This is a genomic window from Pseudarthrobacter woesei (assembly GCF_055412745.1).
This window is the reverse complement of record NZ_JBVAYU010000003.1, coordinates 115343-229119: the sequence shown is the minus strand read 5'-3', so window position 1 is coordinate 229119 and position 113777 is coordinate 115343. Positions and strand designations below refer to the sequence as shown.

The window sequence follows — 113777 nt, the reverse complement described above, 5'->3', positions numbered from 1 at the left end:
CAGGCCCGCAACGTGTTCCGGCCGGATGCCGTGAATCCGGACGTTGTGGTGGTCAAAGCGGTCGTGGTTCTCCGGCGGCCGCATCAGCCAGGAGGCTTCCTCGACGACGACACCGCCGCGGACCTTCGTCAGGCCAACAGCGCATGGTGAACCGCGGAAGCCGTTCGCGGTCTCAAAGTCGATCGCCGTAAAGTCCAAACCCACGCCTCGAACTTTACCGCCGAAATCCGGGCCGGCCCGCATCGCGCCGCCGGCGGTCCCCCGGGCGGTCCCCCGGTTGTCCCCCGACTGTTCCCCGCAGCAGGCGCCGCCGGGAGGCCCGACGGCGGCCGTCTAGTACCCTTAACGGGTGAACCTTATAGCTATGAGTGACTTTGCCGTGTCCGCGATCGGAGGCGCAGGCCCGGTGCAGCCGCACTTGTCCTCGCTCCTGCCCGACTGGCTCAACCCCCAGGTCTTCCTGGCCGACCCGGCGCTGGCGCCTTGGGTGGTCTTGCTGGTCTGCGGCATCATTTTCGCCGAGACGGGGCTGCTGGTCGGCTTCTTCCTGCCGGGTGACTCCATGCTGTTTACGGCCGGACTCCTTGTGGCCACTGGCACCATCCAGTTCAACATCTGGGCCTTCTCGGCGCTGATCATCGTCGCCGCGATTATCGGAAACCAGGTGGGCTACCTGATCGGTTCGAAGGCCGGTCCCGCCATTTTCAACAAGCCCAATTCCAGGCTTTTCAAGCGCGAGAATGTCGAAAGCGCCCACGCCTTCTTCGAGAAGCACGGCGGCAAGGCCCTGATCCTGGCCCGCTTTGTCCCCATCATCAGGACCTTTGTCCCCGTGATTGTGGGCGTCGCCCAGATGGGCAAGCGCAAGTTCTTCCTCTACAACGTCATCGGCGCCGTGCTCTGGGGCGGCGGCGTGACGCTGCTCGGCTACCTGCTGGGCAACAGGGTCCCGTGGGTCCGCGAGAACCTGGACATCATCTTCGTTATCATCGTCCTCGTCTCCGTCGTCCCGATCGGCGTCGAGGTCATCCGCGGCTTCGTTGCCAAGGGCCAGGCCGAGAAGTACGGCACGGACATCGTCGAGGAGTTCATCGAGGAGCACGAGCCCGAAGAAGAACGCAAGACCCCGTAACCCCCGTTCCGGACAAGCCATCCGGCCAAACCGGCCAACAAGGAAGGCGCCCCACAGTGTGGGGCGCCTTCCTTGTTAGTACAGACTGGCCGGCAGCGGCTACCTTCCGGCCAGAGCCGCCACGATGGCCGGCAGCAGCGCCCGGAAGGCCTGGCCGCGGTGGCTGATGGCGTTCTTCTCCGCCGGGCTGAGCTCGGCGCAGCTGCGGTCCAGGCCGCTGGGCTGAAGCACCGGGTCGTAGCCGAAGCCGCCGGCGCCGCGGGGTTCGCGCAGCAGGGTGCCCTCCAGCTGCCCGTACTCGACGATTTCCCGGACCTCCCCCGCCGATGATCCGGGAACGGCCAGCGCCGCGGCGCAGACAAACGCCGCGCCACGGTACTCGTCGGGCACATCGGCCAGCTGGTCCAGCAGCAACTGCAGGTTCGCGGCGTCGTCCCCGTGCCGTCCTGCCCAGCGTGCCGAGAAGATCCCCGGCGCGCCGCCGAGCACATCCACTGCCAGCCCGGAGTCGTCGGCGATCGCCACGAGACCGGTGGCCCGGGCCACCGCGCGTGCCTTCAGCAGCGAGTTTTCGGCAAACGTCACGCCGGTCTCGGCGACGTCGGGCGCACCGACGGCGCCGGCGTCCACCACCTGGGTGTCGACGTCGAGACCGGGCACCTGCCCGCGGAGCAGCTCGCGGAGCTCCCTGAGTTTGCCCTTGTTATGCGTGGCGAGGACCAGAACGGGCGCGGGAACGCCGCCTGTCACGGGGCTTCCGCCAGGGTTTCGCGCTGGATGGCGGCGAGCTCCTCCGTGCCCAGCAGGGCCAGGTCCAGCAGCTTGTTGAGCTCGTCACGGTCGAACGGGGCGCCTTCGGCGGTGCCCTGGACTTCGACGAACTTGCCGGAGCCGGTGACGACCACGTTCATGTCGGTCTCGGCGCGGACGTCCTCGACGTAGGGCAGGTCCAGCATCGGGATGCCGTCGATGATGCCGACGGAGACTGCGGCGATGGTGTCGATCAGGGGCTGGGCGTTGCGGGCGAGCATCTTGTTCTCGCGGGCGAAGCGGATGGCCTCGGCCAGTGCCACGTACGCGCCGGTGATGGCGGCGGTGCGGGTTCCGCCGTCGGCCTGCAGGACATCGCAGTCCAGCACGATGGTGATCTCGCCCAGTGCCTTCGTATCGATGATGGCGCGCAGCGAGCGGCCGATCAGCCGGGAGATCTCGTGCGTGCGGCCGCCGATCTTGCCTTTCACGGACTCGCGGTCGGAGCGGGTGTTGGTGGCGCGCGGGAGCATGGCGTATTCGGCGGTGACCCAGCCGCGGCCCTCCCCCTTGAGCCAGCGCGGGACGCCCTCGGTGAGGGACGCCGTGCACAGCACCCGGGTGTTGCCGAACTCGATCAGGGCCGATCCTTCGGCCTGCTTGGACCAGCCGCGGGTGATGCTGATCGGCCGGAGCTGGTCCGGGGTGCGGCCATCGGCGCGGATGATGGGGGCAGTAAGTGCTTCGGAAGTCATGCCTTTAGCTTATCGACTCGGGGCACCGGCTCAGATCGTGTAGTGCACGCCTGCCACGGCCACGGCCACGTCCCGGCCGAAAACCTGCTTCGCTTCGGCCATGACGGTCGTCGGCGAGGTCCAGACCGGGATGTGGGTCAGCAGGAGCCGCCGCGCGCCGGCGGCTTCCCCGGCTTCGCCGGCCCGCTTGCCGGTCAGGTGCACGTCTTTGATGCCGTCGTCGCGGCCTTCCTCGAAGGCCGCTTCGCAGAGGAACAGGTCAGCGTCGCGGGCTGCGTCTTCCAGGCCGCTGCAGGAGTCCGTGTCCCCCGAATAGCTCAGGACGCGGGTGACGGGGCTGCCGTCCTTGCCCGGCTCGGTGACGTCCACGCGCAGCGCATAGGCCTCCTCCACCGGGTGGTTCACGGCGTACGGGGTCACGGTGAAGGGACCCATGGTCACGGGCTTCCGTTCCGCCCAGTTGCTGAAGTCGAATTCCTCGTGCATGCCCGGGTCCAGTTCCAGCCCGTAGGCGGTGGCCATCCGGTCCGCGGTCGCCGCCGGCCCCCAGACCGGAATCCGGCCCCGGCCCCAGCCGCCCGGCTTCCAGCGCACCGCCACATGGAGCCCGCACAGGTCCATGCAGTGGTCCGGGTGCAGGTGGGTCAGGAAAATGCCGTCAATGTCCTCGAGATCCGTGTAGCGCTGGATCGCGCCGAGCGCCCCGCTGCCGAGGTCCAGGACGATCTTCCAGTTCCGCTCGCCGTCGTTGGCGGTCAGCAGATAACACGACGCCGGCGAGCCGGGGCCCGGAAAGGATCCGGTACAGCCCACGATGGTCAGCTTCACAGGCCAGGCCCCCGCAGGGAGGCGGTGTGGGAGGCGGCATGGGAGGCGGCATGGGAGGCGGCATGGGAGGACGTGGCCACGAAGTTGGAGATCCGGGGACGGCCGGCGCCGGCCTGCGCGGCGGCGAGCATTTCGGGGGTGATCCTGGCCAGGCTGCCCGTGGGGTATTGGGCGGCCACGTGGTCCACCTGGCGGACGCTGAGGACCTCGGGGCCGAGGAAGCGGCGGGCCAGGTGCTCGAACTGGGCCGCGTCGCCGGTGGCGATGAAGTTGTGGGCCGGGGCGGCGGCGTCCGTCCGCTCCAGACCCCGGGAGGCCAGCGCACGGTAGACATCCTTGGCCGTCTCCTCGGCGCTGGAGACCAGGGTGACGTCCTCCCCCAACACGAAGGAGATGACGCCCGTGAGAAGCGGGTAGTGGGTGCAGCCCAGCACCACGGTGTCCACACCGGCGGCCCTGAGCGGTTCCAGGTACTCGCGGGCTACCGCCAGAAGCTCCGGTCCGGTGGTGATCCCGGCTTCCACGTAGGACACGAACGCGGGACAGGCCACGGACGTGATGTGCAGGTCCGGGGCGGCCGCGAAGGTATCCTCGTAGGCCCGCGACCCGACCGTGGCCGAGGTGCCGATCACGCCGATCCGGCCGCTGCGGGTGGCCGCGACGGCACGCCGGACAGCAGGCTGGATGACCTCGATCACGGGAATTCCGTAACGGGCGGTGTAGCGTTCCCGGGCGTCGCGCAGCACGGCGGCGGAGGCCGAGTTGCAGGCGATCGTCAGCAGCTTAACGCCGGAATCCACCAGCTCGTCCATCACGCCCAGGGCGTTGGCCCGGACTTCGGCGATGGGAAGCGGGCCGTAGGGGCCGTTGGCGGTGTCGCCGACGTACAGGATGGATTCGTTCGGCAGCTGGTCGATGATGGACCGGGCCACGGTGAGTCCGCCGACGCCCGAATCGAAGACACCGATGGGCCGCGATCCCACCTGGCTGGCGGTCTGGCTGGCGGCGGTGCTGCTCGCTGGGGAGTCCGCAACAGCTCCCGCTGCCGGATCCATGCTCGATGCTGAAGTCATGATTATTCGAGGATAGGGCTTAGCCACGGGTGCGGGCATCACATTGTGTTGTCCGACTCATGTCTAATTTGTCACATCCCGTGAGCGGAGGCGCCGGCTCAGCTGCGTGGTTCCAGCGAGGCCAGCATGGCCTGGACCAGGGATTCCTGCAGCCAGGTGGTGAAGTTGTAGACAAGGGCCAGATAACTTTCGACGTCCTCGGCCTGGGACCAGTCCTGCATGAGGTGGACATGCTCGGCGTCCGCATCATCGCGGATGTCGAGGCGTTCGGCGAGCACCAGGCGCACATCGTTCAGGGCGGTGGACCAGTGCCGGGCATCGGCGGGGGTGAGGACCAGTTCGTCCTTGTCCAGCCCCAGCGAGGCGGCCTTCAGGGCGCCGATCTTGTTTTCCCGCAGCGAGCGTTCCGTGTACCGGCGGAACTCCAGGGACGCGTCGTCGTCGTTCTTCATGACATTCGGCAGCAGCCGCCGCAGGGCGCGGTCCGAGGGTTCGCGCGCCTCCGTATCGAGTCCGACGAGCGCGGCGAGGGGGTCCTGGTTAGCCCGTTGCTCCGGCTCCAGCATGGAGATGACGTCATCGAAGAGGCTGCGCAGCAATTCGCGTTCAGCGGTCTCCAGGTAGCCGGTGACGCCCTTGAGCCCGTATTTGAATGCCTTAGCCACGTTTTCCCTTGCCCTTGCCTGATCCTGTGCCGTCGCCGCCGCCGGTCGCCTTCTCCACGGTGGCCCAGAGGCCGTAGCCGTGCATCGCGACGGCGTGCTGCTCCACCTGCTCCTTGCTGCCGTGCGCCACGATGGACCGCCCCTTTTTGTGGACCTCCAGCATGAGCTTGTTGGCTTTCGCCTCCGAATAGCCGAAGTAGCTGCGGAACACGTAGCTCACGTAGCTCATCAGGTTCACGGGATCGTTCCAGATCACAAGGTTCCAGGGGATGTCCGGGGCGGTCAGGACGTCGGTGGACGCCGCTGTTCCGGTTTGGGTGCCGGCCTGGGTGTCCGGGCCGAGCGCAACGCTGAGGGTCATCTGTCCATTCTATGGGGATGCGCACTAGAGTGAATTCGTGAGTACCTCAGCTGGCTGGGACCGCCCCCGCACGTCCCTGTACACCGATCACTACGAGCTGACCATGCTGCAGGCCGCGCTGCATTCGGGCGCCGCCCACCGCAAGTCGGTGTTCGAGGCCTTTGCCCGACGCCTGCCGGACGGCCGCCGCTACGGGATTGTGGCCGGAACCGGCCGCCTGCTGGAAGGCATCGCGGACTTCCGCTTCGGCGGCGCCGAGATCGACTTCCTCCGCCGCACCAAAGTGGTCAACGAGGAGACCCTCGAGTACCTGGCCGGCTTCTCCTTCTCGGGCGATATGTGGGGCTACCCGGAGGGCGAGGCGTACTTCCCGAACTCCCCCATCCTTATTGTTGAATCAACGTTCGCCGAAGCCTGCATCCTCGAGACCTACATCCTCTCGATCCTCAACCACGACAGTGCAATCGCCTCGGCGGCCTCGCGAATGATCACCGCGGCCGGCAGCCGGCCGTGTGTGGAAATGGGCTCCCGCCGGACCCAGGAGGAGTCCGCCGTCGCGGCCGCCCGTGCCGCGATCATCGCCGGCTTCGACAGCACCTCCAATCTGCAGGCCGGCCTGCGCTACGGGCTCAAGACCGTGGGTACCGCCGCCCACTCCTTCACCCTGCTGCACGATACCGAGCGCGAGGCCTTCGAGGCCCAGATTGCCTCGATGGGTGCCGGCACCGCACTGCTGGTGGACACCTACGACGTCGAGGCGGCGGTCCGGACCGCCGTCGAACTGGCCGGCGACAAACTGGGCGCGGTGCGCCTGGACTCCGGGGACCTCGTGGCGCAGGCGCAGTGGGTCCGCCAGCTGCTGGACGGGCTGGGAAATGAGCGCACCCGGATTATCGTCACCTCCGACCTGGACGAATTCGCCATCGCCGCACTTCAGTCCGCCCCGGTGGACTCCTACGGCGTCGGCACTTCCCTCGTGACCGGCTCCGGCGCCCCGACGGCGAGCATGGTCTACAAGCTGGTCAGCCGCACGGACGACGCCGGCGAGTTCGTCCCGGTGGCCAAGGCCGCCAAGAACAAGACGAGCAAGGGCGGGCGCAAGTACGCGCTGCGTAAGCTCAACGAACGCGGCACGGCCAGCCAGGAGATCGTGGGCATCGGCCACCGCCCGGAGGACGACGGCAACGACCGTCCGCTGCTGCAGCAGTTCATCAAGAACGGCGAACTCCTGCCGGGCTGGACCGGAGCGGAGGGCGTCGTGCGCGCCCGCCAGCGCCATGCCGACACCATGAAAGAGCTTCCTGCTGTGGTCAACCGGCTGCAGCGCGGCGAAGCAGCCATCCCCACCATCTACGAGGAGAACTGATGTCCCGCGCCCTGATCATCGTCGACGTCCAGAACGATTTCTGCGAAGGAGGCTCCCTGCCCGTCGACGGCGGGGCGGAGCTCGCCGGCGCGATCAGCGAATACGTCGACGCGCACCACAGCCAGTTCGACCACATCGTGGCCACCCAGGACTGGCATGTCGATCCGGGCGAGCATTTCTCCGAGAAACCGGACTTCGTCGACAGCTGGCCGAAGCACTGCGTCGCCGGCACCCACGGCGCCGAACTGCACCCGGACCTCGACACGGAATACATCCAGGCCTACTTCCGCAAGGGCCGGTTCACGGCCGCCTACTCGGGTTTTGAAGGCCTGCTCGCCCCGGACGATGCCGTCCCGACCGGCGACCGGAAGCCCGGCGCCATGCCGGTATCCGGCGGTGCCCCCGGCGGTGACCTCGACGTCGAGGCCCTGGCCGGCGAGGACGCGATCGGGCTCGACGACTGGCTGCAGAGCCACGACGTCGAGGACGTGGTGGTCGTCGGGATCGCTACCGATCACTGCGTCAAAGCCACCGCGCTCGACGGCGTCCAGGCCGGCTACTCCGTCACGGTGCTCCGCGACTTGACCGTGGGGGTCGCAGGGGACCTCGAAGACGCCGTCGCCGAGATGGAACTCGGCGGCGTCGACATCGCGTAGGCGCCTGCAAGTCCCGCCGGATGCCGGATTGTGGCGGCGTCCGGCCGTGACGCTTGACCGGAAAACAGCGCCCTCACAGTAGACTCAAAACCCTTGCCAGATCGTCTGACCCGTAGAACCCCGGAGTAAACCATGAAGAAGACCCTCACCGTCCTGATCGTTGCCGGGGCCCTGCTCGGCGCCGCCGGCTGCTCCGCCGCCCCGCAGCTGAGCAACGAGGAAACCTGCACCCGGATCCAGGGCGTCGGCGCAGGCCCGACGTCCAACGCGGACAAGGCAGGGATGATTCGTCTCGCCAATCGGCTGCGGCCCATCGAGGTGACTTCCTCCGATGAGCTGAAGGCTCCCTTGCGTTCCATCATTGAATTCCTGGACGAGTCGGCGAAGTCCGACCCGGATTCCGCGAAGCTTGAGGAGCTGCAGCCCAAGTACACCGCTGCCGGCCAGACCCTCGGCACTACCTGCGGCGGCGGCGGGCAGTAGCCCGCAGCACGCTACTTCCGGCCGATGAACCAGTCCTGAAGCTTCCGCAACCGGGTCTGCAGCTGCTCCTCGTTGGCCTGTGCCACGGGCGGGCCGCCGCAGACAGTCCTGAGTTTGGTGTGGACTACTCCGTGCGGGGTGCCCGTCCGCGCGGACCACGCCGCCACGTTCTTGGCCAGCTCAGTGCGCAGGTCCATCAGCATGCGGTGGTCCGGCACGGCCGCGGCGGCCGGCGGGGCGCCGGCCTGCGGGGCGCGGGCGTTCTTTCGGTTCAGCTGTTCGTGCTGGCGCTGGCGCAGCAGCGTGCCGACCTGTTCGGCGTCGAGCAGGCCGGGGATCCCGAGGAAGTCGAGCTCGTCCTCCGAGCCCACCTCGCCGCCGGTGCCGAACTCGCCGCCGTCGAACAGGACCCGGTCAAAGGACGCCTGCGAATCCAGCGCCTCGAACTTGCCCTTCGTGAGCGAATCGGAGGCCTTTTCCTCGCGGTTCGCCTCGTCCATGAGCGAGTCCTCGGGATTGAAGAGGCCGTCGCCGTCTTCCTTCTCCGGACGGTCCAGGGCATGGTCGCGCTCTGCCTCCATCGAGTTCGCCAGCGCCATCAATGTGGGAACGGACGGCAGGAAGACCGACGCCGTCTCGCCGCGCTTGCGGGCACGCACGAAGCGTCCCACGGCCTGGGCAAAGAACAGCGGCGTGGAGATCGACGTCGCGTAGACGCCGACGGACAGCCGCGGGACGTCCACGCCTTCGGACACCATCCGGACCGCCACCATCCAGCGCTTCTCGCTGGCGGTGAACTCCTCGATCTTGCTGGAGGCCTTGGCATCATCGGACAAAATGACGGTGGGTGATTCGCCGGTGATCTTTTTCAGCTGCCCGGCGTAGGCACGCGCGTCGTCGTGGTCGGTGGCGATGACCAGGCCGCCGGCGTCGGGGACGGTGCGGCGCACCTCGCTGAGGCGCTTGTCGGCCCCGGCGAGGACGGCCGGAATCCATTCACCTGCCGGGTTCAGCGCGGTGCGCCAGGCCTGCGCCGTGATGTCCTTGGTGACGGCGGATTCGCCGAGCGACGCCGCCATTTCCTCGCCGCCGCTCGTGCGCCAGCGCATCTGCCCGGAGTAGGCCATAAACATGACCGGGCGGACCACATGGTCGCGCAGCGCCTTGCCGTAGCCGTAGGTGTAGTCGGCCTTGGACCGCCGGATGCCGTCGCGGTCCTCGGCGTATTCCACGAACGGGATCGGCGACGTGTCGGAGCGGAACGGCGTCCCGGTCAGGGAGAGCCGGCGGGCCGCGGGCTCGAAGGCCTCGCGGAGACCGTCGCCCCAGGACAGCGCCTCGCCGCCGTGGTGGATTTCGTCCAGGATAACCAGTGTGCGGGCGGCCTCGGTCTTGGCCCGGTGCAGCATCGGTTTGCTGGCCACCTGCGCGTACGTGACTGCGACGCCGACGAAGCCGCGGCCGTGCTGTCCGTCGGCGTTCTTGAAGTTCGGATCGATGGCGATGCCCACCTTGGCGGCGGCATCGGCCCACTGCCGCTTGAGGTGGTCGGTGGGCGCCACAATGGTGACGCGGTTGACGGCGCCGGCGTCAATCAGCATGGAGGCCACACGCAGCGCGAAGGTGGTCTTACCGGCGCCCGGCGTTGCCACCGCCAGGAAATCCTTGGGGTGGGTGCTGAAGTAGCTGTCGAGGGCTTCCTGCTGCCAGGCCCGGAGTTTGGGGGCGGTGCCCCAGGCGGCCCGCTCGGGATACGCGGGAGGCAGCGTGGGTCCGCCAAAGAGTGTTTCTGTCACTTAGGTGCCCTCCATTCCGCGTACCGCTGCTGCTGCCGGAGAAACCCAATTAAGCACAAAAACACCAATCTTTTTTCGGATGAACCGTTGGCAAACACCGGTCGGCACGGACCTGACCACATTCACCGGGTGAACAGCGCACCCCGGGACACCGGCACGCGCCAGGTGCACGCTCGTCAGGCGCACGCGATGCCAGGGCGGCCGCAGCGCGGACCCGACGACTGGATGCGCCAGTTGCCGGGCTGCGTGGCCGCTATTTGTCGCCGGAGCCTTTGCCGCCGCCGTCTTTGCCCGGGCGGAGTCCGTCGTAAACGTCTTTGCATTCGGGGCACACGGGGAATTTCTTAGGATCACGTCCGGGAGTCCAGACCTTGCCGCAGAGGGCAATTACAGGCTCGCCGGACAGCGCGGATTCCATGATCTTTTCCTTGCGCACATAGTGCGAGAAGCGCTCCCGGTCACCGGGTTCCACTTCCTGGCGCAGTTCCTCGCGCTCGATCGTGGCCGTCGATGTCCCGGCTCCGGAGAGCTCGCGCATCGGGTCGTTTTCGAGGGGATCGGTCATGCTGTTCATGAGACCCATCTTAGCCGCTGGAACGGACAGAAATGCGACGGGACGGAGACGGTATCGCGACAGTATCGTGACGGCCGGCCCTTAAAGCCCCTGCCACGAGGGCTTGTTGTCATAGCTGTGCCGGTAGTAATCGGCGAGCCGCAGCGAGGACGCGGCCGCCTCATCCAGCAGGATCGTGGCGTGCGGATGCAGTTGCAGCACGGAGGCGGCACAGATCGCGGCGACGGGCCCCTCCACGAGGTCGCGTACGGTTTGGGCCTTCTGCGCGCCGGTGGCAATGAGGATCACATGCCGGGCATCCAGGATGGTTCCGAGCCCCTGGGTGAGGACGTGGTGCGGGACCTCGGCGAGGCTGCCGAAGAACCGTGCATTGTCCCGGCGTGTCTGCTCGATCAGGGTCTTGATCCGGGTCCGCGACGCCAGGGATGAAGCAGGCTCGTTGAAACCGATGTGGCCGTCCGTACCGACGCCGAGGAGCTGCAGGTCCACACCCCCGGCGTCGCGGATGGCGTCCTCATAGGCCCGGCATGCCGCGGGGATGTCGTCGGCCGCGCCGTCGGGGCTGTGCACATTGGCCGGGCTGATGTTGACCCGCTCGGTGAATTCGCGCCGGATCACCTCGCGGTAGGACTCCGGGTGGCCCGGCGGCAGCCCCACGTACTCGTCCAGGGCGAACCCGCGGGCCTGGCTGAAGTCCAGCCCGTCCCGCTCGTGCCGCAGCGCCAGTTCGTGGTAGACCGGCAACGGCGAGGACCCGGTGGCGAGGCCCAGGACGGCCCCGGGTTTGCGCCGGAGCAGCACCTCGATTGCGTCCGCCGCGAGCGAGGCGATCGGCTTGCTGCCGGAGAGAATGACGATTTCCATGGCCCTGCCTTTGCAGTTGTGCGTTACCGGCAGGCTATCCCAGTCCTGGCCCCGGTGCCCGCGCCCCGGCGCCCGCGCTTCCAGTGCCCGCGCCTCCGGTGCCGTCAGGTCCGGTCAGCGGTTGACGGCCAGCTGGGCCAGCAGTTCCGGCCCGCGCGATTCCAGCCATTTTCCGCCGAGCCGGACCCCGCCGACGAACAGCGCCAGCCCCAGGGCCGGACCGAGCACCAGATTGATCCAGCCGGCCACCGGGCTGCCGGTGATCAGCTGCACTGCCATCAGGGCTGCCTCGGGCGCCACGAGCAGCAGGAGCACCCCCATGCCGCCAAACTGCACCGCCATCGTCTGGGCCACGTTTCCCGGCGGCTTTTTGAAGGGGCTGTCGCCGGGTAGCGGCACCGCCACGGTATAGCGCGCCGAGACCACCGAGGACAGGCCCAGCCCGCTGAACAGCATCCCAAGGGACAGTCCGAGAACTCCCGGCAGCAGCTCCCAGTCGCCGCCGAAAAGGAACGGAAGGACACTGAACGCCAGCACCACGGGCAGGGCGAAGATCAGGCACGACAGCGCACGTCCCAGCCGGTCATGGACGCCGCGGACGCCCGTGGACAGGTGCAGTGCGAACGCAGTGTTGTCGTAGGAGACATCCGAGGAGATGGACCAGGCGAGCAGGAAGGCGGTCAGCGGGCCCACGAAGAGGAACATTCCGTAGTTCCCGCTCTGGCTGGCATGGAACAGCAGCAGGACAGGCAGCAGCGGGACGACGACGAGGGACCCGGCGTAGCGCGGGTCCCGCAGCCAGTAGATCAGGGAACGGGCGGCGACAGCCCCGGTCGGCGTCGCCGGGAACAGCCCAAAGAGGCCAAGGCCCGCGGCTTTCTTCTTGGCGGTGGCGGCGTAGGGCGGGGTGACGAGGGCCCGCTGGAGCAGGAGTTTCCAGCACAGCGCGAGGCCGGCCAGGGTGGCAAGCGCGATCAGGAACTTGAGCGCCGCGGAGCCGTAGCTGCCGGCGGCAACATCGCCGCCGAGGGACCAGGCCGCGCCGGCCGGGGTCCACGACAGCGTGCGGGCCAGTCCGGCCAGGAAATCACCGGAGCCGGCGATCCCCTCGGCGATCCCGGCCACGATGGGTCCCATCAGCACCAGCGGGATCAGGAAAGCGACGGCGCTGGCGTCCTTGAAGCGGCGTGACCCGGCGAGCCCGGCGGTGGCGGTGGCGGTGGTGACCACCCTGGACAGGACAATGCAGCTCAGCACGCCAAGGCACGCCCCCACCAGGGCGCCTGCCGCTGCGGGAAGGCTCCGGGACCAGGTACCCACGGTGGCGAGCGCCACGAGGGAGGTGGCGACGCCGGGGATGCCGATCAGTCCGCCGAGGGCCAGCCCGGCCAGCAGGTGCGGCATGGGCACGGCCGAGGTGGTGAACCGTGCCGGATCGAGCGTCATGTCCGCGGAGGAGGCGGCCACCGGAATGATCGCCCAGCCCAGCAGCGCCGCGGCACCGCCCAGCACCACAACCGTCTGCGCCAGCGCGACGTCGGCCTCGCGCAGGAACAGCAGGCCGCTGACAGAGAGCCCGACGAGGCCCAGCGCGTACAGCGCTCCGATCCCGAGGCCCACCAGCTGCCAGGGGCTGCGCCGGACACCGTTGCGCAGCAGGGTGAGCTTGAGCCTTAGAAGGTGCGCAACCATTCCAGCCCTTCCGTGTGGTTGCGGCCGCCGACCAGCTGGACGAAGCGGTCTTCGAGGGACTGCCCCGCGCGGACCTCGTCCACGGTGCCGGCAGCTAGCACCCGCCCGGCGGCGACGACAGCGACGTGGTCACACATCCGCTGGACCAGGTCCATAACGTGGCTCGAGACGATGACGGTTCCGCCGGACGCCACGTAGCGGTCCAGGATGTCGCGGATATTCGCGGCGGACACGGGGTCCACGGATTCGAACGGCTCGTCGAGCACCAGCAGCCGCGGCGCATGGATCAGCGCGGAGGCGAGCGCGATCTTCTTCGTCATGCCGGCGGAGTAGTCCACCACGAGGGTGCCGGCGTCCTGGCTGAGGTCCAGGGCGGCGAGCAGTTCCTTGACCCGGGATGACACCACGTCCCTCTCCATGCCGCGCAGCAGCCCGGCATAGCTCACCAGCTGTTCACCGGTCAGCCGGTCAAAGAGCCGGACGCCGTCGGGCAGGATCCCCATCAACTTCTTGGCTTCCAGGGGGTGCTGCCAGACATCCACACCGTGCACCAGCGCCGTGCCGAACTCGGGCCGGAGCAGTCCCGTGGCCATAGACAGGGTGGTGGTCTTGCCTGCCCCGTTGGGGCCGACGATCCCGTAGAAGGAGCCGGCCGGTACGTCCAGGCTGATGCCGTCGACGGCGATCTTGTCGCCGAAGCGCTTGGCCAGCCCGCGCAGGGACAAGGCAGGAACCGGCGCCGACGGCGGGTTCCCGGGGGCATGAGGATCCGGTTGCTGATAAGTCATGTCGTTAGGCTAACTGCTTCGGCGTGTGAACACGATCGTCCGGCAGGCGTACCCCCACCGTCCTCCGCAAGGCGTAGGAACTCCTAGAACGTGTGCCGGGGGACGGCCCGCTCGTACTGCGGCGGCCACCCAAGTTCTTGCCCCAGCTCAAAAGCGGCGCGCAGCCACCAGTGCGGGTCGCGCAGCGCGGCGCGGGCGATGAACACGCCGTCCGCCTGCCCGGTGGCAACGGCGTGCTCGGCCTGGCCGGCCGAGGTCAGCATCCCGACGGTGCCGGTCCGGACGCCGGTTTCGCGCCGGATCCGGGCGGCGAACCCCGTCTGGTAACCCGGGCCCACCGGAATCTGCTGGTGCGCCACGGCGCCGCCGCTGGAGACGTCCACGAGGTCCACACCGTGTTCGGAGGCGGCCCTGGCCATTCGGACCGAGGCCTCGGCATCGATGCCGCCCTCGGCCCAGTCGGAGGCGGAAATCCGCAGCAGCAGCGGCATGGAGTCAGGAATGACGTCCCGGACCGCGTCCACCACGGCGAGGGTGAGCCGGTTCCGGCCCGCCTCATCGCGGCCCCAGGCGTCGGTGCGGTCGTTGACGAGGGGACTCTGGAACTGGTGAAGGAGGTAGCCGTGGGCGCCGTGGATTTCAATCGTGTCGAAGCCGGCACCGACGGCCCGCACCGCGGCGGCGGCGAAATCGGCGATCACGCCGTCGATCTCCTCGACGGTCATGGCCGCAGGCGCCGCATAACCGTCAAAGGCGCCGGCGCCGGGTCCCACCGTGTCCCAGCCGCCCGCGGACGCAGGGACGGTGCCCTGCTTCCCGGAGAACGGCCAGTAGGAGGACGCCTTCCGGCCGGCGTGGGCCAGCTGGGTGCCGATCTTGGTGTCCGCGGTTCCGCGGCGGTGGACGAAGGCGGTGATCCGCTCCCACGCGGCCGCCTGGTCATCGTTGTACAAGCCGGCGTCGCGGGGGCTGATCCGGCCGGCGGCGTTCACGGCGGCCGCCTCGGTGAGGATGAGGGCCGCTCCCCCGGTGGCGAAGGAGCCCAGGTGCATGAGGTGCCAGTCGTTGGGCACACCTTCCCCGGTCTCGGCCTCGCAGCTGTACTGGCACATCGGCGAGACCCAGCCGCGGTGCCGCAGCCGCAGGGATCGCAGGTCCAGCGGCGTGAAGAGGGCAGACCCCATCAGAAGAGCACCCGGGCCAGGTTCTGGCGGGCCTTCGCGACGCGGTCGTCGTGGATCCCCACGACGTCGAACAGCTCCAGCAGCCGGATCCGGGCCGTTTCCCGTTCGGGACCGAAGTTCCGCCCGATGTAGGCGACAATCCGGCCGAGGCCGTCCTCGACGTGCCCGCCGGCGACGTCAAGATCCGCGACGTCAAGCTGGGCGTCCAGGTTGTCCGGCTCATCGGCGGCCTGCTGGCGGAGCGCATCGGTTTCCGCGCCCGAGAGCGGCTGGAGGCGGCCCATAAGTTCCACCTGCGCGAGTCCGGCCTTGGCTTCGGCATCGGCCGGCATTTCCAGGAGCGCCTGGCGGTAGGCCGCGGCAGCAGCGGCGTAGTCGCCCGCTTCGATGGCGTCGAACGCCTTCTGGTGCAGGGGCGGCAGGGGCGGGGCCTCCGGCTCGCCGGTGCCCGGCCCGCCCGCGTCGATGCGGCCGGTCACGCCGTTCGCGGCGGCAACTTTGAGCAGCTCGTCGAGCAGGCTGCGGATCTGCTGTTCCTCCGCGCCGCCCTGGAACAGGGGCACGGGCTGGCCCTTCACGACGGCCACGGCGGTGGGCACGGCCTCGACCTGGAACGCCTGCGCGAGCTGCGGGAATGCCTCGACGTCGGCCGAGCCCAGGACCAGCCGGCCGTCGTAGCCGTCAATGATCTGCTCAAGGACGTCAACGATCCCGTCTGAGCCTGGCGAGGAACCCGACCAGAGGGCAATGACCACGGGAACCTGGGCGGAGAGCTCCACCAGTTCCTGGAAATTGGCCTGCGTGACGTCCACCCGCAGCGGACGTCCCGGGTGGCCCGCCGCGTCGGCGCCGTCGTCGGCACCTGCTGCGGGACCTGCTGCGGGTGCGGCAGGGACACCGCCACCGGGACCGCCCGGGACGGCAGGCGCCGGCGGCGCGGGGCGCTGTTTGAGCGAGGAAAGGTCGACGGCGCCACGCAGGTTTAGAAGGTTGGCGGCAGCGGGGGGAACCGGGCGGGAAGCTGGCGAAGTCATAGCTCCACTCTAGCCACTGCGGTCCCGGCCCATGCCAGTGGGTCCGCTTCCAGCGAAACAGAAAAGACCGGGCCATTGCGGCCCGGCCTCTCCTTCTATGCTGCTGTCACGTCACTGCCATGTCGCTGCCGGGCGTCTTACTTGAAGCTTGCCCCGACAAGTCCGCGGGTGGCGGCCACCAGCTTCATCGGATCCTTGGAGCCGGCCGGCGGGATGTAGACGGCCATCGTCTCGGCGAAGTTCAGCACCATGCCGGTGCTTGTCTCCTTGCCGCCTGCCAGGGCAGCGGCGTCGTCGCCGATCGTCAGCTTGTCGCCCGAGGCCTTGGGGGAGCCGTCGAACCCGAAGTCCAGGCGGCCCAGGGCCAGCGCGCCGCCGTCGGCGGTACGGAACACCACGGTGCTCTCCGGGACCACCTTGTGGGTGAAGGCAAAGGTGCCGTTCACCCCTGAGCTGACCGCGTCGGCCTGGTAGGCGAGGGTGTCCGCGATATATGGGGAGGACTGGCCCTCCACGAGCTTGTCCTTGAACGCGGATTCGGCGTTGGTCAGGCGGTCGCCCAGCCCGGCCAGTGCTTCCTCTCCGCTGTAGAGCAGTCCCGACTTGTCTCCGGGCGCGAGGGTCTCGGTGCCGCCCCTGGCGATGCCCGGGAACGTTGTGCCCGGCTGCAGCGGAGTGGTGCCCACGAGCTTGTAGTTCTCCCGCGGGGACGCCTGGGTCAGGGTGAGCAGCTGGGGAACAACGTTGCCCTCGCCCTGTGTCACGGCCATGACCGAGCGGGGCCAGCTGCGCTTCGTGGTGACCACCGTGGTCAGGAGCTTCGTGGCGCGGACAGGCATCCTGGCCTCGTAGGAGCCGACCTCGGACCGGATTTTGTAGTTTTGAGTGCGGACCTCAAGTTCGGGCGGCGCCACGCGGGGCTCGAGCTTGCTGGCATCCTTGGCCGCGTCACCGGCGTCGACCGCGCTGGAAACCTGCTCGAGGATCCGGCGGAACTGGGCATCGACCAGCACCGGTGCGTCGGGCGCCTTCTCCGCCGCGGCGGAAGCGGATCCCGACGGCGACGCGGACGACGTGCCCGGCGACGGCGCGGGTGTCTGGCTGGCCTGTGCGGCCACGCCCGTAGCGGCGACGGCAGTGGCCGTCAGGACGGCGACGACCACGCCCGGGCGGCGCAGCCGCCGGGCGGCCGTTGACTGCTGCTGGGCCGTGTTGGCTTCAGGCGTGTCCTTCGGGACCGGCTTCCCCTGCGGGCGGCCCCCGGGATCCACCGCCGGGATGGCCGAGGTGGCGCCGGCAGAATTCCGGGCCTCATTTCGGGCACCGGCGCGGGCGGCAGCCCTGGCCTGCGCGCGGCGGGCAAACAGGCTGCCGGTGGAGCCGCCGTCGCCGGGTTCATTGGTGCCGGTGCCCTTCGGGGTACCGGCCCTTGGCTTGAGGGCCAGGAGTGCAGCACCGGCCAGGATCAGCAGGCCGCCCACCACCATAAAGGGGATGGCCCACGGCGTGGACGTGTCATTGGGGAAGGTCATGGTGATCGACGTCGGAGCGGGCTTGGTGCCGTCCGCCGCGAGCAGCAGCGACCAGTCGCCGTCGGCCGGCGGGGTCCAGGAGTACTTCATTTCGCCGCTGGCGTTCTCGGTGGTAACCCACAGATCGGAGCCGGCGGGCGAGGGAGCCGTGGCTTCGCCCTCGGAATGCGTTAGCTGCAGTGCCTTGCCGTCCTCAGAGACCCCGGAGACGGTGTTGTGGGCGGTCTTGCCGACCCATGCCGCCACGTCATCCGGCCGGCCGGAAGCCAGCAAAAAGCTGCCCTCCCCCTTGACATTGATCTTTACGGTGCCGCCATGCAGCGTGCGCAGCTTCTCGTCGAAAACGGTCAGCGGTGCGGCGGTGGCACCGGTCGGTGCGGTAGCCGTGACGGTCTCGGCCGGAGCCCAGAATGTCTTCTGGCCGATTCCGGCCAGCAGTGTCAGGAGGCCGAGCAGCACTAGTGCAACTGCAGTCTTGAAACGCAAAATATTACCTATCATCAGCGGACACGTAGCTTTAATAGTAACCGTTTTGTTACCGAAGAGTCAGATCGGGCGGTTTGTCAACCCCCTCCGCGACACCCGCGCGGGCCGCTCACCCGTGCGCTGGCACGGCTGCTGATAGTGTTTGCGGTGATCATCACACCCTGGCCGTGACCGCGGCTACGCAGGGGATAACCAGAGGATAAAGGGCTTTCGACGCAGTGACTGAACACACGGATTCGTCCCCCTCGGGACAGAATGAAAGCCAGGAATCCGGTAGCAAGGAACGCGGTCCGCGGGATCAGGGCTCCAACCGCCGGCGTGCACTGGCAGGAATCCTGAACTCGATGGCCCACCGCTTGCGCCAGCCCCTGCCGGGTGCACAGCCCCGGCTCCGTTTCGAGATGCCGCCTGAGGAACACGACGAGGCCACCGCGGAGAGCGGCACCGGCACCCGTTTCGGCGACCCAGGACCGCGGATGTCCGCCCAGCACCCCCTCTACGTCGGGTTCATGGGAACCGTCGGCGTCGGAATGGCACTGCTCGTCTACTGGATCGGCTCCAACACAACGCAGCTCCTGCTGTGGATCGTGGCCGCTCTTTTCATCGCCCTGGGACTGGACCCTGTGGTGCGCTGGCTGGAGGGCAAGAAATTCCCCCGGGCCGCAGGCATCGTGGTGGCTGTTTCCGCCCTGGCGCTGGCCGTGGCGGGCTTCTTCGCCACACTGATTCCCACGATCGTCCAGCAGGTCACCCAGATCGTGCAGGAAGCGCCGCGCTGGATCACGGAGTTCATCAACTCGGATTTCTTCCGCAGCATCGACAACCAGTTCGGGGTGCGGGAACGCATCACCCAGGAACTCCAGAAATTCGTCAACAACCCGGAAGCCATGGGCGGCATCTTCGGCGGCGTTGTCGGCTTCGGTTCCACCCTGGCAAACGGCCTGTTCGGAACGCTGATCGTGCTGGTCCTGAGCCTGTACTTCCTGGCCGCGCTGCCTGCCATGAAGAAGTGGGGTTACCGGCTCGCCCCGCGGTCCCGCCGTCCGCGGGTCGAGGCCCTGGCCGAAGAGATCACCGGTTCGGTCGGAAACTACGTGATCGGCCAGGCCGTCGTCGCCCTGCTGAACGCCACCTTTGCCTTCATCGTGATGTCGATTGTGGGCGTTCCCTTTGCCGTGTTGCTCGCCTTCGTGGTGGCCCTGCTGGCCTTTATTCCCCTGGTCGGCGGCATGATTGCCGGCGTCATTGTGTCGTTGATTGCCTTGACCGCAGGGTGGCAGACGGCCGTGGTCTACGCCATCTGCTACTTCGCCTACCTGCAGTTTGAGGCCTACTTCATCTCGCCGCGGATCATGCAGAAGGCCGTCGCGGTGCCGGGCGCCGTCGCCGTCATCTCGGTTATCGCCGGCGGCAGCCTGCTCGGCGTGCTGGGTGCGCTGATCGCCATCCCCACGGCCGCAGCGATCATGCTGCTCGTCAAGGAGCTCTTCATCGTGCGCCAGGACAAGCACTGACCCAGGCCATGGCCCCGCGGTTACGGATACCGCACCGTTGTCGGACGGCCGCTACGTGGATCCACGTGGCGGCTGTCTTTTTTCATAGCGGATTTCCCTCAGACGTGCGCCGTGGCGACGGGTCCGTCCCATTCCTGCGGCAGCACGGCAGCTGTTCCGCCAGCACCGCCGGAACCGCCCGGCAGCACCTCGTCCACGATCTCGTTGAGCACCCGGCCGGCGTACTTCTCCCCCACCCACAGGTGCTTGGCGCCGTCGACCCCGAGGACGCGGGCCTGGGGAACCAGGCTGAACCGTTCCGTGGCGGCAGCCGGCTGCAGGTAGTCGTCATGCTCCGGGACCAGCACCTTCAGGGGCTTGCCCGAGGCGGCCCATTCCTTCAAGTGCACATCGGTGGCGCGGTGCAGCGGGGGCGAAAGCAGGATGGCGCCCTCGATCTCTGATGCCACCGGCTCCGAAGCCCCGTACATCAGCGCCAATTCGGTGCCGAAGGACCAGCCGACGAGCCAGCGGTTCGGCAGGCCGCGATCGACGGCGAATTTCACGGCCGCCTCGACGTCGAGACGTTCCCCGATGCCCTCCTCGAACGTTCCGTCGCTGGTGCCGCGGGGCGATCCGGTGCCGCGGGTGTTGAAGCGGAGCACGGCGATGCCGGCCAGCGCGGGAAGCCGGTATGAGGCTTTGCGGTAGACATGCGAGTCCATGAAGCCGCCGTGCGTAGGCAGCGGATGCAGCGTGATGAGGGTTGCCTGCACCTCGCCGGACTCCGGGAGGGCCAGCTCACCCACCAGCCGGTGGCCGTCGCCGGTGCGGAGCTCCACATTCTCGCGGTGTGCCGGGAGCACGGTGGAAGCACGGATTGCGGTGGGTGCGGAAGGCTGGCTGAAGACGTACGACGCCGGGTCAAAGCTCATGCTGTCCAGCTTAGCGAAACCGCTTAGCGATACCGCTTAGCGATACCGGTAGCTGCGCGACGTCCAGCAGTTCGAATGCCAGTGCCGCCGCTCCGCCAGGCCGGCGGCGGTGCCGAAAAGATGATCCTCGGACCAGACGACGAGGTGGGCCACACCGGGCAGCACCGCCGTCGAACAGCCGGGGCAGATGTACGTTTTTTCGGCCCTGCCGGCCGTGATCGGCCGGACCATCCACTCCCCGTCCGGGGCGCTCTCCCGGCGCGCAAAACCCGAGCGGGCGCGTTCCAGGTCAAGCTCCGGCACCGGGCCGCCCCTCGCTCCGGGCTTAGGTGCTTTACCGGACGGGGCCTTACCGGCAACTGCTCTGCCGGAAACGGCTCGGCGGGGACGGTTGGAACGGGGCATGCCTCCATTCTGCCCCAGTTCGGATGCCTGCTCCGCCTCCAGACGGTAGTGTTGACCGGGTGCGTTTAGTCATAGCCCGTTGCTCCGTTGATTATGTTGGCCGGCTCAAAGCCCATCTCCCGTTGGCCACCCGGCTCTTGTTGGTCAAGGCTGACGGTTCCGTCCTGGTCCATTCCGACGGCGGATCCTACAAGCCGCTGAACTGGATGAGCCCGCCGGCGTCCCTGCGTGTGTCCACGCCGGAAGACGTAGATGTTGAGCTCGGCGTCATCGAGCAGTGGACCGTCCAGTCCGCAAAGACCGATGACCGGCTCATCATCAACATCCATGAACAGCTGCACGACACCTCCCATGAGCTGGGCCAGGATCCCGGCCTGATCAAGGACGGCGTCGAGGCGGACCTGCAGCGGCTGCTGGCCGACCAGATCGAGCTCCTCGGCACCGGGTTCTCGCTCATCCGCCGCGAGTATTTCACCGCGATCGGCCCCGTGGATATCCTGGCCCGGGACGCCACCGGCGCCACCGTGGCCATCGAACTCAAGCGCCGAGGCGACATCGACGGCGTCGAGCAGCTCACGCGGTATCTGGAGCTGCTGAACCGCGATCCCCTGCTGGCACCGGTGCGCGGGATCTTCGCCGCCCAGCAGATCAAGCCCCAGGCCAAGGTCCTCGCCAACGACCGCGGCATCGGCTGCGTCACCCTCGACTATGACGCCATGCGCGGGGTCGATGACAGCGAGTCAAGGCTCTTCTAACGACTTGCACCGCGAGTGATGTACCGCAGGTAATTTGCAGCGGACAAGGTTCATCCGTTCTTTGTACAAAATTTATGGAATTCTCCGCCGCCCCCGTTGACCTGACGCAACTGGCATGAAATTCTTATACGAGTCTTTGTGTAGGTGTATTTTCATGCTCGCAAGACATGTTGCGAGCGTGAAGCTCCTGCCGCCCAAGCCCGGTTTATCCGGACCCACAGCCAGGGTTCTTCTCGCAGAGTGACCAAGTCCGGCACGAGGTGTGCCGGACTTAAACAAGATCCATAACGAGGAGAAATTCATGGCACAGGGAACTGTCAAGTGGTTTAACGCTGAAAAGGGCTTCGGCTTCATCACCCCGGACGACGCCGATGGCGATATCTTCGTTCACTACTCTGAGATCCAGACCGGCGGCTTCAAGACCCTCGACGAGAACGCCCGCGTTCAGTTCGAAGTCGGCCAGGGCGCCAAGGGCCCGCAGGCTACCGGCGTAACGCTGGTCTAGTTCGGCGCAGCGGCACTGCCTTTGGCAACTTCCGCGCAGAAATGATCCCCGGCATTCGTGCCGGGGATCATTTTTTGGCGTTGGTGGACCGTCCGCACATTGTCCGGTGACGCATAGCTGGCCGCCGCAGTGAGCTATATTGCTGCCCGGCATTGACCGGAGGGGACGCCGCCAGCGCACGAGGGCTGGTGCAAAGTCGTGGCGGGTCCGGCAGACGACGTCGTCACGCCGCGCGGGTGGGGTTTTGACGTCGCGCGGGTCGCGGTTTTTCCGCGCCTTTGTCATCGCAGGTCAAACCAAAAGTCACTGCCATGGAGGGGTCCCCGGGCTCCGGCACGACGCTCCCGCCCAGTTGCTTCCACGCGCACTGGGCCGCACCCGCGGAATCCCGCGGTTTCGTGGGGCTGATGCGCGTTCCGGAACCGGGCAACTGGGCTGGAACGTCGGCGCCCGGGGAGTGAGGACGTACGCAGGAACCCCGCCAAGACCAACGAGATCACCCGCGGTAAGAACCTGGTGGACACTATCGAGAACCTGGCAGGCGTGGTGGTTACGGCATGTGCGATGCGCACCCAACGCTCCCACGCGGACTACCTCCACAACCATGGATCTTCCTGTCTTAGCTGACGTAATTTCAGGTTAGGACTGAACGGGTCGCCAAGGATGGCCGCTATGGGGGTCCCCGGGGCTCCAGCACGACGCTCCCGCCCAGTTGCTTCCACGCGCACTGGGCCGCACCCGCGGAATCCCGTGGTTTCGTGGGGCTGATGCGCGTTCCGGAGCCGGGCAACTGGGCTGGAACGTCGCCGCCCGGGGAGTGAGGACGTACGCAGCAACCCCGCCGCTGAGCATGCTCAGCGGCGGGGTTCGTGGTTGGGCATGCTCAGCGGCGGGGTTCGTGATTGCGGGCCGGTTATTCGGGGCATAGTGGTTGCGGGGCGGCCGCCATGGCAGCGATTCGCCAAAGATGGCCGGGATGACGGTCTCATACCGGCCATCTTTGTCGAATGGGCGCCCGCCACGTGCGCCCGCCAGTTGTCCCCGGGCCTGACATACCTGGACGACAAGTCGATGGTGCGCCGCGGCAACGCGCCCCGGCTCATGGTCTCGCTGCGGAACCTCGCCATCAGCACCGGATAGCCAAAATCGCCAACATCCCCAAAGCCACCAGAATCAAGCCCCTACCCGCGACTTTGGATCGGCCCGCCGCTAGCGCACAAGTGAACGGAGCAGGCGCGCACTCTGCCGCACCGACAGGCCGGGGAGATAGGCCCTGCTGAGGGCCCGTCCCATCGCGGGCAACTGCAGGGGATCCTGGTAATAGAGGTAGAGCGTTCGGTACTCGGGTTTGAAGCGCGACTTGAAGGTGGCCAGCGAACGGAAGCCGTAAACGGGCTCCAGCGCACGGCCCACGACGTCGAGAATTCCGGCCAGCCCTTCGGAGCCGGCGTCGTTCCCCGCCACATCCGCCAAGTTGGCGGTGTCCTGGCGCGGGTCCTGGCGCGGGTCCTGGCCCGTGTCCGGGGTCGGGCCCTGGGCTGCGCCCCTGGACGGGTCCTTGGCCAGCGGCGATCCGGACAGGGAGATCACTTCCACCGTGCTCCGCAGCTCCTGCACGGCGGAAGCGATCAGGAATTCCATCACACCGGGAAAAGCGTCACCGCGGCGGCGCATAAAGTCCAGGGTCCAGCTGACCAGGCGTCCGCCGTCGAACACCGGCAGCCAGCTGGTAACGCCCTGCACCCGGCCCTCGGCGTCCACGGCAAGGCAACAGAGCACTTCCTCGTCCTCAAGTTCATCGATTCCACCGAGCGTGAACCCCATTTCCGGGACGGACTTCTGGGCGGCCCATTCTTCGGAGACCTCGCTCAGCTGGGCGCGGAGCGCCGGGGCAAAGTCTGCGTACCTCCCCCACACAGCCTGGACCCCGGTCTTTTCCGCCCGGTTCAGTGCGGTGCGGACGTTCTGCCACTCCTTGCCCTTGAACTCGAGCGAGCGCACCGCCAGCCTGGTCTCCTGCGCCACGGCCACCCGGCGGAAGCCGCGCGCCCGCAGCATCGGCCACAACTGGTCCGTGCAGGAGTAGAGGCACGGGATGAGCGCATGTTCCACGCAATAGCGCATAAAACCGGCCGCGGTGTCCTCGTGCGATTCCGCGGGGCCGAACGGTCCGGCAAGGGTCAGCGCCACATTACCGTGCTGCTGGTAGGCCACTCCGCCGCGGCTGTCCGGGCTGAACCAGTACTTGTTCGGCTCCCACAGCGCCATCCAGGACAGCGAATCACCGCCCTGGCGGATCAGGCTGCGGGCCACGTCGCGGTCCTCCGCTCCCGCGTCGGTGCGATGAAGGCGGCGCTGCAGGACCAGCCACACGGCGGCCAGGGCCACAATCCAGAAAATGATTCCGGAGTAGGCGAAGAGGAAGGCCTCCACCTCGTCCCGGTTCTGGAAGATCCTGCGGTAGGAACCGGGGATAGGAAGCGGGAGGTACTGTCGGGCCAGCTCGGCGGCGAGGCCCAGCGGCCCGCCGTCGCGGTCCATTCCGCCGGCCGCCAGCCACGCCGCGGAATACGCGGACGCCAGCACCAGCCAGGTTCCGCCGACCACAACGGCAAGGGTCCGGCGCGCCCGCGGGGTCGTCTCCACCCGGAACTGCCGGCGGTTCACGGCGAGCAGGACCACGAGCACCAGCGGGACAATCACCAGCGGCAGCACATGGACGAACCCGGATCCCATGATCCCGACGCGCGGCTTGTTGGCGTAGTGCGGAATCAGGGCGAAGAGGGCCAGGTACACGGTGGCCATGGCCGTCACGGCAAGCTGCAGGATGATCGCAATCCGCAGTGCCAGCCTGCGCCCATGCCGCATGCCGTCCGCGCAGATCAGCAGCAGCACAACGGGCACTACCGCCAGGGCAAGGCCCAGCGGACCGGCGAATCCGGCACGCCCGGCCTCGAGGCATGTGACGTCAATGGTGCCGCCGCAGTTCTGCTCCAGCTGGCCCAGCGTTGGCAACGGGTTCAGGACAACGTCCCGCAGCAGGGCGAGCGGCCCGGTGGGGGTCCGGACCGCGGCGGTGAGGATGGGCCCGACGGCGAAGATCGCCACTGTGAGGGCCAGCAGGTTGCGGGTTTCCCGTCCAGTGGAACGGTGCCGGTGGAGCGTGCCCTTCTCGCCCTGGATCCACCAGCCCGCGGCGAGGCCGGCCAGTGCCCCGGCAAGGCCGACAACGGTCTCGGCATGCCCCACGTACAGCACCAGCAACAGGGAGACTGAGACCACCGCCGTCCGCAGCCGCCGCTGCCACAGCGTGGGCAGCAGCCCGCAGGAGGCGAGCGACACCGCGAGGACGGCGGCGTACGGGCCGATCAGCCGGGCCTCCACCATGAGGCCGAGCCAGCCATCACCGGCAAAGCGCGCAAGCTGGGTCAGCAGTAGGAACAGCGTCACGGCGGCGAACTGGGCGGCGAAGAAGAACACGGCCGTGCGCCGTGTGCCCAGTTGCCGCTCGGCAAGGCCCAGCAGCAGCAGGATCATCAGCGCGGCCGAAAGGTAGGCCAGCGGATTCGTCGCGAAGAACAGCGAAGCGAACAGGGCCCACCAGCGGCCCGCCTTCAGTCCTGGGGCGCTGACAGAGGCCACGTCGAGCAGGGACTCCGGCGGCCCGGAGAGCAGACTTCCCGTAGCAGCGCCGGTCACAAGGAGGGCTGCCAGGACAGCGAGCGTGAACGGGATGGCACGGAGGTGGCCCAGGGCCCCGCGCAGTCCCTCCCGCCCGATAACACGAAGGGAGGCCACGCCTGTCGCCCGCTCCCCGGCGGCCGGTGACGGCTTCACGGCTGGATCCCCCAGCGGGCGGCCAGGAAGTCGAGACCGGCGGGCAGGCCCTTGGAGGCGGTCTCCCAGGAGTGTCCGGCATTGGGAATGCTGCGCGCCTCCACGGCGAACCCCGCCGTCCGTGCGGCCCCGGAGAGTAGCTCCATGTAGCCGATGAATTCAGGGTCCCGGACGCCGGCGCCGAAGAAAATGCCGTGCCCCTCGTAGCGGCGCTCCTTCATCAGGTACAGCGGCGTCTGCCGGTCGAAGGCCCCGGTGTCCGCGCCGAAGGAGGACGCCACAGTCTTGTCCCGTTCCTTCGCGAGGGCCGGTTCCTTCTCGCTTGAAAAGGCCAGGGCCGAGCCGAAGGTGTCCGGATGCCGGGTCACCATCTGCATCGCGCAGGTGGCCCCGAAGGAGAAACCCCCGGCCGCCCACTGCCTGCGGTCCGGATCCACGTCGAGGGTCCGGCTGATCCACGCCGGCACGTCCCGGGACAGGAAGGTGTCTGCCTGGGCAATACGGCTGTCCATACAGAGGGTATTGCCCGAAGGGCTCCCGTTCGGGTCAACCACAACGACCACCGGTGCGATGCCGTGGTGCTCCGCGGCGAAGCGGTCCATGCGGCTCCGGAGGGCGCCGCCGGTGAGCCAGTCGGCGGGTGCCCCCGGCTGCCCGGAAAAGAGGACCAGAACGGGAAGTGCCGGCCGCGGTGAGCTCTGGTAGGCCGGTGGAAGATAGATATAGGCTTCCCGGCTTTGGAATCCCGAGGCGGTGCCGGGAATCCCGGCGCGCCGGAGCACGCCGCCGTCGGGCAGGTCATCCGGCGCCTTCCACCGGGACAGGCTGACGCCGGCCGGGGATCCGGGTGCCCGTTTCAGGCCCTCCTCCAGCGGCTGGATCCGCGCCACGGCCGTGCCCGTAAGGTCACTCATCGTGTGGTTGAGCCCGAAATAGGCATTGATCTGCACCGCGGAGAGCAGGACGACGCCGAGCAGGGAGACCGTTGCGACGGCGGTTGGCCGCCAGCGGACGGCAGCGCTGCCGGTGCCGCTGTTGGCGGCGCTGCTGGCTTGCGCCGGAGCGGCGCCCTTTCGGCGCCAGCTCCCCCACAAGCGCATGAGCCAGAGCAGCAGTGCCGTGACGGCGGCGGCAGACCAGGCCAGGACTTCGCGCGGAAGTTCCTCGGGGAAGACAGAGAAGACGTAGATCAGCAGCCAGTGAACAGCCGCCAGCAGCGCGGCGGCGAGCAGGACAGCCGCCAGGACCGGGAGCAGCGCCGTGAGCCAGGCTGCGGCGCCCGGGCCTGGCCCGCGCCGTCGTACGCTCTGCCACACGAAGTAGCCCAGGCCGGCCGCGCCGGCAGCCCAGGCAATCCACAGCACGGGGCCGTCGACGAGCCGGAGGTCCTCGATGAAGTCCACCGGGGCTAGCGCCAGGTGCCGACGCCGATGACGGGACCGGCCTCGAGCCAGGACGAGAGGCCCGTGTACTCGTCGAATCTCATCGAGAGCAGGACATCCTGCCCTTCGTACCGGAGTTCAACGATCACGGCGTCGGGCTGGACGTTGACGAGCTCGGATTCGGTGGGCTTGCGCCGGCCGATCAGCTCAAGGGAGCTGCGGCGGAAGGTGTGCTTGGGCCGCGTGCTCAGGGAGGCAAGGCGGAACCACTCCAGGTCGTTGTCCTGATAACGACAAACCCCCATCTGCCAGCTGTTTCCAGCCGTGCAAATGGAGGCGTCCACTGTGCCGAGGGCACGCCGCAGATTGAAGCGGCGTACCCCCGAAAGGCACAGTGCGAGTACCAGCAACGCAAAGATAGTTGCCAGGACGATGAACGGAAAACCAGTAACGTTCATCAAGGTCGTGCTAGCGGATCCCCGCAGTAGCCGCGTCGCCCATTTGGGCGTTGTCAGCAACAATGACGACCCTGTTGTTGTCGACGGAGAAGAACCCGCCGTCGACGACTACAGCAATGCGGTCACCGGACACCGGCTCGATCGCCAGTTCACCTTCGGCCAGAATCGCCAGCAGGGGCGAGTGGCCGGGCAGGATTCCGATTTCACCATCGCTGGTGCGGGCCTTGACCATCTTGGCCGCTCCGGACCACACGAAGTGGTCCGCTGCGACAATCTCAACCTCAAGCTCAGCCATATTACTTGGTCTGTTCCTGGATCTTGGCCCACTGGCGCTCAACATCATCCAGGCCGCCGACGTTGAAGAACGCCTGCTCTGCGATGTGGTCAAGCTCGCCGTCGCAGATCGCCGTGAAGCCTTCAACGGTGTCCTTGATGGAAACCGTGGAGCCTTCGACGCCGGTGAACTGCTTGGCGGTGTAGGTGTTCTGCGAGAGGAACTGCTGGATGCGGCGTGCACGCGACACCACGATCTTGTCTTCTTCAGAGAGCTCGTCAACGCCGAGGATGGCGATGATGTCCTGAAGTTCCTTGTTCTTCTGCAGGATCTGCTTGACCCGGACGGCCGTGTTGTAGTGGTCGTTGCCGATGTACTGCGGATCCAGGATGCGGGACGTGGACGTCAGCGGGTCAACGGCCGGGTACAGACCACGGGAAGCGATTTCACGGGAAAGTTCCGTGGTCGCGTCGAGGTGTGCGAAGGTCGTGGCCGGGGCCGGGTCGGTGTAGTCATCTGCGGGAACGTAGATGGCCTGCATCGAGGTGATGGAGTGGCCCTTGGTGGACGTGATGCGCTCCTGGAGGAGACCCATCTCGTCAGCCAGGTTGGGCTGGTAGCCCACGGCCGACGGCATGCGGCCGAGGAGGGTGGAAACCTCGGAGCCTGCCTGGGTGAAGCGGAAGATGTTGTCGATGAAGAGCAGCACGTCCTGGTTCTGCACATCGCGGAAGTACTCCGCCATGGTGAGCGCAGACAGGGCGACCCTCAACCGCGTTCCCGGCGGCTCATCCATCTGGCCGAATACAAGGGCGGTGTCCTTGAGGACGCCTGCCTCTTCCATTTCAACCCAGAGGTCGTTGCCTTCACGGGTACGCTCGCCGACACCGGCGAACACCGAGGTGCCACCGAAGTTCCGGGCGACACGGGTGATCATTTCCTGGATCAGCACGGTCTTGCCGACGCCGGCGCCGCCGAACAGACCGATCTTGCCACCCTTGATGTACGGGGTGAGCAGGTCGATGACCTTGATGCCGGTTTCCATCATCTCGGTGGAACCCTCAAGCGTCGCGAAGGCGGGAGCCTTGCGGTGGATGGGCCAGCGCTCAGTAATCTCGAGTTCCGACTCAGGCACGTCAAGGGGCTGTCCGAGGACGTTGAAGATGTGTCCCTTAACAACGTCGCCGACCGGCACGGAGATAGGGGCACCCGAGTCCACAACAGCGGTACCGCGGACGAGGCCGTCGGTTGCCTGCAGGGAGATGGCGCGAATGACGTTGTCGCCGAGGTGCAGGGCAACCTCGAACGTGATCGTCTTGGTCTCACCGTTGAGAGTAATCTCCGTGGTGAGGGCGTTGTAAATCGAGGGGATTGCGTCAGCCGGGAATTCGACGTCGACAACCGGGCCAATAACACGTGCAATACGGCCGGTAGCACCGGTCGTCGCGGCTACGTGTTCGGTAGCAGTGGCAGTCATCTCTCTCACTTCACTCAGTAGATGGCGTTGGGGTTAATTTTCAACGTTGGTGCAGGTACAGCTGGATCCACGTCCGGGCAGGCTAGGACGCGTTCAACGCGTCGGCACCGGCCACGATCTCGGAAAGCTCCTGCGTAATTTCAGCCTGGCGGGCGGTGTTGCGCAGACGCGTGAACTTCTTGATGAGGTCCGTGGCATTGTCACCGGCGGACTTCATTGCCCGCTGGCGGGCAGCAAGCTCCGAAGCTGCTGCCTGCAACATTGCGGCGAAGATACGTGATTCGATGTAGCGCGGCAGGAGAGCATCAAGAACCTGCTCAGTTTCCGGCTCGAATTCGTAGAGCGGCAGGAGGTCCGACTCGGACGCAGCCTGCTCCTCGACAACCTCAAGCGGGAGAAGACGGATAACCGTCGGCTCCTGCGTCACCATGGACTTGAAGCGGGTATAGACCACGTGGATCTCGTCGACGCCGCCCTCTTCATAGGCCGTAGCAAAGTCAGCCAGCAATGCCTCGCTGATGTCCTTCGCAGTGGCAAACTCCGGTGCGTCCGTGCCGCCGGTCCAGACACGCCCGTAAGGACGGTTCCGGAAGTCGAAATACGCCTGCGCCTTGCGGCCGACCAGGTACATCTTGACTTCCTTGCCCTCCTCGACGAGCAACTCGTTGAGGCCTTCCGCCTGCTTGAGTACGCTCGCCGAATATGAACCTGCGAGGCCACGGTCCGAGGTGATGACCAGGACAGCGGCCCGACGGATCTGCTCCGGCTCGGTGACCAGCGGGTGGTCTATTTCGCTCTGGCTTGCGACAGCAGAAACGGCGCGCGTGATCGCGTTTGCGTAAGGCAGTGAAGCTGCTACGCGTGCCCGGGCCTTGCCGATGCGCGAGGTAGCGATCAGTTCCATCGCCTTGAAGATCTTGCGCATCGACGTCGTCGAGGTGATCTTCTGGCGGTAGACCCGAATCTGGGCTCCCATACTTATCCTTTCCTAAGATCCCGGTGGCCGGGACTGCCGGAACCCGGTGGGGTCCCGGCAATCCCGGCCAGCGAAACTAGCGCTTCTGCTTGACGATTTTTTCCTGGTCGACCTGCGCCTCGTCGATGGGGGCGTATTCCTCGTGCCCCGCACCTACCAGGTAGCTGTCGCCCTCGCCGAAGAAACCCTTCTTGAAGGCCACGATCGCGGTCTTCAAGGCTTCTGCGGTGTCATCGCTCATGACGTTGGTCTGCGCCAGCGTCGTCAGGATGGAGGACTTGTGCTTGAGGTGCTCCAGGAACTCGGTCTCGAAGCGGTTGATGTCTTCAACCGGAACTTCGTCGAGGTAGCCGTTGGTGCCGGCCCAGATGGAGACCACCTGGTTCTCAATCGGGAACGGCGAGTACTGGCCCTGCTTGAGCAGTTCCATCAGGCGCGCACCACGGGTCAGCTGCTGGCGCGATGCGGCGTCGAGGTCCGACGCGAACATTGCGAAGGCCTGCATGTCGCGGTACTGGGCCAGTTCCAGCTTCAAGGTACCGGAGACCTTCTTCATGGACTTGACCTGCGCAGCGCCACCGACGCGGGACACGGAGACACCCACGTCAACAGCGGGACGCTGGTTGGCGTTGAAGAGGTCCGACTGCAGGAAGATCTGGCCATCGGTAATGGAGATCACGTTGGTCGGGATGTAGGCCGAAACGTCGTTTGCCTTGGTCTCGATGAGCGGCAGCCCGGTCATCGAACCGGCACCGAGCTCGTCGGAAAGCTTGGCACAACGTTCGAGCAGACGGGAGTGCAAGTAGAAGACGTCGCCGGGGTAGGCTTCGCGTCCCGGCGGGCGGCGGAGCAGCAGCGACACCGCACGGTAGGCCTCGGCCTGCTTGGAGAGATCATCGAAGACGATGAGGACGTGCTTGCCGCCGTACATCCAGTGCTGGCCGATGGCCGAGCCGGCGTACGGAGCCAGGTACTTGAAGCCTGCGGGGTCAGACGCGGGGGAAGCCACGATGGTGGTGTACTCCAGTGCGCCGTTGTCCTCGAGGGTCTGGCGGACGGCCGCGATCGTGGATGCCTTCTGGCCGATGGCCACGTAGATGCAGCGCACCTGCTTGTTGACATCCCCGGAAGCCCAGTTGGCCTTCTGGTTGATGATCGTGTCGATGGCGATGGCCGACTTGCCCGTCTGGCGGTCACCGATGATCAGCTGGCGCTGGCCGCGGCCGATCGGGACCATGGCGTCGATAGCCTTGAGGCCGGTCTGCATCGGTTCGTGGACCGACTTGCGCTGGGTCACGCCGGGCGCCTGGAGTTCCAGGGCGCGGGTGGTCTCGGCCTTGATCTCTCCGAGGTCGTCAATGGGCTCGCCCAGCGGGTCGACAACACGGCCGAGGAAGGCATCGCCAACCGGCACGGACAGAACCTGTCCGGTGCGGTGGACTTCCTGGCCTTCTTCGATTCCGGTGAAGTCACCGAGGACGATCACACCGATTTCGCGGACGTCGAGGTTCTGGGCCAGGCCCAGGGTGCCGTCTTCGAAGCGAAGCAGCTCGTTCGCCATGACCGAGGGAAGGCCCTCAACACGGGCGATGCCGTCACCTGCGGTTGTTACACGGCCAACCTCTACGCGCTCGGCGTTTCCGGGTTCGTAGGACGCCGCGAACTCGTTCAACGCATTACGGACGTCGTCGGCGTTGATGGTCAATTCGGCCATCTGCAGTCCCTGCTCTCCTGTTTTCGTGATCATCGTTGCTCACGATGACCGGGGTTTCGTTTCGGTAAGTTGTGCTTGTCCGGCTAGCCGGCAAGCTGACGATGAAGCTGGCCCAGGCGGGCGAGAACCGAAGCGTCAACCACTTCGTCACCGACCTGGATCCGGATGCCACCGATCAGTGCCGGGTCAACGTTCATGTTGATCTTGAGCTCGCGCCCGTAGAGGGCGTTGAGCCCGGCCTGCAGTCGGCTCGTCTGTGCACCCGCCAGAGGACGGGTAACGCCGACGGTAGCAATCCAGCGCTGTTGGCGCTTGGCTGCGAGTTCGGCGAAACGACGGACAAGCTTGGTTACCTTAAGGCCGCGCGGCTGCGAAACTGCCTGCCCGATAAGGACTTTCGCTTCCGCGCTTGCACTGGGAACGAGTCGTTCGGCGAGGGCGATCTTGGCTGCCGGGCTCGCCTGCGGCTCGGACAGGGCACGCTGCACCTCGTGGTTGGATTCGACGGCCTGGTTGAAGGAGAACAGATCGTTCTCCAGCGCTTCCAGTCCGGTGATTCCTGAGGCAGAGACGGCCGACTTGTTCTCAGCGACGGCGATTACCACCGAAGCGGCAAGAGTCTCGAGTGCATCGCCGATATCCCGGGCCGATGCCCAGCGTGAACTGGCCAGTCCGCTCGCGATTTCCGCAGCCTCGGCAGTGACCTTACCGCCGAAGAGCTGCTTGACCAGGGCCGACTTTTCGTCACCGCTCCGGGACGGGTCCGTCAGGGCACGGCGCAAACCAGCCGAGCTGTCCACCGTTCCCAGGATTCCGAAGAGTTCATTGGCCAACTGCAGCGAGGCGAAAGGAAGCTTGGCTTCCAGCGCCACCAGCGCCGCGGTCAGCGATTCGCTCGATACACCTGCCATTACTTAGCTGCACCTGCGTTCTGGTTCTCCAGATCTGCCAGGAAGCGGTCAACCACGCGGGCCGAACGCTCGTCATCGTTGAGCGACTCGCCAACGATGCGTCCTGCCAGGGTCGTGGCCAGCGTGCCAACCTCCGCACGGAGCGACACAACGGCCGCCTTGCGCTCGGACTGGATGGCTGCGTGGGCCTGAGCCGTGATGCGGGCAGACTCCGCAGCTGCCTTCTCCTTCAGCTCCGCAAGGATCTGGGCGCCTTCGGCACGTGCTTCCTCACGGATGCGGTTGGCCTCGGCACGGGCATCCGTAAGCTGCTGCTTGTACTCTTCGAGTGCGGCGGAAGCCTCTGCCTGGGCCTTTTCAGCCTTGGCAATGCCGCCTTCGATGGCCTCGGCACGCTCTGCGAAGGTCTTCTCGAACATCGGGACAACAAACTTGACCACGATGAACATGAGGACAGCAAAGCCGGCGAAGACGACGCCCATTTCCCAGGGGTTGGGAACCAGTGGGTTAGCGCCCTCTGCGGCGGCTGAGATGATCAGCTGATTCATATTTCACCCGTCCTTTTCTACTCGGTTCTGGATGTTCGCTTAGTTCTAAGGGTTAGTTGAGAACGAACGCGAAGACCAGGCCGAGGATGGCGAGGGCTTCAGTCAGCGCAAGGCCGAGGAATGCGATCGGCTGGAGCACACGCTGTGCCTCCGGCTGACGTGCTACGCCGTTGATGTAAGCAGCGAACACGAGACCAACACCGATACCACCACCGATGGCCGAGAGGCCGTATCCGATGAGGTTGAGGGAGCCGTTGATGGTGCCTTCCATTTTTTTCCTTTCAAGATGCCATCTATGTGGCAGGTTGTTTGGTGTACTTCATCCCCCGGAGGGGAAGTTTGTGGGTGCCTTAGTGGCTGTCCGCGTGCAGCGCGCCTTCGATGTAGATCGCGGTCAGCAGCGTGAACACGTACGCCTGCAGGACCATGATCAGCGCTTCGAGCATGTACATGGCAATCGCGCCGCCGAGTACGAGGACCGAGGCGCCCTTCAGCAGGATGTTCTCCTGCACGACGAGGAACTCGATGCCCGAACCGGCAATCATGACGATGAGGTGGCCGGCCAGCATGGTCGCGAACAAACGCAGACTGTGCGTGACGGGGCGGACCAGGAAGTTGGAGATGATCTCGATCGGAATCACGATCGGAAGAATGTAGCCCGGGACTCCGGACGGCACGGTGGCCAGCTTGAAGTAGCGCAGGCCGTTCTTCTTGACGCCGATGACGATCCACGTAACATACACAATCGCGGCCATCACGTAGGCGCCGCCTACATGCGAGAAGGTGGGGAGCTGGACCACCGGAATGGCGCCGTAGATGTTGTTCACCAGGATGAAGAAGAACAGGCTGAACAGCAGCGGGACGTACTTCATGAAGTCTTTGCCGCCGATGATGTCCTTGCCGATGCCGTTGCGGACGAAGCCGTAGGCGGCTTCACCTGCAAACTGGAGCCGGCCGGGGACGAGCTGACCCTTGCGGGCAGCCATCAGAAAGAATGCGGCGATAATAACGACCGACAGGATTACCAGCAGCATCTGCTTGGAGAATCCGTCGGCCGCCCCCCACGGCAGGATTGCCGGCAGGTGGATTTCTTCAATTCCAGGAGGCGTAAAAGTTCCTGAATCTTGGGCCGGGAGCGCAAGCGCGATCAACGCGTTTCCTCTCTGCAGTGTCCATCATTGGGCGTTGGTCGGAGAGCGGCGACGTTTCCGTCAGCCTTTCCCCGTGTGAAATTATTTGGCATTACTGATCCTCGTCCTGGGACGGGCCACGTGCAGCATTGTCCTTACCAGTTCCAGATGTTCGGGAACTGGTGAGGCCGTGCATATGAGAAAGATAGAACCCTCCCGCGGCTCCAAGCAGAGCGCCTGCGAGCACAATCCAGCGGGTTCCCCACAGATTATCCAGACCCCACCCTATCAAACTCCAGACGATGATTCCGCCAACAATGTAGCTGAAGACGGCGATCCCGGCGTTGTATCCGCCGTCGCGTCCGTTGTCGGAAACACCGGGGGCTCCGCCCGTGGTTCTGCGGGTTTGGGGCTTGTTTCTGCGTCCGTCTTTGCGGCTAGACATCGGTGCCGCCTTCCCTGGTCCCGGGGTCGTTGTAGATCTGCAGTCGGGCCGTGCTGAAGCCGTAGATCTCGGCGGCCTGCCACAAGACCACGGTCACGACGGCGCCGGCCAGGAACCAGCCCCGGGACAGCCAGTCGGGGGTTCCGATGGCAAAAAGCACCACGGCAAAACCGACGACCTTGATGAAATACGTTGCGGCGAATAGGCCGATTGCGCCGGACGGGTTATTACGGCCCGCGACGTGGCCGATCACCAGGCTGATGGCAAAGAAGGCCATGACCAGTGCCCCGCCGAACATCCACGAAAGCGCGGCGGCCGTGCCGGTCATCAGCAGGGCCACCAGTGCTACCAGCAGCAATGCGCCGCCGCTGACGGCCGAACTGATCGCCAGCAAACGCAGCCAGAGGGACTTTGTGGGACCGGAGACGCCAACTGGTCCGTTGCCGGACGTCGGTCCGGGTTCGGCGTTGGAGGTCATAAGATCCCAATCGTCGCGGGGCGGGTGCTGGTCAAAGGTCGCGGCCTGAAGCCGCCCCTGAATTCTACACGAGATAGAACATGGAGGTGCCCGGCGCCGGCCGGCCGCCTAGGAAACAGGGATCCGGGTGACTTTCCGCCGCCTCCGGAAGCGCCGGATCAGGTCAGGGGAAGAAAGGTACAGCCCCAGCACGGCAAGGCTGCCGGCCACACACAGGACCACCGTGGGCAGCGGCGCCGTGGCGGCGATGAACCCGAGAACGATCACGGCGGCAGTGCACAGTGTGACGGCGGCGGCCGACTGCAGATGGGAGAAGCCGACGTCGGTCAGCCGCTGGTAGACGTGCTCCCGGTGGGACGCGTACCACCGCTCGCCCGCCTTGATCCTGCGCAGCAGGGTGAACCCGGTGTCCGCCACATAGACCAGGATCGGCGACAGGACATATTCAATGTAGACGCCGCTGAAGAACCCGGCCACCGCGAGGGCGGCAACCGAGGCGCCGAGGAGATAGCTGCCGACGTCACCCAGGAAGACCGGACCGCGGGACAGGTTCCATGGCAGGAAGCCGAGGAAGGCCAGGGCCAGCACCGCTCCCCCGGCAGTGAGCCAGGGCTGGTCGGCGAGGATACCGGCCGCCGCGTAGGCGGCGCCTGCGGTGACCCCGTGCAGGCCGGAGATCCCGTTGACGCCGTCCATGAAGTTGGCGATGTTGATGTACGCGGCAATCGCCAGCGCGGCCAGCGGAAGCCACCAGAAAGACTGCCCGGCCAGCAGGATAAGCGCCGCCGATCCTGCGGCGCCGATGCCCAGTTGCGCGGCGGCACGGCCGCGGATCGAGAGTCCGCGCAGGTCCTCGATCCAGCCCACGGCCGCGCTGGCGGCAACGATTCCCAGGACAACGAGGAACACGGAGCGGTCCACGGTAACGGCGCCGAGGAGCATTGCCGCCAGGTACCCGGCGGCGGTGGCCAGTGCGACGGCCACACCCATGCCGCGGATCGTGGTCTTGTCATGGGAGGACCTGACGGACGGAACGTCGACTACTCCCATGCGGACGAGCCACGGCTTGACCGCGAAGGGCAGCAGCAGACTGGTGAGCAGGGTGATGCCGGCCGCCAGGACGAGGGGCATCATGATGCGGCCCTGATGCTGTCGCCCGCTTCATCCGCTTCATCATCAGGGATGTCCGCGATGTCCAGACCCTGCTCGGCCTCGCAGCGGGCCAGCCAGACATCGAGGTTCAACCCGGCCGGGTCCTGTTCGTGGGCCTGGGTGTGCGAGATTTTGGGATGCAGCGGGCGTTCGTCGAGCTCGCCGACTCCGACGAGTTCCTCGTGGAGTTTCTCACCGGGCCGCAGCCCCGTGTAGATGATCTCGACTTTCTTACCGGACATCGCAATCATGCGCTGGGCCACGTCCAGGATCCTGACCGGCTCCCCCATGTCCAGGATCATGACTTCGCCGCCGCGGCCGATTGCCCCGGCCTGGATCACCAGCTGGCAGGCCTCCGGGATCGTCATGAAGAAACGGGTGACCTCGGGATCGGTCACCGTAACCGGTCCGCCGACCCGAATCTGTTCCGTGAACAGCGGCAGCATCGATCCCCTGCTGCCCATCACGTTGCCGAACCGGACGGAGACAAACCTGCGGCCCGTCTGCCCGGCCATCCAGGCGGCAAGCTTCTCGGCAACGCGCTTGGAATGGCCCAGCGCCGTGGTCGGGTTCGCTGCCTTGTCCGTGGAGATGTTCACGAAGTGCGAAACGCCGGCCCGCTCCGCGGCGCGCAGCACGTTGAGGGTACCCAGGACGTTGGTCTTCCAGGCTTCGATGGGGTACTGCTGCAGCAACGGCGCGTGTTTGAGGGCGGCGGCGTGGAACACCACATCGGGGCGGCGGTCAGCGAAGATCTGGAGAAGAGCGGCGCCGTCGCGGATGCTGGCCAGCACGGTGTCGCGGCCTGCGAGCAGCCCGCGGCCGGTGATGGAAATCTGGGTGTGCTGCAGGCCGGTTTCGTCGTGGTCCAGCATGATCAGTTCCGCCGGGGAGAACTGCGTGATCTGCCGGCACAGCTCGGAGCCGATGGAGCCGCCGGCTCCCGTGACCAGCACGCGCTTGCCCTTGATATAGCCGGCGATCTCGTCGACCTTGATGTCGACGGGCCGGCGTCCGATCAGGTCCTCGACCGCCACGTCCCGGAAGTCGGAGAAACCCTCGGGCGCCCCTCCGCCGAGCATGTCACGGAGCGGCGGTAGAACCAGCACCCTGACGTTCAGGCCGGCGACGGCGTCTGAAATCCGCCGGACGACGGAGGCTTCGACATGGGCAAAGGCCAGGACCAGGACCGTGGCGCGGGTGCGCCGGATAATGGCGGGCAGGTCATCGCCGCGGCCCAGGACCTGGACACCGGACAGCCGGAGGTGCTTCTTGGCGGGATCGTCATCGATCAGGCCTACCGGGAAATACGGTGAATCGGAATCCTGCAGCATCCGGGTCAGCAGTGAGTTGCCGAGGAAACCCGCGCCGTAGATCAGGGTGTTCTGGGCCCCGTCGCCGGGCCGGTTCTTACCCTCGACATACAGCCGCTTGGCATAGCGGGCGGCACCCATAAAGAGGCAGGCAAAAGGGAAGGCTATCAGCCCGACGCTGCGGCCGATCCCGATGGCTTCATAGAGTACAAGCAGGCTCAGCGTGATCGAGGCGGCCACAATCACCGTGACGAAGACGAGGGCCTTGGCTTCCTGGAAGCTGCCGAACGGGTACCTGCCGCGGTACAGGGCGAGGGCATAGCCGGCCAGGGCCTGGACGATCACGGCAATGCCCATAATGATGGTGGCATTAACGAGCTGGTCTTCCCGGATTCCCATTTCGTACCGCAGCAACAGGGCCAGGACGATCGCCACGACCCACGACATCGAGTCGAGGAACAGCTGGATCCAGATCCAGAGCGGGGGCTTCTCGTCCCGCGCTGCGTCAGGTTCGCGCGCTTCAGATTTCGTAGTCAACAGAGATTGCAACCGACTTCCAATACCACGGCGGCCATGCGCCTGTTTCAAAAAAATACCCCGCCGTATCACTGCCGGACAGTACCGGGGTTTACCACGATACTAATCGCAATCACGGGCGGAGCCCGGGTCGGCGAACGCCCGGAGGAGCCGATTCACCCCGATCCGGGCGCCAGTCAGGCCTGTTCCAGGCCCGCTGCGGGGGGCACCGGCGGCATCGGCTGCCAGGTCCGGTCGGCGAGGATGCCGCGTGATTCGCGCCATCCCTGCCAGAGGGCGCCGGCACCCTTCAGGGTACGTTCCACGAGTACCAGGCGGACGAGTTCCTTCAGGTATGTCAGGGCCGTGCCGGCTCCGAATCCCAGCCGGTTGAACTTGCCGTGCGCCTTCAGGTACTGGGCCACGTGGCCCCGGTTCCGCATCACATAGCGGCGGCTCAGGTCGGACGAGTCGTTGAGATGGCGCACACCCAGGTCCACCTGGCGCTGGGTCCGGACCTTTTTGATCACAAAGGCGTTGACGTAGACCACCGGTGTCTGCTGCGCCGCGAGCCAGCCATAGACGAGATCGTCCCAGGTGATGAAGAAGCGGGGGTCCGGCAGCCCGATGTTCCTGGCCAGCGATGCTTTGATCAGCATGCCCTCAAAATTTCCCACGTTCGTGGGAAAAACATCGGAATTCCGGAAGACATCGCCGGAGACGGGCAGAAAGATACCGAGCGTATCGACGAAGTGGTGCTGCCAGAAGAATGGCTTGCCGGCGGCGTCGTATCGGCGGCCGATCAGGCAGGAGTAGTCAGGCGTGAACTTGTCCAGCGCCTCAACCGCCCCCGGGAGGACCTCGACGTCGTCGTCCATCATCCACAGCCACTCCGCGCCGGCGTCAAGCGCCAGCTCGACGCCGCGGGAGAATCCGCCGGAGCCGCCCACATTGTTGGGCAGCCGCTCGTAGCGGATCGGGAGCTCCCCCGCGGCGACGGCCCGGGCGACAACCTCCGCCGTGTGGTCGATGCTGGCGTTGTCCACCACGATGATCCCGTCCGGGCGGGTGGTCAGGCGGCCAAACGAGTCGAGCAGATTCTGCAGGAAGTCGGCACGGTTGTAGGTGACGACGACGGCGAACAGCTGTTTCACGGCGGCCTAGCTGTTGGTCGACATGAGCTGGGCGGGCGAGCCGAAGCCCTTCCCGCGGAATCCGGCGGAGTAGGCCCGGAACCAGTGCGCGAGCCCCTTGAGATCGCCGGTCTTCAGGAAGTAGTACGGGAAGCCGACAATATCCGCGCCGAACCAGCGCAGGTTCCGGTACTTCCGCGTGAGGTAGCCGCGGTTGCGGAAGTAGCAGTACCGCTTGAAGTCGCCCTCCGGGATGACGGGGGTGATGAACCCGCCGAAAACCGGTTTCATCTCCGTCCAGGTGGCGGGGTGCCGGACCGCGACGGTGGCCAGGGTGCCGTACTTGAGGCCTGCCTTCTTAACCCTCGACAGGAAGTCCACTTCATCACCTCGGATGAAGAACTTCACGTCCGGGATTCCGATCTTGTAGAAGACGTCCGTCCGGATCAGGGCGCCGTTGAAGAAGTGCACCATGTCCGGCAAGTAGCCCATCGGAGCAAGCCGGGACCGGTCGTTGGTCAGCAGTCCGTTGATCCGGAAGTTGAAGGAGAGCCGGTTCGGATCGGCGGTCGCTGCCACCAGCGGGCTCACGATATCGAGCCGGTGCTCCTCAGCGGTCTTGAGCAGTTCCGCCAGGCAGCTCGCGTCCTCGGGATGGCCGTCGTCGTCCATCATCCAGATCCACTCGGCCCCGCTGGCCATGGCCGCCAGGATCGCATAGGCGAACCCGCCGGCGCCGCCAAGGTTTGCCTCGGAGCGCAGGTAGTTGATATTGGCCCCGCCGGCGTTCACAACCTCCGTGGCCGGAACGGTGCCGGAGTCCACGAGTGCGATCGAGTGGATGGGGGCGGTCTGTTCGGCCAGCCCCTTAAGCAGGAGGGCGAGCTCCTCGTGGCGGTCAAACGTTACGGCCGCGACGGCGACTTTGGGCTGCATGTCAGTTCCTCGGTGAATCGTCGACGGCGGGTACGCCGGTGCTGTCAGCGGTGGCAGTTCCGGTGGCGGTACTGTCAGGGGTCACGACGACGGTCGGGTCCTCGCCGGCGGCCGGTTCCTCGCCGACGACGGCCGGTTCCTCGCTGACGGCCGGTTCCTCGCCGACGGCCGGTTCCTCGCCGACGGCCGGTTCCTCGCCGACGCCGAGCACACCCGGGACCACTTCGCGAAGCCGTTCCAGGCTGATGGCGCCCTGGCGGACCACCCGCAGCGGAAGGGCGGTGGCGTCAATGATGGTGGACGGCAGGGCTTCGGTGCCCCCGACCGGACGGTGTCCGCCGTCAAGGTAGACTTCCACGGATTCCGCGAGCTGGGCTTCGGCGTCCGCGGCGGTCTGCGCTGCGGCGTGGCCGGTGCGGTTGGCCGAAGAAACGGCCAGCGGCCCGGTCAGGGTGAGCAGGTCCTGCGCGACGTCGTCGGCCGGGATCCGCAGCGCAACGGTGCCTTTCGTCTCGCCGAGGTCCCAGTCGAGCGAGGGCTGGGCGTGGAGGATGAGGGTCAGTCCCCCGGGCCAGAAGGTCTCGGCGAGGCGCCGTGCTTCGGCCGGAACATCGGTGGCGAGTCCATCGAGGGCGTTGAGCCTCGGGATGAGCACGGGCGGCGGCATCTTCCGGCTGCGGCCCTTCGAGGCGAGGAGCAGGGTCACGGCCAGGGGCGAAAAGGCGTCCGCAGCAATCCCGTACACGGTGTCGGTGGGGAACACCACACACTTGTGCTCCCGGATGGCCCGCTGGGCATGTTCAAGTCCTGCGGCGCGCTGGTCGGCGGCCGTGCAGTCGTAGCTAGTCGTCACTGACCTATCCTTTCATCACTTCTTGGTCTGGCCGGACTAACCGGCGTTCGCCCGGACGGCGAGGACCGCGCTGGTGGCCCGTTCCTTGCCGTTGAGGTCAAGGTGGGTGCCCACCTCGGTCCACAGTCCGGAGCGGTTCAGCATCCCGGCGATCCAGCCGGCCTGGACTTCGGCGTGTTCCATCACGAAGTAGCCGCCGGGGACCAGGAGCCGGGCCGCGGACGCGGCGGCCGCCGTCGGAAGTTCCATCCCGTCCGCTCCCCCGCCGTACAGGGCCTCGGGCGGGTCATGCAGCGCCGCCTCGGGTTCCTTCGGGATCGCGTCGGCGGGGATGTAGGGGGGATTGGAGACGACGACGTCGAAGGTGCCGTTGTGCTCCGGCAGCGCATCACGCAAATCGCCCCGGACCAGGCTGACCCCGAGCGGGAGCAGGTTCTTGGCGGCCCAGGCATGGGCGAACTCGCTGAACTCCACCGCGTACACCTCGGCGCCGGGAACCTCGTGGGCAATCGACCCGGCGATGGCGCCGGATCCGGTGCCGAGATCCACCACCTTGGGCTGCGCCATCCCCTGCAGCCGGTCAATCACCAGCTGCACCACCGATTCGGTTTCAGGCCGGGGAATGAAGACACCCGGGCCCACCGCCAACTCCAGGTAGCGGAAATACGCGACGCCGGTGATGTGCTGGAGCGGGATGCGCCGGGCGCGCTCCGCGACGAGGTCGTTGTAGCCTTCGGGCGCGGGCGCGTCACCCAGCATCAGCGCACGGAGCCGGCCGAGTCCGACGCCGAGCAGGTGGTCGGCTAGGAGTTCGGCGTCGACCCGCGGGCTCGGAACGCCGGCGGCGGCCAGGAGGGCCGTTGCCTCGCGGACGGCCTCCGCAAGGTTCGGCCCGATGTTATATGTCATAGAAGGCGCCGGTCCGGTACTAGTCGCCGATGGCGTCGAGGCGGGCCTGTTCGTCCATCTCGATGGCCGACTGGATCACCGGTTCCAGGTCGCCGTTCATGACCTGGTCCAGGTTGTACGCCTTGTAGCCGGTGCGGTGGTCCGCAATCCGGTTTTCCGGGTAGTTGTAGGTGCGGATGCGCTCGGAGCGGTCCATGGTGCGGATCTGCGACTTGCGCTGGGCCGAGTTCTCGGCGTCGATCTGCTCCTGCTGGTGGGCCAGGATGCGGGCACGCAGCACACGCATGCCGGCCTCGCGGTTCTGCAGCTGCGATTTCTCGTTCTGCATGGCCACCACGATTCCGGTGGGAAGGTGGGTGATGCGGACGGCCGAGTCGGTGGTGTTCACGGACTGTCCGCCGGGGCCCGACGAACGGTACACATCGATCTTGAGATCGTTCTGGTTGATCTCGAGTTCTTCGGGCTCGTCCACTTCAGGAAGCACCAGCACACCGGCAGCCGAGGTGTGGATGCGGCCCTGGGATTCCGTCACGGGCACGCGCTGCACCCGGTGCACGCCGCCTTCAAACTTGAGCCGCGCGTAGACGCCCTCGGCGGGATCATTCGAGGTGCCCTTGATGGCCACCTGAACATCCTTGTACCCGCCCAGGTCCGACTCGTTAAACGAAATCATCTCGGTCTTCCAGCCGCGCGACTCCGCGTAGCGGGTGTACATCCGCAGCAGGTCAGCGGCGAACAGGGCAGCCTCGTCGCCGCCTTCGCCGCCCTTGACCTCGAGGATCACGTTGCGGGCATCGTCCGGGTCGCGCGGAATCAGCAGCCGGCGCAGCTTGGCCGCCGCCGTCTCCAGCGCAGCCTCCAGCACGGGCACCTCCGCGGCAAACTCCGGATCTTCCCCGGCCATTTCCTTGGCGGCCGCAAGGTCATCCTGGATTCCGTGCCAGGCGTGGTAAGCCTCGACAATGCCGTTCAGCTGCGCAGAGCGCCGCCCCAGTTTCCTGGCAGCCTTCTGGTCAGCATAAACAGCAGGATCCCCAAGCTGCGCCTGGATAGCATCATGCTCATCCAACAGGCCCTGTACGGACTCAAACATTTCAAAACCTCTTTCGACTCTCTCAAGTCTAGTTACTGCAACGCGGGGTCACTTACCGCCCATGTCACGGGCCCGGATGGGCTCCAAGTGACCCCGCGTTGCTTCTTGAAGCGGAGGAACCGGTTAACGCAACAACCGCTCGAGAAATTGGCGGCCCGGGAAGGGCCGCCAATTTCCGAGCGGCTTACGTCAGCTACTTGTCGTTATCGGACTTCGCACCAAGCGTCGTCTTCTGCACCTGCATGAGGAACTCGACGTTGCTCTGGGTCTCCCGGATCTTGTTGGTCAGCAGCTCAAGGCTCTGCTGCGTTTCGAGTCCGGAAAGGACGCGGCGCAGCTTCCACATGATCTTGACTTCCTCGGGGGACAGCAGGTTTTCCTCCCGGCGCGTACCGGATGCATTGACGTCCACGGCCGGGAAGATGCGCTTGTCCGCGAGCTGGCGGGACAGGCGCAGCTCCATGTTGCCGGTGCCCTTGAACTCTTCGAAGATGACCTCGTCCATCTTGGAACCCGTCTCGACGAGCGCGGTTGCCAGGATGGTAAGCGAGCCACCGTTTTCGATGTTGCGGGCTGCACCGAAGAAACGCTTCGGCGGATACAGCGCTGCGGAGTCCACACCACCGGAGAGGATACGGCCGGAGGCCGGCGCTGCCAGGTTGTAGGCGCGGCCCAGTCGGGTCATCGAGTCGAGGAGCACCACAACGTCCATACCCATTTCCACGAGCCGCTTGGCGCGCTCGATGGAGAGCTCGGCCACGGTGGTGTGGTCGTCGGCGGGACGGTCGAAGGTGGAGGCAATGACCTCGCCCTTGACGGTGCGCTGCATGTCCGTGACTTCTTCGGGACGTTCGTCAACGAGCACCATCATGAGGTGGACCTCGGGATTGTTGATGGTGATGGCGTTGGCGATGGACTGCAGGATGAGCGTCTTGCCGGCCTTCGGCGGCGAAACGATCAGGCCGCGCTGGCCCTTGCCGATCGGGGCAACCAGGTCGATGACACGGGGGCCGATCTTCTTGGGGTCCGTCTCGAGACGCAGGCGCTCGGAGGGGTACAGCGGGACGAGCTTAGCAAATTCGACGCGGTCCTTGAGTTCCTCGGGCGTCTTGCCGTTGACCGAGGTGACGCGGACCAGGGCGTTGAACTTCTGGCGGGCGGACTGCTGCTGCTGGTTCCCCTGCGGGGCCTCGCCTTCACGCGGTGCACGGATGGCGCCGACGACGGCATCGCCCTTGCGCAGGTTGTACTTCTTGACCTGGGCGAGGGACACATACACATCGTTCGGACCCGGCAGGTAGCCGGAGGTGCGGATGAACGCGTAGTTTTCCAGCACGTCCAGGATACCGGCGACGGGCAGCAGGACATCGTCCTCGGTGACCTCGACGTCGTCGACGTCCGGTCCCTGGACGCGGCCCCGACGGCGGTCGTTGCGGTCGCGGAAGCGGTCGTTGCGCGGCGTGTTGTCGCGGCTGTCCTGGCCACCGGAGCGGTCGGGACGGTCATTGCGGTCGTTGCGGTCCCGCCGGTTGCGGCGGTTCCGGCGGCTTCCGCCGTCGGCGTCGTCGTTTTCACGGTTGTCGCGGACGTTGTCGCGGTTGCCGGCATTGTCGCGGACAACTGCGGTCTCGGCGTTGTCGCGGCCGCCGCGGGTGCGGGTGTTATCACGGCGCTGGCCGTCGTCGCCGCCCTGCTCGGCCTGGCGCTGATCGCCGCGCTGTTCTGCCTGGCGCGGCTCGGCCTGCCGCTGTTCGGTGCGCTGTTCGGGCTGGCGCTGCTCGGCGGACGGCTGCTCGGCCGGAGCCTCGCCACCATCAACACCCTGGGCTGCGGCTTCGCCGCGGCGGCGGTTGCGGGTACGCGGCTGGCGGGTGCGTTCGCCGGCATCCGCCCCGCCGGAAACGGCAGAGCCGGTCTCGGGAGAGGCGGTCTCAACGGAAACCGCGGGGGCCTCCACCGGAGCGGCTTCAACCGGAGCCTCGGCGGCGGGCGTGGTGATGACGCCGTCGCTGCCTGCGCGGCGGCTGCGGCCACGGCCACGGGCACGGGGGTTTTCCTGGGCGGGAGCCTCGGACGCGGCGGCGGCCGCCGGCGCAACAGCCGGCGCCGCGGCGTGGGCAACAGTGCCGTTGTCGCTCGCTTTCTCGGCGGCGCGGGCCGGGGCCTTGCTCACCGGAGTGCCCGCACGGTGGGCGGAAATGGCTGAGACCAGATCGCCCTTACGCATGCGGGAACCGCCGGAAATCCCCAGCTGGCTGGCAAGAGCCTGGAGCTGGGCGAGCTTGAGGCCGGCAAGGCCACTGCTCTTGGCGGGTGCTGCCGTAGACGATCCGGCAGCAGAAGATGATGTTGCCACAGCTGAAGACAGCTCAGTGGTTTCGGTCACGAAGGATCCTTCCCCCTCGACGGCGTCCAGACTAGGAGCTGGACGCGATGATTTGATCTGGGCTGCAGTTCAGATCTGCAGCCGGGATTTCGGCCTTGCCGGATGGATACTGGCCAGCACGGCCGGATACTGCTTCACCTGGTCCCGATAGTAAGGAACAGCGGGCTGACATTTCAGGGGTGCAGAGATAGTGTCTGCGGATTCCTGCGTCAGACCAAAAGCAGGTGGCACCAGAGATATTGCGCAGTGAAAGATGAGAGAGGCAACTTGGCCAACATCGCGGTCTTTTGAACAGTAACTGAATTACCGCCTGCGTGATTACCGCCGGTGCACTTCCACTTTAGCACCTTCAACGTCGACGGCCAGTTTCATCACACGCCAGCCCACCTCCGGCGTGTTGCCTGCCGTGAAGGAGCCGATTAAGTCGACGACCGACCGGGCTTCCGCTGCCCCGTTGGCGAGAACGAGCACCGTCGGACCGGCCCCGGAGACGACGGCGGCATGGCCTGCGCGGCGCAGGGCCGCGATCAGGTCCGCGCTGGGCCGCATCGCCTGGGCGCGGTAGCTTTGGTGCAGGTAGTCTTCGGTTCCGGGAAGCAGGAATTCCGGCTTCTGCGTCAGCGCGTGGATCAGCAGCGCTGTCCGGCCCGAATTCATGGCCGCGGCGTGGTGGCCAACCGAGGCGGGCAGCAGCGCACGTGCGGCTTCCGTGGACAGTTCAAAGTCCGGGACAGCGACGACGGGAATCACCGAATCAACCACAGCCGCACACGTGCTGCTGTACCGGTCACTGTCCTGCCATGACAGCGCCAGTCCGCCGAATATGGCGGGTGCGACGTTGTCCGGGTGGCCTTCCATCTCACTTGTGAGCTGCAGGATCCAGTCCTTGCCGCGGCGGGAGGCCTCCGGAACCAGGGCGTTGGCCGCGGTGACGGCGGCGACCACCGCGGAGGCGGAGGAACCAAGGCCGCGGCCGTGGGGATTGACGTTGTCCGCGGTGATCCGCAGCCCCCCGTGACGGAAACCCAGGCGGTGCAGCGCTTCCGTGATGGCCTTGACTACGAGGTGGCTCGCATCGCGCGGCAGGGTCTCGGCACCTTCGCCGCTCAGGTCGAATTCGAGCTCGCCGCTGGCCAGGGTCTCCACCGTCAGGGTGTCATGCAGCGACAGTGCCAGGCCAAGGCTGTCGTAGCCGGGGCCCAGGTTGGCGCTCGTGGCCGGCACCCGCACGGTCACGATCTGCCCGGCCGGAACCGCCGGCGCGCCGGCAGCGGACTCGGCCGGGATGGTGAGGGTGGTTTCCACGGCTATTTTTCTTCCAGTCCCAGGGCGGTGGCGACGGTGACCACGTCGTTCGCGACCTTGACTGGCTCGATCTCGCTGCCGTCTTCGGTGCGCAGGGCCCACTGCGGGTCCTTGAGGCCGTGGCCGGTGACCGTGACGACGATGGTCTTGCCGGCGGGGACTTCCCCCGCGGCGTGCTTCTTGATCAGTCCCGCGACGCCGGCGGCAGAGCCCGGTTCCACGAAGACGCCTTCACGGGCGGAGAGCCAGCGGTGGGCGGCCAGGATTTCCTCGTCCGTCACGGCTTCGATCACGCCGCCGGACTCATCCCGGGCGGCGATGGCGCTGTCCCAGGAGGCGGGGTTGCCGATCCGGATCGCCGTCGCGATCGTGTCGGGTTCGGTGATGGGGTGGCCCGCCACGAACGGCGCCGCGCCTGCGGCCTGGAAGCCCCACATCACCGGGGTTTTCGTGGAGACCGCGGCCAGGGTGCCGGCCGTGGCGGACTCGAACGGCGCGCAGTACTCCTTGTAGCCCTTCCAGTACGCGGTGATGTTGCCGGCGTTGCCCACCGGGAGGACGTGGATGTCCGGGGCGTCGCCGAGCGAGTCGACCACCTCGAAGGCGCCGGTCTTTTGCCCTTCGATCCGGGCCGGGTTGACCGAGTTGACCAGGAATACCGGGTAGGACTCCCCCAGCTTGCGGGCAATGTCGAGGCAGTCATCGAAGTTGCCGTCAACCTGCAGCAGCGTCGCGCCGTGCGCGATCGCCTGGCTGAGCTTGCCCATCGAGATCTTGCCCTCGGGCACCAGCACCACGCACTTCAGCCCGGCCGCCGTGGCGTACGCCGCTGCAGAGGCGGAGGTGTTGCCGGTGGACGCGCAGACCACCGCCTTGGCGCCGGCGGCAACGGCGGCCGTCATGGCCATCGTCATGCCGCGGTCTTTGAAGGACCCGGTGGGGTTCATGCCCTCGACCTTGAGATAGACGGCGCTGCCGGTCAGCTCGGAGAGCTTCCGGGCGGGCACCAGTGGGGTGCCGCCCTCGCCCAGGGTGATGACCGTGGTGGCCCCGGTGACAGGCAGACGTTCAGCATATTCGCGGATGACACCGCGCCATTGGTGAGCCACTTAGACTCCTTCTACCCGCAGTACGGATGTAACAGAATTGATAACGTCCAGGCCCTTCACGGCCTCGACGGTGGCTGCCAGTGCAGCCTCGCTTGCGCGGTGCGTCACGATCCGCAGTGCCGCTGATTCGATATTGGAATCGGCATCGCGCTGGATGGTCTGCCGCATGATTTCGATGGACACGCCGTGCTCCGCGAAGAGCTGGGCGATCCGGGCCAGGACGCCGGGCTGGTCCGCGACGTCGAGGCCGATGTAGTAGCTCGTGACGGCGGAGGTGATGGGCAGCGCAAGGACCTGGCCCGTGGTGGTCTCGGCGCGGCCGGGGCCACCCAGGACGATGCTGCGCGCAGCGGAGATGAGGTCGCCCATGACGGCAGAGGCAGTGGGTTTACCGCCCGCGCCCTGGCCGTAGAACATCAGCTCGCCGGCGTTTTCGGCCTCGACGAAGACGGCGTTGAACGCGCCGTGGACCGCCGCCAACGGGTGTTCGCGCGGCAGCAGCGTCGGGTGCACGCGCACGGAGACCCCCGTGTTGCCGTCGGCGTCTGTTTCCGTGCCTGTTTCCCTGCCTGTGGCCCCCAGCTTCTCGGCGATCGCCAGCAGCTTGATCACAAACCCGGCATCCTTCGCGGCGGCGATGTCCGCGGCGGTGACGGAGCTGATGCCTTCACAGTGAACATCGGCCAGCGAGAAGCGGGTGTGGAAGGACAGCGAGGCGAGGATCGCGGCCTTCGAGGCGGCGTCGTGGCCTTCGACGTCGGCGGTGGGGTCCGCTTCCGCGTAGCCCAGGCGCTGCGCCTCGGCCAGGGCATCGGCGAACTGCGCCCCGGTGGAGTCCATCTGGTCCAGGATGAAGTTGGTGGTGCCGTTGACGATGCCGAGCACGCGGGTGATCCGGTCGCCGGAGAGGCTGTCGCGGATGGGCCGCAGGATGGGGATCGCGCCGGCCACGGCGGCCTCGTAGGACAGCTGAACGCCGGCTTTGTCGGCTTCCTCGTGGAGCGTCGGGCCGTCCTTTGCCACCAGCGCCTTGTTGCCGGTGACGACGCAGGCGCCGTTCCGCATCGCGGTCAGGATCAGGGTCCGTGCGGGCTCAATCCCGCCCATCAGCTCGATCACCAGGTCGGCGTCCTTGACGAGGGTTTCGGCGTCGGTGGTGAACAGCCCGCGCGGCAGGTCGACATCGCGCGGTGCCTCGACGTTGCGCACGGCGATGCCGCTCAGTTCCAGCCGGGCGCCGGCGCGGGACGCCAGCATCTCGGCGTCGTCCAGGAGAATCCGCGCAACCTGGGCCCCGACGTTGCCACAGCCCAGGAGTGCTACTTTCAGGGTTCGCAATTCGGTCATTCAGACTCCCATGTCGCGGTTCAGCAAATCTTCTTCGGTTTCCCCGCGGACAATCAGCCGGGCAGATCCATCGCGCACAGCGACAACGCCCGGCCGGGCCAGATAGTTGTAGTTGCTTGACAGGGCCCAGCAGTAGGCGCCGGTACCCGGTACAGCGAGCAGATCACCGGCTGCCACGTCCTCGGGCAGATATACATCTCTAACAACTATGTCGCCGCTCTCGCAATGTTTGCCCACCACGCGGGACAGCTGCGGCGCCGCTGCGGAGCCGCGGGACGCCAGAATTGCCGAGTAATCCGCGTCGTACAGCACCGGACGCGGGTTGTCGCTCATGCCGCCGTCCACCGACACATACCGGCGCGGGTACGTAACGTTTTCGCCGGTTTTGCCAGGTTCGGCGGGTTCGCCCGAATCTCCGGTGCCGGCCGCAGCCGCATCGACCCGCACGGTCTTGAGGGTGCCCACTTCGTAGAGCGTGAAGGTGGTACTGCCCACGATCGCCCGGCCGGGTTCGATCGAAATCCGCGGCGCGGAGATGCCCAGCTCGGCGCATTTGGTGCGGACGACGGCGGCCATCGCCTGGGCGATTTCGGCGGCCGGGCGCGGGGTGTCCACCGGTGTGTAGGCGATGCCGTAACCGCCGCCGAGGTCCAGTTCGGGCAGCACGATGGCGTACTTGGACTGCATGGCGGCCAGGAAATCCAGCAGCTTTTCCGCGGCGAGGGCGAAGCCGTCCGGCTCGAAGATCTGCGAGCCGATGTGGCAGTGCAGGCCCAGCAGTTCGATGCCGGCGTAGCCGGAGGCCGCGGCCACGGCTTCCTCGGCCGCAGACAGCCCGGCCTGCTCGGTGGAATCCCCGGCCATGGAGAGGCCGAACTTCTGGTCTTCGTGCGCCGTGGCGATGAATTCGTGGGTGTGGGCGTGCACGCCCGGGGTCAGCCGCAGCATGACCTTGGCGGTGTCGCCGCGGGCGCCGGCGATCCTGGCGACGCGGTCCAGCTCGGCGATGCTGTCCACCACGATCCGGCCCAGTTTCATGTCCAGGGCGCGGTGGATCTCGGCATCGGACTTGTTGTTGCCGTGCAGCGCGACGTCGGCGCCCGGGATCCCGGCGCGGGCGGCGACCGCGAGTTCCCCGCCGGAGGCCGTGTCCAGCCGCAGCCCTTCCTCCTCCACCCAGCGGACCACGGCGGTGCACAGGAAGGACTTCCCGGCGTAGTAGACGTCCACTCCCCCGCAGATGTCCGCGAACGCATCGTTGAACGCGTCGCTGAACGCGCGGGCCCGGGCGCGGAAATCGTTCTCGCTCAAAACGTACAGTGGGGTGCCGAACTGGCGCTTCAGCTCGCTGACGGGGATCCCGTCGATGGTGAGTTCGCCGGCGTCGTTCCGGGACACCCCGGCCGCCCACAGTGGCCCGTGCAACGCGTTGAGGTCGGCGGGAACCTGCAGCCAGCCGGGGGCGAGCGGGGAGGCACCGGCGACGCCGGCGAAGTTGGCGGGGTTCGCGGTCATGATGGTTACATCCGTTCCGGCGCCGAGACGCCCAGCAGTTCCAGTCCGTTGGCCAGCACCTGGCTTGTGGCGTCGTTGAGCCAGAGCCGGGTGCGGTTCACGTCAGTGATGGGTTCCTCGCCCTGCGGGGCCACCCGGCAGGCGTCGTACCAGCGGTGGTAGGCGCCGGCGATGACTTCGAGGTGGCGGGCGATCCGGTGGGGTTCGCGCAGCTCGGCGGCCTTGGCCACGATCGAGGGGTAGCTGCCCAGGTAGGAGAGAAGTTCATTCTCCGTCGCGTGGTCCAGCAGCGAGGCCTCGAAGCTGTCTTTGCCGTCTACACGGCGCTCCACACCGGCCGCGACGGCGTTGCGGGCCGTGCCGCGGGAGCGCGCGTGGGCGTACTGGACGTAGAACACCGGGTTTTCGTTGCTGTGCTTCTTGAGCAGATCGGGGTCCAGGGCCAGTGGCGAATCGGCGGGGAAGCGGGCCAGCGAGTAGCGGACGGCATCCTTGCCGAGCCACGAGATGAGGTCCTTGAGCTCAATGATGTTGCCGGCCCGCTTGGACAGCTTGGCTCCGTTGACGGAGACCAGCTGGCCGATCAGGACCTCGATGTTGACCTCGGGATCGTCACCCGCGGCGGCGGCGATGGCCTTGAGCCTGTTGATGTAGCCATGGTGGTCCGCGCCGAGCAGGTAGATCTTTTCGGTGTAGCCGCGGTCCTTCTTGGACAGGTAGTACGCGGCATCGGCCGCGAAATATGTGGGCTCGCCGTTGGCGCGGATCATCACCCGGTCCTTGTCGTCGCCGAAGTCCGTTGTGCGCAGCCAGACGGCGCCGCCGTCGTCGAACACGTGGCCCTGCTGGCGCAGCCGGGCGACGGCGTCCTGGATGGCGCCGGCGTCGTGCAGTTCCTGCTCGGAAAAGTAGACGTCGAAGTCGACGCCGAACTCGGAGAGGGTCTGCTTGATGTCGTGCATCTGTGCCTTGTAGGCCGCGCCACGGATCACCGGCAGCGCCGCCACATCGGTAAGTTCGCGGATGTCCGGGTGCCGGGTGAGCACCTCGTGGCCCAGGTCCGCGATGTATTCGCCCGGGTAGCCGCCTTCCGGCACGCCCCGGCCGTGCAGGCGGGAGAGCACGGAGTGGGCGAAGGCGTCCATCTGCGATCCGGCGTCGTTAATGTAGTACTCCGCCGTCACCTCGGCCCCGGAGGCCCGGAGGACACGGGCAATCGAGTCGCCCAGCGCGGCCCAGCGGGTGTGCCCGATATGCAGCGGTCCGGTGGGATTGGCGGAGACGAATTCCATGTTGACCGAGTGGCCTGCGAGCGCCGTGCTGGTGCCGTAGTGCGTTCCTGCCTCGACAATCGCCCTGGCGAGCGCCCCGGCGGCGGCGGCGTCAACGGTGATGTTCAGGAACCCCGGGCCGGCAATGTCGACGGCGGACACCCCGTCGATGGACTTCAGCCTGGCGCTGAGGACGGAGGCGAACTCCCGTGGATTGCTGCCCGCGGTCTTGGCCAGCTGGAGCGCAATGTTGGTGGCCCAGTCGCCGTGGTCCCGGTTCTTCGGCCGCTCAACGCGCACCTCAGCCGGGACGTCGGATGCGGAGAGCCCGATTTCACCGGCGGCGACGGCGTCCTTCAGGCAGGCGGATATGGCGAGGGAGAGTTCTTCTGGGGTCACACTTCCAGCCTACCGGTGGCCCGCAGTGTGGCGGAATTTGGCGCCGGCCATGACAGCCGGCCAGTCACCCGTGGACGCGGCCGGGATACCCCACGTTTTCCCAAGCCGGACCGCAGGGTGAACCATTAGGCTAAGGACAACGTTGTCATCGGTGTACCCGCATTGAGTCACTGCTCTCGAGTCACGCCCCTGTCCGATCTTCGCTAACGAAACGAGCCGCGGCATGAATATCTCCCTCCGAAAAAGCGTCCTCGTCGGCATCGCCGGCCTGTCCCTGGCCGGGACCGCAGCGGGCTGCGCACCCGCCCAGGCCCCCGCCGCCCAAGGGGCCTCACCGGCACCCTCCTCCGCCGGCGCGGGAACCGCCAGCTACAAGGACGGTATCTACACCGCCGACGGCAACTACGTCTCCCCCAACGGCACCGAGACGGTGGGCGTGAAACTGACGCTGGCCAGCGGGGCCGTGTCGGACGTACAGATCACCCCGCATCCCTCCAACCCCAACACCAAGAAGTTCCAGGGCGAGTTCGCCGGCGGCATCAAGGCCCAGATCGTGGGCAAGAAGCTCGATGAGATCAAGGTCTCCAAGGTGGCCGGGTCCTCGCTGACCAGCGGCGGCTTCACCCAGGCCGTGGAAAAGATCAAGGCCGACGCCAAATAGTGGAACGGCCGGGACACTCCGGCAGCAGGGGAGGACACGTGCCGCATCCGGGCTGGACGGACTTCAGCTTCGACGGGATCGGTACCCGTTGGGAGATCTCCACGCCATCGCCCCTGCCCGAAGCGCACCGCCGCCGGCTGCTGGCTGCCGTGGCGGACTACGACGCCGCGTGGTCCCGTTTCCGGCCCGACTCCCTGATCGCCGGGGCAGCGCGGCGGCCCGGGACCTACGAGCTGCCCGCCGGGGCGGCCGGCCTCGGCCGGCTCTACGCGTCCCTGTACCGGCTAAGCGGCGGGGCCATGACTCCGCTGATCGGCGGCAGCCTGGAGCAGCTCGGCTATGACGCCAGCTATTCCCTGCGCGCCGGCGGGCCCCCGCTGCCTGCCCCGCCGTGGGAAACCGTGCTGGACTGGCAGGGCACGGTGCTGACCACCAGCGCCCCGGTGGTGATCGACGTCGGAGCGGCCGGCAAAGGACAGCTGGCGGATCTGCTCTCGGCCGAACTGCGTGCCTGCGGCGTCGAAGAACACTTCATCGACGCGAGCGGGGACCTGCTGAACTCCGGCCCCGGTCCGGACACCGGCGGCGCCGCTCCGGTCGAGGTGGCGCTGGAACACCCCTACGACCCGGACCGGGCAATCGGGATTGTCAGCCTGGGAACCGGTGCGCTTTGCGCCTCCGCCGCCAACCGGCGCGCCTGGGGCGACGGGCTCCACCACGTCCTGGACGGCACCACCGGCACCCCGGTGCGGACCGTCGTCGCCAGCTGGGCAATGGCCGGCACGGCGATGGTGGCCGACGCGCTGGCCACAGCCCTGTTCTTTGTCGGGGGCGCCCGGCTGCGGGAGGAGTTCGAGTTCTCCTGGCTTACCGTGTACTCGGACGGACACGCCGAGTATTCCGCCGACTTTGAAGGGGCCCTGTTCTCATGACTGCCACCGCCTCCACCCCCATCGGCTCGCGGCTGGACACGGTGCTGGGCCGGTTCACGATGTACCGGCTGGTGCTTTGGGTCCTGGCCGTGCTTGCTGTGTACAGCATGCTGCTCAATGTGCTCGGCTGGCTGACCTTCGGGCTCGTGGAGATGGCCGCGCATCTGGCACTGTGCCTTGGCCTGTCGTACGCATCCAACCGCGCCCTGGCCGCCCTGTTCCACGTGCGACCGCACTCGGAGTCATCACTCATCACGGGCCTGCTCCTGTACTTCCTGTTCTGGCCGACGCAGTTATCCTCGGGGCTCCAGGTGCTGGACCTTGCCGGCGTTGCCCTGGCCTGTGTGCTGGCGTCCGCGTCCAAGTACGCTCTTGCCTGGCGCGGCCGGCACATGTTTAACCCGGCGGCGGCCGGCGCCTTCATCACCGGACTGACCGGGCTTAACATCGCCACCTGGTGGGCCGCCACGCCGGCGATGCTCTGGCTCCTGCTGCCCGGCGTGCTGCTGGTGCTCTACCGCATCCGGAAGTTCCTCATGGCCGCGGTGTTTACAGTGGTCGCGGTGTCCATCGTGGCCGTGGAACTGCTGCGGGCCGGATCGGGGCTTGGCGAGGCCCTGTGGCAGCCGCTCGCCCAGCGTCCTGTGCTGTTCTTCGTCGGTTTTATGCTGACCGAACCGCTCACCCTGCCGCCGCGCCGGTGGCAGCAGCTGGCGCTGGCCGCCGTCGTCGGGGTGCTGTTCGCCGTCCCCTACAACCTCGGTTTCGTGGCAAACTCCCCCGAGCTGGCACTGCTGGTGGGGAACGCCCTCGCCTCCGCTGTTGGGCAGCGCGGCGGGGTCCGCCTCGAGTTCCTGGGCTCCCGGCCACTGACGCCGACGACGACGGAATTCAGCTTCCGCCCGGAGCGTCCCGTCCGCTACAGCCCCGGACAGTACATGGAACTGCACCTGCCACACGAGAAGTCCGACGGCAGGGGCCTGCGGCGCGTCTTCAGCCTCACCAGCCCCCCGGAGTCCCCCGTGCTCACAATCGGGGTGGGAACGGCCGAACCGCTGTCCTCGGCCAAGCGGACGCTGCTGTCCCTGCAGCCCGGCGACGAACTGACGGGAACGGCCGTGGGCGGCGATTTTGTCCTGCCCCGGAAGACAGACGCACCTGTGCTTCTCATAGCGGCAGGCATTGGAATCACCCCCTATCTGGCCCAGCTCGGCGCCGGCTCCGCCAAGGACCGGGACGTGGTCCTGCTTTACCTGGCGCGGACAGCGTCCGAGCTCGCCTACGCGGAGGAGCTCGAACGCTCCGGCTCCCGCGTCGTGGCCAGGCTCGCGGACGGCTCGTCGCCGCCGGCGTTTATGCAGGACGCGGGCCGGTCCCGGATCGACGGCGCGGCGCTGAAGGAACTCGTTCCCGACATTTCCAGCCGGGAAGTTTTTGTGTCCGGTTCGCCGGCCAGCGTCCGCTCGCTCCGGGCCGCCGCCCGGGCCGCCGGGGCGCGGCGGATCCACGTGGACTCCTTCGCCGGCTACTGAGACGGGCTGCCCCGGACGGCGCGGGAGCCTCGATTTTCCCTTGGAGCCCACCTTCCTGCTAAGCTCTAGGACGTCCCGCCGGTAACGGCAGGAACCCTGACTGCCCTCGTAGCTCAGGGGATAGAGCGTCTGCCTCCGGAGCAGAAGGTCGTTGGTTCGATTCCAATCGAGGGCACACACAAACCCCGCCGTTTCAGTGAAACGGCGGGGTTTTCTGCGTTCCGCCACCACCCGGGCGGCAACTCCGGGTTCCTCAGCTTGGTGCCTCAGTTCTGGGCCTCCGCTTTGAGCCTCAGTTCCGGGCCTCCGTGATGTCCTTGAGCTTGGCCAGTGCCAGCGGCCAGGCGTCGTTGAACATCGCGACGAAGTCATCCTCGCTGTCGAGTTCGACGTCCACGGTTGTTACCCCGCCGGACTCGCTGAAGGCGTAGTTCTCGTGGGTGCCGATGAAGGATTTCGCGGCATCGCTGGTGGTGTCATCCGCACCGTCGATGATCTGGCCGGTGTAGCGGAGGGAGAGGAACTGGTTTTGCTTGTTCTCCTCAACGGTCGCGATCATCCCGCCGAGCGAGCCCTTGTCGTCCGGACCCAGGAAGCGGATTTCGCCGCCCTTGTCCCAGGCGCCTTCGTAGTAGGAGCCGCTGTTGAAAACGCTGGTCCACTCCCGGTAGCTGGCAGCGTCCAGCATCGTTGTCCACACGTCCTGCACGGGCGCGTTGATCTTCACCGAATACCGTAACTTTTCCATGCGTGATTTTACGTCCGGCCGTGGCCGGAGGAACAGGGCCTGACGCCGCGCCGGGACTGCCCCTGCCAAATGTCGGTCCCCGCTCGTAGGCTGTCTGCATCGGCAGCGGGGTTCCGGCGGCCGGCGGGCGGCTGGGCCCCGTACCAGTTGTCCCACCGCGACGGGACTCCGCCGAAGCATAAAGGGGTCTCACATGTACTGTTCCATCATCCCGCCTTACCTTCTCCGCCGCCTGGCTGCCCAGCGCGAGCCACGGCTCTCCGGGGCCGCCCGCGCGGCGAAGGAAGCGCTGCTGCATGTCAAGAGCTTTCAGGCCTCCCGTGCGGCTCCCGGCCCGGGGAGTCATCCGGGGATGCGGGAGCTCAAGCCTTCCCCGCCGGAGCGCACCGTCTACGACGCCAAGTTCGCCGAGCAGTTGCCCGGCAGTGTGGTGCGCAAAGAGGGGGAACCACCTACCGGCGACCCGGCAGCCGATGAGGCGTATGACGGCCTGGGCCATACCCACCGGCTCTATGCCGAAGCGTTCGGCCGGAACTCCATTGACGGCAACGGCCTCCACCTTGATGCCACGGTCCACTACGGCCACCTGTACGACAACGCGTTCTGGGACGGGGCGCAAATGGTCTTCGGCGACGGCGACGGGCAGGTCTTCCAGCGGTTCACGAAGTCGCTGAGCGTTATCGGCCACGAACTCGCCCACGGCGTCACCCAGTACTCGGCGGGCCTGGTCTACCGGAACCAGGCGGGCGCACTGAACGAATCAATGTCTGACGTGTTCGGCGCCCTCGTTGAGCAGTACGTAAAGAAGCAGTCGACGGCCGAGGCCAGCTGGCTGATCGGCGAAGGACTGTTCACGGACCAGGTCCAGGGCAGCGCCTTGCGCTCCATGAAGGCGCCGGGAACGGCGTACGACGACGACGTGCTGGGCAAGGACCCGCAGCCGGACTCGATGGATACCTACGTCCACACCAGCGCTGACAACGGCGGGGTGCACCTGAACTCCGGCATCCCCAACCGGGCCTTCTGCCTGGTTGCCACTGCTCTGGGCGGCAATGCCTGGGACGCCCCGGCGCAGATCTGGTACCACACCCTGACCGGCGGCACCCTGGCTCCCAACGCGACGTTCGGCGCCTTCGCCAAAGCCACGGCGGCGTCCGCGAGGGAAGTCTTTGGAGCCGAATCCGCGGAACATGACGCCGTCCTGTCTGCGTGGGAAACTGTGAAGGTAAAGCTCCCAGGAATCAGACGATGAAGCCGCCCCTATGAAAATCACAGTCAGATGAAAATCACCGTCCAGCGCAGCGGCGGGATTGCCGGAATGAAGCGGACATGGTCCGTGCTGGCCACGCCTCCGGATGACACGGAGCTCTGGCAGCCGCTTGTTGAGGCCTGCCCCTGGGAGGAGGTCCCGAAGACCGCCCGGGCGGCCGCCACCGGCCAGCCGGACCGCTTCCTCTACAGCATCCGCGCCGGCCAGCGAAGGGCCACACTTCCGGAGCAGGCCGTCACGGGACCGTGGCGGGATCTTGTCGACCACGCCCGGGCCGCAGCAGAATCTTCACCCGCCGGGCCGGGAGGCCCGCCGCCGTCGGACGGTCTCCTTGGGCCACACGGCTGAACTTCCTGCTTAGACCGCTGCGGCCAGGTGGCCGCGGAAGGTGCGGCGGTAGGACTGCGGGCTCGTGTCCAGCACTTTTGCGAAGTGGTGGCGCAACAGCACCGAGTGCCCGAAGCCTGATTCCCGGGCGATTTCGTCGATGTTGAGGTCGGTGGTCTCTAGCAGCTCCTGGGCCCGCAGTACCCGCTGGGAATTGAGCCATGCCGCGGGAGTCGCACCCGTTTCGGACCGGAAGCGCCGGGCAAAAGTCCGGGGCGACATGTGGACGCGTGCGGCCAGTTCGTTGACGGAATGGTCGTCCCCGAGATGCCGCACCATCCACTGCAGCAGCTCCTCCATGGGCTCGGAGCCGCAGGCCGGGATCGGCCGCTCGATGAACTGGGCCTGGCCGCCGTCGCGGTGCGGCGGAACCACCATGTCGCGGGCGATGCTCGCCGCCACGTTGGCCCCGAACTCCAGCCGGACCAGATGCAGGCACGCATCAATGCCGGCGGCTGTGCCCGCGCTCGTGATGATCCGGCCGTCCTCCACGTAGAGGACGTTTTCATCCACCAGCGCCGCGGGATACCGGCCGGCGAGCTCCCGGGAATAGTGCCAGTGCGTCGTGCAGCGGCGGCCGTCGAGCAGACCGGCCCGGGCCAGGGCGAAAGCACCGGTGCAGATCGACATCACCCAGGCCCCGCGTTCGTGCGCGGCCCGCAGCGCGGCCAGGACGGATTCGGGAACGTCCACGTCCCCGCCGTAGGGAGTCATGACCACCAGGTCAGCGTCCGCCGCGGCGTCCAGTCCGAGCCCCACATGCATGGACAGTCCGGACCTCATCGGGACATCGCCCGGCGCGGGGGTACAGACCCGGAAATCAAACGCGGGGACGCCGCTTCCGCGGGCTGACCGGTCTATGCCGAAAACCTCAAAAGCGGTCGCGAACTCGAAGATCGAGAAGTGGGGGACCACGATCATTGCCACTGATTTGATCATGACTCCATTCTGACAGACACAGTGGCAGAAATTATAGCTTTTTGGGCATTTCTGCCACTTCTTTTGTCCCCGTCACCGGAGAACCATGGAGCTATGGAACTCTTCGGAATCGCCCTCATCGTCCTCATCATCACCGCAGCGGCAACCACCATCGCAGCGCTCCGCAAGGACGGGCTGGGCCACAACCCGCCGGTCCGCTCGGAAGACTACTGGTCCGCCCTGGACCTGCCCAGCAGCAGCTACACCTTCAGGATCTTCTGAGCCCCGGCGGAGACCGGATCACACGGCGCCCCCGCCACCACCCGTTGCCCGGCCCCGACAGGGACCGGGCACTTCCCTGGTGACCGGCCACCCCTATGTTCCGGAACTGCCGCCGGGACAGTTCCCAGTAGACTGTCTCCAGCCATGACACTGCATATTTCCTACCCCGCCGAGCTGCCGGTCTCCGAGCGCCGCGAGGACCTGATGGCCGCCATCGCGGCCAACCAGGTGACCATCATCGCCGGCGAGACCGGTTCCGGTAAGACGACCCAGATTCCCAAGATGTGCCTGGAGCTTGGCCTGGGCGAGAACGGCCTGATCGGCCACACCCAGCCGCGCCGGCTTGCCGCCCGCACCGTCGCGGAGCGCATCGCGGAGGAACTCGGCGTCGACATCGGCCAGGAGGTGGGCTTCCAGGTCCGGTTCACCGGTGAGGTCGGCCGCAACACCAAGGTCAAGCTCATGACCGACGGCATCCTGCTGGCCGAGATCCGGCGCGACAAGCTGCTGCGAAAGTACAACGCCATCATCATCGATGAGGCCCACGAGCGCAGCCTGAACATCGACTTCATCCTCGGCTACCTTAAGCGGATCCTGCCGCAGCGGCCGGACCTGAAGATCATCATCACCTCGGCCACCATCGACCCGCAGCGGTTCGCCCAGCACTTCGGCACCGAGGAAGAACCTTCGCCGATCATCGAGGTCTCGGGACGCACCTACCCGGTCGAGATCCGCTACCGGCCCCTTTCCCAGCCGGCCGGCGGCGCTGCCGGCGCCGATGCAGGTGAAGATGCGGTCGCTGCCTCGGACGATGAACTGGAGGAGGACCGCGACCCGCTCGACGCGGTGTGCGACGCCGTCGACGAACTCGCCGTGGAAGCCCCCGGCGACATCCTCATCTTCTTCTCCGGCGAACGCGAGATCCGTGACGCCGCCGAGGCCCTCAATGCCAGGATCCAGTCCAACCGCCGGCTCGCCGGGACAGAGGTACTCCCCCTCTTTGCCCGGTTGAGCCTGCAGGAGCAACACAAGGTCTTCCACCCCGGCAACAAGCGCAGGATCGTGCTGGCCACCAACGTCGCCGAAACCTCGCTGACGGTCCCGGGCATCAAGTACGTCATCGACACCGGCACCGCGCGCATCTCACGCTATTCGCACCGCACCAAGGTCCAGCGCCTGCCAATCGAGCGGGTCTCCCAGGCCTCCGCCAACCAGCGCTCCGGCCGCTGCGGCCGCGTGTCCGACGGCATCACGATCAGGCTCTACTCGGAGGCGGACTTCGAGTCGCGCCCGCCGTTCACCGATCCCGAGATCCTGCGCACCAACCTTGCCGCCGTCATCCTGCAGATGACCGCGATGGGCGTTGCCCGCGGGCCCAAGGACGTGGAAAACTTCCCGTTTGTGGAGCCGCCGGATTCGCGCGCGATCAACGACGGCGTCACCCTGCTCCGCGAGCTCGGCGCCCTCGGCGCCGCGCGCCCGCAGGGACAGACGGACGGCGACAGCGGAAGCGGAAGCGGTGGCGGGCTCACCGCCGTCGGACAGCAGCTGGCGCAGTTGCCCGTGGATCCCCGGCTCGGCCGGATGATCGTGGAGTCCGGCAAGCGCGGCTGCGTCCGGGAAGTTATGATCCTCGCCGCTGCCCTCACCATCCAGGACCCGCGCGAGCGTCCCCAGGGGGACGGCTCCGGCAAGCAGCAGCTCGCCGCGGAGAAGCACGCGCGGTTCCGCGACGAGAATTCGGACTTCACCGGTTTCCTGAACCTCTGGAACTACCTTCAGGAAAAGCAGGAGGAGCTCTCCTCCACGGCGTTCCGCCGGCTCTGCCGTGCCGAGTTCATCAACTACCTCCGCGTCCGCGAGTGGCAGGACCTGTTCGCCCAGCTCCGCCAGCTTGCCCGTCCGCTCGGCATCAGCCTGGACAACAAGCGCCTGGCCGATCCGGTGGGCCTTCATGAGGGCATCCACATCAGCCTGCTCTCGGGCCTGCTGAGCCACGTCGGCATCCTCGACGAGCGCAAGCGCGAGTACGCCGGCGCCCGCGGCAGCCGCTTCGCGATCTTCCCGGGCTCGGCGCTGTTCAAGAAGTCCCCCACCTTCGTGATGGCCGCGGAGCTCGTCGAGACCAGCCGGCTCTGGGCCCGGGTTGCCGCGAAGTTCGATCCGCTCTGGGTCGAGCAGGTGGCGCCGGACCTGGTCAAGCGCAGCTACAGCGAACCGCACTGGTCCAAGAAAATGGGCTCGGTGATGGCCCATGAGAAGGTCACTCTCTACGGCGTGCCCATCATCCCGAGCCGCCGGATCAACTACGGCAGGGTGGATCCGGAGCTGTGCCGGGAGCTCTTCATCCGGCACGCCCTCGTCGAAGGCGACTGGCAGACCCATCACAAGTTCTTCCACCGCAACCGTGCCCTGCTCCACGAGGTCGAGGAGCTTGAGGCGCGGATGCGGCGCCGGGGCATCCTCGTGGACGACGAGACTCTCTTCGGGTTCTATGACGCCCGGATCGGCAAGGACGTCGTCTCCGAGCGGCACTTCGACAAGTGGTGGAAGGAAGCGCGGCAGCTGGATCCCACGCTGCTCGACTTCGACCAGACGCTGCTGATCAGCGAGGACGCCGATGCGCTCGATGATTCGGCCTACCCGAAGACCCTGCTGCACAAGGGCTTCGAGCTGCCGCTAAGCTACGAGTTCCACCCGGTGGCGCCCGGCTCGCCGCCGAATCCGTCTGACGGCGTCACCGCCGAAGTCCCCGTGCTGTTCCTCAACCAGCTCGACGACGCCGCCTTCCGCTGGCTCATTCCGGGCCAGCGCGTGGAGCTTGTCACGGCCCTGATCAAGTCCCTGCCCAAGCAGGTGCGCAAGAACTTCGTACCGGCGCCCGACGTCGCGCGCCAGGCCGTAGCGGCCCTCGAGGCCGATTTTGACCCCGCCACAGACGAGCTGGAAGCCAGCCTTGAGCTTGTCCTGCGCCGGATCCGCGGCCAGGTCATCCCGCCGAATTCCTGGAACTGGGAGGCCGTGCCGTCGCACCTGCGCGTCAGCTTCAGCGTCGTCGATTCCCAGGGCAAGGTGCTGGACGAGGGCAAAGACCTCCCGGCGCTGCAGGAACGGCTGGCGCCGGCCACCCGCCGTGCGATCGCCGAGTCGCTGGGCGCCACGCCCGCGACGACGGCGCCAAAGACCGGCGGGCGGGCCACCGGGAAGGCTGCCGGCAACGGCATCGCATCCGCGGCCTCTGCCGCTGCCGCCTCGGCCGGTTTTGCCGAGAAATCCGGCCTCACCGCCTGGTCCTTCGGAACCGTGCAGCGCCAGGTCCAGGGCACGGTGAAGGGCCATACCGTCACCGGCTACCCCGCACTCGTCGACGAGGGCGGCACGGTGGCACTGCGGCTCTTCCAGTCCGGCTCCGAGCAGGAGCAGGCCATGCGCGGCGGTGTGATCCGGCTGCTGGCCCTGAAGGTTTCGCCGCCGGACCGTTACGTCCTGGAGCACCTGAACAACATCGAGAAGCTGACCTTCAGCCAGAACCCGCACGGCTCCGTTTCGGCCCTGATCGCAGATTGCGCCCTCGCCGCGATCGACAAGCTCACGCCCGCCGAACTGCCCTGGGACGAGTCGTCTTTCAACGCGCTGTACGAGAAGGTCCGGGCCGAGCTGATCGACACGGTCTTCACCGTCACCGCCGTCGTCGAACGCATCCTTGCCAGCACGCGGCGTATCGAGAAGCAGCTCAAGGGCACCACCAGCCTGGCGCTGATCAGCGCCCTCAACGACATCAAGAGCCAGCTGGAGCAGCTGGTGTTCCCCGGTTTTGTGGCACGCACGGGCTACGCCCAGCTCAGCCAACTGCCGCGCTATCTCGCGGCGATCGAGAAGCGCCTTGAGAAGCTTCCAGCCAACGTCCCGCGGGATGCCCAGCACATGGCGGCGGTCCAGGCGCTGGAAGACGACCACGACGACGCCGTGTCGGCACTGCTGCCAGGCCGCCGGGCGGGGGCGGAGTTAACCCAGGTCCGCTGGATGATCGAGGAGCTCAGGGTGAGCCTGTTCGCCGTCGAGCTCGGGACCGCCTACTCGGTATCCGAGAAGCGGATCCGCGCGGTGCTCAATAGGGCACTGGCGCCGGCCTGACACCCCGCTGGGGCGGGGCACCGACGCCGGTGAAAAGTTGCTGCGGCGACGCCTTAGACCGCCGGGACGTGCTCCGCGAACCCCGCGGTCCGGAGGCCTTCGCGGAGCTTCTCCGCGTTGGCGTCAAGCCGTGCCGGGTCCGGGTGCTGGTCCACCGAGCCGAAGTCGAAGTCAGCCATGGTGTTGGAGGGCCAGACGTGGACGTGGAGGTGGTTGATTTCGTAGCCGGCGACGATGAGTCCGGCCCGGGCGGCGCCGAACACCTCGACCTGGACGGCCCCGATCTTCTGGGCCACCTGCATTAACCGTGCGAGCAGCGCCGGGGAGGCGTCCGTCCAGCGGTCCACTTCCTCGGTAGGCACCACAAGGGTGTGCCCGTCTGCGAGCGGGCCGACGGTGAGGAAGGCCACCACGTCGTCCTCGCGCCATACAAAGCGGCCGGGGATCTCGCCGTTGATGATCCTGGTGAAGAGTGTGCTCATGCGTCTGCCCTTTCCGACGGGGACCCCAGAGTGCTGGCGTCCAGGACAAAACGGTACTTCACTTCTCCGGCCACCATCCGGTCATAGGCCTCGTTGAGCTGGTCCGCGCGGACCACCTCAACCTCGGAGACGACGTCGTGCTCGGCGCAGAAGTCCAGCATCTCCTGGGTCTCGGCGATGCCGCCGATCAGGGAGCCTGCGTATGCAATCCGGCGGCGGATCAGCGCGCCCGGGTTCACCGGCGGCATGTCCTCCGAGGGAAGCCCCAGCTGGAACAGCACACCATCCACGCGCAGGGTCCGGAAGTAGGGGTTGAGGTCGTGGGGTGCCGCGACAGTGTCGATGATGACGTCGATGCTCCGGTTTGCGGCGTCCATCGCGGCCCGGTCGCGGGACAGGATCACGTCATCCGCGCCGAGTCCGCGGGCTGCGGCGATCTTGGATTCCGAGGTGGTGAAGACTTTCACCGCTGCGCCCATCGCCTTGGCCAGCTTCACTGCCATGTGGCCCAGTCCGCCCAGACCGACGACGCCGACGACGTCGCCCTCCTCGACGTCGAAGTGGCGCAGCGGCGAGAATGTGGTGATGCCGGCACACAGCAGCGGCGCGGCCGCGGCCGGGTCCAGGGATTCCGGGACGCGGAGCACGTAACGGCGGTCAACGACGATGGAGGTGGCGTAACCGCCCTGGGTGATGGCACCGTCGTTGCGGACATCCTTGGCCCCATAGGTTCCGGTCATGCCGTTTTCGCAGTACTGCTCCATGCCGTCCAGGCAGCTCTCGCATTCGCGGCAGGAATCGACCATGCAGCCGACGCCGACACGCTCACCGGGGGTGAAGTCGTCGACGGCGGAGCCGACACGGCTGACGCGGCCCACGATTTCGTGGCCGGGAACCAGCGGGTAGTTCTGCGTGCCCCACTCGCCGCGGGTGGCGTGGACGTCCGAGTGGCACAGGCCGCAAAATTCGATCGCGATCTCGACGTCGTCTTCCTTCGGCGCACGGCGAGCAACCGTCAGCGGAACCATACCGCTGTCGCTTGAGGTCGCACCGACGGCTGCGGCCAACCGGGGGCCGTCAGCGGCCGCCGACGGGGTGCTGGGATTGGGGAGCGGTTTGGCAAGGGGCGGCGGCACGGGGCGTCCTGGAGTCATGTTTCGACGCTACCCCCGGGGCCGGAACATGGCCAATCTGGAGCGCCCGCCTGGGCGGGCGGGGCTTCCGCAACGACGCCAAATTGTAGCAGGTGCCCGATAGCCTGTTTCCATGGACGGCATTCAGAAGCCCGACGTGGCTCCTTCGGCGGCAGGCAGTGTGACGGTCACGGATGTGGCCCGCTCTCTGGCCGCTGTCCGCCCCTGCCTCGACGACGACGGCGGCGCCGGGCTGATCGGCCAGCTCCGGGACCTCGAGGACCTCAAATCCGCCGCCGCCGCGCTGCAGGCCAGAATCGCCGTCGCCTTCGACCTCCTCCAGCGCCGTGAACAGCGGGGCCTCGGGGTCCCCGCCGCGGAACGTGGCGCCGGGGTTAGCGCCCAGATCGCGCTGGCCCGGCGCGAATCCCCCGCCCGCGGCAGCCGGCTCCTGGGCCTGGCCACAGCCCTCGTCACCGAAATGCCCCACACGCTGCTTGCTCTGGAAGCGGGGCAGCTGAACGAATGGCGCGCCACCCTGCTGGTGCGGGAAACCGCCTGCCTGTCCGCCGCCGACCGGGCCGCCGTCGACGAGGAACTCGCCGCCGACACCGGCACCTTCGACGGCGCCGGAGACCGGGCAATTGTTGCTCTCGCCCGCACCGCAGCCTACCGCCGCGACCCCCGCACCGTCACCCAGCGCGCGGCCCACGCCGCCACCGACCGGCACGTCAGCCTCCGCCCCGCCCCCGACACCCTGACCTACCTCACCGCGCTGCTCCCGGTCGCCGAAGGCGTCGCCGTGTACACCGCCCTGACCCGGCACGCCGACACCCTCCGCGCCGCCGGGGACCCCCGCTCCCGCGGCCAGCTCATGGCCGATGGCCTCGTCGAACGCACCACCGGCACCCCCGGCGGGATCACCGGAATCGAACTCCAGCTCATCATGACCGACCGCACCCTCCTCCAGGGCGACTCCGAACCCGCCCGGCTCCCCGGCTACGGCATCGTCCCCGCCGGCTGGGCCCGAAACATCCTCACCCACCCGGGCAAGGGAAAAGCCACGGCTAACCACGACGCGGCGTTCAGCCTATGGCTCCGCCGGCTCTACACCGCCCCCGGCACCGGGGACCTGATCGGCATGGACTCCCGCGCCCGGCTCTTCCCGCCCGGGCTCCGCCGCTTCATCCAGGCCCGCGACGACACCTGCCGCACCCCCTACTGCGACGCCCCCATCCGCCACTACGACCACATCATCCCCTGGCACCACGGCGGCACCACCACCGGGGCCAACGGCGCCGGACTCTGCGAAGCCTGCAACCACACCAAAGAAACCCCCGGCTGGAGCGCCCACCCCAGACCGGGGCCACGGCACACCATCGAACTCACCACCCCCACCGGCCACACCTATGAGTCCACCGCGCCACCCCTGCCAGCTTGCGGCCTGAACGCTGACGCACCGCACATGCCCCGCCAACACCAACGCGGGGTCACATACAGCCCATCCGACAGGGAAAGATGGGCCGTAAGTGACCCCGCGTTGCGGTGAGGAGCGGGTGAGCGTGTCCTCGTGCTCCTCACTGCGCGGCGGTGCCCTCGGCGTAGGGCGCAGTGCCGGTCACGACGTCGTTCGAGGGATTGTTGGACCATTCGGAGAAAGAGCCCGGATAGAGCGCTGCAGGGATTCCTGCGATGGACAACGCCGCGATTTCGTGGGCCGCCGTCACGCCCGACCCGCAGTAGACCGCAGTGTGGGTGTCCGGCCGCACACCCACACCGGCGAAACGTTCCCGCAACTGGTCGGCAGGGAGGAACCTGCCGTCCGCGCCGAGGTTGGCGGAGGTGGGGGCGCTGACGGCTCCCGGGATGTGGCCGGCGCGGGGATCCACCGGTTCGATTTCGCCGCGGTACCGCTCCCCCGCCCGCGCGTCCAGGAGGAACCCCTGCCGCCCCCAGGATGCCGCCTGACCAGCGTCGATCACTGGCATGGCCCCGTCCGAGAGGACAACGTCGCCACCCGCTGACGGCCGCTCGCCGCTTTCGACGTCGAAACCGGCGGCACGCCAGGCGGCCAGGCCGCCGTCGAGCAGGTAAACATCGGCAACGCCGGCGTTCCGGAGCATCCACCACAGCCGGGCGGCGGCCATGTTGCCGCTGTCGTCATAGGCAACAACGACGTCGCCGCTGCGGACGCCCCAGGAGCGGACGGACGCCTGAAACTGCTCCAACGACGGGAGCGGATGGCGGCCGCGACCCGGATCTGCGGGGCCGGCCAGTTCGGTCGGGAGGTCCACGAAGACGGCGCCCGGAAGGTGACCGGCGAGGTAATGGTCCCGGCCGTGCGGGTCGCCGAGCGCCCAGCGCACATCCAGCAGCACTGTGCGCTGGCCGGTTTGCCCGACGCTGCCCAGCCGTTCGTTCAATTCCGCCACATCTATGAGGATCTGCATCCGCCAACTGTAGCTGCGGCCCATCGTTGGCGCGGCCGCCGCGGGTAGGCTGGTGCGGTGATCAGAGAGCGCACAAAGGACCGGACCTGGGCTGACGAGGCCATCCGTAGAATCAATGCCGAGAACAACCGCTCCGCCGACACCCACCTGTATTCGGTTCCGCTCCCGGAGCACTGGGGTGTCCAGTTGTACCTTAAGGACGAATCCACGCACCGGACCGGAAGCCTCAAGCACCGGCTGGCGCGGTCGCTGTTTCTGTTCGGGCTGGTCAACGGCTGGATCACCGAGGGGACCACCATTGTGGAGGCCTCCAGCGGCAGCACGGCGGTCTCGGAAGCCTATTTTGCGCAACTGCTGGGACTGCCGTTCATCGCCGTCATGACGCGGACCACCAGCCGGGAGAAGATTGCCCTGATTGAACAGTTTGGCGGCTCCTGCCTGCTGGTGGACCATGCCTCGGAGGTCTATGAGGCCGCCGGCGAACTGGCCAGGAGCACCAAAGGCCACTACATGGACCAGTTCACGTATGCCGAGCGGGCGACGGACTGGCGCGGAAACAACAACATCGCCGAGTCGATCTTCGGGCAGCTGGCGCTGGAAGAGCACCCGGTCCCCCGCTGGATCGTGGTGGGTGCGGGCACCGGCGGGACCAGCGCGACGATCGGCCGGTACCTCCGCTATCACCGCCATGACACGGAGCTGGCCGTTGTGGATCCGGAGAATTCCGCGTTTTACCCGGCGTGGCTGAATTGCCGCGACGGCGCAGGGGATTCCGAGGCGACAGGGCTCCCCTCGAGGATCGAGGGAATCGGCCGGCCGCGGATGGAGCCGAGCTTTGTCCCCGCGGTGATTGACTACATGGTGCAGGTCCCGGACGCCGCCTCAGTGGCGGCGATGCGGCACCTTCAGCAGCACACCGGACTGCACGCCGGCCCGTCCACCGGCACCAATCTCTGGGGCGTATGGCAGCTCATCGCCGGGATGATCGCCGAGGGCCGGCGCGGCAGCGTCGTGTCCCTGATGTGCGACGGCGGCGACCGCTACGCAGGCAACTACTACAACCCGGGCTGGCTGCAGTCACAGAGGCTGGACCCTGAACCCCACGAGGCCACCATCCGCGAGTTTTTCACGAGCGGGGTCTGGCCGGCCCAGGCTTCCGGCCGGGCCTAGACCTCCACCGAGTCCCCGCTGGAGAGGTGCCGGTATTCGGTGCCGTATTTTGCGCCGAACCGGGTCACATGTCCTTCGACAAGGCCGCGTCCACTATCGTTGAGCAGGGCGTCGTGGATCGGGAATGCCTTCGGTGCGCGGACGGCAATGACGAAGTCCACCACTTCGCCCACCTTGTTCCACGGTGCGTGGATGGGTACGAGCAGCGTCCGCACCTCCACGCCGTCGGGAACTATGAAGGAGTCCCCCGGATGGTAGACATTGGAATCCACGAAGTAGCCGATGTTGGCCACCACCGGAATCTGCGGATGGATCAGCGCGTGCTGCCCGCCAAAGCTCCTGACGGCGAAGCCGGCCGCCTCAAAGTCCTCCCCGGGGGCCACGGTATGGATCCGGGACCCGGCTTGGGCTGCCTTCTCGCGCAGTTGCGCGGCGACCCCGGCCGGTGCGAAGAGCTGCAGCGAGTCGCTGCCCAGCAGCGCGGCGACGACGGCGTCGACGTCGATGTGGTCCGTATGTTCGTGGGTGATCAGCACGGCATCCGCGCCCGCCAGCGCCTGGGCCGTCTCGGAGAACGTTCCCGGGTCAAACACCAGCGCCCTGCCGTCCTTCTCGAGCCGGACACAGGCATGGGTGAATTTCGTCAGCAGCATCTGGCCAGCCTAGGCATCCGGCATTCCCGTGTCCACGAACCCGGCTGGTAATCTTGGACCTTGCCATCACCCCACCGCACGACGATCAGCGAGGCGACTTCGACAATGTCCCAGGAGGCCACCGCCGACGGCAGCCGGACCTCGGCTCCAGCCCCGGCTCCGGCTCCAGCCCCGGCCGCAGGCAAGGAGCAGCGCGTCACCAAGCAGCGGCTCGCGGTCAGCGCAGCCCTGGACGAGCTCGCGGACTTCGTCAGCACGCAGGAGCTCCACCGGATCCTGCAGGAGCGTGGCACCTCGGTTTCCCTGGCCACCTCTTACCGGATCCTGCAGTCCCTCGCCGACGACGGCCTGGTTGACGTGCTCCGGAACGCCGACGGCGAGGCCGTGTACCGGCGCTGCGCCGTCACCGGCCACCACCACCACCTGCTGTGCCGCAGCTGCGGCAAGGCCGTCGAGGTGGAGGCACCCGCCGTCGAGGCCTGGGCAGCACGGATCGCACAGGAGCACGGCTACACCGCGGTGGAACACACTGTGGAGATCTACGGGCTGTGCCCGGAGTGCACCGCACGCCAGGACGGCGGCTAGCCAGGAACCGCAGGCCGGCTCCGATATTGCGACTTTCCGGCACGGTTCCCGCGCGTGGCCGGATGCGGGCGGCGCCAGCCTCAGGCAGCCGGTACCGGCGTTCTCCGCAGCACGCGCCCGTTCATTCCCCGCTTCGCCCGGACGCCGCCGATCACGCGGCAGACGACGTAGATCAGGAACGACAGTGTGGTTACGTAGGGGCTGATCGGGAGCCGGCCGCCGAGGGCCAGCAGGATGCCGCCCACGGTCGCAGTCACGGCGAACACCACGCTGAGGATCACCACCAACCGGGGCGACGACGTCACCCGCAGGGCCGCCGCCGCGGGGGTGATCAGGAGCGCCAGCACCAGCAGGGCACCGACGATTTGGATGGAGAGCGCCACGCTGACGCCCAACAGCAGCATAAAGCCGAGGGCGAGGGCGCGGACCGGCACACCGCGGGCTTCGGCCACGTCGGGGTCAACACTCGCAAAGGTGAGCGGCCGCCAAATGGCGATCAGGGCAAGCATCACGACGACGGCGGCGACGGCCAATACCTGCAGCTGGACGGTCCCCACGGAGACGATCTGCCCCGTCAGCAGGCCGAACTTATTGGCGGCGCGGCCTTCATAGAGTGAGAGGAAGAGGATGCCCAGGCCCAGGCCGAAGGGCATAAGGACGCCGATGGTCGAATTCTTGTCCCGTGCGCGCACCCCCAGCAGGCCCAGCAGCAGGGCCGCCGCCACCGAACCCGCCAGCGAGCCCAGCACCACGTCCACACCGATCAGCAGTGCGAAGGCCGCGCCCGCGAAGGACAGTTCGGAGATACCGTGCACGGCAAACGCCAGATCCCGCTTCATCACGAAGGTCCCCACCAGCCCGCCGAGCAGCCCCAGGACCGCCCCGGCCCAGATCGAATTCTGGACCAGACCGAGCAGATCGCCGTAGTTCTCAAAGTTGAAAATGGAGTTCAGCAGGCTTTCGAAGTCCATCTAGCCCACCTCCCCTGCAACCGCATGCGCGTCGTGATGGTGGTGGGTGGTGGCATCCGGGACGCCCACCACCACCATCCGGCCGTTCGCGCGGATCACTTCGACATGGCTGCCGTAGAGATCGGACAGGACCTCGGTGGTCATGACTTCCGCAGGCGTTCCGACCCGGAAGCGTCCGCCGGCCAGGTACAGCACCCGGTCGACGTAGTCCACGATGGGGTTGATCTCGTGCGTTACGAACACGACCGCGCTCTTCTGTTCGTGGCACTGTTCGTTGATCAGGCCGCTGACTGCCTGCTGGTGCTGCAGGTCAAGGGACAGCAGCGGTTCATCGCAGAGCAGGACCTTCGGATCCGTCGCGAGGGCCTGCGCCACCCGCAGCCGCTGCTGTTCGCCGCCCGAGAGCTGGCCAACGGGCGTCCTGGCATAGTCCCCGGCCCCCACCAGCCCCAGCAGCCGGTCGATCTTGCGGTTGGCCTTGGCCGCTCCGAGGCGGACACCCCAGCGGTGGCCGTCGATGCCGAGGCCGACGAGGTCGCGGGCGCGCAGCGGGGTGTCGGGGTCGAAGGCCTTCTGCTGCGGGATGTAGCCGATCCGCCGGCTCCCCCGTTCCACGGGATGCCCGTCAAGCACGGCCGTTCCGGAGGAGAGTTCCTGCAGCCCGAGGAGCACCTTCAGGAAGGTGGTCTTGCCGCTGCCGTTCGGGCCAAGGACCGCGAAGAATTCACCCGGGTTGATGTCCAGATCCAGGTTCTCCCAGAGAGTCCGTCTTCCGAACGACAGGGAGGCACCTCGGAGGCTCACTACGGGTGTCAACTTGGTTTTCCTCAATTTCTGCGCAGGCCTTCTGGCCCACGCGTTCCGCTGCCGCGTCTACTCACGCTGTTGCGATTATCATCTTAGGCCCCGGTGGTCCGGGGCCCGGTTGAACCAGCGGCCATTGTCCGGGCTGTGCTCAGGACAGGGTCCTGGCAATCCCGTCGACGTTGTCCGTCATCCACTGCAGGTATGTCTTGCCCTCCGGCAGCGTCTCGCTGAAGTTCAGCACCGGAACGCCGGCGGCGGCCGCTGCGTCCCTCAGCGCGAGCGTCTGCGGGCCTTCGGTCTGAGGGTTATAGGCCAGCAGTTTGATCCTGCCGGAGCGCACCAGGTCGACGGCGGACTTCAGAACGGCGGGCGGGACGTCCGCGCCGGATTCGATGGCCTCCATGTACGCCTCGGGGGTCTCGTTTTCCAGGCCCGCGGCGTCCAGCAGGTAGAGCGGCACCGGCTCGGTGACGGCGGCGGCGCCCTGGCCGGCGGAAGCCTTGCCCGTCGCGAGCTTAGCTTCCAGGCCGCCGAGCGACTCTTTGAAGGCCGAGGCGTTGGTGCGGAAGGTCTCCGCCGACGACGGTTCAAGTTCGCCAAGCCTGGCCGCAACGGCGTCGGCCAGCCGGGCCATGGCCGGCAGGCTGTACCAGACGTGCTCGTTGAAGCCTGCCTGGCCGGCGTTCTCGAGCCCGGACAGCTCGGAGGCGTTCATAACGTTCCTGCGCTCCAGCCCGGTCTCCTCGGCCAGCCTATCGATGAAATCGTCATAGCCGCCGCCGTTCTCCAGCACCAGTTCGGCCTTGGAAACCGCCAGCTTGTCCTGGCTGGTCACCTCGTAGGAGTGCGGGTCCTGGCTGGTGCGAGTGATGATGGAATTGACGCGCACCTTGTCTCCGCCGATACTGCTGACAATGTCTCCGTAGACACCGGTGGAGGCAACGACCTCGACGGTTCCGTCCCCGGCAGTTCCCCGCGGGCTCCCCGCCGTCGGGCTACAGGCCGTCAGCATCACGCTGAGGCCGGCAAGGGCGGCCACTAGAACACGGGCAGCAGGACGACGCACGGGAAACCTCGGATCTGTTATTGAGAATCAGGAGCATTAGTAACGGCTTCGAGTGTAGCCCTAAATGGGAATCATTCCTATTTAGGGCTACACGGCATCGGCTGGCTGGCATTTTCGTTGGTTCGTCGGGGGCCTGGGTCCCAGGGTGCGGGGCGGCCGGGCTCGAGAGCATGCCCCGCGCCGGGGCCGGCGGGTGGGCATAGTCCTGTTATGCCCGGTCCTGGGTGCGAAGAATGGGCATGTCCCCCCGCGGAGCAGCCCGGCTCCCCGACTCCGGACCCACCCGACGCCGGACCTGTCGAACGCTTGGCCGGGCCAGCCCCACACGCCCATGCCGTGACGGTCCTGCCCGGTTGCTTCGGCGGCCGGCGCCAAACGCGCCCCGGGAATCCGGGCTTTGCCCGGGCCGGCAGGCGGCCGGACGGCAGGCAACCGGGAGGGAGCGTGCCCGCTGGCTGCCGGCGCCCGGCCAAGACGACGAAAATGCCCACTGGACATGCCCCGCGCCGCGGCCAGCGGGTGGACATACACCGGTTATGTCCTGTCCTGGGTGCGAAAAATGGGCATGTCCCCCGGCGCGAAAAGGTCCCGGCCCGGCTGAACCCCGAGGAACTAGCGAAAAACGGCCCCTAGTCCTGGCCCAGCCTCCGGTAGCCCGTGGCCTGGGTGGCGTCCCGGATCTCACCCACGAGCTGTTCAATGACGTCCTCTAGGAACAGCACTCCCTGTGTGAGTCCGTCCGGCCCGATCACCCGGGCCAGGTGCGAGCCGGTGCGCTGCATGACGGACATGGCCTTCTCGATCTCATCGTCCATGGCCAGGTTCGCCAGCGAGCGGATGTGGCTCTCGGCGATCGGCTGGTGGTAGGCGGCGTCGGAAATCGACAGCACGTCTTTGATGTGGAGGTAGCCGGAGAGCATTCCGTCATCATCCAGCATCGGGAACCGGGAGAAACCGGTCCGGCTCACAGCCTTCTCGAATTCCACCGGGGTGGTGTTCGCCTTCAGCATCACGAGTTTGTCGAGCGGAACCATCACAACGGACGCGGTGTGCTCGGAGAATTCCAGTGCACCGGTGATGAGTCCGGACTCGTCGTCCACGAGCCCGTGGCGGGTGGATTCCTGCACGATCGACTGCACTTCCTCGAGCGTGAAGGAGGAGGTGACCTCATCCTTCGGCTCGATCCGCATCAGCTTCAGGATGTGGTTCGCGGCCCAGTTGAGGGTCCCGATCACCGGCTTCACCAGCCGGGCGATGAACATCAGCGGCGGGGCCAGCAGCAGGGCTGCCTTGTCCGCCATCGACACCGAGATATTCTTCGGCACCATTTCGCCGATGGTGACGTGCAGGAACGTGACCAGCAGCAGCGCGACGGCGAACGCCGCGACGTCGGCGATCTCCGCAGGGACACCCACCGCTTCCAGCGGGACGACCATCAGGTGATGGATCGCCGGCTCCGCCACCTGCAGGATCAGCAGCGAGCAGACGGTGATGCCCAGCTGGGCGCACGCCAGCATCAGCGAGACGTTTTCCATGGCCAGCAGCGTGGTCTGCGCCCGCTTGGACCCCGCCTCGGCGAGCGGCTCGATCTGGCTGCGGCGCGCGGACATGACCGCAAACTCGGCACCAACGAAGAAGGCGTTGCCGAGCAGCAGAACAACGAGCCAGAGAATGCCTGCCCAGTCGCTCATGCGGCACCGGCCCCGAGGTCGGCGGCGTGGTCCCCGCCGTGGTCCCCGCTGCGGATGCGGGCGGGTTTAAAGCAGATCCGGTCGATCCTGCGCCCGTCCATGCGGGTGACCCTGAGGGTCCCGCCGCCGACGTCGACGGTGTCACCGACGGATGCGATGCGGCCCAACTGGCTCATTACGTAGCCTCCCACCGTTTCGTAGGCAGACTCGTCAGGCACGGTCAGGCCCGGGATCTGTTCGGAGAGTTCATCGGGGCGGAGCAGCCCCGGGAAGTACCAGTCACCGGAGGCGCTCTGCAGCAGCCCCGGCCGGACCTTGTCGTGTTCGTCGGCGACTTCTCCGACGATTTCCTCGACCAGGTCCTCCAGCGTGGCGATCCCGGCGGTGCCGCCGTATTCGTCCAGGACCACGGCCAGCTGAAGGTTGCCTTCGCGCAGTTCCGCCAGCAGGGCGTCCAGGTGGATGGTTTCGGGGACCCGGAGCACATCGGTCATGATCGCACCGGCCTCGAGGTTGGCGCGCCGGCCCGAAGGAACGGCGATGGCCTTCTTGATGTGCACCACACCGCGGATGTCGTCCGAGGACTCGCCGATGACCGGGAAGCGAGAATAGCCCGTCCGGCGTGCGGCCTCCACAATGTCGGACACCGGCTGGTCGCCGTCGATGGTCTCGACCCGGATCCGGGGCGTCATAACATCCGCCGCGGTCCGTCCGGAAAACTTCAGCGTCCGGGCAACGAAGTTGGCGGTGCCGGCGTCGAGGGTTCCCATCGCGGCCGAACGGCGCACCAGGGAGGCCAGCTCGGCCGGTGTCCGGGCGCCCGAAATCTCTTCCTTGGCCTCCAGGCCGAAAATATTCAGGACCTTGTTGGAGAAACCGTTGAGCACCACGATGGCGGGTTTGAAGATCGCGGTGAAGACCAGCTGGGGCCGGGCCAGGGCCTTGCCGACGGTAAACGACAACGCAATGGCCATGTTCTTGGGAACGAGCTCCCCGATCAGCATGGACAAGAGCGTGGCCAGGGCCATCGCGAGGATGAGGGACAAGGAGGCGGCTGCGGCGTCCGGGAGTCCCATGGCGGCCAGCGGACCTTCGAGCAGCTTGCCGACCGATGGTTCCATAACGTAGCCGGTCAGCAGGGTGGTGATGGTGATGCCCAGCTGGCAGCTGGAGAGCTGTGTGGACAGCGACTTGAGGCATTTGAGCAGCGGGCCGGCGGCGGTGTCGCCGTTGTCGACGGCGCGCTGGACGGTGGCCTGGTCGAGGGCCACCAGGGAGAATTCGACGGCTACGAAGAACCCGGTGCCGAGGATGAGCAGGAGGCCTGCTCCGAGAAGGATCCACTCCATTTAGCGGCCTGCTTCCGGAGCGCCCGGGTGGCCGCATAGGAAGAGTCTGGCAGGCGGAGGGTGGTCGGCGGGGGCCGACCCTGTCTCCTGGAAGGCTCCGGACGGGCGTACTGCCGGAGAACGATGGGCACGTGAACGGGGTTTGCCGGCTCTGCGGGTGGACTGCGCGGGACCGGATTCGGTTCTCCGCTGACAGCCCCCAGGCCGGCACCTAGATTTACTGTCCATAAGAATCCCAGTCTACAGGAGCGGCTGCCGCCGACCGCCAAATGACGCCCGCTGTCGTGACGCCCGACGGCGGCCGTTTCGGGAGGTGGCCCGGGTCACCAGCTTTGCGGAACCGGGCGGCCTTCCTCGTAGCCTGCCGCGGACTGGATCCCCGCCACGGCGCGTTCCCTGAACGCGGCGAGGTCGGCGGCGCCGGCATAGCTCATGGAGCTGCGGAGGCCCGCGGTGATCATGTCCAGCAGGTCCTCGACGCCGGGCCGGGTCGCATCGAGGTACATACGCGAGGTGGAGATACCCTCCTCAAACAGGGCCTTGCGGTCTTTTTCGAAGGCACCTTCGCGCTGGTTGCGGTTCTGGACGGCCCGGGCCGAGGCCATGCCGAAGCTCTCCTTGAACTGGCGGCCGACGGCGTCGAGCTGCAGGTCCCCCGGGCTCTCGTGCGTGCCGGCAAACCAGGAGCCGATCATGACCTGGCTTGCCCCGGCCGCGAGGGCCAGTGCCACGTCGCGCGGGTAGCGGACACCGCCGTCTGCCCAGACCCGCCCGCCGGCGGCCCGGGCAGCCGCGGAACACTCCAGCACGGCGGAGAACTGGGGGCGGCCCACGGCTGTCATCATGCGGGTGGTGCACATGGCGCCCGGTCCGACGCCGACCTTGACGATGTCCGCCCCTGCCTGGATGAGTTCCCGGGTCGCCTCGGCGGTGACGACGTTGCCCGCCACGACCGGGACGCCGGGGTTGAGGCCCTTCACGGCGGCCAGCGCATCGAACATCTTCTGCTGATGGCCGTGCGCGGTGTCGAGGACCAGCACGTCGACGCCGGCGGCCAGCAGTTGCGCGGCCCGGCCGGCCACGTCGCCGTTGATCCCGACGGCGGCAGCGACCTTGAGGTTGCCAGCCTGGTCCAGCAGGGGGCGGTAAAGCGTTGAGCGCAGCGCGCCCTTGCGGCTGAGCACCCCCGCCAGGGTTCCGTTCAGCTGGACGGGAGCGTAGTCGGTTCCCGCGGCGTCCATCGCGTCGAAAGCGCGGCGCAGCCCCCGCAGGGACCGGCCCTGGGACAGGTCGAGGGAACCGGCGCCGGCTCCGGCGTCGAGCCCTTCCGCGTCCAGCACGAGCGGCTCGTGCCGGATGACGGAGGCGAGCGAGGCGAAGCGGTCCTGTCCCTCGCAGTCGGCGGCTCGGATGACGCCGGCCACGGTGCCGGCGTCGTCCACCACAACCACTGCCCCGTGCGGCCGCTTGCCCATCAGATGGAGTGCGTCGATCACGGTATCGGCCGGCGAGAGGGTGACGGGGGTTTCCAGGACCGGGTGACGGGTCTTGATCCAGGCGGTGACGTCCCGGATCACCTCGAGGGGGACGTCCTGGGGCAGCACGGCGAGGCCGCCGCGGCGGGCCATGGTCTCAGCCATCCGCTTGCCCGTCACCGCCGTCATGTTCGCTGCGACCAGCGGAATCGTGGAGCCCGTCCCGTCGTCGGCCGCCAGGTCCACGTCCAGGCGTGACGTGACATCAGAGCGGGACGGCACCAGGAAGATGTCCGAGTAGGTCAGATCGGTGGTGGGCTCGCTCAGGAATCGCACAACTGCTCCTTATATAGGAATTCACATACCGGCATTCACGGTGCCAAACCGTTCTCAGTGCGATTCTAGGCGAGCGTTGGAGGGTTGCGGTCGCTGCGGAGCGGCCCAAAAGGCCGCCCTGTCGCGTGAGAAGTCGACGCACTCCGGCGACTTGATGATTTGAGTCAGCCCTATTGGCGGTTTGGCAAGAATCGTCACTAGACTGGCATGGGTCTGGGTTCACTGGACGCGGAGACTGGTTCGATCGTTGTGCTGCGGCACCGTGGAAACCAGTGGGAATCAAACTCACGGAAGAGGCGTATTTCAAGTGCCAGAGCAGCCTAGCCACCGTCTACCCGAGGAATTTGGCGGAAACGAGTGGCTCGTTGACGAACTGTACGAGCGTTATCAGCAGGACAAGAACGCGGTTGATGCCAAGTGGTGGCCGCTGTTCGAATCCTTCGACGCCGGTGACGGTTCGTCCACCAACGGAGCCTCAGGCGCAGCGACAGTTGCGCACCCCACCACCCGCGAAATTCCCGTTGTAGCTCCGGTTGCCGCGTCGCAGGCGCGGCCGGCAGCCCCGGCAGCTTCGGCTCCGGCCGCAGCCGCTGCCGCTGCTCCCGCGCCTGCCGCACCGGCGCCTGCGCCGGCCGCGGCCAAGAAGGCCCCGGCCACCGTCGCCCGCGACGGCTCCAAGACGTCGGAGGCCAGCCCGGGCAGCACGCCGATTCCGGCCCAGCTGCCCAAGAACATCAAGGCCCCGACGGCCCCGGAAGAGGACGTCGTGTCCGTGCTTCGCGGTCCGGCCAAGGCCATTGCCACCAACATGATTACCAGCCTGGAGGTGCCCACCGCCACCAGTGTCCGGGCCATCCCGGCGAAGCTGCTGATCGACAACCGCGTGGTCATCAACTCCAACCTGGCCCGCGCCCGCGGCGGCAAGGTCTCCTTCACGCACCTGATCGGCTATGCCGTCATCCGCGCCCTGGCCCAGTTCCCCTCGATGAACGTCTACTTCGACGAGATCGACGGCAAGCCTGTCGCCGTCCAGCCGGCGCACGTGAACTTCGGCATCGCCATCGACATGCCCAAGCCTGACGGCACCAGGCTGCTCATGGTGCCGAACATCAAGAAGGCGGAGACCCTCAACTTCTCCGAGTTCTGGCACACCTACGAGGACCTGATCAAGCGCGCCCGCGCCGGCAAGCTGACCGCCGATGACCACTCGGGCACCACGGTGTCGCTGACCAACCCCGGCGGCATCGGCACGGTGCACTCGGTGCCGCGCCTGTCCAAGGGCCAGGCCGCCATCATCGGCGTCGGCGCCCTGGACTACCCCGCGGAATTCCAGGGTGCAAGCGAGAAGATCATCGCCCAGAACGCCATCAGCAAGGTCCTCACGCTGACCTCCACCTATGACCACCGCGTCATCCAGGGTGCCGGCAGCGGCGAGTTCCTGAAGCTCGTGCACCAGCTCCTGCTGGGCGCGCAGAACTTCTACGACGACATCTTCGAATCCCTGCGCATCCCGTACGAGCCGGTGCGCTGGAGCCCGGACCTGCAGGTGGACCCGGCCGACGAAATCAACAAGGTCGCCCGGATCCAGCAGCTCATCCACGCCTACCGGGTCCGCGGCCACCTCATGGCGGACACCGATCCGCTCGAGTACGTCCAGCGCAAGCACCCGGACCTCGATGTCCTGACCTACGGCCTGACCCTGTGGGACCTGGACCGCGAATGGCCCACCGGCGGCTTCGGCGGCAAGCCGATGCTGAAGTTCCGCAACATCCTCGGCGTCCTCCGCGACGCCTACTGCCGCACCGCCGGCATCGAGTACATGCACATCCAGGACCCGGCAGAGCGCAAGTGGTTCCAGGACCAGATCGAGCACCCGTACTCCAAGCCGAGCCGTGACGAGCAGCTCCGCATCGTCTCCAAGCTCAACTCCGCCGAGGCCTTCGAGACGTTCCTGCAGACGAAGTTCGTCGGGCAGAAGCGCTTCTCGCTGGAAGGCGGCGAATCCCTGATTCCGCTGCTGGACGCCGTGATCTCCAATGCGGCCGACGACGAACTCGACGAAGTAGCGATCGGCATGGCCCACCGTGGCCGGCTCAATGTGCTCACCAACATTGCCGGCAAGACCTATGCCCAGGTCTTCCGCGAATTCGAGGGCACCCAGGATCCCCGCTCCGTGCAGGGCTCCGGCGATGTGAAGTACCACCTCGGCACCGAGGGTACGTTCACCTCGGATAACGGCAAGGAGACCAAGGTCTACCTCGCCGCCAACCCGTCCCACCTTGAAGCCGTTGACCCCGTCCTCGAAGGCATCGTCCGCGCCAAGCAGGACCGCCTCGACCAGGGTGAAGCCTTCCCCGTGCTGCCGATCATGGTGCACGGCGACGCGGCCTTCGCAGGCCAGGGTGTGGTGGCGGAAACGCTCAACCTCTCCCAGCTGCGCGGCTACCGCACCGGCGGCACCATCCACATCGTGGTCAACAACCAGGTCGGCTTCACCACCGCCCCGTCGTCCTCGCGGTCCTCCACCTACTCCACGGACGTCGCCAAGATGATCCAGGCGCCGGTGTTCCACGTGAACGGCGATGACCCGGAGGCCGTGGTCCGGATCGGCCAGCTCGCCTATGACTTCCGCCAGCGGTTCCACAAGGACGTTGTCATCGACATGGTCTGCTACCGCCGCCGCGGCCACAACGAGGGCGATGACCCCTCGATGACCCAGCCGCTGATGTACAACCTGATCGAAGCCAAGCGTTCGGTCCGCAAGCTGTACACGGAATCGCTGATCGGCCGCGGTGACATCACCGAGGAGGAAGCCGAGCAGCTGCTGCGCGACTACCAGGAACGCCTCGAGCGCGTCTTCGCCGAAACGCACGCCGCCCAGACGTCCCCGATTCCGATCATCACGGCCGATTCCGCCGCCGTGTCGGACATCGAACGCCCGATTTCCCAGCAGGGCGATTCGTCCGTCAGCACCCCGGCGTCCACGGCGATCTCCGCCGGGACGCTGGCCCGGATCGGCAGGGCCCACACCGACATCCCCGAGGGCTTCACGGTCCATGCCAAGCTCAAGCAGCTGCTGGAGAAGCGCGAGGCGATGTCCCGCGAGGGTGGCATCGACTGGGGCTTCGGCGAGCTCGCGGCGTTCGGCTCGCTCACCATGGAAGGCGTGCCCGTGCGGCTCGCCGGCCAGGACTCGCGACGCGGCACCTTCGTGCAGCGCCACGCCGTCTTCCACGACCGTGCCAACGGTGACGAGTGGACGCCCCTGGCCCACCTCTCAGAGGACCAGGCCAAGTTGTGGATCTATGACTCCCTGCTCTCCGAATACGCCGCCATGGGCTTCGAATACGGCTACTCGGTGGAACGCCCGGACGCCCTGGTGCTTTGGGAAGCGCAGTTCGGCGACTTCGTCAACGGCGCCCAGACCATCATCGACGAGTTCATCTCCTCGGCGGAGCAGAAGTGGGGCCAGCGCTCCTCGCTCGTGCTGATGCTGCCGCACGGCTACGAAGGCCAGGGCCCGGACCATTCCTCGGCCCGGATCGAGCGCTTCCTGCTGATGTGTGCCGAGCAGAACATGATCGTGGCAAACCCGACGACGTCGGCGTCGCACTTCCACCTGCTGCGCCGCCAGGCGTACAGCCGGCCGCGCAAGCCGCTCATCATTTTCACGCCGAAACAGCTGCTTCGCCTCAAGGCCGCAGCGTCGTCGGTGGAGGACTTCACCACCGGCACCTTCCGGACCGTGATCCCCGACCACGAGCAGCTGAAGACCGAGGCCGTCGAACGCGTCCTGCTGGTCTCCGGCCGCCTGTACTACGATCTCCTGTCCACCCGGCAGAAGACCGAAGACAAAGCGACGGCAATCGTGCGGGTAGAACAGCTGTACCCGCTGCCGTCCGCCGAGATCGCCGCGGAGCTTGCCAAGTACCCGAACGCCGAAGTCGTCTGGGCGCAGGACGAGCCCGCCAACCAGGGTCCGTGGCCGTTCATCGGCCTCAACCTTCCGGACGAGCTGGACCGCCGGGTGCGCCTCGTTTCCCGTCCCGCCTCGGCGTCCACCGCGGCAGGGTCGATGAAGCGGCACGCGGCGGAGCAGGACACCCTGCTCAAGCAGGCATTCGCACGTAAGTAAGGTCATTGCTGCCCGGCCGGAGATGGAAACACGAAACTCCGGCCGGGCAGTGGTGTTTAACCGGTGTGTCCGGACCGGCGTGGTCTAGTGGACTGTGTCTCGTTAGCGCTTTGGAGTGAAGAGGTAGTCGTGGAAGATCGAAAGCTGCGTATCGCAGCCGTTGGCGATGAGCTGCTGGCCGGGCTGGGTGATCCCCGCGCCCTGGGCTGGCTGGGCCGTGTACTTGCCCGCACCCCCCAGGACGGCATGTCCCTGGAAAGCTACTCCCTGCCGTGCCCGCAGGAGGGGACCGAGGGGCTGGCCGCGCGCTGGCTCGAGGAGGCCGGGCGCCGCTTCGGCAACAGCCATGAGAACCGCCTGGTAATCGGGCTCTCCGGCCGCGACATCGAATTCGGGCTGTCCACGGCCCGTAGCCGGCTGAACCTGGCAAACATCCTGGACTCCGCCTCGCAGAACAAGATCGAGGTTTTTGTGGTGGGGCCGCCGCCCACCCTGGACCCGACGCAGAACCGCAGGCTTGGCGAGCTCAACACGGCCTTCGCCGATGTCACCACCCGCCGCAAGCACCTCTACGTGGACACCTTCTCGCCGCTGCTGAACCACGAGCAATGGCGCCAGGATCTTGCGGCCAACAGCGGCACCCCCGGACAGGCCGGCTACGGGCTGATGGCGTGGCTGGTGCTGCACCGCGGCTGGTTCCAGTGGCTTGGCCTGGACGCACCGGAGTAGTCCTCCCCGGTCCGGCCGGCCGGTCGCCGGAACCACGTCCTTATCCTGCCCTGCCGGAGTCCAAGTTCGCGATATATCTTGACGTCGGAGCATGAGGCGATATATCGTGACTTTCGTAGTCGCGATATATCGCAATCATTCGCATCCGTATCGCCCTCCCGGAGGAACCATGACAGAGAACGAAGCGGCAGAGAACACCTGGACCGTCACCGGCCCGCAGACAATCGACGTCGACGGCGTCAGATCGCTGAAACTCGGCATCGTCCGGGGCCGCTTCGACATCGTCACGCACGAGGAGGACGTTGCCCGGATCGAGGTCTCCGAAATCCAGGGCGACCCGCTGGCCGTGAGCCTGGTCAACGGCCGGCTCGAGGTCCGCCACCAGCTGCACGGCGCGCAGGGCTGGTTCAAGAACCTCATGGGCACCGTCAACAACAGCAGCGGCAATTCGGTAGTCGTCAGCATCGCCCTGCCCGCAGGCGTCGCGGTGGAAGCGGGCACCGTCAGCGGCGACGGCATGGTCGCCGGGATCAGCGGGAACATCAGGCTGAATACAGTTTCGGGTTCCGTCCTGGCCGACGGCACCTCCGGGGACCTCAACGTCAGCACCGTCAGCGGCGAGGTGATTGCGCGCAACCACCATGGTGTATTCACGGCCAAGAGCGTCTCCGGCGAGGTCACAGCGTCGGGCGATTTCAGCCATGTCAGAGCCAACACCGTCAGCGGCGACCTGGGCTTCGACCTGCACGGCTTCACCCAGGACTTCGGCTCGAATTCCGTGTCCGGGGACGTCACCATCCGGCTGCCGCACGACGTCGGCGTCGACATCATCGCGAACTCCGCCAGCGGCGCCGTCGTCATCGATGACCAGAGATACACCCAGCCCGGCGGCAGCGTGCAGACCATCGCAGGACCCGACGCCCAGCTCATGCTGGTGCGGACCAACTCCGTCTCGGGAAAAACCTCCATCTTCCACGGCCAGCCGACCGCGGATTCCGAAACGGGGCACTAGTGCCTCCGGTCTTTGCCCACGGAGCGCTGCGGCTGTATCTGCTCGCGCTGCTCGAGTCCGGCCCCAAGCACGGCTACGAACTCATCAAGGCGCTCAGCGAACGGTTCGGCGGCACCTACTCCCCAAGCGCCGGAACCATCTACCCGCGGCTCGGCAAGCTCGAGGAGGAGGGGCTGGTGGCCACCCAGACGGAGGGCCGCCGGACCAACTACAGCATCACCCCGGCCGGCCTCGTGGAGCTCAACAGCAGGCGGGACGAACTGGCCGGGGTGGAGGATGACATCTCGGCCTCGGTCCGCCGTCTGGCCGACAACCTGCGGGAGGACATCCGGGTCAATATGCGCGGGCTGCGGGCCGACCTCGCCGCGACGGCCGAGGCGGCACGCTCCACGGCCCGCGCGGCAGGATCAACAGTCGGCGCCCTTGCCGGCCCGCGGTACTCCCAGGAGAGCGACCGGCGCCTGCGCGAAGCGGAAATGCTGGTGCAGACCTTCCGTGACGACATCCGCGTTGAACTCCGCCGCCACGGCGGCCGGCAGCCCATCACGCCGGTGACGCTGGAGACGGTCAAGACGGTGCTGGACCAGGCCAGGATCTCGATCCGCAATTCACTCGGCTAGGGAGGCGTCGGGCAGGCCGCCGGTTCGCGGCTCGAGTCCCGATGTGGGAGACTTGAGGGCAGCTCTTTTGAGTACCGATAGTAAGGAGGCCAGCTATGAGCAAACGTGCACGTAAACGTCGTGACCGTAAGCGTGGCGGCGCGAACCACGGCAAGCGCCCCAACGCCTAAGCAAAAGCTTGGAATGACAGCTTGAGACGAATGACCCCGGAAACCTTGAGGTTTCCGGGGTCATTCGTTTTATCACGCTACGTTTCTCAGGCTAAGGGAGCGGAGGCCGGGAGAACTCAGGCCTCGACGGGCCGGATTGTATGGATCCGGTCAAGGATGGAGTTCTTGAGGTTCTCCGGTGCCGCCTCCGTGCACGAACGCTTCACCATCACGCGGATGACACATTCGAGGTCGTACTGCTCAAAGCACTCAGGGCACCCGTCCAGGTGGTCCTTGATCTCAGCGATGTCATCATGCGTGAGCGCCCCGTCCAGATACTCGTAGATACGTTGCATCCGGGCGTCGTCGCAATCGCCCAGTCCCTGGCAGTCGCTCATTTCCTGTTCTCCTGTTTGTTGCTTCCGGCCGCGGCGGTGGAATTTGCGGCCCTGAATCCCCGCTCGGCGGCGTAGTCGGCGAGCATGTCCCGCAGCATCTTCCGGCCCCGGTGCAACCGGGACATGACGGTCCCGATCGGCGTGTTCATGATGTCTGAAATTTCCTTGTACGCAAAGCCCTCGACGTCGGCGAAATACACCGCAAGGCGGAACTCCTCCGGGATCGCCTGCAGTGCCCGCTTCACATCGGAGTCCGGCAAGTGGTCCAGCGCCTCGGCCTCGGCCGAGCGCAGTCCCGAGGAGGTGTGCGACTCGGCGCGGGCCAGCTGCCAGTCCTCGATGGTGTCCGAATTCGACTGCAGCGGCTCGCGCTGCCGCTTGCGGTAAAGATTGATGTAGGTGTTGGTGAGGATGCGGTACAGCCAGGCCTTGAGGTTGGTCCCGGGCTTGTACTGGTGGAACGCGGAAAAAGCCTTGGTGTAGGCCTCCTGGACAAGGTCCTCGGCATCTGCGGGATTCCGTGCCATCCTCATGGCCGCGGAATACAGCTGATCCACGTACTGCATGGCATCGCGTTCAAAACGGACCCGGCGCTCTTCCGCCGACTCGACCGCGACGTCAAGCGGCTTGCCGTCCACGATGGTCTCCCGGACGGCGGCTTCGTTGTCCGGGGCAACCTGGACTGCGTCAGACGCCGGGGCAGCCTCACGGGATGCGCCAGCGGGGCCGGCAACAGGTGTCTTGGCGGGCGCGGTGTCGTTTCCGGCCACCTCGTGCATGGCCGCAACGGCCGGATCCATGGTGCTCATTGCGTTCAAGTCTACTGTCACCTTCCGGCGGGCACCCGAACCGTCCGGAAGGGCGAGGCCCCACGCTTCCCTGGGATCCGCCAGTTGCACTTTGTCCGTCACCAGAATCAAATCTCCGCCTCCCCGGGCCGCACCGGAGTGGTCCGGCCGTGCCCATGTGTTGCAGCCCCGCCAATGGGGCTGATCCGACTCAAAATCCAGCCATCGAAAAGCGGCTGGAACCTGCCATTCACAACCACGCCCAACGGGCAAATATTCCGCAAAAGTGCAAGACTAGAACCGGTTCTCCCGCGTTGATTCCGCGGTTCGTCCATCCAGGAGGAAATTCATGTCGTTTGTCCGCTTTCTCGCCCGGCCCATGCTCGCCTCCAGTTTCGTCCTTGCCGGCGTGGATAAGCTAAAGAATGCGGATGACACTGCGACGCAGCTGTCTCCCCTGTTGCGCCGCGCGGCTGAGTCGCTGCCGTTCCAGACCAATGAAAAGGTGCTGGCCCGCGTCATCGGCGGCACCCAGGTCGGTGCCGGCGTCCTCTTCGCGCTCGGCAAGTCTGCCCGCCTTGCGGCCACCATCCTGGCCGCCATCTCCGCCCTCAATGGCTACGTTGAATGGCGCAGCGCGGACATCACCTCCAAGGAGGGCCGCGATGCCCGCCGCAAGCAGCTGCTGAAGAACGTCTCGCTGACCGGCGGCGTCCTGCTGGCCGCCGTCGACACGAATGGAAAGCCCAGCCTGGCCTGGCGCGCCGAGCATCTCGCGGCCGACGCCAGGAAGAACACCGGCCACCTCGCCGCTGATGTCAAGAAGACCACGGGCAAGCAGCTGAAGAAGGCCGACAAAGCGGTGCGCAAGGCCGTACACACCGTCGGAGCATAAGGAAGCAATGACCGGCACCACCCCCGCTGCAGCTGCCCTCCCCGTCCCGGCCGGCGTCGCACCGCTTTGGCGGGCGCCGTTCGCGGACCGGCCCGTCGACGCGACGGTTACCGTGCCGGGCTCCAAGTCCCTGACCAACAGGTATCTGGTGCTGGCAGCCATCGCTGACGGGCCCTCGCGCCTGCGTGCGCCGCTGCACTCCCGTGACTCCGCCCTGATGATCGGGGCACTGCGCCGGCTCGGCGCCACCATCACCGAGGTTCCTGGTGACGGCGCCTTCGGCCCCGACCTGGAAATCACCCCCATCAGCCTGGACAGCCCTGCGGCCGGAACCGCGATCGACTGCGGCCTGGCCGGCACGGTCATGCGCTTCGTCCCGCCTGTCGCGGCGCTTCGCCACGGCGAAAGCCTGTTCGACGGCGACCCGCACGCCCGCAAGCGCCCGATGGGGGCCATCATCGGCGCCCTCGCAGGGCTCGGCGTCGACGTCAGCGCGCCCGGCGGCGGACCGGCGTCCTCCCTGCCGTTCACCGTCCACGGCACCGGCGAAGTCCGCGGCGGGCACCTCGTCATCGACGCCAGCGCCTCCTCGCAGTTCGTGTCCGCCCTGCTGCTGGCCGGCGCCCGCTTCACGGACGGGCTGCACCTGGAACATTCAAGCAAGGAACACGCCGGCAGGCCCGTGCCCAGCCTGGACCACATCAACATGACCGTCGCGGTGCTGCGCGGCGTCGGTGTGGCCGTGGACGATTCGGTCCCGAACCACTGGATTGTCTCCCCCGGCCCCATCCGCGCCTTTGACCACCTCATCGAGCAGGACCTCTCCAACGCAGGACCGTTCCTCGCGGCCGCACTGGCGACCCGCGGGACCGTCCGGATCCCGGGCTGGCCACACGTTACCACCCAGGTGGGAGACCTCTGGCGGAATATCCTCACCACCATGGGCGCCACCGTCACGCTGACGGACGGCACCCTCACAGTGACCGGCGGCCCCGAGATCACCGGCGGGGACTTCGATGAAACCAGCGAACTCGCCCCCACCGTCGCGGCGCTCTGCGCCCTCGCCACGGGACCCTCCCGGCTCAGCGGCATCGCCCACCTCCGGGGACACGAAACGGACCGGCTGGCCGCCCTCGTGGCCGAGATCAACCGGCTGGGCGGCGACGCCGAGGAAACGCCCGACGGCCTGATCATCCGGCCGGCTGCGCTCCATGCCGGCGTCGTCCACAGCTACGCGGACCACCGCATGGCCACGGCCGGCGCCATCCTGGGCCTGGCCGTGCCTGGCATCGAGGTCGAGGACATCGCGACCACCGCCAAGACCATGCCGGACTTCCCCCGGTTGTGGGAAGCCATGCTCGCCCAAGGAAGCACCGGAGAGACCGCCGCGGCCCCCGCAGACACAAAGGACGCCACCGGTGGCACGCAGCACTGACTCCTGGGACGAATCCGACGCCCGGATCCGCCCCAATAAAAAGGGCACGCGGCCACGCACCAAGGACCGTCCCAGCCACGACGACGCCGTCACCGGCCGGATCATCACCGTCGACCGGGGACGCTACACCGCCGTCGTCGGCGAGGGCACCGGGGAGGAACGCAAGATCATCGCCGCCCGCGCCCGGGAATTGCGCCGCAACCCCGTGGTGGCCGGCGACTTCGTCTCGCTCGTCGGGGATGTCAGCGGCGAACCCGACACCCTGGCCCGGCTGGTCAGGATCCAGGACCGCAAGACGCTCCTGCGGCGCAGCGCCGATGACACCGACCCGATCGAGCGCGCCGTCGTCGCGAACGCGGACCAGCTCGTGATCGTGGTGGCGGCGGCCAACCCGGAGCCGCGGACCGGTTTCATCGACCGCGCCCTCGTGGCCGCGTACGACGCCGGCATTTCTCCGCTGCTGCTCGTCACCAAAGCCGACGTCAAAGATCCCGCCGAGCTGCTCTCCAACTACCAGCATCTGGATTTCCCGGTCATCATCAGCAAGACGGCGGATTCTGCCGCCTCCGGGATCGACGCCCGCTCGGACGACGGGCTCTCGGCCCGGCTTGACATCGACGCCGTCTCCCAGTTGCGCGGCCACCTCGACGGCAAGGTCACGGTGATGCTGGGCCATTCCGGCGTCGGCAAGTCCACCATGGTCAATGCCCTGACCGGTGCCGAGCGCGCCACCGGCGGCGTCAACGCCGTGACCGGGCGCGGCCGGCACACGTCGTCCTCGGCGCTGGCCCTCAAGGTCAACGAGGCACCGGCCGGCAGCTGGATCATCGATACCCCCGGCATCCGCTCCTTCGGCCTGGCCCATGTGGACCCGGACCGGATCCTGCGTTCCTTCCCGGACCTCGAACCCGGCACCGACGACTGCGAGCGGGGCTGCAAGCACAACACAAGCGCCGTCAACTGCGGTGTCGACGCCTGGGTTGCGGGTGGTCATGCCGGCCCGTCCGGCCCCGCCCGGCTGACCTCGCTCCGCCGGCTGCTGGGCACGGACCCGCGGATGGAAGCGCAGGACGTCAAGGAACTGGGCACCGTCTCCTAGCGTGGCCTCCCGGGGCGCAGCAACGTGGCCTCCCGCTCCGCCGCCCCCTTTGACGGTAGTTTGGAACCATGAGTCAACCCGCTTCGAGCTACAACGATGACCTGCGTCTTGCCCATGTACTGGCAGATTCCGTAGATTCCCAGACCATGAGCCGCTTCAAGGCGCTCGACCTTCGGATCGAGACGAAGCCGGACCTGACGCCGGTCACCGATGCCGACAAGTCCGCCGAGGAAGCAATCCGCGGCCAGCTGTCCCGCTCCCGCCCCCGCGACGCCGTCCTGGGCGAAGAGTTCGGCAGCTCCGGCCACGGCTCCCGCCGCTGGATCATCGACCCGATCGACGGGACCAAAAACTTCGTCCGCGGCGTCCCCGTCTGGGCCACCCTGATTGCCCTCGTGGACGAGGGCGTGCCGGTGGTCGGCGTCGTCAGCGCCCCTGCCCTGGGCAAACGCTGGTGGGCCGGCAAGGGCGCCGGCGCGTACATGGGCCGCTCACTGGCCGCCGCGACCCGGCTGAAGGTCTCCAACGTCTCCCAGCTCTCGGATGCCTCGCTGTCCTACTCGAGCTTGGGCGGCTGGAAACAGCGCGGCAACCTCGATGAATTCCTCGGCCTGACCGAAGAGGTCTGGCGCACCCGCGCCTACGGCGACTTCTGGTCCTACTGCCTCGTGGCGGAGGGCGCCGTCGACATCGCCTGCGAGCCCGAACTGAACCTCTACGACATGGCCGCGCTGGTCCCGATCGTCACCGAGGCCGGCGGGCGCTTCACCTCCCTCGAGGGCGAAGACGGCCCGTTCGGCGGCAACGCCCTGGCCACCAACTCGATCCTCCACTCCGAGGTGCTCAAGCGCCTCAACCCCGGACTCGACGACCTGCTCTAGCAGCTGCCGGCTGTTGCGCTCCGTGGCCGGTCCGGCCACCCAAGGATTCCCACAGGTGTTTGAACGACTCTGGCTTCGGCGGCGGACTCCGCAACCGAAGCGAGGTGGCCCGGACGCCTACGGGGAGGAGAGCAGCCATGCCGGCAACTCTTGAAACCATGGATTCCGGATCCCGGGACGACGCGGCCGGCCCGGTCCTGCTGGTGCTCGCGGCGAAGTACCGGGATCTGGACATTGAGGCCGCCGCCCGGCTGCACTCCGTTTCATCGGAACTGGCCGCGCACGTCCTGGCCGGCAGTTCCGCCGTGACCGGATCGGTGGTCCTGTCGACGTGCAACCGATTCGAAATCTACTGCGAGGTTTCATCCGGCACCGAGGTGGCGACCGCCCGCTCCGGCGCCCTCGGTTCTGTCGGCCTCTGCACCGGACTGGCCGTCCAGCAGCTCACGGCGCTGTTCGAACACCACCACGGATCCGCTGCGGCCGAGCATCTCTTTGCCGTCGCCGCCGGCCTGGATTCCGCTGTTGCGGGAGAGCGCGAAGTCGCCGGCCAGGTCCGCCGCGCCCTCGCCGAAGCACAAGTTGCCGGTACCGCCAGCGGACGTCTGGTCCGGCTGTTCCAGCGAGCCTCCCGCACGGCGAAGGACGTTGGTTCCCGGACCGCGCTGAGCAGCGCCAGCAGGTCCATTGCGTCTGTGGCGCTCGACCTTGCCGGCGGATCCGGGCATCGGGCCCTCGCTGACACGACGGTGGTCCTCTTCGGCACCGGCGCCTATGCCGCCTGCGTTGCGGAGATCCTCAGAACCAGAGGGTGTACAACGATTTCTGTTTTCTCGCAGTCGGGCCGCTCGGGTGCATTTGTCGCGGCCAGGGGAGGAAGGGCGTTGACGGCCAGGGAATTACCCTCTGCCATTTCGCGGGCAGACGTCATCATTGGCTGCAGCGGCACCGGGACGCGTATCAGTGCAGCCACGCTAGCGGACTGGCGGGAGGCTGCGGGACATTCCCTCACCGTGATTGATCTCGCCCCCAGCCACGACTTCGATCCCCAGGTGGCGCAACTGCCGGGCATTGAACTAATTACCCTGGCATCCGTTCAGCTCGCCGCTCCCCCGGCAGACGCTGAGGCACTGCACCTCGCCCGGTCGCTGGTTCAGCAGGCCGCGCACCACTTCGAGGAGCACGAGGAAATCCGCGCCGTCGACACCGCTGTTGTTGCCCTGCGCCAGCACATCCAGGCGGTCCTCGAAGCCGAGATGGAACGGGTGCGGAAGCACCACGGCTGCGGCGCCCCGGCTGAAGAGGTGAACTTCGCCCTGCGGCGCATTGTAAGGCGGCTGCTCCACACCCCAACGGTCCGCGCCAGGGAACTGGCGACGGCCGGCCGCCAGAACGACTACACGGCGGCGCTGGAGGCGCTGTTCGGCCTCAGCGTTCAGCTCACCAGCCCGCGCCAACCCGGCATCGGCCGGCCGCCCGGGCCGGACCAGCAGCACTGCGAAGCAACGGAGCCGGAGACGGCGGCTTCGTAGCGTCGGCCGGCCGAGCCGCGTAACAAAGCGCTTCACATTGAGGCCCTCCCTTTTCGCCTCCAGCGCGGATGTCCTAGGCTCGAAGCAGGTCACGAGTGCCAGCGCTAAACCCCGGTTTGCTGGCCGGCAACCCTCCATTCGCGGCGGGGTGCCCCGGGTGACGACCTGGCCGGTCCTGAACGGACCCGGCAAGCGCGGATCCCCGGCATGCGGGATCCTTTTCGAGCGAGGTCCCATGACGACTGCCACTTTTCCTGCCACCCCCGGATTCCGCCGTGGCGCCGAAGCCGGAGGCCCGGACGACAGGTTCGCCATCGCCCGCCGCCCGCTGTCCGCGGTCACCGGCGCCGAGATCCAGGCTCCGCTGATCCAGGGCGGCCACGTCCGCTACGCCAACCTGGACTATGGCGCCTCCGCCCCTGCGCTGTCCGTGGTCTCGGCCTACCTGAACGAGATCCTGCCGTACTACGCAAGCGTCCACCGCGGCGCCGGCTACGCCTCCCAGATCAGCACGTCTGTTTACGAGAACGCCCGCACGATCGTCCGCGAGTTCGTGGGCGGACGTCCGGATGACTCCGTAATCTTCACCCGGAACACCACCGACTCGCTGAACCTGCTGGCCGGCTGCCTGCCGGTCGCCGGCGGCGTGCACACCGGCGAGGTGCTCTACCTCGACATCGAACACCACGCCAACCTGCTGCCGTGGCAGACCGTCCCGCACCGCAGCGTTGTGGCTGCCCCCACGGTGGCCGCGACGCTGGAGCGGCTCCGCGCGGAACTGTCCCACGGCGGCGTCAGCCTGCTCGCCGTCACGGGTGCCTCCAACGTCACCGGGGAAATCCTGCCGATCCGCGCACTGGCCGCGCTGGCCCACGAGTACGGCGCCAGGATCGTGGTCGACGCCGCCCAGCTGGCCCCGCACCGCCGGATCGACATCGCCGCGGACGACGTCGACTACCTCGCCTTCTCCGGTCACAAGCTCTACGCGCCGTTCGGCGCCGGCGTCCTGGTGGGCCGGCCGGACTGGCTCGACACCGGCACCCCGCACCTGGCCGGCGGCGGAGCCGTGCAGGATGCCCGGCTCGACACGGTCAGCTGGACCACCGGGCCGGCACGCCATGAGGGCGGCTCCCCCAATGTCCTGGGCGCCGCAACCCTCGCCCGGGCCACCCAGGTGATCGCTGCCCTGGATCCGGAGCAGTGGCAGGCCCACGAGAACACCATCCGGTCCTTCCTCGTCGAGGGGCTCCAGCGGATCGACGGCGTCACCGTCCACCAGATCTTCTCGGACTCTGCGGCCACGGACGATGAACCGGGCACCGGCACCATCGGCGTCGTCAACTTCTCGGTAGAGGGATACGACGCCGGCCTGGTGGCCGCGTACCTGTCCGCCGAGCATGGCATCGGCCTGCGTGACGGCCGCTTCTGCGCGCACCCGCTGCTCCGCCGGCTCGGGTTGGCCTCCGGCTCGCTGCGGGCCAGCTTCGGCGTCGGCTCCCGGCTGGAGGATGCCCAGCGGCTGCTGGCCGCGCTGCAGGAACTGCGGCAGACCGGCCTTGGCTGGGACTATGTGGTGGACGCCGGCCGCTGGGTGCCGGCCAACGACTCCCGCAGCTACCCGCATTGGGCTCCCAATACGCCGGGCACCGCCGGTGCCGCACCCTGCGGCCTGGACTGACTCACCTCGTATCAGCAGTGTCGATACGCCGACGGGATTGGAAACGCGCCGCAGCCGCGTGCGGTAAATTCGAATGGCACCATCCGGACCTGCCCGAAGGAGATCGCACGTGGCACGCGGCGGCCCCAAACTGCACAGTGGCCCCAAACTGCACCATGAGCGCCGAAGGGAGCTCGGGCAGAGCTTCCAGGACGGCGGCGAACACTACCAGCGGGTCCGCCCGGGCTACCCCGCGGAGTCAGCCGGCTGGCTGATCCCGGCCGGGGCGAAGGATGCCGCGGACATCGGCGCCGGCACCGGAAAGTTCACCGCCCTGCTGGCCGGACGCGGGCTGCACACTATTGCGGTGGATCCGTCCGCCGACATGCTGGACCAGCTGCGCCGGATGCTCCCCGCCGTCTCCGCCGTCGTTGGCACCGCCGAACACACAGGGCTGCCGGCCGGGGCCTTCGATCTGGTCACGGTCGCCCAGGCCTGGCACTGGTGCGATCCGCTCCTGGCCAGCACGGAGATCGCCAGGATCCTGCGCCCGCACGGCACCCTGGGACTGATCTGGAACCAGCTGGACACCTCGGTCCCCTGGGTCCACCGGCTCGCCAGGATCATGCACGCCGGGGATGTCCACAAACCGCATTTTAAACCGCCGCTGGGACCCGAGTTCACCGGCCTGGAAAGCCATCTGGCCCGCTGGGAAGACCCTGTCACGACGGCGGACATCCTGGAGCTGGCCAAGTCCCGCAGCTACTACCTGCGGGCCTCGGAACCCACCCGCGCCAAGGTACTCGGCAACCTCGACTGGTACCTGCACGGGCATCTGGCCCACCAGCCCGGAGAGCCGCTGCGGCTCCCCTACCTGGCCCAGGCGTGGCGCGCAGCCCGGGCCTGACGCCGCCGGCTCCCGGCCGCTGCACCATTGCCCGGCAGATTGCACGGTGCCGCCGCAAGGGCATATGGTTTCGGTATACCTAACAATTATTTACAGGTATCCACAAACCATGGCGCCGGCTGTATCACCGGCCCACGCCGAGCGCCACCGCTGGCAAACCGACCCCTGGGAGACCGCCGTGCTGGACGTCACAGGACACCAATCATCGGCGCCGGGGGTGCGTCCCGGGAAGAAACCAGGTGCCCGCCGGGCCCTGCTTGGCCTGCTGGGCCCGGCCTTCGTGGCCTCGATTGCCTATGTGGACCCCGGCAACGTCGCGGCCAACCTCACCGCCGGCGCCCAGTACGGCTACCTCCTCGTCTGGGTCCTGGTGGCCGCAAACGTTATGGCCGTGCTGGTCCAGTACCAGTCCGCGAAGCTCGGCATCGTCACCGGCAAGAGCCTGCCGGAGATCCTCGGCGAACGCCTCAAGCCGTTCTGGCGCCGCGCCTTCTGGGTCCAGGCCGAAATCGTGGCCGCGGCCACCGATCTGGCCGAGGTCGTCGGCGGGGCCATCGCCCTGTATCTGATCTTCGGATTGCCGCTCCCCCTCGGGGCCGTGATCGTCGGCGCGGTATCGATGCTCCTGCTGGCCGTGCAGGCCAGGAACCGGCAGCGCCCCTTCGAGTTCGTCATCATCTTCCTGCTGGGCATCATCAGCATCGGCTTCCTGGCCGGGCTCTTCATCAGCCCGCCGGATCCGGCCGGCGTCGCGGCCGGACTGATCCCGGGCTTCCAGGGCCCGGACACCGTCCTGCTGGCCGCCAGCATGCTCGGCGCCACCGTGATGCCACACGCCATCTACGTCCACTCCGCCCTGTCCCGTGACCGGCACCGCCCCAACCCGCACCTGCACGTTCCCGTTCCAGCCATCGCCCGGCTCGTGAAGGCCACCCGGCTCGACGTCGTCGTGGCCCTTGCCATCGCCGGGGTGGTGAACATCGGTATGCTGCTGCTGGCGGCGTCGACCCTTGGCGGGGTGGCCGGGACCGACACCATTGAGGGCGCCCATGCGGCGATTACCGCCAGTCTCGGCCCGATCGTCGGCGTCGTCTTCGCCGTCGGCCTGCTCGCCTCCGGCCTGGCCTCCACCTCCGTGGGCTGCTACGCGGGCGGAACCATCATGCAGGGCCTGCTCAAGATCCGCATCCCGCTGATGGCCCGGCGCGTCGTCACGCTGATCCCGGCGATTGTGCTGCTGTCCATCGGCTTCGACCCCACCTGGGGGCTGATCCTCAGCCAGGTAGTGCTGAGCTTCGGCATTCCCTTCGTCCTGATCCCGCTGGTGGTGCTGACCAGCAACAAGGCGCTGATGGGCCGCTTCGCGGACGGCATTCCGCTGCGGATCGCCGCCATCATCAGCGTGGTGCTGGTGGTGGCTTTGAACCTCGTCCTGCTGTGGCTCACCCTCACCGGCGCCGGCTGACGGTAGGCTTGGGTCTGTGAAGACCGGTACGCCCTCCTCCTCGATCGAGGACTACGTCAAGGTCATCTACTCTTTCACGGAGTGGCAGGACAAACCCATCAGCTCCACGCAGCTCGCGCAGCGCCTGGGCGTCGCCAACTCCTCGGTCTCCGAGATGGTCCGCAAGCTCAAGGACCAGGGCCTGGTGGACCATCAGCCCTACAGCGCCATCACGCTCACGGCCGACGGCGTCACGTTGGCACTGTCCATGGTCCGGCGGCACCGGCTGATCGAAACCTTCCTCGTCCGGGAGCTCGGCTACCGCTGGGACGAGGTCCACGACGAAGCCGAGCTGCTCGAACATGCTGTCTCGGACACCTTCATCGGGCGGATGGCCGCCAAGCTGGGCAACCCGGTCCGGGACCCGCACGGCGATCCGATCCCGGCGGCCGACGGCTCCGTGCTGATGCCGCCGGCGCACCGGATGAGCGAACTCGACGAAGGCCACACCGGCCGGATCACCCGGATCAGCGATGATAACCCCGAACTGCTGCGTTACCTCGCCGCTGAGGAGATCGGGCTGGACGCCGACATCGAGGTGCTGGGGCGGAAACCCTTCGGCGGGGCGCTCGTGGTGCGCATCGGCTCCGGCGGGATCCTGCGGAAATTCGACCTCGCCGCGGAAGTCGCCGCCGCCCTCTGGGTCCACAGCGGCGCGGCCCATGACGGCTGCAGCGTCGAGGGGCGGCGCTGAGTGGCTGGCACTTTGCGGGATGGCCCTGCGCTGGCACGCCCGGGGCTGCCCGGCGGGCGCGCGTGGGCGGCTGTCGCCGTCGGCGGCCTGCTCGGAACGGAACTGCGCTACGGTGCCGGCCTGCTGTTCCCCGAGGCGTCCGGCTCCGTGCCGTGGACCACCCTGGTGATCAACGTCGTCGGCAGTTTTGTCCTCGCCGCCCTCACTGCTCTCTGGATCGCGCGGCCCCGGACGGCCTTCTGGCTCCGGGCCGGGCTCGGCCCCGGACTGCTGGGTTCCTTCACCACGTTCTCTGCGGTGGTGTACTCGGTGGACCAGCACGTCCGCGGCGGCTTCCACGGCACCTGGCTGGCCTACCTCGGGCTCTCCCTCGTCCTGGGGCTCGGCGCCGCGGCGGCCGGCTGGAAATGCGGCCAGGCACTGACCGGCAGGACGGGCGCAGCATCATGACCGCCGCGCTGCTGGTGGGAATCTTCGGGGTCGCCGGCACCCTGATGCGCTTCGCCGTCGACTCCTGGTTTGCGCACCGCGCGGGGCCCGGGACGCGATGGCCCTGGGCCACCCTGCTGGTCAACGTCACCGGGTCCTTCATCATCGGCGTGTCCATGGGCGTGACCGGGCAGCTGGGGCTGGGGCCCGAGTGGCAGGCCGGACTCGCGACCGGCCTGGCCGGCGGCCTGACCACCTTCAGTTCCTGGACCACCGCGACGGTGCGGCTGGCCCGTGAGGCGCGGTACCGCGCCGCCGCGCTCAATGTCGCCGCCAACCTGATCGCCGGGTTCGCAGCCGCGGCGCTCGGCCTGGCGCTGACCGGCTAGGCCGGCCGGCTACCGGCCTTCCCCTGGCGGGTTGCGGATGCCGACGGCGGACGCCATCGCGCCCGCGGTGAACAGCCCCGCGGTGACCATAACGGTACTGGTCACGCCCGACGTCGTGATCACCGGTCCGGTGATAAGCCCGGCGGCGGCAATGCCCACGAGCCCCGCGATGCGCGCCACTGCGTTGTTGACGGCCGAGCCGATGCCGGCTTCCGCCGGATCCACGGCCCCAAGGATAGCGGACGTCAGCGGCGCCACGGTGACGGCCAGGCCCAGTCCGAACACCAGCAGCCCCGGCAGGAGCTGTCCGAAGTAGTCCAGCGGCAGACCCACCGGCATCAGGAGCAGGAAGCCCGCCGCGCACAGCAGCGGCCCCGCGGTCATGAACCAGCGGGGCCCATGGCGGCCCGCGAGGGCGCCCATCCGGGACGACAGGAGAAGCAGGATGATGGTGGGGGGCAGCAGGGCGAGGCCCGCCATCGTGGCGCCCATCCCGGCGACCTGCTGCAGGAAGAGTCCCAGGACGAAGAAACCGAGTGACAGCGCCCCGTAGATGGCCGTCGTCGCAATATTGCCCCAGCCGAAGTTGCGGACGGCGAAGAGCCGCAGCGGCATCATCGGAGCGGAGGTCCGGGCCTCGTGGCCGAGGAAAAGGGTGAGTGCCGCCGCGCCGACGGCCAGCGGAAGCCAGACCTGCGGGGCCGCCCAGCCCTGGCTGCCGCGTTCGATGAAGCCATAAACGATGCCGCCGAGGCCAAGGACCGCCAGTACCGTTCCCATCACATCGATCCGGCTGCCGGGCGTGCGTTCATGGTCCAGTTCGTGCAGTTTGAGCAGGACCGGCCAGACCGCCGCGGCCGGAACAACGTTGAGGAAGAAGATCAGCCGCCAGGTCCAGAGATCCACGGAGAGCCCGCCGAGCAGCGGTGCCGCGACGATGGCGCCGGACGTCCATGCCGACCATCTCCCGATCGCAAGCGACTGCGCCGGGCCGGTGAAAACGGTCACGATCATGGCGAGCGAACTGGGCACCAGCAGGGCGCCCGCGATGCCCTGCAGGCCGCGGAAGAGAATGAGCGATTCTCCGCTCCAGGCGAGGCCGCACATCAGCGACGTGGCCGTGAAGCCGGCAAGCCCCCACTTCAGGACCCGCACCCGGCCGAACTGGTCCGACAGGGAGCCCGCCACCAGGATGAGGGCGCCCAGGGTCAGGAGGTACGCATCCACCACCCATTGCTGGACCACCAATCCGCCGCCAAGCTCCTGCCCGATCGCCGGCAGGGCAAGGTTGACCACCGAGCTATCCAGGAAGGCCATGAACGACGCGGCGATCGCGACGTAGAGGACACGTTTCTCGACGGCGGTCATGGCCGCGGTGGGGCTTGGGGACATGGCTGCTGCCTTCCTCGCTGCCTCCCGTGCGGCACTGCCCTGCCGGGGCAACACCGGGTAAGTGACGAGCCTAACACCGGGGCACCGGGGCCGTTGGCCGGGCCTTGTGACGGCCTGCCATCACGTATCGTTGAAGGATGATTACCCGTCGTGTTGCAGCCCAGATCCTCGACATTCCGCTGGAAATGGCACACCGTCACGGTATCCCGTCCCGCCTGACCGATGCCGAGCTCGGCGAGTTGCTGGACAATCCCCCGCAGTGGCTCCTCCAGTCCAAGGCCAACCGGACGGGCAAGCGCCCGGTCTGGGTCCAGCTGACGTGTGCGGTCTGCGGGTTCTCCGAGGCGGCCCGGCCAAAAAAATGGTGGCCGGACTTCACCTACGTCATCTGCGCGGATCACGCCTCGGAGGAAATCCCGCCGCTCGGCAACGGGCTGGTCCGCAGCGAGTATGAGGGTGTGGGAAGCCGGTTCGTCGGCATCGTGGACGTCGCAGTGCCGGAGGCGTAACTTAAGAAGCACGGGGCCATCCCGGCCTCTCTGCCTTTAGGGAGGGCGCAATGCCTGACAAAACTCCGCACCAGCACCAGGCCAAAAAGCCGGTGAAGACCATCAAGGAAAAACGCGCCGAGAAGAAGACCAAGAACGTCGCGGAAACCCACGCGGACCCGGTGGCGCACATCAAGAAGCGCTGAGCGGGGCTCTGAGTTCTCGCGCAAGGGCCCGCCCGGCACACCAAAAAGGCCGGAAGCATCAGCTTCCGGCCTTTTTGTACTGGGTGTAACTCATACGGGGTGGAGCTCCGTTTCCGGCGCTCCCATGTGGAGATGGGGGGAATTGAACCCCCGTCCGATGTCGTGTTGTCAGGGCTTCTCCGGGCGCAGTTCGCGTCGGATTTTCTCGGCCCCCGCCATGCTGCAAACAGCTGGCTGATCCGGGCCCAGTCATCAAAGAGTCCCGTTCACCCCGATGACGGGGGTAAACAGCAGTGGCTATCTAAATGACGCCAGGATCCGGGGCAATAGCAACCTCGGGCTGACGGACTGTCTTACTGCTTAGGCAGCGAGAGCGAAGTCAGTGCGTTTTGATTCGGCACTTATTGGTTTGCAGACAGCGTTTACGAGATAATTCTGCATCCTCGGCCCGCTTCACCTGTCGCGACTAACATCGTCGAAACCGATCATCCCCGTATTTTTTTATCAACCCGGCGGGGAACCTTGCAGTTCCTTCCCGGACTACCCATCATAACGCACACCTGCCCGGAATCATTCCCGCAGTGTCCGCCGGCGTGCGGCCATGTGTCAGCGGCGGTTGCGTTCGCGCATAACCCGCAGCGCCTCGCGCTTATCCTGCTGCTCGCGCAGCGTCTGCCGCTTGTCGTATTCCTTCTTGCCGCGCGCGACCGCGATCTCCACCTTCGCTCGTCCGTCCACGAAATACAGCTGGAGGGGAACGATCGTGAAGCCGGATTCGCGGATCTTGTGCGAGATCTTGGTGAGCTCGTCGCGGTGCAGCAGCAGTTTCCGGCGGCGGCGGGCTGCATGGTTGGTCCAGCTCCCCTGGTGGTACTCGGGGATGTGGATGCCCTCCATCCACAACTCGTCGTTGTAGAACGTGCAGAAGCCGTCCACCATGGAGGCGTGCCCCTCGCGGAGGGACTTCACCTCGGTGCCCATCAGCGCGATCCCGGCCTCGTAGGTATCGAGGATGTGGTAGTCGTGCCGGGCCTTGCGGTTGGTGGCCACTACCTTACGGCCACTTTCTTTCGGCACGGTAGAACTCCTTGGATCGTGGGTCTGCTGGCGGCATGCCTAGTGCCGGCAGTCAGTGGGTCCGCAGCCGGTGCGGCACGGAACTTCCAGTTTACGGCAGAGCCGCCCGGCAACCGGAAAGCGTCCGCTCCGGGCGGATCAGAGCAATCCCATCGGATCGTAAGCCTTACTGTTGAGCCAGGTCTCGAAGTGCGAATGGCAGCCCGTGGAGTTGCCGGTGCTACCGACATAGGCAATCAGCTGACCCTGGCTGACCTGCTGCCCGGAGGACACCACCACACTGGCGTTGTGGTAGAAAATCGTGGTCAGCGAGTTGCCCTGGACGACGCCGTGCGATATCTTCACGTTGTTGCCGCCGCCGTCGTTCGCCCAGCCTGCCGAGTAGACCGTGCCGGCCGCCGGGGCGTACACGGGGGTGCCGCAGGCGGCGCCGAAGTCGATGCCGGTGTGCATGTAGCCGCCCTGGCCGTAGAAGTCGACGGTTCCGGGCGGCGTCGCGCGCCAGCCGAAGCCGGAGGTGATGCGGGCGCCGGGGAGCGGGCTGCGCAGGCCGAAGGCCGACGGTGATCCGGGGGGCGCCGGAACGTAGGGCTTCACGGCCTGTCCACGGGCCCGGGCGGCGGCCGCGGCAGCCTCGGCGATCCGGCGCTGTTCGGCTTCCCAGGCTTCACGCAGTTTGCGGTCCCGTTCGACGATTTCCGCGGCGACGGCGTCCTGCTGGGCCTTGACCTGGGCGAGCTGGCTCTGGATGCCGGGCTTGGCGGCCTGCAGCTCCGCGTCGAGCCGGCTGGTGTCGGCAATGAGCTTGTCCACCTGGGCCTTCTTGGCCTCGGCCTCGTCGCGGGCGGCCTTTTCACGGGCCAGCGCGGCGTCGGCCTTGGCCTTGAGGTCCTTGATCTCCGCTTCCACCGCTTCGAGGCGGGCCTGCGAGTTGACGTTGGTGGCGTTCTGCTGGGTGAGCTTGTCCATCGCCGAGTTCTGGCTGCGCATCGCCTGGTCGGCGAGGTCGATGGTGTCTGTCAGGCTGCCGCCCTGGTTCGAGCCGAAGAACAGGGACAGGTTGGACGGCACACCGCCGGACTTGTAGGCCTGGGTAGCGATCTGCCCGATCAGTTTCCTGGTATCGGCGATCTTCTGCTTGTCCGTCTCAAGCTGCTGGGTGATTTTGGCTTTGTTCTGCTGCGCGAGGTCCACGCGGGCGGCCAGGGCTTCGACTTCCTTCACCGCACCGGCGACGCGGCCCTGGGCTTCGAGGAGGGCCTGCTGCGCGCCGGGAAGCTGGCCCTGATAGAGCACCAGGTCCGACGCGGCCTGGGCGATCCTGGAGTCCACGAACTCGAGGGACTGCTGGACCCGGGCCCCCTCCTCGCGGAGCGCGGCCTGCTGGTCCTCGAGATTGTCCGCGAATGCCACCGGGGCCGAGGCGCCCGTGCCGGCGGCGAGCACCAGCACCAGTGCCGCGGCCATCATGCGCATGCGGCGTCCGAGCAGGCCGGGGCCGGCCTGGCCGGGCCGAAGCGTCCGGCGAACCATCGCTGTCATGAGCATTCCCTTTTCATTGCGCAAGTCAGACCCTCAGATAACGGCGGAGGGTCAGGAGTGATGATACCCCGGCCAAGAGTACACCCAGTCCGATCAGCGCCGGCGCCAGGATCAGCGTCTGACCTGCGGAAATAAAGGCGGTGTCCGGGTATTGCTGGGACAGGTAGCCGCCGAGGAAGAAATGCGCCACGGCCCACAGCGTGCCCGAGGCGAGGGCGGCACCAATGACGGCCGCGATCACGCCCTCCAGGACGAAGGGAAGCTGGATGACCATCTTCGAGGCCCCAACGAGGCGCATGATCCCCGTTTCCCGCCGCCGGCTGAACGCCGACAGCCGGATGGTGGTCGCAATCAGCAGGATCGCGCAGACGATCATCACACCGGCGACGCTCACAGCCACAAGGGACGCGGCATTCATGACCGAGAAGAGGCGTTCGAGGAGCTGGCGCTGGTCAATCACGGTCTCAACGCCGGCCTGCGAGGAGAACGTCTCGCTGATGATCTGGTACTTCTCCGGGTCCTTCATGTTGATCCGGAAGGACGCCGGGAGCTGATCCGGGGTCACCGAGTCAACAATCGGGGAATTCGAGAACTGATCCTTGAAATGCCTGTACGCGTCATCCTTGGACTCGAACTGGAAGTCGTTGACGTACTGGGCCACCGAGGGCGACTCGAGCAGCGTGCGGAGGTTCTCCTGCTGTTCGTCCGTGGACGGGCCGGTGGCGCAGCCGGACGCCGTCGAGCCGTCGCTGCAGAGGAAGATGGCCACCTGGACCTTGTCGTACCAGTAGCCCTTCATCTGGTTGATCTGCAGCTGCAGCATGCCGGCGGCGCCGACGAACGTCAGGGACACGAAGGTCACCAGGATGACCGAGACCACCATGGACAGGTTGCGGCGCAGGCCGCTGCCGATTTCATCGAGGACGAACTGGAGCCTCACAGCTGGCCCTCCCCTGCGCCGCGGGATGCCGCGCGTGAATCGGCGCGGGCTTCGCTGCGGCTGGCGGCGGCGGGTGCGGCGGCGGGTTCGGGATCCCGGCCGCTGGCGTCCCGCAGGCGTCGTGATTGTCCCACCACCGGAATCATCGACGTGTAGAGGGCCTTGGCCTCGTCGCGGATCACGACGCCGTTGCGCAGTTCCACGACGCGCTTGCGCATCTCGTTGACGATGTCGTCGTCGTGCGTGGCCATCACTACGGTGGTGCCGTTCTGGTTGATCTTGTCCAGCACGCCCATGATGCCCATGGACGTGGTGGGGTCCAGGTTTCCGGTGGGCTCGTCGGCCAGCAGGATGCCGGGGCGGTTGACGACGGCGCGGGCGATCGCCACGCGCTGCTGCTCACCACCGGAGAGCTCGTGCGGCAGCCGGTTTTCCTTGCCTTCGAGGCCCACCGTCTTGAGGACCTCGGGCACGGTGTCGCGGATGACGCTGCGGCTCTTGCCGATGACCTGCATCGCGAAGGCGACGTTGGCGAACACGGTTTTCTGCGGCAGGAGCCGGAAGTCCTGGAAGACGACGCCGATTCCCCGGCGGAGCCTGGGGACGCGCCAGCTGGAAATGTTCGCGACGTTCTGGCCGGCCACGTAGACGGCGCCGGAGGATGCGCGGTCCTCCTTGAGGACAAGGCGCAGGAAGGTCGACTTGCCGGAGCCGGACGCGCCGACGAGGAAGGCGAATTCGCCACGGTCGATCTCAAGGTTGATCGAATCCAGCGCCGGACGCGCCGTCTGGTCATAGACCTTGGTGACATTTTCGAAACGGATCATGGCCCTAAATACCCTGCAGGACGCGCCTGGTGCAGCACAGTCCTGCCGCCGGGGCGCGGGCTTTCTAGTGGGGGAAGTAGAGCTCCGGCTTCTCGACTATACGCACGGGTCCCTGCGGATCGGCTTGAGCGCGGGGGCGTGTCGCCCGATTAGACGGGAGTGACGGGAGAGACGGGAGAGACACAAGAGGCAGCCGGGCGGCGCCGGATCCGCCGGGTTACTTATCCGCGTTGCGGTTGTCGGTCCGCCAGCGGATGCCGGCGTCGATGAAGTCGTCGATCTCGCCGTCGAATACGGCGGAGGTGTTGCCCACCTCGTGTTCGGTGCGGAGGTCCTTGACCATCTGGTACGGGTTGAGCACGTAGGAGCGCATCTGGTCGCCCCAGGAGGCTTTGACGTCGCCGGCGAAGGCCTTCTTCTCGGCGTTTTCCTCCTCCTTCTTGAGCAACAGCAGCCGGGACTGCAGCACGCGCAGGGCGGCGGCGCGGTTCTGCAGCTGGGACTTCTCGTTCTGCATGGAGACGACGGTGCCGGTGGGGATGTGGGTCAGGCGTACGGCGGAGTCCGTGGTGTTGACCGACTGGCCGCCGGGACCGGAAGACCGGAAGACGTCGACGCGGATCTCGTTGTCCGGGATGTCGATGGAGTCCGTCTGTTCGATCAGCGGGATCACTTCGACGGCGGCGAAGGAGGTCTGGCGGCGGCCCTGGTTGTCGAAGGGGCTGATCCGCACCAGGCGGTGGGTGCCGGCCTCGACGCTCAGTGTGCCATAGGCGTAGGGCGCCTTGACCTCGAACGTGGCGGACTTCAGCCCGGCTTCCTCGGCGTAGGAGGTGTCCATGATGGTGGTCGGGTAGCCGTGACGTTCGGCCCAGCGCAGGTACATCCGGAGCAGCATTTCGGCGAAGTCCGCGGCGTCCACGCCGCCGGCGCCCGCGCGGATGGTGACGACGGCCTCGCGCTCGTCGAACTCGCCGGAGAGCAGCGTTACGACCTCCAGGTCTTTCAAGGCCTTCCGGATGGATTCGAGCTCGGTGGCGGCTTCCCCCATGGAGGCGGCGTCGTCCTCGTCCTGGCCCAGCTCCACGAGGACCTCAAGGTCCTCGATCCGCGAGACGAGCGAGTCCAGGCGGGCGAGTTCGGACTGGCGGTGGGAGAGCCTCGAGGTGATCACCTGGGCGGCGGCGGGATCGTCCCACAGATTGGGTTCGCCGGCCCGCTCGCTCAGTTCAGCGATGTCTTCCTTCAGCGCCTCGACATTCGAAACGTTCTCGATGGAGGTGTAGGTGGCGCGGAGGGCGCGGATTTCTGCGGGAAAATCAATGTTTGCCATGGTTTTTTAAGCGTACGCTATCCCTGCTGGCCGCCCCGACTTGGTTGCCGGCCCCGCGGTGCCGCGCGCCGGCTTAGCGGGTGAGCCGGGACCGCGCCGTCGAACTTGCCTCGATCCTGATGCCGTCGGGGACCAGGAAGTTGACCACGGGTGGGTGGACGGCGGCGCTCAGCACCACGACGGCGGTGGAACCGTCCGGGCTGCCGGTTGCCGGGGCCACTTCGAGTCCGGCGAACCGGGAGAAGGCTCCGTTGCGGTCCAGGTAGTCGACAGCCGCGCTGCGGACGCGTCCGCTGTTCAGGACGGCGGTGGGGCTGCCGGCGGCGGTCTCGAGCTGTCCGAGGGTGAAGCTGTCCGCCGCTGCCACCGAGGCGCCGTCGGCGACCGAGAGCAGCTTCTTGTGCTCGATATAGACGCTGGAGGCGGCGGTGACAACGGTCGCGACGAGCAGGGCGAGCAGCACATAGCCGATGATAAGCACCATCAGCTGGCCGTCTTCGCTGGGCTGTGCGCTGCGGTCCCTGGTGCAGCGGTTGTCAGTGCAACGTTCCTTGGTGCAGCGTTCCTTGGTGCAGCGTTGGCGCGGTTGACGCACCTGCTGCCGGCGGGGGTTCCGGCGCCGCCTCGCGGCTGCGTTGCCGTGCCGCATCCCTGCGGGGTTCATCGGAAGCGTCCGACCAGCTGGGTGGCGGAGGCGCTGAGCTGGCCGGCGTTGAGGTGCAGGGCATCGCTGAACGGCACGAACGGCAGTGGCACGGTGAGGTGGACGGTAATGGTGACCGCCGATCCGGCGGCCAGGCAGTCCGCCGGTGCACAGCTCGTGTCCAGCCTGGCGTTTTCCGCCGGGTGCCCGTAGTCGGCGAGCGCGAGGAGGACGGCCTGCTCGGCCGCTGCCCTACCGCTCGCGGCGTCCGGCTGGGCAACATAGACCTTGGCCGCCTGGTCCGCGGCGCCGACCACCGCGAAGGAGCCGCCCTGGAGCTGTCCCACCGTGATGATGAAGTAGACCAGCGGGACCATGAGCAGCAGTGTCAGGAAGGTGAACTCGACCACCGCGCTCCCCCGTTCGGAGCCGTCGCCATCGTCCGCCTGGATGACACTGTTGAGGGATTCACGGCTGGATCGCTGCATGCCCTGTCACCTCCAGGATTCCCCGGGGGCCGATCAGCCCGATGACCGGCAGCGGGGCACGGACCGTCACCTCCAGGGTGCGGATGCCCTGGTAGCTGGTTTCGCTCGTGGTCACGTCCCGGGCGAAGTCCGGGTTGAGGGCCACGCCGATCAGCTGGGCCGTCCTGTCCTTGGCATCCGCGGAGCCGCGGTCCGCCAGCGTGCCGTATCTGGCACCCGAGGCTGCGGCGTCGATCAGGGTGTTCCGGACGTGGAGAACCAGGGTGAGTTGGATGATGGCGAGGAAGAACAGGGTCAGCAGGCCACCCACCAGGACGAAGTCCACCACCGCCGAGCCCTGTTCATCGGCTCTGCCCGGGGTGTGGGGGAATCCGGCCTTGTTACTGTGCCCGATGCCCCTGCCCTTGCCCTTGCCCTTGCCCTTGAAGTTGTAGCGCCGGCAGCTCCAGCCTCCGCCGGACACACTCACCTGCTACTGCCCCACCTTGTCCATGGCCTGGTTGAAGAGTGCTTCGAGCGCCGGGCCCGCGAGCGCAAGGAGTGCAGCGACCAGCACCGCAGACATCAGGGTGATCATCACCCAGCCCGGGACGTCGCCGCGCTCCCGGTGGTCCCCGGGACCGGCCGGCTGTCTGCTCCTCCGCACTCGGACAGCTGCAGACCGCCGGAGCAGCAGGCTGGACGTCCAGAACAACAACGCCGTGCGGATCCCGATGAGTTTCACTGTGTCCCCTTTTTGTTGGTGGTTCGAGGTCTGTTCCTGATTCTGTGGGTGCTGCGGTTCTTCTTTCCTGCGTCTTCTTCTGGCCTGCGTCTGCATCTGTCCTGCATGCTTCGTTCCTGGCCCTACAGGCCCAGACTGATGGCGGCCAGACCCGGGAAGACGGCAAACACGACCGTCAGTGGCAGCACTCCGAAAACGAGCGGCACCATCATTCCGATTTCCTTCTTTCCGGCCGACTCCATCAGTTCGCGCTTGGCCGTGTCCCTGACGTCCTGGGCCTGGGCCCTTAACACATCGGCCAGGGGCGTCCCGCGTTCGACTGCCACGATCAGCCCCTCCACAAAGCGGAGCAAGGGACCAAGATCGGTGCGGGCCGAGAACTCCTGCAGGGCCTCCACAAGGGGTTTGCCTGCCCGGGTCTCGGTGAGGACCCGGGTGAATTCCTTTGACAGCTCACCCCGGGCGCTGCGGCACACCCTGTCCAAGGCGCCGGTGGCGCTCTCCCCGGCGCTGACAGCAAGGGCCATGAGTTCTGCGACGCTGGGAAACTCGGCCATCATCCGGGACTCACGCTTTCGGATGAGGGCGCCCAGCAGATAGTCCCGCAGAAGGAAGCCGCCGGCGGCGCCACCGAGGACCCCCACAACGGCAATGACGGGGCTGAAACGACCGGCAGCGCCGAAGAGGATGACTGCACCGACGGCCGCCATGAAGCCCCCAACACCCCAGAGAAGCTGCTCCGCCCGGAAGTCCACCGAGGACTTGCTGCTCCCGGCCCGGGCCAAGCGGCGGTTCAACGCCGGGGAGCCGAGGTTGATCCTGCCCAGCGATGAGACCGCGTCGCGGATGACGGGACGGAGGATCCGTTCGAGCGGCCCGAAGAGGGTGACGTTTCGCGGAGCAGTGCGCAGCAGCCGCGATTCCAGGTTGTGGGACTTGAGCTGGGGCCCGATGCGCTGGACGAAGGTGGTGGGCCGCATGAACGGCAGCCTCACCAGCAGCAGCCAGAGTCCGCCGCCCAGAACCAGGCCGCAGACGGTGGCGCTCGCCATCAGCCCGGTCACCGGAGCACCCGCTCGTCTTCCGGAAGCGCTCCAATGCGCAGCATGATGGCATAGGAGATGAGCGAGACCGCGAGCCCACCGAGCAGGACGCCTGCCCCGACCGGAGTGTTGTAGGCGGCCACGGCTTCGGGCCGGCTTGCCAACAGGACCAGGACAATCCACGGCGCAGCTACGGCGAGCCGGGCGGCATTGACCGTCCACGATTGTCTGGCCTCCAGCTCACTCCGGGTCCGGGCGCTCTCCCGCAGGAATTCCGCCAGGGTGCCCAGCAGCCGGCCAAGGTCCGATCCGCCCACCTCACGGGTCAGGCGGAGCGCCTCGACGATCCGGTCGGCCACGGGATCAGCCAGCCGCTCCTTGAGCCTGTTCAGGCATGGATCGAACTGGCCGCCCGAGCGGTAGTCGGAGCCGAAGTCGCGGAATACGTGGCGGAGTTCCGCCGGGCCCTTGTCCCCCAACTGGATGAGGGCTTCCGGCAGCGACAGGCCCGCTCGGATGGCGGAGCGAAGGTGATCGACGACGTCGGGCCAGAGCAGGCGCAGGACGGCGATGCGCTTCCGGGCGCGCCACTTCACGATCGCCATCGGCAGCCAGCCGCCAAATAGCCCAAAACACATCGCGATTGGCCATGACCGGGTCACAGCGAAGAACACGATTGTGGTGAATGCCCCCACCCCGAGGCAGCTGGCCAGGAGGCCGGGGCCGCTGACCTTTTCTATGCCGGCCGATCGCAGCAGGTCTTCCAGCCTGCTCGTTCTGGTCTTGGCTTTGGCCGGCTGTGGTTGTTCCCAGGCCGACCACCAGATCAGCAGGAGTCCGGCGCCGCCCAGCACGCCGAGAAGCGCCGCCATCAGCGCGGCTCCAGCAGTGCGGCAACGTCGTATCCCGCGCGCGCAAACTTCTCAGCCGCAGGCATGGAGTTGGCCTTTGGTTGCAGCTGGCCGTCAGCCAGGGCGAAGACCATGGAGGATTCGATGATGCCGTTCTCCACCCTGCGCCCAAGAGACAGGATCTCGGTCACCTGTCTGCGGCCGTTGGTGTGCCGGCTGCAGTGCACCACGAGGTCGATGCAGGAGGCGACTGTGGGCACCACGAACGCACTGGAGATGTTCTCGCCGGCCAGCAAGGGCAGCGTGCAGATCTTGGTCACCGCATCGTGGGCCGAGTTTGCGTGGACGCTGCACATCCCTGGCAGACCTGAATTTAGGGCGATGAGCATGTCCAGGCTTTCGGCTTCCCGCACTTCGCCCACCACCAGCCGGTCGGGCCTCATCCGAAGCGCCTCCTTGACCAGCCTGCGCAAGGGAATCTCGCCCTCACCCTCGAGATTCGGTTGCCGGCATTGCAGTCCGACGACGTCGCGGAGCGGGAATTGAAGCTCGAAGATCTCCTCCACCGTGATGACCCGCTCCCGTGTGCCAATGCTGGCGGCCAGGCAGTTGAGCATGGTGGTCTTCCCTGCCTGCGTCGCGCCCGACACGAGGATGTTCAGACCGCTGGCCACGGCCGCCCCGAGGAACCGCGCCGCGTGCGGGGTCAGCGTGCCGAGCTCCACGAGGTGCTCCAGGCGGCTGGCCTTGACCACGAATTTGCGGATGTTGATGGCCCAGTGCTTTCTGGTGACGTCCGGGATTACGACATGGAGGCGGGAACCATCAGGCAGCGCCGCGTCCACGAAGGGGGATGACATATCGAGACGGCGCCCGGAGCTCTTGAGCATCCGTTCCACGAGGTCCCTGACCTGCTGGTCCGTGAGCGAGACCGAGGTGAGCTCCGATTCTCCGTTGCGCGCCACATAGATCTCGTTCGGTGCGTTGAGCCAGATCTCCTCGATGGCCGGGTCGTCCAGCAGCGGTTGCAGGGCCCCGAATCCGGCCACGGCGTCAAAGACAAACCTTCGGGCGGTCTCCAGCGGTCCGATGGGTGGGAGGGGCGCCAACAAGGCGCGTTCGTCGTAGTCCGATACTGCCGCCTCGACGAGGCGCCGCACTTCGCCGGACTGCCGGAGAGGGTCCAGGCCGCGCCTCCGGATCAGCTCGCGGACCTCGTCCTCGACAATGCGCACAGCCTCCACAATGGCCCCCAATATGACTGCCGCCCTGTCCCCTGGACGGTGCAATTGGGTTAAAGCTATGGGTGACTACCCGGCCGGACAAGGGCCCGTTCGGTCGTATGTGGAAAAACTCAAGCTTTCGATACAACAACTTTCACATCAGTAACACCTGAAACTCTGGTTTCACTATTTCTCCGGTGTTAGGGTAAGCGCGACAAGTCAGACATTCTCACCTCCCGGTCAGCTTCCCCTGGCAATCCCGCGGACGCGAGATCACCATGACACGGCCACGAGCGTGTCGCTGTTCCGGAGCGGAAAATGAAGCGGACCCTACCTCCCCCCAACCGTCACCGCGGCAGCCGAGTCGGTGCCCTTCTCCTCGCCGCCTCCCTCATTGCCGGGCCCGGGCTGGCGACTCCGGCTACCGCCGTCGAGCCGTCCCCGACGGCACCAGCGGCCCCGGCGACCGCGCCTCCGGTACCGGCCGCCACGGCCCCGCCGACGGCGGCGAACGCTCCGGCCCAGAACACCGCGCCGCCGTCCACCAACAGTCCGCAGATGACCGCTGATCGCTCGTCAGCGGCCTACCGCACCGCCATGGCCGTAGCCACCAAGGCCGGCGGGGCCGAGATGGGTCAAGGAACGCGCACCTCCGGCGCAGCGGCCGGCGGCGGCAAGAGGACGGCCACGGAGGCGCTGACGACGCAAAGCACCTGGATGCCGGGCTTCGGTGTGCAGGGCCTCGACGTCAGCTACTACCAGGCCGGCGTCAATTGGCAGCAGCAGTGGAACATGGGCGCCCGCTTCGCGTACATCAAGGCGACTGAGGGGAACTACTACTCGAACCCGATTTTCGGTGCCCAGTATCAAGAGTCCCGCGGCGTCGGCATGATCCGCGGCGCCTACCACTACGCCAATCCCGCGGCCTCCTCCGGGGCCGACCAGGCGCGCATCTTCGTCCAAGGCGGCGGGGGCTGGAGCGCCGACGGGTACACGCTTCCGCCTGTGCTCGACTTTGAGGGGAATCCGTACGCCGGCCAGACCATTGGTGGCTACTACCAGGGCAATACCTGCTACGACATGTCCCCCAGCCAGCTGACCTCCTGGGCCCGCGAGTTCGGCAACACCATGCAGGCGTTGACCGGCCGGCTGCCTGTCCTGTACACCACCACGTCGTGGTGGAACTACTGCGTCGGCGGCCCTTCCGGTTTCGGCGACTGGCCGCTGTGGATCGCGCGCTTTCCCGGTTCACCCAGTGACAGCCCGGGTGCCCTGCCGTCCAGCTGGGGCAACTTCAGTTTCTGGCAGTACAGCGAGAAGGGCCCCTTTGCCAACGGCGGCGACTCCAACGTCTGGAATGGCGATTACGCCGGCCTCCAGCGCTTCGCCACCGGCGCTCCACCGCCCGTGCCCACCGATCAGACCCGCAAACTCGTATCGCCCGGAGACTTCGACGGGGACGGCACACCGGACCTGATCCAGCGCGCCCCGGATGGCACGTTGTGGTTCTACCCGGGCGACGGAACGGGCAGATTCGGCGCGGGCCGTAAAATCGGCGACTTCGGTTGGGACCACTTTGACCAAGTTGTGGGCGTCGGCGACTTCAACGGCGACGGCAAGAGTGACCTGCTGGCCCGAAAACTAGAAGGGTCCCTTTGGTTATATGCGGGAACCGGGACGGTCTCAGCCGTCGAAAAAGGCTACCAAGGTGGAGTAAAGGTGGGAGATTTCGGCTGGGAAGCGTTTGACAGCATCATCGGCGTCGGAGACTTTGACGGCGACCGCAAAGCCGACTTAGTGACGCGGGTTCCCAACGGCGATCTTTACCTATACTCCGGCACTGCGACCGGACGGCCTGGAGTATCCCGCAAAATTGACTTTGGCTGGCAGATCTTCAACCAGTTGATCCCTATTAAAGACTTCGACGGCGATGGCACGAACGACCTTGCCGGCCGCCGGCCAGACGGGACCCTGTGGTATTACTCCAATACAGGAAACGCAGCTTTGGTCGGCGGCCGCCAGATCGGTACGGGCTGGGGCATCTACGACAGCATCTCAGGCACCGAAGATGCCAACGGCGACGGCATGGCGGATTTCGTCGCCAGCGATGCTGGAGGAGCCGTTTATTTCTACGCCGGAACTGCCATGAAGGACCTCGGCTACCGGGCCCAAAGGAAGATCGGCGATTTTGGTTGGGAGGTCTTCGACACCCTCGCGGGGACCAAGGACTTCAACGGGGACGCCAAAGCTGACCTGCTGGCGCGGAGGCCGGACGGCACGCTCTGGTTCTACCCGGGCGATGGCGCCGGAGCCTACGGCGCTGGCAAGCGAATCGGGGACTTCGGTTGGGAGATGTTCAATGCCCTGATCGGCGTAGGAGACTTTAATGGTGACAACAAGCCGGACCTGATCGCACGCGGCAAGGATGGAACCCTGTGGCTGTACGCGGGCACAGGCCGGGTCGACTCCACAAGCAGGGGCTACGCGGCCGGTGTCAAGATTGGCAACTTCGGCTGGAACGTCTTCACAGCCCTTACGGGAGTCGGCGACTTCAATGGCGACGGCAAAAATGACATCCTCGCCCGACAAGGTGACGGATCCCTGTGGCTTTATGCCGGCACCGGACGCGTCGACGCAAATAACAACGGCTATCAGGGAGCAATCAGGGTCGGCCAGTTCGGTTGGGAAATATTTGACCAAATCCTTGGACCGGGCGATGTAAACTCCGACGGCAAGAACGATATTCTGGCGCGGAAGCCGGACGGGACCCTGTGGTTGTACACCGGCGACGGCAAAGGTTATCCGGAAGCCTCGAGACGGATCGGCACGGGGTGGACTATGTACGACGCGGCCGTTGGAGCCGGAAACCTGAACTCGGACGCCTTTCCGGATCTCGTCGCCAGGCGCCCCGACGGCTCTCTGTGGAGCTACGCAGGAACCGGAATGCGCCCGAGTGAGGGCTACCTGGGCCGCGTATTGGTCGCCAACTTCTGACCGTCTGAAGTCACTCCTGCCTGCTGGCAAACCCCCAGTGGGCAGGAGTCACACGGCGTTCTTCGACCACCTGTTTCGTCCACCCGAGCGTAATGCAGGTCGCTGCACTGATGATAAGTTCTAAGATATGCGCTCACTCTCCCGCGGCCGGCGGCAGACCGCTTTCCACGCCCGGCCGTTTCTGCTGCCTGTCTCCATCTTTCTCATCCTGGGTACGCTGACAACCCTGTGGGCGCTTGCATCACCGCTGATGTCCGTGCCGGACGAGCCTGCGCACGCCATCAAAGCCGCGGCCGTGGCAAGAGGTCAGATTCAGGCCCAAACGAGCGGCTCTCAAGGCGACCCGGCGGTCGTGTCGGTTCCTGCGTACTTCGCCGAACTGGGAGCGCAGACCTGCACAGCGTTCAGACCGGATCTCACGGCGGCCTGTGCCCCTCAGATCGATCCGGGCAACAGGGCACCAGCCCAAGCGGCCACCACTGCGGGCAACTACAACCCGCTCTACTACCTACTCGTCGGCCTACCATCCCGGCTTCTAGCCGGGGCGCCCGCGCTCTACGCCATGCGAATCGTGAGCGGCCTGATGTCGGCAGTGTTCATGACTATGGCCTTCGTGGCTGCCACGCGGCTGCGGCGCAGTGAATGGCCGGTCGCCGCTTCAGCAGTTGCCCTGACTCCGATGGTTCTCTTTCTCAGCGGTTCCATCAATCCGAATTCGCTGGAGATCGTGACAACGGCCGCG

General features: G+C 67.0%; 108 protein-coding genes, 1 tRNA gene, 1 other RNA gene and 1 riboswitch (2 of these 111 running past the window's edge). Of the genes, 39 read left to right on the top strand and 71 right to left on the bottom strand.

Annotated elements, in window-relative coordinates; translation table 11 throughout:
• Positions 1 to 204: the 5' end (the start) of a 3'-5' exonuclease gene (locus ACZYZE_RS06515; protein WP_463906908.1), read on the bottom strand. Its footprint begins 816 nt before the window's first position; 204 of the gene's 1020 nt are visible here — the first part of the coding sequence; its start codon is at positions 202 to 204; its stop codon lies off the left edge, out of view.
• A 160-nt stretch (positions 205 to 364) separates the two neighbouring features.
• Between ACZYZE_RS06515 and ACZYZE_RS06510 the strand changes: the two genes are divergently transcribed.
• Complete coding sequence (locus tag ACZYZE_RS06510; RefSeq protein ID WP_459318768.1) at positions 365 to 1132, top strand: VTT domain-containing protein; 768 nt, start codon at positions 365 to 367, stop codon at positions 1130 to 1132.
• 99 nt (positions 1133 to 1231) lie between these two features.
• Here the strand turns inward: ACZYZE_RS06510 and rdgB are convergent, their stop codons facing one another.
• The 6 genes from rdgB to clpS form a co-directional block, all read right to left on the bottom strand.
• Positions 1232 to 1882 (bottom strand): RdgB/HAM1 family non-canonical purine NTP pyrophosphatase, encoded by a 651-nt coding sequence (rdgB, locus tag ACZYZE_RS06505; protein WP_459318769.1) that lies wholly within the window; start codon positions 1880 to 1882, stop codon positions 1232 to 1234.
• Entirely contained in the window at positions 1879 to 2637 is a 759-nt protein-coding gene (rph, locus tag ACZYZE_RS06500) for a ribonuclease PH (protein WP_463906905.1), read from the bottom strand. Before rph ends, rdgB begins: the two co-directional genes overlap by 4 nt.
• A gap of 30 nt (positions 2638 to 2667) precedes the next feature.
• A complete protein-coding gene (locus ACZYZE_RS06495; protein WP_463906903.1) occupies positions 2668 to 3465 on the bottom strand; it encodes an MBL fold metallo-hydrolase in 798 nt (265 codons plus the stop codon).
• Complete coding sequence (gene murI / locus ACZYZE_RS06490; RefSeq protein WP_463906900.1) at positions 3462 to 4538, bottom strand: glutamate racemase; 1077 nt, start codon at positions 4536 to 4538, stop codon at positions 3462 to 3464. Before murI ends, ACZYZE_RS06495 begins: the two co-directional genes overlap by 4 nt.
• Before the next feature lie 98 nt (positions 4539 to 4636).
• Positions 4637 to 5203 (bottom strand): DUF2017 domain-containing protein, encoded by a 567-nt coding sequence (locus tag ACZYZE_RS06485; protein ID WP_459318773.1) that lies wholly within the window; start codon positions 5201 to 5203, stop codon positions 4637 to 4639.
• Positions 5196 to 5564, bottom strand: a complete 369-nt coding sequence (gene clpS / locus ACZYZE_RS06480) for an ATP-dependent Clp protease adapter ClpS (RefSeq protein ID WP_459318774.1) — start codon at positions 5562 to 5564, stop codon at positions 5196 to 5198. The genes ACZYZE_RS06485 and clpS overlap by 8 nt, the downstream gene beginning before the upstream one ends.
• Before the next feature lie 37 nt (positions 5565 to 5601).
• Between clpS and ACZYZE_RS06475 the strand changes: the two genes are divergently transcribed.
• From ACZYZE_RS06475 to ACZYZE_RS06465, 3 genes are all read left to right on the top strand, one after another.
• A complete protein-coding gene (locus ACZYZE_RS06475) occupies positions 5602 to 6930 on the top strand; it encodes a nicotinate phosphoribosyltransferase (protein ID WP_463906898.1) in 1329 nt (442 codons plus the stop codon).
• A complete protein-coding gene (locus ACZYZE_RS06470; protein ID WP_463906895.1) occupies positions 6930 to 7586 on the top strand; it encodes an isochorismatase family protein in 657 nt (218 codons plus the stop codon). Before ACZYZE_RS06475 ends, ACZYZE_RS06470 begins: the two co-directional genes overlap by 1 nt.
• Before the next feature lie 132 nt (positions 7587 to 7718).
• A complete protein-coding gene (locus ACZYZE_RS06465) occupies positions 7719 to 8069 on the top strand; it encodes a hypothetical protein (protein WP_463906892.1) in 351 nt (116 codons plus the stop codon).
• A gap of 11 nt (positions 8070 to 8080) precedes the next feature.
• Here the strand turns inward: ACZYZE_RS06465 and ACZYZE_RS06460 are convergent, their stop codons facing one another.
• From ACZYZE_RS06460 to ACZYZE_RS06425, 8 genes are all read right to left on the bottom strand, one after another.
• The gene (locus ACZYZE_RS06460) at positions 8081 to 9865 is read right to left on the bottom strand and encodes a DEAD/DEAH box helicase (protein ID WP_459318778.1); all 1785 of its coding nucleotides are present in this window, start codon (positions 9863 to 9865) and stop codon (positions 8081 to 8083) included.
• A 253-nt stretch (positions 9866 to 10118) separates the two neighbouring features.
• Positions 10119 to 10430 carry a DUF3039 domain-containing protein gene (locus tag ACZYZE_RS06455; RefSeq protein ID WP_459318832.1) on the bottom strand — a complete coding sequence of 104 codons (312 nt, stop codon included), beginning with the start codon at positions 10428 to 10430 and terminating at the stop codon, positions 10119 to 10121.
• Positions 10431 to 10520: 90 nt separating this feature from the next.
• Complete coding sequence (gene nagB, locus ACZYZE_RS06450; RefSeq protein WP_459318779.1) at positions 10521 to 11303, bottom strand: glucosamine-6-phosphate deaminase; 783 nt, start codon at positions 11301 to 11303, stop codon at positions 10521 to 10523.
• Positions 11304 to 11417: 114 nt separating this feature from the next.
• On the bottom strand, positions 11418 to 12995 hold the full coding sequence (locus tag ACZYZE_RS06445) for a transporter (RefSeq protein ID WP_463906889.1): 1578 nt from the start codon (positions 12993 to 12995) through the stop codon (positions 11418 to 11420).
• On the bottom strand, positions 12977 to 13783 hold the full coding sequence (locus ACZYZE_RS06440; protein ID WP_463906887.1) for an ABC transporter ATP-binding protein: 807 nt from the start codon (positions 13781 to 13783) through the stop codon (positions 12977 to 12979). Before ACZYZE_RS06440 ends, ACZYZE_RS06445 begins: the two co-directional genes overlap by 19 nt.
• 83 nt (positions 13784 to 13866) lie before the next feature.
• Positions 13867 to 14967, bottom strand: a complete 1101-nt coding sequence (locus tag ACZYZE_RS06435; protein ID WP_463906886.1) for an NADH:flavin oxidoreductase/NADH oxidase — start codon at positions 14965 to 14967, stop codon at positions 13867 to 13869.
• The gene (locus ACZYZE_RS06430) at positions 14967 to 16001 is read right to left on the bottom strand and encodes a tetratricopeptide repeat protein (RefSeq protein WP_463906884.1); all 1035 of its coding nucleotides are present in this window, start codon (positions 15999 to 16001) and stop codon (positions 14967 to 14969) included. Before ACZYZE_RS06430 ends, ACZYZE_RS06435 begins: the two co-directional genes overlap by 1 nt.
• A gap of 137 nt (positions 16002 to 16138) precedes the next feature.
• Positions 16139 to 18034 (bottom strand): hypothetical protein, encoded by a 1896-nt coding sequence (locus tag ACZYZE_RS06425; protein ID WP_459318784.1) that lies wholly within the window; start codon positions 18032 to 18034, stop codon positions 16139 to 16141.
• Positions 18035 to 18363: 329 nt separating this feature from the next.
• Between ACZYZE_RS06425 and ACZYZE_RS06420 the strand changes: the two genes are divergently transcribed.
• On the top strand, positions 18364 to 19533 hold the full coding sequence (locus ACZYZE_RS06420; protein ID WP_459318833.1) for an AI-2E family transporter: 1170 nt from the start codon (positions 18364 to 18366) through the stop codon (positions 19531 to 19533).
• Between the two features lie 98 nt (positions 19534 to 19631).
• On the opposite strand, the gene ACZYZE_RS06415 is transcribed toward ACZYZE_RS06420, so the two are convergent.
• Entirely contained in the window at positions 19632 to 20447 is an 816-nt protein-coding gene (locus ACZYZE_RS06415; RefSeq protein WP_463906882.1) for an alpha/beta hydrolase, read from the bottom strand.
• Positions 20448 to 20483: 36 nt separating this feature from the next.
• Positions 20484 to 20852 carry an Rv1322 family protein gene (locus tag ACZYZE_RS06410; RefSeq protein ID WP_463906880.1) on the bottom strand — a complete coding sequence of 123 codons (369 nt, stop codon included), beginning with the start codon at positions 20850 to 20852 and terminating at the stop codon, positions 20484 to 20486.
• Between the two features lie 59 nt (positions 20853 to 20911).
• Here ACZYZE_RS06410 and nucS point away from each other — a divergent pair, with 59 nt between their 5' ends.
• The 3 genes from nucS to ACZYZE_RS06395 all read left to right on the top strand — a co-directional run bounded on the left by nucS (position 20912) and on the right by ACZYZE_RS06395 (position 23252).
• Complete coding sequence (gene nucS / locus ACZYZE_RS06405) at positions 20912 to 21607, top strand: endonuclease NucS (RefSeq protein WP_459318787.1); 696 nt, start codon at positions 20912 to 20914, stop codon at positions 21605 to 21607.
• Positions 21608 to 21908: 301 nt separating this feature from the next.
• The gene (locus ACZYZE_RS06400; protein ID WP_459318788.1) at positions 21909 to 22112 is read left to right on the top strand and encodes a cold-shock protein; all 204 of its coding nucleotides are present in this window, start codon (positions 21909 to 21911) and stop codon (positions 22110 to 22112) included.
• A gap of 927 nt (positions 22113 to 23039) precedes the next feature.
• Positions 23040 to 23252, top strand: coding sequence for a hypothetical protein (locus ACZYZE_RS06395; protein ID WP_463906876.1), 213 nt, complete (start codon positions 23040 to 23042; stop codon positions 23250 to 23252).
• Between the two features lie 69 nt (positions 23253 to 23321).
• Here the strand turns inward: ACZYZE_RS06395 and ACZYZE_RS06390 are convergent, their stop codons facing one another.
• The 26 genes from ACZYZE_RS06390 to argS form a co-directional block, all read right to left on the bottom strand.
• Positions 23322 to 25949 (bottom strand): bifunctional lysylphosphatidylglycerol flippase/synthetase MprF, encoded by a 2628-nt coding sequence (locus tag ACZYZE_RS06390; protein WP_463906873.1) that lies wholly within the window; start codon positions 25947 to 25949, stop codon positions 23322 to 23324.
• The gene (locus ACZYZE_RS06385) at positions 25946 to 27352 is read right to left on the bottom strand and encodes an alpha/beta hydrolase (protein ID WP_463906870.1); all 1407 of its coding nucleotides are present in this window, start codon (positions 27350 to 27352) and stop codon (positions 25946 to 25948) included. Before ACZYZE_RS06385 ends, ACZYZE_RS06390 begins: the two co-directional genes overlap by 4 nt.
• A gap of 5 nt (positions 27353 to 27357) precedes the next feature.
• Positions 27358 to 27789, bottom strand: a complete 432-nt coding sequence (locus ACZYZE_RS06380; protein WP_459318790.1) for a DUF2550 domain-containing protein — start codon at positions 27787 to 27789, stop codon at positions 27358 to 27360.
• A 10-nt stretch (positions 27790 to 27799) separates the two neighbouring features.
• On the bottom strand, positions 27800 to 28084 hold the full coding sequence (locus tag ACZYZE_RS06375) for a F0F1 ATP synthase subunit epsilon (RefSeq protein WP_104172348.1): 285 nt from the start codon (positions 28082 to 28084) through the stop codon (positions 27800 to 27802).
• 1 nt (position 28085) lies between these two features.
• Positions 28086 to 29540, bottom strand: a complete 1455-nt coding sequence (atpD, locus tag ACZYZE_RS06370; RefSeq protein WP_226774462.1) for a F0F1 ATP synthase subunit beta — start codon at positions 29538 to 29540, stop codon at positions 28086 to 28088.
• An 82-nt stretch (positions 29541 to 29622) separates the two neighbouring features.
• A complete protein-coding gene (locus ACZYZE_RS06365) occupies positions 29623 to 30516 on the bottom strand; it encodes a F0F1 ATP synthase subunit gamma (RefSeq protein WP_459318791.1) in 894 nt (297 codons plus the stop codon).
• A 76-nt stretch (positions 30517 to 30592) separates the two neighbouring features.
• Complete coding sequence (atpA, locus tag ACZYZE_RS06360) at positions 30593 to 32230, bottom strand: F0F1 ATP synthase subunit alpha (RefSeq protein ID WP_463907158.1); 1638 nt, start codon at positions 32228 to 32230, stop codon at positions 30593 to 30595.
• A gap of 83 nt (positions 32231 to 32313) precedes the next feature.
• Entirely contained in the window at positions 32314 to 33141 is an 828-nt protein-coding gene (locus ACZYZE_RS06355; protein ID WP_459318792.1) for a F0F1 ATP synthase subunit delta, read from the bottom strand.
• Entirely contained in the window at positions 33141 to 33689 is a 549-nt protein-coding gene (locus tag ACZYZE_RS06350) for a F0F1 ATP synthase subunit B (RefSeq protein WP_463906865.1), read from the bottom strand. The genes ACZYZE_RS06355 and ACZYZE_RS06350 overlap by 1 nt, the downstream gene beginning before the upstream one ends.
• A gap of 52 nt (positions 33690 to 33741) precedes the next feature.
• The gene (atpE, locus tag ACZYZE_RS06345) at positions 33742 to 33960 is read right to left on the bottom strand and encodes an ATP synthase F0 subunit C (RefSeq protein WP_463873702.1); all 219 of its coding nucleotides are present in this window, start codon (positions 33958 to 33960) and stop codon (positions 33742 to 33744) included.
• A gap of 79 nt (positions 33961 to 34039) precedes the next feature.
• A complete protein-coding gene (atpB, locus tag ACZYZE_RS06340; protein WP_463906862.1) occupies positions 34040 to 34840 on the bottom strand; it encodes a F0F1 ATP synthase subunit A in 801 nt (266 codons plus the stop codon).
• A gap of 91 nt (positions 34841 to 34931) precedes the next feature.
• Positions 34932 to 35264, bottom strand: coding sequence for a hypothetical protein (locus tag ACZYZE_RS06335; protein WP_459318795.1), 333 nt, complete (start codon positions 35262 to 35264; stop codon positions 34932 to 34934).
• Positions 35257 to 35742 (bottom strand): hypothetical protein, encoded by a 486-nt coding sequence (locus ACZYZE_RS06330; protein ID WP_463906858.1) that lies wholly within the window; start codon positions 35740 to 35742, stop codon positions 35257 to 35259. Before ACZYZE_RS06330 ends, ACZYZE_RS06335 begins: the two co-directional genes overlap by 8 nt.
• Before the next feature lie 108 nt (positions 35743 to 35850).
• Positions 35851 to 36876 (bottom strand): MraY family glycosyltransferase, encoded by a 1026-nt coding sequence (locus ACZYZE_RS06325; protein ID WP_463906855.1) that lies wholly within the window; start codon positions 36874 to 36876, stop codon positions 35851 to 35853.
• On the bottom strand, positions 36873 to 38744 hold the full coding sequence (locus ACZYZE_RS06320; RefSeq protein ID WP_463906853.1) for a polysaccharide biosynthesis protein: 1872 nt from the start codon (positions 38742 to 38744) through the stop codon (positions 36873 to 36875). Before ACZYZE_RS06320 ends, ACZYZE_RS06325 begins: the two co-directional genes overlap by 4 nt.
• Positions 38745 to 38920: 176 nt before the next feature.
• Complete coding sequence (locus tag ACZYZE_RS06315; protein WP_463906851.1) at positions 38921 to 39877, bottom strand: glycosyltransferase; 957 nt, start codon at positions 39875 to 39877, stop codon at positions 38921 to 38923.
• A 6-nt stretch (positions 39878 to 39883) separates the two neighbouring features.
• Positions 39884 to 40792: a glycosyltransferase gene (locus tag ACZYZE_RS06310; protein WP_463906849.1), complete on the bottom strand. Its 909-nt coding sequence runs from the start codon at positions 40790 to 40792 to the stop codon at positions 39884 to 39886.
• Between the two features lies 1 nt (position 40793).
• On the bottom strand, positions 40794 to 41645 hold the full coding sequence (locus ACZYZE_RS06305) for an L-threonylcarbamoyladenylate synthase (protein ID WP_463906847.1): 852 nt from the start codon (positions 41643 to 41645) through the stop codon (positions 40794 to 40796).
• Between the two features lie 36 nt (positions 41646 to 41681).
• A complete protein-coding gene (prmC, locus tag ACZYZE_RS06300; RefSeq protein WP_463906844.1) occupies positions 41682 to 42554 on the bottom strand; it encodes a peptide chain release factor N(5)-glutamine methyltransferase in 873 nt (290 codons plus the stop codon).
• 19 nt (positions 42555 to 42573) lie between these two features.
• Positions 42574 to 43647 carry a peptide chain release factor 1 gene (gene prfA / locus ACZYZE_RS06295; RefSeq protein ID WP_459318803.1) on the bottom strand — a complete coding sequence of 358 codons (1074 nt, stop codon included), beginning with the start codon at positions 43645 to 43647 and terminating at the stop codon, positions 42574 to 42576.
• Positions 43648 to 43840: 193 nt separating this feature from the next.
• On the bottom strand, positions 43841 to 46033 hold the full coding sequence (gene rho, locus ACZYZE_RS06290) for a transcription termination factor Rho (protein ID WP_463906842.1): 2193 nt from the start codon (positions 46031 to 46033) through the stop codon (positions 43841 to 43843).
• A gap of 318 nt (positions 46034 to 46351) precedes the next feature.
• The gene (gene thrB, locus ACZYZE_RS06285; RefSeq protein WP_459318805.1) at positions 46352 to 47338 is read right to left on the bottom strand and encodes a homoserine kinase; all 987 of its coding nucleotides are present in this window, start codon (positions 47336 to 47338) and stop codon (positions 46352 to 46354) included.
• Between the two features lie 2 nt (positions 47339 to 47340).
• Entirely contained in the window at positions 47341 to 48447 is a 1107-nt protein-coding gene (gene thrC, locus ACZYZE_RS06280; protein WP_459318806.1) for a threonine synthase, read from the bottom strand.
• The gene (locus tag ACZYZE_RS06275) at positions 48448 to 49794 is read right to left on the bottom strand and encodes a homoserine dehydrogenase (protein ID WP_459318807.1); all 1347 of its coding nucleotides are present in this window, start codon (positions 49792 to 49794) and stop codon (positions 48448 to 48450) included.
• Positions 49795 to 51309, bottom strand: coding sequence for a diaminopimelate decarboxylase family protein (locus ACZYZE_RS06270; protein ID WP_459318808.1), 1515 nt, complete (start codon positions 51307 to 51309; stop codon positions 49795 to 49797).
• A 5-nt stretch (positions 51310 to 51314) separates the two neighbouring features.
• On the bottom strand, positions 51315 to 52979 hold the full coding sequence (argS, locus tag ACZYZE_RS06265; RefSeq protein ID WP_463906840.1) for an arginine--tRNA ligase: 1665 nt from the start codon (positions 52977 to 52979) through the stop codon (positions 51315 to 51317).
• Positions 52980 to 53202: 223 nt separating this feature from the next.
• Between argS and ACZYZE_RS06260 the strand changes: the two genes are divergently transcribed.
• The 4 genes from ACZYZE_RS06260 (at position 53203) to ACZYZE_RS06245 (ending at position 56279) form a co-directional block, all read left to right on the top strand.
• A complete protein-coding gene (locus tag ACZYZE_RS06260; RefSeq protein WP_459318810.1) occupies positions 53203 to 53640 on the top strand; it encodes an FMN-binding protein in 438 nt (145 codons plus the stop codon).
• A gap of 38 nt (positions 53641 to 53678) precedes the next feature.
• Complete coding sequence (locus ACZYZE_RS06255) at positions 53679 to 54572, top strand: FAD:protein FMN transferase (protein ID WP_459318811.1); 894 nt, start codon at positions 53679 to 53681, stop codon at positions 54570 to 54572.
• Positions 54569 to 56104: an FAD-dependent oxidoreductase gene (locus ACZYZE_RS06250; protein WP_463906839.1), complete on the top strand. Its 1536-nt coding sequence runs from the start codon at positions 54569 to 54571 to the stop codon at positions 56102 to 56104. Before ACZYZE_RS06255 ends, ACZYZE_RS06250 begins: the two co-directional genes overlap by 4 nt.
• A gap of 102 nt (positions 56105 to 56206) precedes the next feature.
• Positions 56207 to 56279: transfer RNA gene (locus ACZYZE_RS06245), tRNA-Arg, on the top strand.
• A 117-nt stretch (positions 56280 to 56396) separates the two neighbouring features.
• On the opposite strand, the gene ACZYZE_RS06240 is transcribed toward ACZYZE_RS06245, so the two are convergent.
• Positions 56397 to 56852 (bottom strand): SRPBCC family protein, encoded by a 456-nt coding sequence (locus tag ACZYZE_RS06240; RefSeq protein ID WP_459318813.1) that lies wholly within the window; start codon positions 56850 to 56852, stop codon positions 56397 to 56399.
• A gap of 193 nt (positions 56853 to 57045) precedes the next feature.
• Between ACZYZE_RS06240 and ACZYZE_RS06235 the strand changes: the two genes are divergently transcribed.
• Together ACZYZE_RS06235 and ACZYZE_RS06230 are read left to right on the top strand one after the other, a co-directional pair.
• A complete protein-coding gene (locus ACZYZE_RS06235; protein ID WP_459318814.1) occupies positions 57046 to 58104 on the top strand; it encodes a M4 family metallopeptidase in 1059 nt (352 codons plus the stop codon).
• A 27-nt stretch (positions 58105 to 58131) separates the two neighbouring features.
• Positions 58132 to 58470 carry a protealysin inhibitor emfourin gene (locus ACZYZE_RS06230; protein ID WP_463906836.1) on the top strand — a complete coding sequence of 113 codons (339 nt, stop codon included), beginning with the start codon at positions 58132 to 58134 and terminating at the stop codon, positions 58468 to 58470.
• A gap of 9 nt (positions 58471 to 58479) precedes the next feature.
• Here the strand turns inward: ACZYZE_RS06230 and ACZYZE_RS06225 are convergent, their stop codons facing one another.
• A complete protein-coding gene (locus ACZYZE_RS06225; RefSeq protein WP_463906835.1) occupies positions 58480 to 59448 on the bottom strand; it encodes a GlxA family transcriptional regulator in 969 nt (322 codons plus the stop codon).
• A 93-nt stretch (positions 59449 to 59541) separates the two neighbouring features.
• Here ACZYZE_RS06225 and ACZYZE_RS06220 point away from each other — a divergent pair, with 93 nt between their 5' ends.
• Positions 59542 to 59709 carry a hypothetical protein gene (locus ACZYZE_RS06220; RefSeq protein ID WP_459318817.1) on the top strand — a complete coding sequence of 56 codons (168 nt, stop codon included), beginning with the start codon at positions 59542 to 59544 and terminating at the stop codon, positions 59707 to 59709.
• A gap of 144 nt (positions 59710 to 59853) precedes the next feature.
• Complete coding sequence (hrpA, locus tag ACZYZE_RS06215; RefSeq protein ID WP_463906832.1) at positions 59854 to 63843, top strand: ATP-dependent RNA helicase HrpA; 3990 nt, start codon at positions 59854 to 59856, stop codon at positions 63841 to 63843.
• A 53-nt stretch (positions 63844 to 63896) separates the two neighbouring features.
• Here hrpA and ACZYZE_RS06210 read toward each other — a convergent pair whose 3' ends face one another.
• Together ACZYZE_RS06210 and ACZYZE_RS06205 are read right to left on the bottom strand one after the other, a co-directional pair.
• On the bottom strand, positions 63897 to 64325 hold the full coding sequence (locus ACZYZE_RS06210; protein WP_459318819.1) for an HIT family protein: 429 nt from the start codon (positions 64323 to 64325) through the stop codon (positions 63897 to 63899).
• Entirely contained in the window at positions 64322 to 65479 is a 1158-nt protein-coding gene (locus ACZYZE_RS06205; protein WP_463906829.1) for an NAD(P)-dependent alcohol dehydrogenase, read from the bottom strand. Before ACZYZE_RS06205 ends, ACZYZE_RS06210 begins: the two co-directional genes overlap by 4 nt.
• Before the next feature lie 112 nt (positions 65480 to 65591).
• On the opposite strand from ACZYZE_RS06205, the gene ACZYZE_RS06200 reads away from it, so the two are divergent.
• On the top strand, positions 65592 to 67007 hold the full coding sequence (locus ACZYZE_RS06200; protein ID WP_463906827.1) for an HNH endonuclease: 1416 nt from the start codon (positions 65592 to 65594) through the stop codon (positions 67005 to 67007).
• Between the two features lie 28 nt (positions 67008 to 67035).
• Here the strand turns inward: ACZYZE_RS06200 and ACZYZE_RS06195 are convergent, their stop codons facing one another.
• Positions 67036 to 67908 (bottom strand): sulfurtransferase, encoded by an 873-nt coding sequence (locus ACZYZE_RS06195; protein ID WP_459318822.1) that lies wholly within the window; start codon positions 67906 to 67908, stop codon positions 67036 to 67038.
• Positions 67909 to 67965: 57 nt separating this feature from the next.
• On the opposite strand from ACZYZE_RS06195, the gene ACZYZE_RS06190 reads away from it, so the two are divergent.
• Positions 67966 to 69078, top strand: a complete 1113-nt coding sequence (locus ACZYZE_RS06190) for a PLP-dependent cysteine synthase family protein (RefSeq protein ID WP_459318823.1) — start codon at positions 67966 to 67968, stop codon at positions 69076 to 69078.
• Here ACZYZE_RS06190 and ACZYZE_RS06185 read toward each other — a convergent pair.
• Complete coding sequence (locus tag ACZYZE_RS06185) at positions 69075 to 69731, bottom strand: MBL fold metallo-hydrolase (RefSeq protein ID WP_463906825.1); 657 nt, start codon at positions 69729 to 69731, stop codon at positions 69075 to 69077. The genes ACZYZE_RS06190 and ACZYZE_RS06185 overlap by 4 nt on opposite strands.
• Before the next feature lie 105 nt (positions 69732 to 69836).
• Between ACZYZE_RS06185 and ACZYZE_RS06180 the strand changes: the two genes are divergently transcribed.
• Positions 69837 to 70316 (top strand): Fur family transcriptional regulator, encoded by a 480-nt coding sequence (locus tag ACZYZE_RS06180; RefSeq protein WP_459318836.1) that lies wholly within the window; start codon positions 69837 to 69839, stop codon positions 70314 to 70316.
• An 80-nt stretch (positions 70317 to 70396) separates the two neighbouring features.
• Here the strand turns inward: ACZYZE_RS06180 and ACZYZE_RS06175 are convergent, their stop codons facing one another.
• From ACZYZE_RS06175 to ACZYZE_RS06150, 6 genes are all read right to left on the bottom strand, one after another.
• Complete coding sequence (locus ACZYZE_RS06175) at positions 70397 to 71287, bottom strand: metal ABC transporter permease (RefSeq protein WP_463906822.1); 891 nt, start codon at positions 71285 to 71287, stop codon at positions 70397 to 70399.
• Positions 71288 to 72103, bottom strand: coding sequence for a metal ABC transporter ATP-binding protein (locus ACZYZE_RS06170; protein WP_463906820.1), 816 nt, complete (start codon positions 72101 to 72103; stop codon positions 71288 to 71290). It lies immediately after the preceding gene.
• A 139-nt stretch (positions 72104 to 72242) separates the two neighbouring features.
• The gene (locus ACZYZE_RS06165; protein ID WP_463907157.1) at positions 72243 to 73106 is read right to left on the bottom strand and encodes a metal ABC transporter solute-binding protein, Zn/Mn family; all 864 of its coding nucleotides are present in this window, start codon (positions 73104 to 73106) and stop codon (positions 72243 to 72245) included.
• A gap of 683 nt (positions 73107 to 73789) precedes the next feature.
• Positions 73790 to 74851: a hemolysin family protein gene (locus ACZYZE_RS06160; protein ID WP_459318827.1), complete on the bottom strand. Its 1062-nt coding sequence runs from the start codon at positions 74849 to 74851 to the stop codon at positions 73790 to 73792.
• Entirely contained in the window at positions 74848 to 76200 is a 1353-nt protein-coding gene (locus tag ACZYZE_RS06155; protein WP_463906818.1) for a hemolysin family protein, read from the bottom strand. Before ACZYZE_RS06155 ends, ACZYZE_RS06160 begins: the two co-directional genes overlap by 4 nt.
• Before the next feature lie 323 nt (positions 76201 to 76523).
• A complete protein-coding gene (locus tag ACZYZE_RS06150; RefSeq protein WP_463906816.1) occupies positions 76524 to 78011 on the bottom strand; it encodes a GuaB1 family IMP dehydrogenase-related protein in 1488 nt (495 codons plus the stop codon).
• A 307-nt stretch (positions 78012 to 78318) separates the two neighbouring features.
• Between ACZYZE_RS06150 and ACZYZE_RS06145 the strand changes: the two genes are divergently transcribed.
• The 5 genes from ACZYZE_RS06145 (at position 78319) to ACZYZE_RS06125 (ending at position 84677) form a co-directional block, all read left to right on the top strand.
• Positions 78319 to 82146 carry a multifunctional oxoglutarate decarboxylase/oxoglutarate dehydrogenase thiamine pyrophosphate-binding subunit/dihydrolipoyllysine-residue succinyltransferase subunit gene (locus ACZYZE_RS06145; protein ID WP_459316797.1) on the top strand — a complete coding sequence of 1276 codons (3828 nt, stop codon included), beginning with the start codon at positions 78319 to 78321 and terminating at the stop codon, positions 82144 to 82146.
• A gap of 129 nt (positions 82147 to 82275) precedes the next feature.
• Complete coding sequence (locus tag ACZYZE_RS06140) at positions 82276 to 82875, top strand: GDSL-type esterase/lipase family protein (RefSeq protein WP_459316798.1); 600 nt, start codon at positions 82276 to 82278, stop codon at positions 82873 to 82875.
• Positions 82876 to 83044: 169 nt separating this feature from the next.
• Complete coding sequence (locus ACZYZE_RS06135) at positions 83045 to 83887, top strand: DUF4097 family beta strand repeat-containing protein (RefSeq protein WP_463906813.1); 843 nt, start codon at positions 83045 to 83047, stop codon at positions 83885 to 83887.
• Positions 83887 to 84507, top strand: coding sequence for a PadR family transcriptional regulator (locus ACZYZE_RS06130; RefSeq protein WP_459316800.1), 621 nt, complete (start codon positions 83887 to 83889; stop codon positions 84505 to 84507). The genes ACZYZE_RS06135 and ACZYZE_RS06130 overlap by 1 nt, the downstream gene beginning before the upstream one ends.
• Before the next feature lie 95 nt (positions 84508 to 84602).
• Positions 84603 to 84677, top strand: a complete 75-nt coding sequence (locus ACZYZE_RS06125) for a 50S ribosomal protein bL37 (RefSeq protein ID WP_104061284.1) — start codon at positions 84603 to 84605, stop codon at positions 84675 to 84677.
• Positions 84678 to 84793: 116 nt separating this feature from the next.
• Here ACZYZE_RS06125 and rsrA read toward each other — a convergent pair whose 3' ends face one another.
• Together rsrA and ACZYZE_RS06115 are read right to left on the bottom strand one after the other, a co-directional pair.
• Complete coding sequence (rsrA, locus tag ACZYZE_RS06120; RefSeq protein WP_459316801.1) at positions 84794 to 85054, bottom strand: mycothiol system anti-sigma-R factor; 261 nt, start codon at positions 85052 to 85054, stop codon at positions 84794 to 84796.
• Positions 85051 to 85863: a sigma-70 family RNA polymerase sigma factor gene (locus tag ACZYZE_RS06115; protein WP_463906810.1), complete on the bottom strand. Its 813-nt coding sequence runs from the start codon at positions 85861 to 85863 to the stop codon at positions 85051 to 85053. Before ACZYZE_RS06115 ends, rsrA begins: the two co-directional genes overlap by 4 nt.
• Positions 85864 to 86191: 328 nt before the next feature.
• Between ACZYZE_RS06115 and ACZYZE_RS06110 the strand changes: the two genes are divergently transcribed.
• The 11 genes from ACZYZE_RS06110 (at position 86192) to ACZYZE_RS06060 (ending at position 97264) form a co-directional block, all read left to right on the top strand.
• The gene (locus tag ACZYZE_RS06110; protein ID WP_463906808.1) at positions 86192 to 86737 is read left to right on the top strand and encodes a DoxX family protein; all 546 of its coding nucleotides are present in this window, start codon (positions 86192 to 86194) and stop codon (positions 86735 to 86737) included.
• A gap of 7 nt (positions 86738 to 86744) precedes the next feature.
• Positions 86745 to 88172, top strand: coding sequence for a 3-phosphoshikimate 1-carboxyvinyltransferase (aroA, locus tag ACZYZE_RS06105; protein WP_463906807.1), 1428 nt, complete (start codon positions 86745 to 86747; stop codon positions 88170 to 88172).
• Positions 88156 to 89271, top strand: a complete 1116-nt coding sequence (rsgA, locus tag ACZYZE_RS06100) for a ribosome small subunit-dependent GTPase A (protein ID WP_459316805.1) — start codon at positions 88156 to 88158, stop codon at positions 89269 to 89271. Before aroA ends, rsgA begins: the two co-directional genes overlap by 17 nt.
• A 68-nt stretch (positions 89272 to 89339) precedes the next feature.
• On the top strand, positions 89340 to 90152 hold the full coding sequence (hisN, locus tag ACZYZE_RS06095) for a histidinol-phosphatase (RefSeq protein WP_459316806.1): 813 nt from the start codon (positions 89340 to 89342) through the stop codon (positions 90150 to 90152).
• A gap of 158 nt (positions 90153 to 90310) precedes the next feature.
• Entirely contained in the window at positions 90311 to 91684 is a 1374-nt protein-coding gene (locus ACZYZE_RS06090) for a glutamyl-tRNA reductase (protein ID WP_463907155.1), read from the top strand.
• A gap of 87 nt (positions 91685 to 91771) precedes the next feature.
• Positions 91772 to 91885, top strand: a riboswitch (SAM riboswitch).
• 34 nt (positions 91886 to 91919) lie between these two features.
• Positions 91920 to 93362, top strand: a complete 1443-nt coding sequence (locus ACZYZE_RS06085) for an aminotransferase class V-fold PLP-dependent enzyme (RefSeq protein WP_463906805.1) — start codon at positions 91920 to 91922, stop codon at positions 93360 to 93362.
• A 73-nt stretch (positions 93363 to 93435) separates the two neighbouring features.
• A complete protein-coding gene (locus ACZYZE_RS06080; RefSeq protein ID WP_463906803.1) occupies positions 93436 to 94248 on the top strand; it encodes a class I SAM-dependent methyltransferase in 813 nt (270 codons plus the stop codon).
• A gap of 178 nt (positions 94249 to 94426) precedes the next feature.
• Positions 94427 to 95713, top strand: a complete 1287-nt coding sequence (locus ACZYZE_RS06075) for an Nramp family divalent metal transporter (protein WP_463907153.1) — start codon at positions 94427 to 94429, stop codon at positions 95711 to 95713.
• A 16-nt stretch (positions 95714 to 95729) separates the two neighbouring features.
• Positions 95730 to 96446 carry a metal-dependent transcriptional regulator gene (locus ACZYZE_RS06070; protein ID WP_463906802.1) on the top strand — a complete coding sequence of 239 codons (717 nt, stop codon included), beginning with the start codon at positions 95730 to 95732 and terminating at the stop codon, positions 96444 to 96446.
• Positions 96447 to 96896: a fluoride efflux transporter FluC gene (locus ACZYZE_RS06065; RefSeq protein WP_459316811.1), complete on the top strand. Its 450-nt coding sequence runs from the start codon at positions 96447 to 96449 to the stop codon at positions 96894 to 96896. It abuts the gene before it with no gap.
• A complete protein-coding gene (locus ACZYZE_RS06060; protein ID WP_459316812.1) occupies positions 96893 to 97264 on the top strand; it encodes a fluoride efflux transporter FluC in 372 nt (123 codons plus the stop codon). The genes ACZYZE_RS06065 and ACZYZE_RS06060 overlap by 4 nt, the downstream gene beginning before the upstream one ends.
• Before the next feature lie 9 nt (positions 97265 to 97273).
• Here the strand turns inward: ACZYZE_RS06060 and ACZYZE_RS06055 are convergent, their stop codons facing one another.
• Complete coding sequence (locus tag ACZYZE_RS06055) at positions 97274 to 98656, bottom strand: MFS transporter (RefSeq protein ID WP_463906800.1); 1383 nt, start codon at positions 98654 to 98656, stop codon at positions 97274 to 97276.
• A gap of 137 nt (positions 98657 to 98793) precedes the next feature.
• Between ACZYZE_RS06055 and ACZYZE_RS06050 the strand changes: the two genes are divergently transcribed.
• A complete protein-coding gene (locus ACZYZE_RS06050; RefSeq protein ID WP_459316814.1) occupies positions 98794 to 99165 on the top strand; it encodes a hypothetical protein in 372 nt (123 codons plus the stop codon).
• A gap of 50 nt (positions 99166 to 99215) precedes the next feature.
• Entirely contained in the window at positions 99216 to 99350 is a 135-nt protein-coding gene (locus ACZYZE_RS06045; RefSeq protein WP_269461797.1) for a hypothetical protein, read from the top strand.
• Between the two features lie 124 nt (positions 99351 to 99474).
• Here the strand turns inward: ACZYZE_RS06045 and ssrA are convergent.
• The 13 genes from ssrA to ACZYZE_RS05980 form a co-directional block, all read right to left on the bottom strand.
• Positions 99475 to 99843, bottom strand: a transfer-messenger RNA (tmRNA) gene (gene ssrA / locus ACZYZE_RS06040).
• 113 nt (positions 99844 to 99956) lie between these two features.
• Positions 99957 to 100427, bottom strand: coding sequence for an SsrA-binding protein SmpB (smpB, locus tag ACZYZE_RS06035; protein WP_459316815.1), 471 nt, complete (start codon positions 100425 to 100427; stop codon positions 99957 to 99959).
• A 138-nt stretch (positions 100428 to 100565) separates the two neighbouring features.
• Positions 100566 to 101903 (bottom strand): peptidoglycan DD-metalloendopeptidase family protein, encoded by a 1338-nt coding sequence (locus tag ACZYZE_RS06030; RefSeq protein WP_459317069.1) that lies wholly within the window; start codon positions 101901 to 101903, stop codon positions 100566 to 100568.
• A gap of 91 nt (positions 101904 to 101994) precedes the next feature.
• Complete coding sequence (gene ftsX / locus ACZYZE_RS06025) at positions 101995 to 102909, bottom strand: permease-like cell division protein FtsX (RefSeq protein ID WP_463906797.1); 915 nt, start codon at positions 102907 to 102909, stop codon at positions 101995 to 101997.
• The gene (gene ftsE / locus ACZYZE_RS06020; RefSeq protein WP_459316817.1) at positions 102906 to 103736 is read right to left on the bottom strand and encodes a cell division ATP-binding protein FtsE; all 831 of its coding nucleotides are present in this window, start codon (positions 103734 to 103736) and stop codon (positions 102906 to 102908) included. Before ftsE ends, ftsX begins: the two co-directional genes overlap by 4 nt.
• 217 nt (positions 103737 to 103953) lie before the next feature.
• Positions 103954 to 105069 carry a peptide chain release factor 2 gene (prfB, locus tag ACZYZE_RS06015; protein WP_459316818.1) on the bottom strand — a complete coding sequence of 372 codons (1116 nt, stop codon included), beginning with the start codon at positions 105067 to 105069 and terminating at the stop codon, positions 103954 to 103956.
• Between the two features lie 73 nt (positions 105070 to 105142).
• Positions 105143 to 105553 carry a pilus assembly protein TadG-related protein gene (locus tag ACZYZE_RS06010; protein ID WP_459317070.1) on the bottom strand — a complete coding sequence of 137 codons (411 nt, stop codon included), beginning with the start codon at positions 105551 to 105553 and terminating at the stop codon, positions 105143 to 105145.
• Between the two features lie 176 nt (positions 105554 to 105729).
• Positions 105730 to 106200, bottom strand: coding sequence for a hypothetical protein (locus ACZYZE_RS06005; RefSeq protein WP_459316819.1), 471 nt, complete (start codon positions 106198 to 106200; stop codon positions 105730 to 105732).
• A complete protein-coding gene (locus ACZYZE_RS06000) occupies positions 106181 to 106594 on the bottom strand; it encodes a TadE/TadG family type IV pilus assembly protein (protein ID WP_459317071.1) in 414 nt (137 codons plus the stop codon). Before ACZYZE_RS06000 ends, ACZYZE_RS06005 begins: the two co-directional genes overlap by 20 nt.
• Positions 106595 to 106672: 78 nt before the next feature.
• A complete protein-coding gene (locus tag ACZYZE_RS05995; protein ID WP_459317094.1) occupies positions 106673 to 106924 on the bottom strand; it encodes a hypothetical protein in 252 nt (83 codons plus the stop codon).
• Between the two features lie 122 nt (positions 106925 to 107046).
• Positions 107047 to 107988 (bottom strand): type II secretion system F family protein, encoded by a 942-nt coding sequence (locus ACZYZE_RS05990; protein ID WP_463906794.1) that lies wholly within the window; start codon positions 107986 to 107988, stop codon positions 107047 to 107049.
• On the bottom strand, positions 107985 to 108839 hold the full coding sequence (locus ACZYZE_RS05985; protein WP_459316821.1) for a type II secretion system F family protein: 855 nt from the start codon (positions 108837 to 108839) through the stop codon (positions 107985 to 107987). The genes ACZYZE_RS05990 and ACZYZE_RS05985 overlap by 4 nt, the downstream gene beginning before the upstream one ends.
• Complete coding sequence (locus ACZYZE_RS05980) at positions 108839 to 110062, bottom strand: TadA family conjugal transfer-associated ATPase (protein WP_459316822.1); 1224 nt, start codon at positions 110060 to 110062, stop codon at positions 108839 to 108841. The genes ACZYZE_RS05985 and ACZYZE_RS05980 overlap by 1 nt, the downstream gene beginning before the upstream one ends.
• Positions 110063 to 110599: 537 nt before the next feature.
• Here ACZYZE_RS05980 and ACZYZE_RS05975 point away from each other — a divergent pair.
• Both ACZYZE_RS05975 and ACZYZE_RS05970 read left to right on the top strand, forming a co-directional pair.
• Positions 110600 to 113035: a GH25 family lysozyme gene (locus ACZYZE_RS05975; RefSeq protein WP_463906792.1), complete on the top strand. Its 2436-nt coding sequence runs from the start codon at positions 110600 to 110602 to the stop codon at positions 113033 to 113035.
• A 127-nt stretch (positions 113036 to 113162) separates the two neighbouring features.
• A protein-coding gene (locus ACZYZE_RS05970; protein WP_463906789.1) for a DUF2142 domain-containing protein crosses the window boundary here: on the top strand, positions 113163 to 113777 show its beginning. It continues 1020 nt past the right edge of the window; the window shows 615 of its 1635 coding nt (coding positions 1–615); it begins with the start codon at positions 113163 to 113165; its stop codon lies beyond the right edge, outside the window.

Excerpts from the sequence above, each read along its gene's own strand:
- ACZYZE_RS06510 (WP_459318768.1), top strand. The coding sequence starts at position 365 with ATGAGTGACTTTGCCGTGTCCGCGATCGGAGGCGCAGGCCCGGTGCAG.
- rph (WP_463906905.1), bottom strand. The coding sequence starts at position 2,637 with ATGACTTCCGAAGCACTTACTGCCCCCATCATCCGCGCCGATGGCCGC.
- murI (WP_463906900.1), bottom strand. The coding sequence starts at position 4,538 with ATGACTTCAGCATCGAGCATGGATCCGGCAGCGGGAGCTGTTGCGGAC.
- clpS (WP_459318774.1), bottom strand. The coding sequence starts at position 5,564 with ATGACCCTCAGCGTTGCGCTCGGCCCGGACACCCAGGCCGGCACCCAA.
- ACZYZE_RS06470 (WP_463906895.1), top strand. The coding sequence starts at position 6,930 with ATGTCCCGCGCCCTGATCATCGTCGACGTCCAGAACGATTTCTGCGAA.
- ACZYZE_RS06465 (WP_463906892.1), top strand. The coding sequence starts at position 7,719 with ATGAAGAAGACCCTCACCGTCCTGATCGTTGCCGGGGCCCTGCTCGGC.
- ACZYZE_RS06455 (WP_459318832.1), bottom strand. The coding sequence starts at position 10,430 with ATGACCGATCCCCTCGAAAACGACCCGATGCGCGAGCTCTCCGGAGCC.
- nagB (WP_459318779.1), bottom strand. The coding sequence starts at position 11,303 with ATGGAAATCGTCATTCTCTCCGGCAGCAAGCCGATCGCCTCGCTCGCG.
- ACZYZE_RS06445 (WP_463906889.1), bottom strand. The coding sequence starts at position 12,995 with ATGGTTGCGCACCTTCTAAGGCTCAAGCTCACCCTGCTGCGCAACGGT.
- ACZYZE_RS06440 (WP_463906887.1), bottom strand. The coding sequence starts at position 13,783 with ATGACTTATCAGCAACCGGATCCTCATGCCCCCGGGAACCCGCCGTCG.
- ACZYZE_RS06435 (WP_463906886.1), bottom strand. The coding sequence starts at position 14,967 with ATGGGGTCTGCCCTCTTCACGCCGCTGGACCTGCGATCCCTGCGGCTG.
- ACZYZE_RS06430 (WP_463906884.1), bottom strand. The coding sequence starts at position 16,001 with ATGACTTCGCCAGCTTCCCGCCCGGTTCCCCCCGCTGCCGCCAACCTT.
- ACZYZE_RS06425 (WP_459318784.1), bottom strand. The coding sequence starts at position 18,034 with ATGATAGGTAATATTTTGCGTTTCAAGACTGCAGTTGCACTAGTGCTG.
- ACZYZE_RS06420 (WP_459318833.1), top strand. The coding sequence starts at position 18,364 with ATGGCCCACCGCTTGCGCCAGCCCCTGCCGGGTGCACAGCCCCGGCTC.
- ACZYZE_RS06415 (WP_463906882.1), bottom strand. The coding sequence starts at position 20,447 with ATGAGCTTTGACCCGGCGTCGTACGTCTTCAGCCAGCCTTCCGCACCC.
- ACZYZE_RS06410 (WP_463906880.1), bottom strand. The coding sequence starts at position 20,852 with ATGCCCCGTTCCAACCGTCCCCGCCGAGCCGTTTCCGGCAGAGCAGTT.
- ACZYZE_RS06400 (WP_459318788.1), top strand. The coding sequence starts at position 21,909 with ATGGCACAGGGAACTGTCAAGTGGTTTAACGCTGAAAAGGGCTTCGGC.
- ACZYZE_RS06380 (WP_459318790.1), bottom strand. The coding sequence starts at position 27,789 with ATGAACGTTACTGGTTTTCCGTTCATCGTCCTGGCAACTATCTTTGCG.
- ACZYZE_RS06375 (WP_104172348.1), bottom strand. The coding sequence starts at position 28,084 with ATGGCTGAGCTTGAGGTTGAGATTGTCGCAGCGGACCACTTCGTGTGG.
- atpD (WP_226774462.1), bottom strand. The coding sequence starts at position 29,540 with ATGACTGCCACTGCTACCGAACACGTAGCCGCGACGACCGGTGCTACC.
- ACZYZE_RS06365 (WP_459318791.1), bottom strand. The coding sequence starts at position 30,516 with ATGGGAGCCCAGATTCGGGTCTACCGCCAGAAGATCACCTCGACGACG.
- atpA (WP_463907158.1), bottom strand. The coding sequence starts at position 32,230 with ATGGCCGAATTGACCATCAACGCCGACGACGTCCGTAATGCGTTGAAC.
- ACZYZE_RS06355 (WP_459318792.1), bottom strand. The coding sequence starts at position 33,141 with ATGGCAGGTGTATCGAGCGAATCGCTGACCGCGGCGCTGGTGGCGCTG.
- ACZYZE_RS06350 (WP_463906865.1), bottom strand. The coding sequence starts at position 33,689 with ATGAATCAGCTGATCATCTCAGCCGCCGCAGAGGGCGCTAACCCACTG.
- atpE (WP_463873702.1), bottom strand. The coding sequence starts at position 33,960 with ATGGAAGGCACCATCAACGGCTCCCTCAACCTCATCGGATACGGCCTC.
- ACZYZE_RS06335 (WP_459318795.1), bottom strand. The coding sequence starts at position 35,264 with ATGTCTAGCCGCAAAGACGGACGCAGAAACAAGCCCCAAACCCGCAGA.
- ACZYZE_RS06330 (WP_463906858.1), bottom strand. The coding sequence starts at position 35,742 with ATGACCTCCAACGCCGAACCCGGACCGACGTCCGGCAACGGACCAGTT.
- ACZYZE_RS06325 (WP_463906855.1), bottom strand. The coding sequence starts at position 36,876 with ATGATGCCCCTCGTCCTGGCGGCCGGCATCACCCTGCTCACCAGTCTG.
- ACZYZE_RS06310 (WP_463906849.1), bottom strand. The coding sequence starts at position 40,792 with ATGCAGCCCAAAGTCGCCGTCGCGGCCGTAACGTTTGACCGCCACGAG.
- prmC (WP_463906844.1), bottom strand. The coding sequence starts at position 42,554 with ATGACATATAACATCGGGCCGAACCTTGCGGAGGCCGTCCGCGAGGCA.
- prfA (WP_459318803.1), bottom strand. The coding sequence starts at position 43,647 with ATGTTTGAGTCCGTACAGGGCCTGTTGGATGAGCATGATGCTATCCAG.
- ACZYZE_RS06275 (WP_459318807.1), bottom strand. The coding sequence starts at position 49,794 with ATGACCGAATTGCGAACCCTGAAAGTAGCACTCCTGGGCTGTGGCAAC.
- ACZYZE_RS06270 (WP_459318808.1), bottom strand. The coding sequence starts at position 51,309 with ATGACCGCGAACCCCGCCAACTTCGCCGGCGTCGCCGGTGCCTCCCCG.
- ACZYZE_RS06260 (WP_459318810.1), top strand. The coding sequence starts at position 53,203 with ATGAATATCTCCCTCCGAAAAAGCGTCCTCGTCGGCATCGCCGGCCTG.
- ACZYZE_RS06250 (WP_463906839.1), top strand. The coding sequence starts at position 54,569 with ATGACTGCCACCGCCTCCACCCCCATCGGCTCGCGGCTGGACACGGTG.
- ACZYZE_RS06240 (WP_459318813.1), bottom strand. The coding sequence starts at position 56,852 with ATGGAAAAGTTACGGTATTCGGTGAAGATCAACGCGCCCGTGCAGGAC.
- ACZYZE_RS06235 (WP_459318814.1), top strand. The coding sequence starts at position 57,046 with ATGTACTGTTCCATCATCCCGCCTTACCTTCTCCGCCGCCTGGCTGCC.
- ACZYZE_RS06230 (WP_463906836.1), top strand. The coding sequence starts at position 58,132 with ATGAAAATCACCGTCCAGCGCAGCGGCGGGATTGCCGGAATGAAGCGG.
- ACZYZE_RS06225 (WP_463906835.1), bottom strand. The coding sequence starts at position 59,448 with ATGATCAAATCAGTGGCAATGATCGTGGTCCCCCACTTCTCGATCTTC.
- ACZYZE_RS06220 (WP_459318817.1), top strand. The coding sequence starts at position 59,542 with ATGGAACTCTTCGGAATCGCCCTCATCGTCCTCATCATCACCGCAGCG.
- hrpA (WP_463906832.1), top strand. The coding sequence starts at position 59,854 with ATGACACTGCATATTTCCTACCCCGCCGAGCTGCCGGTCTCCGAGCGC.
- ACZYZE_RS06210 (WP_459318819.1), bottom strand. The coding sequence starts at position 64,325 with ATGAGCACACTCTTCACCAGGATCATCAACGGCGAGATCCCCGGCCGC.
- ACZYZE_RS06205 (WP_463906829.1), bottom strand. The coding sequence starts at position 65,479 with ATGACTCCAGGACGCCCCGTGCCGCCGCCCCTTGCCAAACCGCTCCCC.
- ACZYZE_RS06200 (WP_463906827.1), top strand. The coding sequence starts at position 65,592 with ATGGACGGCATTCAGAAGCCCGACGTGGCTCCTTCGGCGGCAGGCAGT.
- ACZYZE_RS06195 (WP_459318822.1), bottom strand. The coding sequence starts at position 67,908 with ATGCAGATCCTCATAGATGTGGCGGAATTGAACGAACGGCTGGGCAGC.
- ACZYZE_RS06185 (WP_463906825.1), bottom strand. The coding sequence starts at position 69,731 with ATGCTGCTGACGAAATTCACCCATGCCTGTGTCCGGCTCGAGAAGGAC.
- ACZYZE_RS06180 (WP_459318836.1), top strand. The coding sequence starts at position 69,837 with ATGTCCCAGGAGGCCACCGCCGACGGCAGCCGGACCTCGGCTCCAGCC.
- ACZYZE_RS06175 (WP_463906822.1), bottom strand. The coding sequence starts at position 71,287 with ATGGACTTCGAAAGCCTGCTGAACTCCATTTTCAACTTTGAGAACTAC.
- ACZYZE_RS06165 (WP_463907157.1), bottom strand. The coding sequence starts at position 73,106 with ATGCTGACGGCCTGTAGCCCGACGGCGGGGAGCCCGCGGGGAACTGCC.
- ACZYZE_RS06160 (WP_459318827.1), bottom strand. The coding sequence starts at position 74,851 with ATGAGCGACTGGGCAGGCATTCTCTGGCTCGTTGTTCTGCTGCTCGGC.
- ACZYZE_RS06155 (WP_463906818.1), bottom strand. The coding sequence starts at position 76,200 with ATGGAGTGGATCCTTCTCGGAGCAGGCCTCCTGCTCATCCTCGGCACC.
- ACZYZE_RS06135 (WP_463906813.1), top strand. The coding sequence starts at position 83,045 with ATGACAGAGAACGAAGCGGCAGAGAACACCTGGACCGTCACCGGCCCG.
- rsrA (WP_459316801.1), bottom strand. The coding sequence starts at position 85,054 with ATGAGCGACTGCCAGGGACTGGGCGATTGCGACGACGCCCGGATGCAA.
- ACZYZE_RS06115 (WP_463906810.1), bottom strand. The coding sequence starts at position 85,863 with ATGAGCACCATGGATCCGGCCGTTGCGGCCATGCACGAGGTGGCCGGA.
- ACZYZE_RS06110 (WP_463906808.1), top strand. The coding sequence starts at position 86,192 with ATGTCGTTTGTCCGCTTTCTCGCCCGGCCCATGCTCGCCTCCAGTTTC.
- aroA (WP_463906807.1), top strand. The coding sequence starts at position 86,745 with ATGACCGGCACCACCCCCGCTGCAGCTGCCCTCCCCGTCCCGGCCGGC.
- hisN (WP_459316806.1), top strand. The coding sequence starts at position 89,340 with ATGAGTCAACCCGCTTCGAGCTACAACGATGACCTGCGTCTTGCCCAT.
- ACZYZE_RS06090 (WP_463907155.1), top strand. The coding sequence starts at position 90,311 with ATGGATTCCGGATCCCGGGACGACGCGGCCGGCCCGGTCCTGCTGGTG.
- ACZYZE_RS06085 (WP_463906805.1), top strand. The coding sequence starts at position 91,920 with ATGACGACTGCCACTTTTCCTGCCACCCCCGGATTCCGCCGTGGCGCC.
- ACZYZE_RS06080 (WP_463906803.1), top strand. The coding sequence starts at position 93,436 with ATGGCACCATCCGGACCTGCCCGAAGGAGATCGCACGTGGCACGCGGC.
- ACZYZE_RS06060 (WP_459316812.1), top strand. The coding sequence starts at position 96,893 with ATGACCGCCGCGCTGCTGGTGGGAATCTTCGGGGTCGCCGGCACCCTG.
- ACZYZE_RS06055 (WP_463906800.1), bottom strand. The coding sequence starts at position 98,656 with ATGTCCCCAAGCCCCACCGCGGCCATGACCGCCGTCGAGAAACGTGTC.
- ACZYZE_RS06050 (WP_459316814.1), top strand. The coding sequence starts at position 98,794 with ATGATTACCCGTCGTGTTGCAGCCCAGATCCTCGACATTCCGCTGGAA.
- ACZYZE_RS06045 (WP_269461797.1), top strand. The coding sequence starts at position 99,216 with ATGCCTGACAAAACTCCGCACCAGCACCAGGCCAAAAAGCCGGTGAAG.
- ACZYZE_RS06030 (WP_459317069.1), bottom strand. The coding sequence starts at position 101,903 with ATGCGCATGATGGCCGCGGCACTGGTGCTGGTGCTCGCCGCCGGCACG.
- ftsE (WP_459316817.1), bottom strand. The coding sequence starts at position 103,736 with ATGATCCGTTTCGAAAATGTCACCAAGGTCTATGACCAGACGGCGCGT.
- prfB (WP_459316818.1), bottom strand. The coding sequence starts at position 105,069 with ATGGCAAACATTGATTTTCCCGCAGAAATCCGCGCCCTCCGCGCCACC.
- ACZYZE_RS06010 (WP_459317070.1), bottom strand. The coding sequence starts at position 105,553 with ATGGTGCTTATCATCGGCTATGTGCTGCTCGCCCTGCTCGTCGCGACC.
- ACZYZE_RS06005 (WP_459316819.1), bottom strand. The coding sequence starts at position 106,200 with ATGCAGCGATCCAGCCGTGAATCCCTCAACAGTGTCATCCAGGCGGAC.
- ACZYZE_RS05985 (WP_459316821.1), bottom strand. The coding sequence starts at position 108,839 with ATGGCGGCGCTTCTCGGCGTGCTGGGCGGCGCCGGACTCCTGCTGATC.
- ACZYZE_RS05975 (WP_463906792.1), top strand. The coding sequence starts at position 110,600 with ATGACCGCTGATCGCTCGTCAGCGGCCTACCGCACCGCCATGGCCGTA.